122 protein-coding genes, 3 pseudogenes and 1 riboswitch (2 of these 126 only partly in view) are annotated in these 112,363 nt (G+C 45.9%); of the genes and pseudogenes, 84 read left to right on the top strand and 41 right to left on the bottom strand.

The features are described from left to right. Both ppc and argE read right to left on the bottom strand, forming a co-directional pair. Positions 1-787, bottom strand: partial view of a phosphoenolpyruvate carboxylase gene (ppc, locus tag AC6I7V_RS12710; RefSeq protein WP_498010983.1) — the start only. Its footprint begins 1,850 nt before the window's first position; only the first 787 of its 2,637 coding nucleotides appear in the window; it begins with the start codon at positions 785-787; its stop codon lies off the left edge, out of view. Between the two features lie 262 nt (positions 788-1,049). Further along, the gene (gene argE / locus AC6I7V_RS12705) at positions 1,050-2,186 is read right to left on the bottom strand and encodes an acetylornithine deacetylase (protein ID WP_498010982.1); all 1,137 of its coding nucleotides are present in this window, start codon (positions 2,184-2,186) and stop codon (positions 1,050-1,052) included. 153 nt (positions 2,187-2,339) lie between these two features. Here argE and argC point away from each other — a divergent pair, with 153 nt between their 5' ends. From argC to argH, 4 genes are all read left to right on the top strand, one after another. Further along, positions 2,340-3,344 (top strand): N-acetyl-gamma-glutamyl-phosphate reductase, encoded by a 1,005-nt coding sequence (gene argC / locus AC6I7V_RS12700; RefSeq protein ID WP_390520806.1) that lies wholly within the window; start codon positions 2,340-2,342, stop codon positions 3,342-3,344. An 11-nt stretch (positions 3,345-3,355) separates the two neighbouring features. Continuing rightward, complete coding sequence (gene argB, locus AC6I7V_RS12695) at positions 3,356-4,144, top strand: acetylglutamate kinase (protein WP_498010981.1); 789 nt, start codon at positions 3,356-3,358, stop codon at positions 4,142-4,144. Between the two features lie 124 nt (positions 4,145-4,268). Beyond that, positions 4,269-5,480, top strand: coding sequence for an argininosuccinate synthase (locus tag AC6I7V_RS12690; protein ID WP_255229744.1), 1,212 nt, complete (start codon positions 4,269-4,271; stop codon positions 5,478-5,480). Positions 5,481-5,803: 323 nt separating this feature from the next. Next, on the top strand, positions 5,804-7,678 hold the full coding sequence (gene argH / locus AC6I7V_RS12685; protein WP_255229745.1) for an argininosuccinate lyase: 1,875 nt from the start codon (positions 5,804-5,806) through the stop codon (positions 7,676-7,678). Between the two features lie 215 nt (positions 7,679-7,893). Here argH and AC6I7V_RS12680 read toward each other — a convergent pair whose 3' ends face one another. After that, a complete protein-coding gene (locus tag AC6I7V_RS12680) occupies positions 7,894-8,157 on the bottom strand; it encodes a DUF3624 domain-containing protein (protein ID WP_498010980.1) in 264 nt (87 codons plus the stop codon). Positions 8,158-8,244: 87 nt separating this feature from the next. On the opposite strand from AC6I7V_RS12680, the gene AC6I7V_RS12675 reads away from it, so the two are divergent. Then, complete coding sequence (locus AC6I7V_RS12675; protein ID WP_255231788.1) at positions 8,245-8,604, top strand: RidA family protein; 360 nt, start codon at positions 8,245-8,247, stop codon at positions 8,602-8,604. Positions 8,605-8,709: 105 nt separating this feature from the next. Here the strand turns inward: AC6I7V_RS12675 and AC6I7V_RS12670 are convergent, their stop codons facing one another. Beyond that, positions 8,710-9,438 (bottom strand): glutathione peroxidase, encoded by a 729-nt coding sequence (locus AC6I7V_RS12670; protein WP_498010979.1) that lies wholly within the window; start codon positions 9,436-9,438, stop codon positions 8,710-8,712. Positions 9,439-9,642: 204 nt separating this feature from the next. Here AC6I7V_RS12670 and oxyR point away from each other — a divergent pair, with 204 nt between their 5' ends. Next, entirely contained in the window at positions 9,643-10,530 is an 888-nt protein-coding gene (gene oxyR, locus AC6I7V_RS12665; RefSeq protein WP_255229749.1) for a DNA-binding transcriptional regulator OxyR, read from the top strand. Positions 10,531-10,617: 87 nt separating this feature from the next. Here the strand turns inward: oxyR and AC6I7V_RS12660 are convergent, their stop codons facing one another. After that, positions 10,618-13,176, bottom strand: coding sequence for a penicillin-binding protein 1A (locus AC6I7V_RS12660; RefSeq protein ID WP_498010978.1), 2,559 nt, complete (start codon positions 13,174-13,176; stop codon positions 10,618-10,620). 147 nt (positions 13,177-13,323) lie between these two features. On the opposite strand from AC6I7V_RS12660, the gene pilM reads away from it, so the two are divergent. The 18 genes and pseudogenes from pilM (at position 13,324) to AC6I7V_RS12570 (ending at position 33,947) form a co-directional block, all read left to right on the top strand. Next, positions 13,324-14,349 (top strand): type IV pilus assembly protein PilM, encoded by a 1,026-nt coding sequence (gene pilM, locus AC6I7V_RS12655; RefSeq protein WP_498010977.1) that lies wholly within the window; start codon positions 13,324-13,326, stop codon positions 14,347-14,349. Next, positions 14,333-14,932, top strand: coding sequence for a PilN domain-containing protein (locus AC6I7V_RS12650; protein ID WP_498010976.1), 600 nt, complete (start codon positions 14,333-14,335; stop codon positions 14,930-14,932). Before pilM ends, AC6I7V_RS12650 begins: the two co-directional genes overlap by 17 nt. Continuing rightward, complete coding sequence (locus tag AC6I7V_RS12645) at positions 14,925-15,518, top strand: type IV pilus inner membrane component PilO (protein WP_498010975.1); 594 nt, start codon at positions 14,925-14,927, stop codon at positions 15,516-15,518. Before AC6I7V_RS12650 ends, AC6I7V_RS12645 begins: the two co-directional genes overlap by 8 nt. Next, a complete protein-coding gene (locus tag AC6I7V_RS12640; protein WP_498010974.1) occupies positions 15,505-16,023 on the top strand; it encodes a pilus assembly protein PilP in 519 nt (172 codons plus the stop codon). Before AC6I7V_RS12645 ends, AC6I7V_RS12640 begins: the two co-directional genes overlap by 14 nt. A 125-nt stretch (positions 16,024-16,148) precedes the next feature. After that, positions 16,149-17,780, top strand: a pseudogene (locus AC6I7V_RS12635) (type IV pilus secretin PilQ); the annotation flags it as partial. A gap of 174 nt (positions 17,781-17,954) precedes the next feature. Further along, positions 17,955-18,473 carry a shikimate kinase AroK gene (gene aroK / locus AC6I7V_RS12630; protein WP_032550005.1) on the top strand — a complete coding sequence of 173 codons (519 nt, stop codon included), beginning with the start codon at positions 17,955-17,957 and terminating at the stop codon, positions 18,471-18,473. 24 nt (positions 18,474-18,497) lie between these two features. Beyond that, positions 18,498-19,586: a 3-dehydroquinate synthase gene (gene aroB / locus AC6I7V_RS12625; RefSeq protein ID WP_498010973.1), complete on the top strand. Its 1,089-nt coding sequence runs from the start codon at positions 18,498-18,500 to the stop codon at positions 19,584-19,586. An 84-nt stretch (positions 19,587-19,670) separates the two neighbouring features. Next, the gene (locus tag AC6I7V_RS12620) at positions 19,671-21,215 is read left to right on the top strand and encodes an SPOR domain-containing protein (protein ID WP_498010972.1); all 1,545 of its coding nucleotides are present in this window, start codon (positions 19,671-19,673) and stop codon (positions 21,213-21,215) included. Positions 21,216-21,284: 69 nt separating this feature from the next. Then, complete coding sequence (locus AC6I7V_RS12615; protein ID WP_498010971.1) at positions 21,285-22,124, top strand: Dam family site-specific DNA-(adenine-N6)-methyltransferase; 840 nt, start codon at positions 21,285-21,287, stop codon at positions 22,122-22,124. Between the two features lie 210 nt (positions 22,125-22,334). Continuing rightward, the gene (gene rpe, locus AC6I7V_RS12610; protein ID WP_032550011.1) at positions 22,335-23,009 is read left to right on the top strand and encodes a ribulose-phosphate 3-epimerase; all 675 of its coding nucleotides are present in this window, start codon (positions 22,335-22,337) and stop codon (positions 23,007-23,009) included. A 118-nt stretch (positions 23,010-23,127) separates the two neighbouring features. Beyond that, the gene (locus tag AC6I7V_RS12605; RefSeq protein WP_261882180.1) at positions 23,128-23,814 is read left to right on the top strand and encodes a phosphoglycolate phosphatase; all 687 of its coding nucleotides are present in this window, start codon (positions 23,128-23,130) and stop codon (positions 23,812-23,814) included. 151 nt (positions 23,815-23,965) lie between these two features. Continuing rightward, positions 23,966-24,982 carry a tryptophan--tRNA ligase gene (trpS, locus tag AC6I7V_RS12600; RefSeq protein ID WP_032550015.1) on the top strand — a complete coding sequence of 339 codons (1,017 nt, stop codon included), beginning with the start codon at positions 23,966-23,968 and terminating at the stop codon, positions 24,980-24,982. A gap of 371 nt (positions 24,983-25,353) precedes the next feature. Beyond that, positions 25,354-27,951, top strand: a complete 2,598-nt coding sequence (locus tag AC6I7V_RS12595) for an ExeM/NucH family extracellular endonuclease (RefSeq protein WP_498010970.1) — start codon at positions 25,354-25,356, stop codon at positions 27,949-27,951. A gap of 207 nt (positions 27,952-28,158) precedes the next feature. Further along, positions 28,159-28,737, top strand: a complete 579-nt coding sequence (locus AC6I7V_RS12590; protein ID WP_255229768.1) for an aminodeoxychorismate/anthranilate synthase component II — start codon at positions 28,159-28,161, stop codon at positions 28,735-28,737. Between the two features lie 380 nt (positions 28,738-29,117). Continuing rightward, positions 29,118-30,329, top strand: a complete 1,212-nt coding sequence (locus AC6I7V_RS12585; RefSeq protein ID WP_498010969.1) for an aspartate aminotransferase family protein — start codon at positions 29,118-29,120, stop codon at positions 30,327-30,329. 109 nt (positions 30,330-30,438) lie between these two features. After that, the gene (gene astA, locus AC6I7V_RS12580; protein WP_498011682.1) at positions 30,439-31,458 is read left to right on the top strand and encodes an arginine N-succinyltransferase; all 1,020 of its coding nucleotides are present in this window, start codon (positions 30,439-30,441) and stop codon (positions 31,456-31,458) included. Positions 31,459-31,490: 32 nt separating this feature from the next. Continuing rightward, positions 31,491-32,948 carry a succinylglutamate-semialdehyde dehydrogenase gene (astD, locus tag AC6I7V_RS12575; RefSeq protein WP_261882177.1) on the top strand — a complete coding sequence of 486 codons (1,458 nt, stop codon included), beginning with the start codon at positions 31,491-31,493 and terminating at the stop codon, positions 32,946-32,948. Between the two features lie 207 nt (positions 32,949-33,155). Continuing rightward, positions 33,156-33,947, top strand: a complete 792-nt coding sequence (locus AC6I7V_RS12570; RefSeq protein WP_498010968.1) for a DUF1338 domain-containing protein — start codon at positions 33,156-33,158, stop codon at positions 33,945-33,947. 177 nt (positions 33,948-34,124) lie between these two features. On the opposite strand, the gene crp is transcribed toward AC6I7V_RS12570, so the two are convergent. The 6 genes from crp to AC6I7V_RS12540 all read right to left on the bottom strand — a co-directional run bounded on the left by crp (position 34,125) and on the right by AC6I7V_RS12540 (position 39,770). After that, positions 34,125-34,757: a cAMP-activated global transcriptional regulator CRP gene (gene crp / locus AC6I7V_RS12565; RefSeq protein WP_004410522.1), complete on the bottom strand. Its 633-nt coding sequence runs from the start codon at positions 34,755-34,757 to the stop codon at positions 34,125-34,127. 241 nt (positions 34,758-34,998) lie between these two features. After that, the gene (locus tag AC6I7V_RS12560) at positions 34,999-35,868 is read right to left on the bottom strand and encodes a phosphoribulokinase (RefSeq protein ID WP_255229773.1); all 870 of its coding nucleotides are present in this window, start codon (positions 35,866-35,868) and stop codon (positions 34,999-35,001) included. A 77-nt stretch (positions 35,869-35,945) separates the two neighbouring features. Beyond that, positions 35,946-36,158: a YheU family protein gene (locus AC6I7V_RS12555; RefSeq protein ID WP_255229774.1), complete on the bottom strand. Its 213-nt coding sequence runs from the start codon at positions 36,156-36,158 to the stop codon at positions 35,946-35,948. A gap of 84 nt (positions 36,159-36,242) precedes the next feature. Continuing rightward, the gene (locus AC6I7V_RS12550; RefSeq protein ID WP_255229775.1) at positions 36,243-37,220 is read right to left on the bottom strand and encodes a hydrolase; all 978 of its coding nucleotides are present in this window, start codon (positions 37,218-37,220) and stop codon (positions 36,243-36,245) included. 142 nt (positions 37,221-37,362) lie between these two features. Then, positions 37,363-37,851, bottom strand: a complete 489-nt coding sequence (locus AC6I7V_RS12545) for a TIGR02444 family protein (RefSeq protein WP_498010967.1) — start codon at positions 37,849-37,851, stop codon at positions 37,363-37,365. Beyond that, positions 37,848-39,770: an ABC transporter ATP-binding protein gene (locus tag AC6I7V_RS12540; RefSeq protein ID WP_032550032.1), complete on the bottom strand. Its 1,923-nt coding sequence runs from the start codon at positions 39,768-39,770 to the stop codon at positions 37,848-37,850. Before AC6I7V_RS12540 ends, AC6I7V_RS12545 begins: the two co-directional genes overlap by 4 nt. 170 nt (positions 39,771-39,940) lie before the next feature. On the opposite strand from AC6I7V_RS12540, the gene kefG reads away from it, so the two are divergent. The 5 genes from kefG to AC6I7V_RS12515 all read left to right on the top strand — a co-directional run bounded on the left by kefG (position 39,941) and on the right by AC6I7V_RS12515 (position 44,476). After that, the gene (gene kefG, locus AC6I7V_RS12535) at positions 39,941-40,528 is read left to right on the top strand and encodes a glutathione-regulated potassium-efflux system ancillary protein KefG (protein WP_498010966.1); all 588 of its coding nucleotides are present in this window, start codon (positions 39,941-39,943) and stop codon (positions 40,526-40,528) included. Then, positions 40,528-42,324, top strand: coding sequence for a glutathione-regulated potassium-efflux system protein KefB (gene kefB / locus AC6I7V_RS12530; RefSeq protein WP_261882172.1), 1,797 nt, complete (start codon positions 40,528-40,530; stop codon positions 42,322-42,324). The genes kefG and kefB overlap by 1 nt, the downstream gene beginning before the upstream one ends. A 71-nt stretch (positions 42,325-42,395) precedes the next feature. After that, positions 42,396-42,596, top strand: coding sequence for a YheV family putative zinc ribbon protein (locus tag AC6I7V_RS12525; RefSeq protein ID WP_255229779.1), 201 nt, complete (start codon positions 42,396-42,398; stop codon positions 42,594-42,596). A 94-nt stretch (positions 42,597-42,690) separates the two neighbouring features. Then, positions 42,691-43,281 (top strand): peptidylprolyl isomerase, encoded by a 591-nt coding sequence (gene slyD / locus AC6I7V_RS12520; protein WP_498010965.1) that lies wholly within the window; start codon positions 42,691-42,693, stop codon positions 43,279-43,281. Between the two features lie 229 nt (positions 43,282-43,510). Next, positions 43,511-44,476, top strand: coding sequence for an isoaspartyl peptidase/L-asparaginase family protein (locus tag AC6I7V_RS12515; RefSeq protein WP_255229781.1), 966 nt, complete (start codon positions 43,511-43,513; stop codon positions 44,474-44,476). 110 nt (positions 44,477-44,586) lie between these two features. Here the strand turns inward: AC6I7V_RS12515 and AC6I7V_RS12510 are convergent, their stop codons facing one another. Further along, positions 44,587-44,814 carry a SlyX family protein gene (locus AC6I7V_RS12510; protein WP_032550040.1) on the bottom strand — a complete coding sequence of 76 codons (228 nt, stop codon included), beginning with the start codon at positions 44,812-44,814 and terminating at the stop codon, positions 44,587-44,589. 5 nt (positions 44,815-44,819) lie between these two features. After that, the gene (locus AC6I7V_RS12505; protein WP_498010964.1) at positions 44,820-45,797 is read right to left on the bottom strand and encodes a WD40 repeat domain-containing protein; all 978 of its coding nucleotides are present in this window, start codon (positions 45,795-45,797) and stop codon (positions 44,820-44,822) included. Positions 45,798-45,928: 131 nt separating this feature from the next. Between AC6I7V_RS12505 and fkpA the strand changes: the two genes are divergently transcribed. The 39 genes from fkpA (at position 45,929) to rplQ (ending at position 68,490) form a co-directional block, all read left to right on the top strand. Further along, positions 45,929-46,705, top strand: a complete 777-nt coding sequence (gene fkpA, locus AC6I7V_RS12500; protein WP_498010963.1) for an FKBP-type peptidyl-prolyl cis-trans isomerase — start codon at positions 45,929-45,931, stop codon at positions 46,703-46,705. Positions 46,706-46,887: 182 nt separating this feature from the next. After that, a complete protein-coding gene (locus tag AC6I7V_RS12495) occupies positions 46,888-47,610 on the top strand; it encodes a helix-turn-helix transcriptional regulator (RefSeq protein ID WP_032550043.1) in 723 nt (240 codons plus the stop codon). After that, positions 47,607-48,005: a sulfurtransferase complex subunit TusD gene (gene tusD, locus AC6I7V_RS12490; RefSeq protein ID WP_261882169.1), complete on the top strand. Its 399-nt coding sequence runs from the start codon at positions 47,607-47,609 to the stop codon at positions 48,003-48,005. The genes AC6I7V_RS12495 and tusD overlap by 4 nt, the downstream gene beginning before the upstream one ends. Continuing rightward, positions 48,002-48,358, top strand: a complete 357-nt coding sequence (tusC, locus tag AC6I7V_RS12485) for a sulfurtransferase complex subunit TusC (protein WP_255229785.1) — start codon at positions 48,002-48,004, stop codon at positions 48,356-48,358. The genes tusD and tusC overlap by 4 nt, the downstream gene beginning before the upstream one ends. 9 nt (positions 48,359-48,367) lie before the next feature. After that, a complete protein-coding gene (tusB, locus tag AC6I7V_RS12480) occupies positions 48,368-48,643 on the top strand; it encodes a sulfurtransferase complex subunit TusB (protein ID WP_255229787.1) in 276 nt (91 codons plus the stop codon). A 181-nt stretch (positions 48,644-48,824) separates the two neighbouring features. Then, complete coding sequence (rpsL, locus tag AC6I7V_RS12475) at positions 48,825-49,199, top strand: 30S ribosomal protein S12 (protein WP_004399892.1); 375 nt, start codon at positions 48,825-48,827, stop codon at positions 49,197-49,199. A gap of 97 nt (positions 49,200-49,296) precedes the next feature. After that, positions 49,297-49,767 carry a 30S ribosomal protein S7 gene (rpsG, locus tag AC6I7V_RS12470; RefSeq protein ID WP_004737195.1) on the top strand — a complete coding sequence of 157 codons (471 nt, stop codon included), beginning with the start codon at positions 49,297-49,299 and terminating at the stop codon, positions 49,765-49,767. A 151-nt stretch (positions 49,768-49,918) separates the two neighbouring features. Beyond that, on the top strand, positions 49,919-52,015 hold the full coding sequence (fusA, locus tag AC6I7V_RS12465; protein WP_261882167.1) for an elongation factor G: 2,097 nt from the start codon (positions 49,919-49,921) through the stop codon (positions 52,013-52,015). A gap of 147 nt (positions 52,016-52,162) precedes the next feature. Beyond that, positions 52,163-53,347 carry an elongation factor Tu gene (gene tuf, locus AC6I7V_RS12460; RefSeq protein ID WP_255229664.1) on the top strand — a complete coding sequence of 395 codons (1,185 nt, stop codon included), beginning with the start codon at positions 52,163-52,165 and terminating at the stop codon, positions 53,345-53,347. A 316-nt stretch (positions 53,348-53,663) separates the two neighbouring features. Next, positions 53,664-53,852: a (2Fe-2S)-binding protein gene (locus AC6I7V_RS12455; RefSeq protein WP_255229792.1), complete on the top strand. Its 189-nt coding sequence runs from the start codon at positions 53,664-53,666 to the stop codon at positions 53,850-53,852. Positions 53,853-53,932: 80 nt separating this feature from the next. Beyond that, positions 53,933-54,415, top strand: coding sequence for a bacterioferritin (gene bfr / locus AC6I7V_RS12450; protein WP_255229793.1), 483 nt, complete (start codon positions 53,933-53,935; stop codon positions 54,413-54,415). A gap of 422 nt (positions 54,416-54,837) precedes the next feature. Further along, a complete protein-coding gene (gene rpsJ / locus AC6I7V_RS12445) occupies positions 54,838-55,149 on the top strand; it encodes a 30S ribosomal protein S10 (protein ID WP_001181007.1) in 312 nt (103 codons plus the stop codon). A 14-nt stretch (positions 55,150-55,163) separates the two neighbouring features. Next, entirely contained in the window at positions 55,164-55,793 is a 630-nt protein-coding gene (gene rplC / locus AC6I7V_RS12440) for a 50S ribosomal protein L3 (protein ID WP_004738804.1), read from the top strand. Between the two features lie 16 nt (positions 55,794-55,809). Next, complete coding sequence (rplD, locus tag AC6I7V_RS12435) at positions 55,810-56,412, top strand: 50S ribosomal protein L4 (protein ID WP_032553334.1); 603 nt, start codon at positions 55,810-55,812, stop codon at positions 56,410-56,412. Beyond that, positions 56,409-56,711: a 50S ribosomal protein L23 gene (gene rplW / locus AC6I7V_RS12430; protein ID WP_004736765.1), complete on the top strand. Its 303-nt coding sequence runs from the start codon at positions 56,409-56,411 to the stop codon at positions 56,709-56,711. Before rplD ends, rplW begins: the two co-directional genes overlap by 4 nt. Positions 56,712-56,726: 15 nt before the next feature. Then, positions 56,727-57,551: a 50S ribosomal protein L2 gene (rplB, locus tag AC6I7V_RS12425; RefSeq protein ID WP_032553333.1), complete on the top strand. Its 825-nt coding sequence runs from the start codon at positions 56,727-56,729 to the stop codon at positions 57,549-57,551. Between the two features lie 21 nt (positions 57,552-57,572). Continuing rightward, positions 57,573-57,851, top strand: a complete 279-nt coding sequence (gene rpsS / locus AC6I7V_RS12420) for a 30S ribosomal protein S19 (RefSeq protein ID WP_004736729.1) — start codon at positions 57,573-57,575, stop codon at positions 57,849-57,851. A gap of 10 nt (positions 57,852-57,861) precedes the next feature. After that, positions 57,862-58,194: a 50S ribosomal protein L22 gene (gene rplV / locus AC6I7V_RS12415; protein ID WP_032553332.1), complete on the top strand. Its 333-nt coding sequence runs from the start codon at positions 57,862-57,864 to the stop codon at positions 58,192-58,194. 18 nt (positions 58,195-58,212) lie between these two features. Further along, entirely contained in the window at positions 58,213-58,911 is a 699-nt protein-coding gene (rpsC, locus tag AC6I7V_RS12410; protein WP_004738797.1) for a 30S ribosomal protein S3, read from the top strand. 11 nt (positions 58,912-58,922) lie between these two features. Beyond that, on the top strand, positions 58,923-59,333 hold the full coding sequence (gene rplP, locus AC6I7V_RS12405; protein ID WP_004398466.1) for a 50S ribosomal protein L16: 411 nt from the start codon (positions 58,923-58,925) through the stop codon (positions 59,331-59,333). Continuing rightward, positions 59,333-59,524 (top strand): 50S ribosomal protein L29, encoded by a 192-nt coding sequence (gene rpmC / locus AC6I7V_RS12400; RefSeq protein WP_004736737.1) that lies wholly within the window; start codon positions 59,333-59,335, stop codon positions 59,522-59,524. The genes rplP and rpmC overlap by 1 nt, the downstream gene beginning before the upstream one ends. Further along, positions 59,524-59,778, top strand: coding sequence for a 30S ribosomal protein S17 (gene rpsQ, locus AC6I7V_RS12395; protein ID WP_032553331.1), 255 nt, complete (start codon positions 59,524-59,526; stop codon positions 59,776-59,778). The genes rpmC and rpsQ overlap by 1 nt, the downstream gene beginning before the upstream one ends. A 162-nt stretch (positions 59,779-59,940) precedes the next feature. Further along, positions 59,941-60,312: a 50S ribosomal protein L14 gene (gene rplN / locus AC6I7V_RS12390; RefSeq protein ID WP_004738793.1), complete on the top strand. Its 372-nt coding sequence runs from the start codon at positions 59,941-59,943 to the stop codon at positions 60,310-60,312. Between the two features lie 11 nt (positions 60,313-60,323). After that, entirely contained in the window at positions 60,324-60,641 is a 318-nt protein-coding gene (rplX, locus tag AC6I7V_RS12385; protein WP_032553330.1) for a 50S ribosomal protein L24, read from the top strand. Between the two features lie 24 nt (positions 60,642-60,665). Further along, entirely contained in the window at positions 60,666-61,205 is a 540-nt protein-coding gene (gene rplE / locus AC6I7V_RS12380; protein ID WP_032553329.1) for a 50S ribosomal protein L5, read from the top strand. A 17-nt stretch (positions 61,206-61,222) separates the two neighbouring features. Next, positions 61,223-61,528, top strand: coding sequence for a 30S ribosomal protein S14 (gene rpsN / locus AC6I7V_RS12375; RefSeq protein ID WP_255229794.1), 306 nt, complete (start codon positions 61,223-61,225; stop codon positions 61,526-61,528). A gap of 29 nt (positions 61,529-61,557) precedes the next feature. Further along, on the top strand, positions 61,558-61,950 hold the full coding sequence (gene rpsH / locus AC6I7V_RS12370) for a 30S ribosomal protein S8 (RefSeq protein ID WP_032553327.1): 393 nt from the start codon (positions 61,558-61,560) through the stop codon (positions 61,948-61,950). 13 nt (positions 61,951-61,963) lie between these two features. Further along, positions 61,964-62,497 carry a 50S ribosomal protein L6 gene (gene rplF / locus AC6I7V_RS12365; protein WP_032553326.1) on the top strand — a complete coding sequence of 178 codons (534 nt, stop codon included), beginning with the start codon at positions 61,964-61,966 and terminating at the stop codon, positions 62,495-62,497. A 9-nt stretch (positions 62,498-62,506) separates the two neighbouring features. After that, entirely contained in the window at positions 62,507-62,860 is a 354-nt protein-coding gene (gene rplR, locus AC6I7V_RS12360) for a 50S ribosomal protein L18 (protein ID WP_032553325.1), read from the top strand. A 14-nt stretch (positions 62,861-62,874) separates the two neighbouring features. After that, the gene (gene rpsE / locus AC6I7V_RS12355; protein ID WP_004738783.1) at positions 62,875-63,375 is read left to right on the top strand and encodes a 30S ribosomal protein S5; all 501 of its coding nucleotides are present in this window, start codon (positions 62,875-62,877) and stop codon (positions 63,373-63,375) included. Between the two features lie 7 nt (positions 63,376-63,382). Further along, a complete protein-coding gene (gene rpmD / locus AC6I7V_RS12350; RefSeq protein ID WP_004736756.1) occupies positions 63,383-63,559 on the top strand; it encodes a 50S ribosomal protein L30 in 177 nt (58 codons plus the stop codon). 5 nt (positions 63,560-63,564) lie between these two features. Then, on the top strand, positions 63,565-63,999 hold the full coding sequence (gene rplO / locus AC6I7V_RS12345; protein ID WP_032553324.1) for a 50S ribosomal protein L15: 435 nt from the start codon (positions 63,565-63,567) through the stop codon (positions 63,997-63,999). A 20-nt stretch (positions 64,000-64,019) separates the two neighbouring features. Then, the gene (gene secY / locus AC6I7V_RS12340; protein ID WP_032553323.1) at positions 64,020-65,354 is read left to right on the top strand and encodes a preprotein translocase subunit SecY; all 1,335 of its coding nucleotides are present in this window, start codon (positions 64,020-64,022) and stop codon (positions 65,352-65,354) included. Between the two features lie 39 nt (positions 65,355-65,393). Beyond that, positions 65,394-65,507, top strand: a complete 114-nt coding sequence (rpmJ, locus tag AC6I7V_RS12335; protein ID WP_000868186.1) for a 50S ribosomal protein L36 — start codon at positions 65,394-65,396, stop codon at positions 65,505-65,507. Positions 65,508-65,653: 146 nt separating this feature from the next. Further along, complete coding sequence (gene rpsM, locus AC6I7V_RS12330; RefSeq protein WP_004738779.1) at positions 65,654-66,010, top strand: 30S ribosomal protein S13; 357 nt, start codon at positions 65,654-65,656, stop codon at positions 66,008-66,010. Positions 66,011-66,029: 19 nt separating this feature from the next. Continuing rightward, on the top strand, positions 66,030-66,419 hold the full coding sequence (gene rpsK / locus AC6I7V_RS12325) for a 30S ribosomal protein S11 (RefSeq protein WP_004738778.1): 390 nt from the start codon (positions 66,030-66,032) through the stop codon (positions 66,417-66,419). A gap of 29 nt (positions 66,420-66,448) precedes the next feature. Next, on the top strand, positions 66,449-67,069 hold the full coding sequence (gene rpsD, locus AC6I7V_RS12320; RefSeq protein WP_032553321.1) for a 30S ribosomal protein S4: 621 nt from the start codon (positions 66,449-66,451) through the stop codon (positions 67,067-67,069). 22 nt (positions 67,070-67,091) lie between these two features. Beyond that, positions 67,092-68,084, top strand: a complete 993-nt coding sequence (locus AC6I7V_RS12315) for a DNA-directed RNA polymerase subunit alpha (protein ID WP_004729813.1) — start codon at positions 67,092-67,094, stop codon at positions 68,082-68,084. A gap of 25 nt (positions 68,085-68,109) precedes the next feature. Further along, the gene (rplQ, locus tag AC6I7V_RS12310) at positions 68,110-68,490 is read left to right on the top strand and encodes a 50S ribosomal protein L17 (protein ID WP_004729812.1); all 381 of its coding nucleotides are present in this window, start codon (positions 68,110-68,112) and stop codon (positions 68,488-68,490) included. Positions 68,491-68,711: 221 nt separating this feature from the next. Here rplQ and AC6I7V_RS12305 read toward each other — a convergent pair whose 3' ends face one another. Beyond that, complete coding sequence (locus tag AC6I7V_RS12305; RefSeq protein WP_498010962.1) at positions 68,712-69,206, bottom strand: DUF2780 domain-containing protein; 495 nt, start codon at positions 69,204-69,206, stop codon at positions 68,712-68,714. A gap of 130 nt (positions 69,207-69,336) precedes the next feature. After that, positions 69,337-69,957, bottom strand: coding sequence for a BamJ family beta-barrel-assembly machinery protein (gene bamJ, locus AC6I7V_RS12300; RefSeq protein WP_032553319.1), 621 nt, complete (start codon positions 69,955-69,957; stop codon positions 69,337-69,339). A gap of 214 nt (positions 69,958-70,171) precedes the next feature. Here bamJ and AC6I7V_RS12295 point away from each other — a divergent pair, with 214 nt between their 5' ends. After that, complete coding sequence (locus AC6I7V_RS12295) at positions 70,172-70,732, top strand: LysM-like peptidoglycan-binding domain-containing protein (RefSeq protein ID WP_255229797.1); 561 nt, start codon at positions 70,172-70,174, stop codon at positions 70,730-70,732. Between the two features lie 26 nt (positions 70,733-70,758). Here the strand turns inward: AC6I7V_RS12295 and AC6I7V_RS12290 are convergent, their stop codons facing one another. The 5 genes and pseudogenes from AC6I7V_RS12290 to AC6I7V_RS12270 all read right to left on the bottom strand — a co-directional run bounded on the left by AC6I7V_RS12290 (position 70,759) and on the right by AC6I7V_RS12270 (position 75,686). Then, the gene (locus AC6I7V_RS12290; RefSeq protein ID WP_498010961.1) at positions 70,759-71,604 is read right to left on the bottom strand and encodes a DMT family transporter; all 846 of its coding nucleotides are present in this window, start codon (positions 71,602-71,604) and stop codon (positions 70,759-70,761) included. Next, positions 71,604-72,056 (bottom strand): GNAT family N-acetyltransferase, encoded by a 453-nt coding sequence (locus tag AC6I7V_RS12285; protein WP_498010960.1) that lies wholly within the window; start codon positions 72,054-72,056, stop codon positions 71,604-71,606. Before AC6I7V_RS12285 ends, AC6I7V_RS12290 begins: the two co-directional genes overlap by 1 nt. A gap of 57 nt (positions 72,057-72,113) precedes the next feature. Further along, positions 72,114-72,680 carry a Crp/Fnr family transcriptional regulator gene (locus AC6I7V_RS12280; protein ID WP_498010959.1) on the bottom strand — a complete coding sequence of 189 codons (567 nt, stop codon included), beginning with the start codon at positions 72,678-72,680 and terminating at the stop codon, positions 72,114-72,116. Positions 72,681-72,757: 77 nt separating this feature from the next. Next, a pseudogene (locus AC6I7V_RS12275) lies at positions 72,758-73,159 on the bottom strand (hemolysin); the annotation flags it as partial. Positions 73,160-73,709: 550 nt separating this feature from the next. Then, complete coding sequence (locus AC6I7V_RS12270; protein ID WP_498010958.1) at positions 73,710-75,686, bottom strand: bifunctional 2',3'-cyclic-nucleotide 2'-phosphodiesterase/3'-nucleotidase; 1,977 nt, start codon at positions 75,684-75,686, stop codon at positions 73,710-73,712. A 439-nt stretch (positions 75,687-76,125) separates the two neighbouring features. On the opposite strand from AC6I7V_RS12270, the gene cysD reads away from it, so the two are divergent. The 4 genes from cysD to cysC are packed head-to-tail and all read left to right on the top strand — an operon-like array spanning position 76,126 to position 80,907. Continuing rightward, a complete protein-coding gene (gene cysD, locus AC6I7V_RS12265) occupies positions 76,126-77,034 on the top strand; it encodes a sulfate adenylyltransferase subunit CysD (RefSeq protein ID WP_261882157.1) in 909 nt (302 codons plus the stop codon). 18 nt (positions 77,035-77,052) lie between these two features. Continuing rightward, a complete protein-coding gene (gene cysN, locus AC6I7V_RS12260; RefSeq protein WP_261882156.1) occupies positions 77,053-78,480 on the top strand; it encodes a sulfate adenylyltransferase subunit CysN in 1,428 nt (475 codons plus the stop codon). A gap of 57 nt (positions 78,481-78,537) precedes the next feature. Beyond that, complete coding sequence (locus AC6I7V_RS12255; RefSeq protein ID WP_498010957.1) at positions 78,538-80,262, top strand: SLC13 family permease; 1,725 nt, start codon at positions 78,538-78,540, stop codon at positions 80,260-80,262. Between the two features lie 24 nt (positions 80,263-80,286). Beyond that, entirely contained in the window at positions 80,287-80,907 is a 621-nt protein-coding gene (gene cysC / locus AC6I7V_RS12250) for an adenylyl-sulfate kinase (RefSeq protein ID WP_255229805.1), read from the top strand. 96 nt (positions 80,908-81,003) lie between these two features. On the opposite strand, the gene AC6I7V_RS12245 is transcribed toward cysC, so the two are convergent. The 7 genes from AC6I7V_RS12245 to AC6I7V_RS12215 all read right to left on the bottom strand — a co-directional run bounded on the left by AC6I7V_RS12245 (position 81,004) and on the right by AC6I7V_RS12215 (position 86,534). After that, a complete protein-coding gene (locus tag AC6I7V_RS12245; protein WP_261882154.1) occupies positions 81,004-81,915 on the bottom strand; it encodes a TIGR03899 family protein in 912 nt (303 codons plus the stop codon). A 386-nt stretch (positions 81,916-82,301) separates the two neighbouring features. After that, on the bottom strand, positions 82,302-82,814 hold the full coding sequence (locus tag AC6I7V_RS12240; protein ID WP_261882153.1) for a DUF3299 domain-containing protein: 513 nt from the start codon (positions 82,812-82,814) through the stop codon (positions 82,302-82,304). A 14-nt stretch (positions 82,815-82,828) separates the two neighbouring features. Next, on the bottom strand, positions 82,829-84,088 hold the full coding sequence (locus AC6I7V_RS12235) for an ABC transporter permease (protein ID WP_261882152.1): 1,260 nt from the start codon (positions 84,086-84,088) through the stop codon (positions 82,829-82,831). Next, entirely contained in the window at positions 84,085-84,801 is a 717-nt protein-coding gene (locus AC6I7V_RS12230; protein ID WP_261882151.1) for an ABC transporter ATP-binding protein, read from the bottom strand. The genes AC6I7V_RS12235 and AC6I7V_RS12230 overlap by 4 nt, the downstream gene beginning before the upstream one ends. 156 nt (positions 84,802-84,957) lie before the next feature. Next, a complete protein-coding gene (gene zrgA / locus AC6I7V_RS12225) occupies positions 84,958-85,557 on the bottom strand; it encodes a zinc uptake protein ZrgA (RefSeq protein WP_498010956.1) in 600 nt (199 codons plus the stop codon). Between the two features lie 46 nt (positions 85,558-85,603). Beyond that, on the bottom strand, positions 85,604-85,831 hold the full coding sequence (locus AC6I7V_RS12220) for a DUF2607 family protein (protein WP_372068770.1): 228 nt from the start codon (positions 85,829-85,831) through the stop codon (positions 85,604-85,606). A gap of 151 nt (positions 85,832-85,982) precedes the next feature. Then, a complete protein-coding gene (locus AC6I7V_RS12215; RefSeq protein ID WP_255229812.1) occupies positions 85,983-86,534 on the bottom strand; it encodes a YtfJ family protein in 552 nt (183 codons plus the stop codon). Between the two features lie 252 nt (positions 86,535-86,786). Here AC6I7V_RS12215 and AC6I7V_RS12210 point away from each other — a divergent pair, with 252 nt between their 5' ends. Next, positions 86,787-86,987 (top strand): DUF1107 family protein, encoded by a 201-nt coding sequence (locus AC6I7V_RS12210; protein WP_255229813.1) that lies wholly within the window; start codon positions 86,787-86,789, stop codon positions 86,985-86,987. 720 nt (positions 86,988-87,707) lie between these two features. Here AC6I7V_RS12210 and msrA read toward each other — a convergent pair. Further along, positions 87,708-88,337: a peptide-methionine (S)-S-oxide reductase MsrA gene (msrA, locus tag AC6I7V_RS12205; RefSeq protein WP_498010955.1), complete on the bottom strand. Its 630-nt coding sequence runs from the start codon at positions 88,335-88,337 to the stop codon at positions 87,708-87,710. A 168-nt stretch (positions 88,338-88,505) separates the two neighbouring features. Here msrA and tamA point away from each other — a divergent pair, with 168 nt between their 5' ends. The 4 genes from tamA to AC6I7V_RS12185 all read left to right on the top strand — a co-directional run bounded on the left by tamA (position 88,506) and on the right by AC6I7V_RS12185 (position 94,772). Further along, complete coding sequence (gene tamA / locus AC6I7V_RS12200; protein WP_498010954.1) at positions 88,506-90,218, top strand: autotransporter assembly complex protein TamA; 1,713 nt, start codon at positions 88,506-88,508, stop codon at positions 90,216-90,218. Beyond that, a complete protein-coding gene (tamB, locus tag AC6I7V_RS12195; protein WP_498010953.1) occupies positions 90,215-93,970 on the top strand; it encodes an autotransporter assembly complex protein TamB in 3,756 nt (1,251 codons plus the stop codon). Before tamA ends, tamB begins: the two co-directional genes overlap by 4 nt. 24 nt (positions 93,971-93,994) lie before the next feature. Then, positions 93,995-94,342 (top strand): gamma-glutamylcyclotransferase family protein, encoded by a 348-nt coding sequence (locus AC6I7V_RS12190; RefSeq protein ID WP_498011681.1) that lies wholly within the window; start codon positions 93,995-93,997, stop codon positions 94,340-94,342. Positions 94,343-94,421: 79 nt separating this feature from the next. Continuing rightward, positions 94,422-94,772 carry a DUF2799 domain-containing protein gene (locus AC6I7V_RS12185; protein WP_498010952.1) on the top strand — a complete coding sequence of 117 codons (351 nt, stop codon included), beginning with the start codon at positions 94,422-94,424 and terminating at the stop codon, positions 94,770-94,772. 75 nt (positions 94,773-94,847) lie between these two features. Here the strand turns inward: AC6I7V_RS12185 and fbp are convergent, their stop codons facing one another. Then, a complete protein-coding gene (gene fbp / locus AC6I7V_RS12180) occupies positions 94,848-95,864 on the bottom strand; it encodes a class 1 fructose-bisphosphatase (RefSeq protein ID WP_032553284.1) in 1,017 nt (338 codons plus the stop codon). Positions 95,865-96,132: 268 nt separating this feature from the next. Here fbp and mpl point away from each other — a divergent pair, with 268 nt between their 5' ends. The 5 genes from mpl to thiQ all read left to right on the top strand — a co-directional run bounded on the left by mpl (position 96,133) and on the right by thiQ (position 101,735). Then, positions 96,133-97,491 (top strand): UDP-N-acetylmuramate:L-alanyl-gamma-D-glutamyl-meso-diaminopimelate ligase, encoded by a 1,359-nt coding sequence (mpl, locus tag AC6I7V_RS12175; RefSeq protein ID WP_261882145.1) that lies wholly within the window; start codon positions 96,133-96,135, stop codon positions 97,489-97,491. Between the two features lie 39 nt (positions 97,492-97,530). After that, positions 97,531-98,154 (top strand): flavin prenyltransferase UbiX, encoded by a 624-nt coding sequence (locus tag AC6I7V_RS12170; RefSeq protein WP_498010951.1) that lies wholly within the window; start codon positions 97,531-97,533, stop codon positions 98,152-98,154. Between the two features lie 43 nt (positions 98,155-98,197). After that, a riboswitch (TPP riboswitch) is annotated at positions 98,198-98,317 on the top strand. A 52-nt stretch (positions 98,318-98,369) separates the two neighbouring features. After that, positions 98,370-99,362: a thiamine ABC transporter substrate binding subunit gene (thiB, locus tag AC6I7V_RS12165; RefSeq protein ID WP_255229821.1), complete on the top strand. Its 993-nt coding sequence runs from the start codon at positions 98,370-98,372 to the stop codon at positions 99,360-99,362. Positions 99,363-99,432: 70 nt separating this feature from the next. Continuing rightward, a complete protein-coding gene (gene thiP, locus AC6I7V_RS12160; protein ID WP_498010950.1) occupies positions 99,433-101,031 on the top strand; it encodes a thiamine/thiamine pyrophosphate ABC transporter permease ThiP in 1,599 nt (532 codons plus the stop codon). Further along, positions 101,031-101,735: a thiamine ABC transporter ATP-binding protein gene (gene thiQ, locus AC6I7V_RS12155; RefSeq protein ID WP_255229823.1), complete on the top strand. Its 705-nt coding sequence runs from the start codon at positions 101,031-101,033 to the stop codon at positions 101,733-101,735. Before thiP ends, thiQ begins: the two co-directional genes overlap by 1 nt. A gap of 102 nt (positions 101,736-101,837) precedes the next feature. Here the strand turns inward: thiQ and yjgA are convergent, their stop codons facing one another. Then, positions 101,838-102,365, bottom strand: coding sequence for a ribosome biogenesis factor YjgA (gene yjgA / locus AC6I7V_RS12150; protein WP_255229824.1), 528 nt, complete (start codon positions 102,363-102,365; stop codon positions 101,838-101,840). 118 nt (positions 102,366-102,483) lie between these two features. Here yjgA and pmbA point away from each other — a divergent pair, with 118 nt between their 5' ends. After that, positions 102,484-103,827 (top strand): metalloprotease PmbA, encoded by a 1,344-nt coding sequence (pmbA, locus tag AC6I7V_RS12145; protein ID WP_498010949.1) that lies wholly within the window; start codon positions 102,484-102,486, stop codon positions 103,825-103,827. Between the two features lie 135 nt (positions 103,828-103,962). On the opposite strand, the pseudogene AC6I7V_RS12140 reads toward pmbA, so the two are convergent. The 11 genes and pseudogenes from AC6I7V_RS12140 to kdsC form a co-directional block, all read right to left on the bottom strand. Next, positions 103,963-105,399, bottom strand: a pseudogene (locus tag AC6I7V_RS12140) (IS1182 family transposase). A 151-nt stretch (positions 105,400-105,550) separates the two neighbouring features. Next, the gene (mgtE, locus tag AC6I7V_RS12135; RefSeq protein WP_255229827.1) at positions 105,551-106,906 is read right to left on the bottom strand and encodes a magnesium transporter; all 1,356 of its coding nucleotides are present in this window, start codon (positions 106,904-106,906) and stop codon (positions 105,551-105,553) included. Between the two features lie 149 nt (positions 106,907-107,055). Further along, positions 107,056-107,331, bottom strand: a complete 276-nt coding sequence (locus AC6I7V_RS12130; protein ID WP_150893324.1) for an HPr family phosphocarrier protein — start codon at positions 107,329-107,331, stop codon at positions 107,056-107,058. A 3-nt stretch (positions 107,332-107,334) separates the two neighbouring features. Continuing rightward, positions 107,335-108,204 carry an RNase adapter RapZ gene (gene rapZ / locus AC6I7V_RS12125; protein WP_498010948.1) on the bottom strand — a complete coding sequence of 290 codons (870 nt, stop codon included), beginning with the start codon at positions 108,202-108,204 and terminating at the stop codon, positions 107,335-107,337. 1 nt (position 108,205) lies between these two features. Beyond that, positions 108,206-108,667 (bottom strand): PTS IIA-like nitrogen regulatory protein PtsN, encoded by a 462-nt coding sequence (gene ptsN / locus AC6I7V_RS12120; protein WP_032553273.1) that lies wholly within the window; start codon positions 108,665-108,667, stop codon positions 108,206-108,208. A gap of 1 nt (position 108,668) precedes the next feature. Beyond that, on the bottom strand, positions 108,669-108,956 hold the full coding sequence (hpf, locus tag AC6I7V_RS12115; RefSeq protein WP_032553272.1) for a ribosome hibernation promoting factor: 288 nt from the start codon (positions 108,954-108,956) through the stop codon (positions 108,669-108,671). 24 nt (positions 108,957-108,980) lie between these two features. Beyond that, entirely contained in the window at positions 108,981-110,447 is a 1,467-nt protein-coding gene (locus AC6I7V_RS12110) for an RNA polymerase factor sigma-54 (protein WP_255229829.1), read from the bottom strand. A gap of 54 nt (positions 110,448-110,501) precedes the next feature. Then, positions 110,502-111,227, bottom strand: coding sequence for an LPS export ABC transporter ATP-binding protein (gene lptB, locus AC6I7V_RS12105; protein ID WP_032553270.1), 726 nt, complete (start codon positions 111,225-111,227; stop codon positions 110,502-110,504). 2 nt (positions 111,228-111,229) lie between these two features. Further along, complete coding sequence (gene lptA, locus AC6I7V_RS12100) at positions 111,230-111,724, bottom strand: lipopolysaccharide transport periplasmic protein LptA (RefSeq protein WP_498010947.1); 495 nt, start codon at positions 111,722-111,724, stop codon at positions 111,230-111,232. After that, positions 111,705-112,268, bottom strand: coding sequence for an LPS export ABC transporter periplasmic protein LptC (gene lptC / locus AC6I7V_RS12095; RefSeq protein ID WP_255229832.1), 564 nt, complete (start codon positions 112,266-112,268; stop codon positions 111,705-111,707). The genes lptA and lptC overlap by 20 nt, the downstream gene beginning before the upstream one ends. Then, positions 112,265-112,363, bottom strand: partial view of a 3-deoxy-manno-octulosonate-8-phosphatase KdsC gene (gene kdsC / locus AC6I7V_RS12090; protein ID WP_255229833.1) — the final stretch only. It continues 459 nt past the right edge of the window; the window shows 99 of its 558 coding nt (coding positions 460-558); its start codon lies off the right edge, out of view — the gene reads right to left on this strand; its stop codon occupies positions 112,265-112,267. Before kdsC ends, lptC begins: the two co-directional genes overlap by 4 nt.

Below are 112,363 nucleotides of genomic sequence, written 5' to 3'. Positions count from 1 at the left end.
GTGTGACAAACGGGTTACCGTCGCGGTCACCGCCCATCCAAGATGAGAAGTGAACCGGGCGAGCATCGATAGGTAGGCCTTCACCAAGGAAACTTTTTAGGCGACCATCCATTTCACGTAGGAAATCTGGTACGGCTTCCCATAGTGAATTTTCAACGACGGCAAAGCCCCATTTCGCTTCATCAAGCGGAGTTGGGCGTTGTTGGCGAATCACGTCTGAGTGCCAGCCTTGAGCGATCAGTTGCTCTAGACGACGTTCAGTTTTCACGCGCTCTTTGTTTGATAGATCGCTCAGCTCAAGCTTTGATAGACACTCGTTGATCTTAACCAGCTTGTTGATCATGGTGCGACGAGTGATTTCAGTTGGGTGAGCGGTCAGTACTAACTCGATATTTAGGTCGCGAACGGCTTGAGCAGCATCGAGTTTGCTGATGTCATTTTGGTTTAGCTTAGAGAACAGAGATTGAAGTACGTCTGGTTCACACACGTGTTCTTCACAGTGGCGAGAAATGGTGTGGTATTGCTCCGCCATGTTGGTGAGGTTTAGAAATTGGTTGAAAGCACGAGCGACAGGGGTGAGTTGCTCGTTCGGTAAATTTTTGATCTCTTCAACTAGGCTGTCGCGGTCAGCTTGGTTGCCTGCTCGAGCTGACTTGGAAAGTTTACGGATAGTTTCCACTTTCTCTAGGATTACGTCGCCATGCGCGTCTTGAATAGTGTTACCTAGCAAGCGTCCTAGCATGCTCACGTTACTCTTGAGAGCGGCGTATTTCTCGTTCATTGTCATCCTGCCTCGTAAAAAAATTACATCCATTGTTCCTTGTTAGATACACAATCTAGCGAAAACTGCTGTATCTAGTCAAATAAAGCATCCTAAGTTTGCAATTATTGGTTATATAAATTGGGAAGTTAGAAATTTTCTTTTCTGAGAGAACGAAGGTGAAAGTTAATTACAAATTTACGATGTACCTATCAAAACAGTACAAAAGCGACCTCGAGAGGTCGCTTTTGTTCGATAGCACGAGCGATATTGAGTTATCGCGCAAGAACTAGAAACAATATTTATGGATCGATTTACTTAAGATGTTGATGGTTGGATCGATGAAATCGAAGCTTAAAAATTCATCCGGCTGGTGCGCTTGATCAATCGAACCCGGCCCTAGCACCAGTGTTGGACATAGTTGTTGTAAGAAAGGCGCTTCAGTACAGTAGTTCACGGTTTGTGACTCGGTTTCACATACCGACTCCATGCCACCAATAAATGGATGATCATGCTGACACTCATATCCAGGAATCGGTTCGTGTAGCGGAGTGATCTCAATTCTGCCCGGCCATTTAGCTTCGACCTCTTTAAGCGCAGCGCGCAGCATATTGTCTAGACCATCCAAACTAATGCCCGGAAGAGGGCGCACATCGTAGTGCAGTTCACAACAACCACAAATGCGGTTGGCGCTGTCTCCGCCGTGGATGTGACCAAGGTTGAGTGTTGGGCTAGGAATCGCGAAGCCTGGGTGGTGGTACTCTTTGATGAGCTTATCGCGTAGCTGCATCAGAGCAAACAGCACTTCATGCATAATCTCAATGGCATTCACGCCTAATGCCGGGTCTGAAGAGTGACCTGATTTACCGGTGACTCGTACCGCATTCGCCACATGACCTTTATGACCACGAATCGGTACTAGGCTGGTTGGTTCACCAATGATGCAGTAATCAGGCTTAAATGAGGCATTGTCGGTAAAGTGACGAGCACCGAGCATGGTGGTCTCTTCATCACAAGTTGCCAGCACGTAGAGAGGCTTAGTCTGCTTACTCCAGTCAATTTTCTTTACTGCTTCATAAATAAAAGCGAAGAAGCCTTTCATATCGGCTGTGCCTAAACCGTAGAAACGGTTGTTGTGTTCTGTCAGTGCATGAGGGTTAAAGTTCCAGCGCCCTTCATCAAACGGAACCGTGTCGCTGTGGCCTGCGAGCAGTAAGCCACCTTCACCAGAGCCCATCTTTGCCACCATATTATGCTTGCCGGGCTCGACCTCGACGACCTCAACACTAAAGCCTAAGTCTTTAAACCATTGAGCCATCTTCTCAATGACCTTCTCATTACCGTGATCCCAACTCGGATCGGTTGAGCTGATAGAATCGGTGGAAATTAGGCCCTGGTAGACCTCAAGAAAACTGGGTAATTGCATAATATCTTCACTTCTACTATTGACAGAAAAACCATAAGACGGTAAAACACATATTAAATCATATTTAGTGAATAAAAAATCAAATAAAACCAAAAATTAAGTATGATTAGTCAAATTTGAACTGTAACTTACCTCAAGAATGGATGTGTGAGAATGTTGAAAACCACGATCATTGGCGCAAGCGGCTACACAGGAGCAGAACTGGCTCTGATGGTAAACAGACACCCTGAGTTAACGCTATCAGGTTTGTTTGTCTCCGCCAACAGTGTAGATGCGGGTAAACCGATTTCTAGCCTGCACGGAAAATTGGCAGGTCTAATCGATATGCCAGTCGAGCCATTAGTCGACCCAGTTAGTGTAGCGAAAGAGGCGGATGTGGTTTTCCTAGCGACAGCACACGAGGTTAGTCATGACCTTGCGCCGATTTTTCTAGAGAACGGTTGCCAAGTTTTCGACTTATCAGGCGCGTTCAGAGTTAAGGGTGAAAACTTCTATCAAGATTTTTACGGCTTTGAGCATCAGCATGAGCAGTGGCTAGATAGCGCTGCCTATGGACTGGCTGAGTGGAATGAAGCTGAAATTAAAGAAGCACAATTAGTTGCTGTCGCAGGTTGTTACCCAACAGCTTCTCAACTGGCAATTAAGCCTTTGGTAGAAAGCAAGCTGCTAGATGAGAACCAATGGCCTGTGATTAACGCAACCAGTGGTGTCAGTGGCGCAGGTCGCAAGGCAAGCATGGTCAATAGCTTCTGTGAAGTGAGCTTGCAGCCTTACGGTGTATTCAATCACCGTCACCAACCTGAAATTGCAGCGCACTTGGGTTGCGATGTTATTTTTACGCCGCACCTAGGAAACTTTAAGCGTGGCATTTTAGCGACCATCACCATGAAGTTGGCAGATGGCGTGACTGAAGAGCAAGTACAGCAGGCGTTTGCTACTGCTTACCAAGATAAGCCGGCAGTGAGATTGCTCGAAGAGACACTGCCAAGAATTCAAGACGTTGAACATACTCCTTTCTGTGATTTGGGATGGAAGGTTCAGGGTCAACACATCATCGTTGTTTCAGCGATTGATAACTTATTGAAGGGTGCATCTAGCCAAGCGATGCAGTGTTTAAATTTACGGTATGGCTTTGCGCCATTAACTGCGCTAGTGTAAGGAATTCTCTAATGAGCCAAAATAATCAACCATTAATCATAAAGTTAGGTGGCGCTGCACTGTCTTGTAGCGAAACGTTGAGCAAGCTTTTCGGGGCAATTTCACAATACAAACAGCAAGCGCAACGACCTATCGTCATCGTTCATGGCGGTGGCTACCTGGTTGATGAGCTGATGGGCAAGCTCAATCTAGAGACCGTAAAAAAGCAGGGCCTACGTGTGACGCCTTATGAGCAGATTCCTGTGATTGCTGGCGCACTAGCAGGAACAGCAAATAAGCTTCTTCAAGGCCAAGCGATCAAAGATGGTCTCAATGCTGTAGGTCTAAGCCTTGCTGATGGCGGCCTATGTCAGGTAAGCGAGTTAGATCCTGAATTGGGTGCAGTAGGTAAAGCAGCTCCGGGTAATTCTCAGGTTCTGCAAGCCATCCTTGATACGGGCGCACTACCAATCATCAGCTCGATCGGTCTGACAGACCAAGGGCAACTAATGAACGTCAATGCAGACCAAGCCGCTGTTGCTGTCGCAGGGGCATTGGATGCAGAGCTAGTACTGCTATCAGATGTGAGCGGCGTTCTTGATGGAAAAGGTCACCTTATTCCAACCCTAAGCCAACAACAAGCGGATGAGCTAATTGAAGGCAAAGTCATCACCGATGGCATGATCGTTAAAGTACAAGCGGCACTTGAAGCAGCCAATGACCTTGGCCGTCCGATTGAAGTCGCGACCTGGCGCTACCCAGATAAGCTAGCACAACTATTTTCAGGTAAGAGCATCGGTACTCAGTTTTTACCTCAGTAACATGTTTTTATCTCAGTAGCTTCTGAACTCAGAAAGTGAAGTGAAAGAATTAATTAAGTCGAATGGATAAACCCCGAGGAGCTGACCGCCAAAGTGCAGGCCCGGGAATTTAGGAGAAACTCAAATGAGCAAGGTTAAAGTTAATAAAGTTGTTGTAGCCTATTCTGGCGGTCTAGATACTTCGGTAATCATTCCGTGGTTAAAAGAGAACTACGATTGTGAGGTTGTGGCGTTCGTGGCCGATGTTGGTCAAGGTGCAGAAGAGCTGGAAGGCATTGAAGAGAAAGCGAAAGCGTCTGGTGCTTCTGAGTGTTACATTGCAGACCTTAAAGAAGAGATGGTTGCAGACTACATCTTCCCAACGCTAAAAACAGGTGCGTACTACGAAGGCAAATACCTACTAGGCACATCAATGGCTCGTCCAATCATTGCTAAAGCGCAGGTAGAAGTCGCACGCAAAGTAGGTGCTGACGCGCTATGTCACGGCTGTACAGGTAAAGGTAACGACCAAGTTCGTTTCGAAGGTGCATTCGCTGCACTAGCACCAGACCTACACGTAATTGCACCATGGCGTGAGTGGGATCTTGTGAGCCGTGAAGAGTGTTTAGATTACCTAGCAGAGCGCAACATCCCTTGTACTGCTTCTCTAACTAAGATCTACTCGCGTGACGCGAACGCTTGGCACATCTCTACAGAGGGTGGTGTACTTGAAAATACATGGAATGCGCCAAACGAAGATTGCTGGGCGTGGACGGTAGATCCAGAGCAAGCACCAAACGAATCTGAAACAGTAACGCTGAAAGTTGAAAAGGGTGAAGTGGTCGCAGTAGACGGCGAAGCAATGACGCCATACAACGCACTGGTTTACCTAAATGAAAAAGGCGCGAAGCACGGTGTTGGTCGTATCGATATCGTAGAGAACCGTCTTGTAGGTATGAAGTCTCGTGGTTGTTACGAAACTCCAGGGGGCACGATCATCATGGAAGCACTGCGTGCGGTTGAACAACTAGTGCTAGACAAGGCAGCATTTGAATTCCGTGAAGAGCTAGGTGTTAAAGCTTCTCATCTTGTATACGATGGTCGTTGGTTCACTCCGCTATGTAAGTCAATCCTAGCGGCAACAGAAGAGCTTGCACAAGACGTAAATGGTGAAGTGGTTGTTAAGCTGTACAAAGGTCAGGCAACGGTGACTCAGAAGCGTTCTGACAACAGCCTTTACTCAGAAGAGTTTGCAACCTTTGGTGAAGATGAAGTATACGATCAAAGCCATGCTGAAGGCTTTATCCGCCTTTACTCTCTATCAAGCCGTATCCGTGCTCTAAACAGCCAAAAGTAACGAATACAGTTACTTAAGATACCAGAAGTTGTTCAAAGCCCACTCGCTATTGGTTTAGCGAGTGGGCTTTTTGTTGAATGATTGAGCATCGGTTTTTACGTTTGGATGGAATATAATCGCATCTTATGGCTATTAGTCGCATTGTTACGGTAACGAAAAATCGTTTCATCCGTTATGTTTGAATAAATATGTAAAAATAATGAATTTATACTTTATTTTTAATCTAATTTGCCGTAAGTTTAAACCATTAGAAAAAGACTGAATTTTTATCAGACTTATTATTTGCAAAATACAGTGAGCACTGGGCAATTAGGAGATACGCAATGGCACTATGGGGCGGGAGATTTACCCAAGCAGCAGATACACGGTTTAAAGATTTTAACGATTCACTTCGTTTTGACTACCGCTTGGCTGAGCAAGACATTGTGGGCTCTATTGCCTGGTCAAAAGCTCTACTGTCAGTCAACGTTCTAACTGCAGAAGAGCAGCAAAAGCTTGAGCTAGCGCTGAATGAGCTGAAGTTAGAGGTGATGGAAGATCCTGAGCAAATCCTACGCTCGGATGCAGAAGATATTCATAGCTGGGTTGAGCAGCAACTGATCGGTAAAGTTGGTGACCTTGGTAAGAAGCTGCACACTGGCCGTTCTCGTAACGACCAAGTGGCGACTGACCTCAAACTTTGGTGTCGTCAGCAAGGCCAACAACTGTTGATTGCGCTTGATCGCCTTCAAAGCCAAATGGTGAATGTGGCAGCTCAGCATCAAGGGACCGTGCTACCGGGATACACCCACCTGCAACGTGCACAGCCTGTCACCTTCGCTCACTGGTGTCTGGCATACGTTGAGATGTTCGAACGTGATTATTCGCGTTTGAATGATGCAATCAAGCGTCTTGATACTTGTCCTCTAGGTTCTGGTGCGCTTGCGGGTACTGCATACCCAATGGACCGTGAAGCGCTGGCGCATAACTTAGGTTTCCGTCGTGCAACACGTAACTCTCTAGATTCAGTCTCTGACCGTGACCATGTGATGGAGCTGATGTCGATTGCTTCTATCTCTATGCTTCATTTGTCACGTCTTGCTGAAGATATGATTTTCTACAACTCTGGTGAATCAAACTTCATTGAGTTAGCCGATACCGTGACATCAGGCTCATCTCTGATGCCGCAGAAGAAAAACCCAGATGCACTAGAGCTTATCCGTGGCAAAACCGGCCGTGTATACGGCTCACTTGCTGGCATGATGATGACGGTGAAAGCTCTACCTTTGGCTTACAACAAAGACATGCAGGAAGATAAAGAGGGTCTGTTTGATGCTCTAGATACCTGGAACGACTGCATGGAAATGGCGGCGCTTTGTTTTGACGGCATTAAGGTTAACGGTGAGCGTACACTAGAAGCGGCGAAGCAAGGTTACGCAAACTCAACAGAGTTGGCTGATTACTTAGTAGCGAAGGGCATTCCTTTCCGTGAAGCGCACCATATCGTCGGTGTAACCGTGGTTGCAGCGATAGCTAAAGGTTGTGCTCTGGAAGAGTTGTCTATCGCAGAGTTGAAAGAGTTCTCAGAGGTGATTGAAGAAGATGTGTACGATATTCTGACCATTGAATCGTGTCTTGAGAAACGTAGTGCTCTGGGGGGCGTATCACCGAAACAGGTGGCTTACGCGGTCGATCAAGCTGAGAAGCGTCTCGCGCAGCGTGATACCTCGATTGTTAAGGTGCGTCCTGCACGTTTGACCGATGTTGAAGCGCTAGAAGGCATGGTGGCTTACTGGGCGAACCTGGGTGAAAACCTACCACGCTCACGCAATGAACTCGTGCGCGATATTGGCTCATTTGCGGTGGCGGAACATCATGGTGAAGTGACAGGTTGCGCATCGCTTTATGTTTATGACTCTGGTCTAGCGGAGATTCGCTCTCTGGGCGTCGAAGCGGGTTGGCAAGGTCAGGGACAAGGTTCCGCGATTGTTCAACACCTTGTAGAGAAAGCGCGCCAAATGGCAATCAAGAAAGTCTTTGTTCTGACACGTACTCCAGAGTTCTTTATGAAGCATGACTTCTTGCCAACATCGAAGTCGCTATTGCCAGAAAAAGTACTTAAAGATTGTGACCAGTGTCCTCGTCAACATGCTTGTGATGAAGTTGCATTGGAAGTAAATCTAGTCGAACAAGTGATTGCTAAGACAAACGTTGCATAACGTGTTGATTTTAAAGTTCTTAGAAAAAGATAAAAAAAGATCGTTTTTCTGGGAACAAATTAAGGGAAGCACGGTCTATTAAAGTACCACTGCTTTTTCTTAGAATTTTCTAAGAAAGCCCTGAAACCGATTGGCTTCAGGGCTTTTTTTATGCCTGTGATTTGCCCTGCGCTATTTTCTAATTATTGGTTTATTTGGATTAGTATCGACTCTGTTTATCTTGTTGACGATCTTTCTCGCTTGCTTCTTCTCGGTAAGATCAACCACTTCATGATCCAATGGATCATCAGTAAACCACTAAAAGCGCTAGCGGCCATTAAAAGTGCAATTGCATTTATGCTCTTAGGTTGGTCTGAGAAAAACAGCCACCAAGCTCCCCAACTCAGAAGCGATAACACCATAAGTTGGTTCATGCAGTGCTGACATCGTCCGAGCTTATCGCGGATTTTTTCGCTTTTATTGCAATGCTTACATGTCATCTTGGGTTGAATTCGCGTTATGCTAATGGTCTTTGATAATAACACGTCACCCTATGGTTAATCACGGTGACACCGAGAGAGAAAGTGATGATTGAACGTCAAGAAACCAAACAACGTATGAGCCGTATCGTAAAGCACAACGGTACGATTTACCTATGTGGTCAAGTGTGTGCAGACGCAACTCAAGGTATTAAAGAGCAAACTCAAACTATGTTAGACAAGGTTGAGACTCTGCTTGAGCAAGCGGGCAGTGACAAAGAGCACATGCTGTCAGCAACGATCTACCTAAAAACAATGGACGACTTCCAAGAGATGAACGCAGTATGGGACGCATGGGTTCCAGAAGGTCACGCACCAGCTCGTGCTTGTGTAACGGCTGATATGGCTCGTGAAGCGCTATTGGTTGAGATCTCTGTGATTGCCGCAGAGAAGAACAGCAGCTGCTAATCTTGCAAGTCACACAAGAGACTCCAGAGATCTATCCTCTATTCTGAATGACGAGTGATAGGTTAAGCTAACCCACAAGTGAGTGGGTTAGCTGGCGGGTCATGATTAACCTAGGAAAGCTTCTAGCTCTTCGCTACCACCGATGTGCTTACCACCGATGAATACTTGAGGAACCGTAGAGCGACCAGAGATAGCACGTAGGCTGACTGTTGTTGCATCTTTACCGAGTACTACTTCTTCGTAGTTTAAACCCTTGTCGATAAGGTTCTGTTTTGCTTTCATGCAGAATGGGCAGCCTGGCTTTGTGAATACAGTGATTGACTGTTGTTCTTTGTGCTCTGGCGCAATGTAGTTCAACATAGTGTCCGCATCAGAAACCTTGAACGGGTCGCCTGGTACGTCTTCTTCGATGAACATCTTCTCTACCACGCCGTTTTTAACCAGCATGCTGTAGCGCCATGAACGTTTACCAAAACCAATGTCGTTCTTCTCAACCAGCATGCCCATACCGTCTGTGAAGTCACCGTTGCCGTCCGGGATGAAGGTGATGTTTTCCGCTTCTTGGTCTGCTTTCCAAGCGTTCATTACGAAAGTGTCATTGACTGATACACATAGAATGTCATCAACGCCATGTTCTTTAAACACCGAGTAAAGCTCGTTGTATCGAGGCAAGTGGCTTGAAGAGCAGGTTGGTGTAAACGCACCCGGTAAGCTGAATACGATAACCGTTTTGTCTTTGAATAGCTCTTCTGTTGTAACGTTTACCCAGGCATCACCTTGACGAGTAGGGAATGTTACTTGAGGAATTGATTGACCTTCTTTAGATGCAAACATAATGGTTTCCTTAGAGATTATTTTTAATTTGGTTCGTATAAAGCTTAACGCTTTTCTGCGTTCAGTTTCGTTTTGTTAAGCTCATTATTGGATAAATTCTTTGATAGTTCTAATCGTTTGATGTTATGGTTTTGATAGGTGTTTTCTATTGAAGTTCTACTTTAGAGAAAATGTGTTCTTAACACTCTAGGTAAGAGACCAATCATGAACATTCGTGACTTTGAATACTTGGTGGCTTTAGCCGAGCATAAACATTTTCGAAAAGCCGCAGAGGCGTGCTTTGTCAGTCAGCCTACTTTGAGCGGCCAGATCCGTAAGCTTGAAGAGGAGATCGGATTACAACTGACTGAACGTAGCCCAAGGAAGGTGATTTTTACTGAGTCTGGCTTACAGTTAGTGGAGCAGGCGAAGCGTATCTTGAATGAGGTGAAGACCTTTAAAGATATGGCGAGTGGTCATGGTGATGCGATGACAGGGCCTATGCACATCGGCTTCATTCCGACGGTAGGTCCATACATTTTGCCTAAAATAGTTCCTCACTTGAAAGAGCAGTTTCCAGAGCTCGAGTTGTTTCTTCATGAAGCACAAACTCACCAACTTGTGAGCCAATTAGAAGATGGTAAGCTCGATTGTCTGGTGTTAGCTGCAGTCGATGAAACCGCTGCTTTTAAAGAGATCGATGTTTACGATGAACCATTGAGTGTTGCGGTTCCATGTGATCATGAATGGGCGGAACAAGATAGCGTAGATATGCTTCAGCTTAATGGAAAAACCGTGCTCGCACTAGGTGATGGCCACTGTCTGCGTGACCAAGCATTGGGTTTCTGTTTCGCAGCAGGCGCAAGAGACGATGAGCGCTTTAAAGCGACGAGCTTAGAGACTCTACGTAACATGGTAGCGGCAGGTGCTGGAATCACACTGCTGCCTGAACTTTCGTTGCCAGCAGAGAAGAAAAAGGATGGGGTGTGTTACGTACCAGCAGTCAACCCAACGCCTTCTCGTCGCATTGTTGTGGCATACCGACCGGGATCACCACTACGAGGTCGATTCGAACAGCTCGCAGAAGCCATTCGCTCACAACTGGCAAAATAGAATGTGAGAGCTTTAAAACCAAAGATAAATAAAAAGAGGGCTGATATTTAAGTATCAGCCCTCTTTCATTACTTGCTTACAGCTGGTTTAAAACAGCTCTTCTTCCGCTTCACCCGATAATGAGTAGATATTCTCATTAAAACGTTCTCTGATGTACTCGGTAGGTTCGGTGCCTTTTACGAAGTACTCAAACATCGAAGAGCTATCTGACTTGTTCGTTAGGAGACCAGTATCTCTATCGATACGCACACGCACAATATCTTCTGGGATATCTTTACGATGTTCTGGCACATCTTTCAGGGCTAAGTCCATAAAATCGACCCAAGCTGGCTGAGCCGTTTTAGCGCCGGCTTCTGCCCCCGTGATTTGGTTCTTATCTAGGTTGCTGTTGTTTTTTGTGCGACCTAAGTTGCGGTTGTGGTTATCAAAACCGACCCAAACCGTTGCTACAACGCCCGGACCATAACCGCTATACCAGGTATCTTTGGAGTCATTGGTGGTACCGGTTTTGCCACCGATATCGCGACGTTTTAACGGTTGAGCACGCCAACCCGTACCGTTCCAACCCGTACCTTCACGCCAGTTACCGCCACCCCAGATATTGCTGTACATCATTTCACGAACGAGGAATGCAGTTTGTTCCGAGATGACTTGCGGCGCATATTGCGTTTCTGTATCAACATCTTGCTCAGCGAACTCATCAGCGATTGGGTCTGCTTCCACGTTCGCTTCACAGTCTTGGTGACATACCACTTTTGGTGATGCTTCAAACTCTACATCACCAAACGGGCTTTCAACACGACTGATATAGAAAGGTTCAACGTAGTAACCGCCATTGGCAAATACCGAGTAACCCTGTGCTACCTTCATTGGAGTTAAGCTACCAGCACCCAATGCGATGGTTTCAGAACGAGGTACCTCATCAATATCAAAACCAAAGCGAGTTAAGTAGTTACGTGTGTCATCTAAGCCCACTTCACGCAGTACACGTACCGCCATTACGTTTTTCGATTGTGCCAAACCAATGCGAAGACGCGTTGGTCCCACATAGGTTGGTGGAGAGTTCTTTGGACGCCACGCGGTGCCTTGGCTCTTATCCCATTGGTTGATCGGTGCGTCGTTAATCAACGATGCGAGCGTTAAGCCTTTGTCGATGGCTGCTGAGTAGATGAAAGGCTTGATACCTGAACCTACTTGACGAATTGATTGGGTTGCACGGTTAAACTTGCTATGGACAAAGTTAAAACCACCCACCATAGACAGCACAGCGCCATTGTCTGGGTTCATTGCAACAAACGCGGTGTTTGCATTTGGTACTTGGCTTAAGCGCCAGTAAGTCGGTGCAATATCTGCTGTTTCGCTGGTTTCTTCACCCTCTTCAGTGGTTGCTTCTTTGCCTGAGATGGTTTCGCTGCGCACCCAGATTTGCTCACCAACAGCCAAGATCTCTTGTGCACTTGATGGAGCAGGTCCTTGGCGGTTATCTGTTAGGAATTTGCGCGCCCAGTTCATGCCTTGCCATTCAATTACACCTTCACCTTGGTTCTTAACCCAAACGTGTGCGCTTTGAGTATCCACTTTGGTGACGACCGCTGGCGTTAGATCACCATAGGTTGGTTGAGACTTTAGGTGTTTAACGATCTGCGCTTGATCCCAAGCTGCTTGTTCGGTTTGCCACAACACTTTTTCAGCACCACGATAGCCGTGTCGCTCGTCATAGTTAAGAAGGTTCGTGATAGCGGCGCGGTTTGCCGCATCTTGCAAGGTTGAGTCAACGGTCGTGTAGACCTTCATGCCCGATGTATAAGCGTCCTCACCGTAGTGCTCAACCATCCAAGCACGAGCGACTTCTGCGACATAAGGTGCACTCAATTCAATCTCTGCACCGTGGTATTTTGATACTAGCTCTTCTGCGCGCGCTTCATCGTACTCTTCTTGAGTGATGTATTTCTCATCCAGCATTCGACTTAGAACCACATTGCGGCGATTGGTCGCACGCTCTAGTGAGTAGATAGGGTTCATCGTTGATGGAGCTTTTGGCATACCAGCCAACGTTGCGATTTCACTTAGAGTCAAATCCTGAAGATCTTTACCAAAGTAAACACGAGCAGCTGCACCGAAGCCATAAGAGCGGTGACCTAAGAAGATCTTGTTTACGTACAGCTCCATGATCTCTTCTTTGCTTAATAGTTGTTCAATGTGGATCGCAATGAAGATCTCTTTAATCTTACGCATGATCTTTTTCTCGTTAGATAAAAAGAAGTTACGCGCAAGCTGCTGGGTAATAGTACTCGCCCCTTGCTTTGCTGAACCTGACATAGCAACAACAATTGCGGCACGAGTGATGCCAATTGGGTCGATGCCTGGGTGGTCGTAGAAGCGGCTATCTTCGGTAGCGATAAGTGCTTCAACTAGGTGACGGGGAATTTCGTCGTAGCTGACAGGGTTACGTCGCTTTTCACCAAATTGAGAGATCAATTTGCCGTCTTGACTGAAGACTTGCATTGGCGTTTGAAGCTCAACATCACGTAGCGTCGCGACGTCTGGCAATTCTGGTTTTACGTAGTAATAAAAACCAAAAATTGTACTGACTCCAAGAATCATGCAAACCAATGTAAATATGAATAATCGCTTTATGAACTTCACCGGATAATCCCTGATTAGTTAAGGCTGATAAGCAGCAAACCCTTGTACTCTAGACTAAAAACTTAGCTTTCGTTTATTAACGCTTATTTAACCAATAATCACAACCCTTATATAAGCAACGAAATGCTTGGCATGTCAGGAGTTGGTATGGGTTCGTCATTAGTTACAGGTATAGATATAAACAATCACAGCATAAAAGCGGTGGTGTTAAAGCCCGTTGGAGAGTTATATGCCTTAGTGGGGTACAAAGAACTGCCTATTACGGACGACATTTTCACAGATAACCACACCTTGGAGTATCAGAAAACTGTAAAGAAACTCAAAGAACTTAGGAGAGGCTTACCATTTGGCTGTCGTCATGCCGCTATCTCTGTCCCAGATAATACCGTGATTAGCAAAGTCTTGCAGATAGAAAGTGACCTAGAAGACCGAGAAAAAGAGTTTTCTATCTACCAAACTTTTGCTCACCAATCGCCCTTTCCGATTGAAGAGCTGAGCTTGGATTTCATAAAACTGGACGATGAGCGATTTGGTAAAGGCTTAACCACTAGCTATCAAGTCTACGCGACGCGTAAAGAAGTAGTAGAAAGTCGCTCTTTAGCCTTATCTAAGGCAGGGTTTCAACCCATCGTTGTCGATACCCAAGCTCATGGTTTGCTTAACATTTGGCAGTTGGCTACTCGACTTTATCCTCAGAAGCAGAACTGGATGTTGGTCGATATAGGGGTAACGCAAACATCATTAGGGCTGATTTCTCAAAGCGGAGTGCCTTTTTTTAAAGATATCGCCTTCGGTACGCAAACTGTCAATCAAAGTGACTCTCGCAATGAGTTGACGATTAGCTTTGGCTCAGTTGAACAGAATCAAACTTTTACGATCAGTTTAATTGAGAAACTCAAACGGCAGTTGCAGCTTTATGCCTCAATCAATTCAATGCAGTCACTGAAAGGCATTTGGTTGACAGGTGAGGGTGCGGAAACTCCGTTATTGGCTGAGCATTTGGAGCGACATTTTCAGATCCCTTGTGAGTCACTCAACCCTTTGGCGCTATTTGAAAATAGGGCCTCTAATAAACGCTATAAGAGCATGGACCGTCACGCTTTTGGCATCGCGGCTGGTATTGCAGTCAGTGGGGTGAAGTGGCAAGGAGTGAAACATGTTGCATCAAATTAACCTCCTTCCCTGGCGTGATGAGTTGAGAGCACAGCACAAGAAACGCTTCATTCAACTGGTGATCTTAGGCATCTTGATAGCGGTGATGGGGCAGTGGGCTATCGGCTATTACTTCCAACAAGAGAAAGCACGTCAGCAAGCGCGTCTTAACTATCTTGATCAATATATTGGCCAGCTTGATAAACAGATTCGAGCTTTGAAAGCGGCAGAGCGTGAGCACAAAGCGATTTTAACGCGCTTAGATGTCGTTGAGTCACTTCAGTCTGGCCGCAACAAAACCACCCACTTTATGAATCTGATGCCTGAACTTATTCCTGAAGGGGTGTACGTCGATAAGATAAAAATGAACGGACAAGAGATAGAGGTGTCGGGTATCAGTGATAGCACAGCACGGCTTGCCACCATGCTCGATAACTTAGAGCGCTCTCCTTTACTTGAGAACGTCGAAATGCACTCCATTGTGCACAATCGCAAGCGTTTCAATAAAGAATTTCAAACCTTTAAAGTCTCATTTGGCTTTGTCTCTCCTGCTGTAGAACAGACGCAAGTACTGAATAGAGCCAAAGGGGGATCAGATGGTTAATTTGCAAGATCTCGATGTTGATGAAATTACGGAATGGCCGTTGCTGCCTCAGTTGTTGGTGATTGCTTTACTGATGCTGATCGTTCAAGGCTTTGGTACTTGGTTTTATGTGCTGCCACTCAATGATGAGTTGGATCAGATGAGGCAGCAAGAGCAGACTTTAAAGACCACTCTTCGTATTAAAGCCAATAAAGTGGCGACTTTGCCCGCGCTTCAGAATCAACTCGATGAATTGACCAGTCGCTACGACTACTTACTCGAACAACTGCCAGTTCAAAAAGAGTTGGCGAGCATGCTGGCCTCTGTGAATGAGCTCGGTTTAGACAATCATCTCACTTTTACTCGCATTGACTGGGGTGAAAAACAGAACAAGGCGTTTCTGTATCGATTGCCTTTGAATATTGAACTCACGGGTGACTACCACGATATCGGTGAATTTTCTGCGGCGATTGCCAAGTTGCCTCGCATCATTAGCTTTGATGACGTGACCTGGCAAAGAGTCAGTCAAGAGAGTAGTACTCTGCATTTTCGTGTTCGCGCATACACCTATCAATTTAAGGCGGAGGTGAAAGATGAGTCTCGTTAGAGTGCTGCTAGTACTGCTGATTTTTTCTACGGTCGTCGGGTGTAAAGCGAACCAAGACTCTTTAGAGGAGTTTGTTGTACAGGTAGAGGCAAGAGCACGCAAAGACGTCGAGCAGCTAAGTCCTGCTTCCGAGTTCATTGCCGCGAAATATCAGCAAAGGGCGCATCGTCCACCCTTTGAACTGCCCAAAGAGGCGCTCGTACTGACTCAGCCCAAAGCGAAAAAAGATTGTTGGCAGCCAACGCGACGCAGTCGTACGGGCAAGTTAGAGAAATATCCGCTGGAACAGTTACGGCTCAAGGGAGTAATCGGCAGCGGCAGTCAAATCTCTGGGCTTGTTCAAACTCCCAAAGGAAACGTCGTTAAGGTGCATAAAGGCCAATTTATCGGCTTGAACAGTGGGCGCATTGCGAAAGTCACCAGTCAGTACGTATTGATTAATGAAACCCTTCCAGATGGTCTAGGTTGTTGGCATCGACGCAATGTCCGCTTAGCTCTCAAATAAACCAACCACATGCCGTGGATAGAGATGTAGATATGATTAAAGGATTAAGTCGGTTATTGAGCCGAATGCAGCAAGCTGTTTTCGTCGTGTTACTATGTTGCGTCACGGTTGGGGTCAAAGCACAAACGCAACCTAATGAACTAAGGAGTATCGATTTTAGAGTTAATCAAGCGCGTGAAGCTGTGATTGTTATTCAGTTGGCCTCTAGTAGTACCGTTGTCGATGTGCAGAAAGCGCAAGAGGGACTCAGTATCGAGCTACTCAATACTCAAGTGGCGGATGACAAACTCTATCTTTTAGATGTGAAGGACTTTTCAACCTTGGTGGAGGAGATTGAGGTGTTTAGAGAAACGCCGAGCACTCGCTTGTTCGCAAGCATTAATGCTGACTATGACTATGAGTATCAGATTAACGGGCGTGAAATTGAGGTGGTGATCAGCGCCCCTGCAATGGTTGAGGATGAGCCGAAGCAGAGTATTCTCGACAGAGAGGGTAAGCTGATTTCGATTAACTTCCAAGATATCCCTGTACGCAATGTATTGCAGCTTATCGCTGACTATAACGATTTTAACTTGGTGGTGTCTGATTCTGTAACTGGCAATCTGACTTTGCGTCTGGATGGCGTGCCGTGGCAGCAAGTTCTGGATATTATTCTTCAGGTCAAAGGGCTCGATAAGCGAGTCGATGGCAATGTGATACTGGTAGCTCCGAGAGCCGAACTCGATTTGAGAGAGCAACAAGTTCTTGAAAAATCGAAACTAGAGCAAGAGCTAGGGGAGTTGAAATCAGAGATCATTAAAATCAACTTTGCCAAAGCCACAGATATTGCCGATATGATTGGTGGTGATGGAACCGTTAGCATGCTCTCTGATAGAGGCAGTATTACCATTGATGAACGCACCAACTCGTTATTGATTAGAGAGCTTGCTGACAACATTTCGGTGATCCGAGAGATCATCGAGTCTCTCGATATTCCAGTAAAACAGGTTCAGATTGAAGCGAGAATCGTCACTGTCACTGAAGGTAATCTAGATGAGCTTGGTGTACGTTGGGGTGTGTCATCAACCAATGGCAGCTTTAAAGTCGGAGGCTCGATTGAAAGTAACTATCCGACAATCCAGCCCTATAACAGTGGTGATAGCGGTGATGACTCTAGTGCGCTTGATAACTATCTCAACGTCAATCTCGGCGCTGCCTCTCCGAATGCATCGAGTATTGCTTTTCAAGTGGCCAAACTAGGCTCTGATACACTGCTTGATTTGGAGTTGTCGGCACTGCAACAAGAGTCAAAAGCGGAGATCATCTCTAGCCCTCGTCTAATCACAACCAATAAGAAGCCTGCTTATATTGAGCAGGGGACAGAAATCCCCTATTTAGAGTCGTCGTCGAGCGGCGCAACATCGGTAGCATTTAAGAAGGCGGTATTGAGTCTCAAGGTGACGCCACAGATAACCCCAGATAATCGCTTGGTGTTGGATCTTAGCGTGACCCAAGACAGACCCGGACAAGTGGTTAAAACCGGTACGGGTGAAGCGGTGGCAATAGATACTCAGAGAATTGGTACTCAGGTTCTGGTCAACAACGGAGAAACCGTCGTCTTGGGAGGGATTTTTCAACATAGTGTGAGTAATACCGTAGATAAGGTGCCAGTTCTTGGGGATTTACCGCTTTTAGGCGCATTATTTCGCCGAAGCTATGAAAATGTAGGGAAAAGTGAGCTGTTGATCTTTGTTACACCTAAAGTTGTGATTCAGTAATGGACAATTAGATTAAAAATAAAGTTGCATTAGTGGCACCTAACCTTGATAATTTCGGGTCTTATCACGAATTATCTGTGAGGAATCGGTGCCACGGGCCTTTTAATTTCAGTATTACTACTGACCTACCTTGTGGCGATGTCATTGAATTAACGTTGTAAATTACTGCTAAACATGGCTGAGAAACGCAATATTTTTCTTGTTGGCCCAATGGGTGCCGGCAAAAGTACAATTGGTAGACACCTAGCTTCCCAACTGCACATGGAGTTTCTGGACTCTGATACTGTAATCGAAGAGCGCACTGGCGCAGACATCGCTTGGGTATTTGATGTAGAAGGTGAAGAAGGTTTCCGTAAACGCGAAGAATCTGTAATCAACGATCTGACAGAAGAGCAAGGTATTGTTCTTGCGACAGGCGGTGGTTCAGTAATGAGCAAAGAAAATCGCAACCGTCTATCTGCACGAGGTATTGTTGTTTACCTTGAAACAACAATTGAAAAGCAACTTGCGCGCACAAACCGCGACAAGAAGCGCCCTCTACTTCAAACGGATAACCCGCGTGATGTGCTAGAAGATCTAGCAATGACTCGCAACGCACTCTACGAAGAAGTGGCGGACTACACAGTTCGTACTGACGATCAAAGTGCAAAAGTGGTAGCCAACCAGATCGTAAAAATGCTAGAAGAACGTTAAGTTCAATTTTTCGGAGAGCAAACCATGGAACGGATTACGGTCAATCTAGCTGAGCGTAGCTACCCAATCTCTATCGGCGCCGGGTTATTTGAAGACCCGGCGTACCTTTCTTTTTTATCAGGCAAACAAAAAGTCGTTGTGATCACTAATGTCACAGTTGCGCCTTTGTATGCGGATAAAATTTTATCGCTTTTAAGTGATGTTGGCTGTCAGGCGTCTCTGCTAGAGCTGCCTGATGGCGAGCAATACAAGACGCTTGAAACCTTTAACACCGTAATGAGCTACATGCTTGAAGGAAATTACAGCCGCGATGTGGTCGTGATTGCTTTAGGTGGCGGTGTGATTGGTGACCTTGTCGGCTTTGCGGCGGCTTGTTACCAGCGCGGTATTGATTTCGTTCAGATTCCAACAACTCTGCTTTCACAAGTTGACTCGTCGGTAGGGGGTAAAACTGCGGTTAACCACCCTATGGGTAAAAACATGATCGGTGCTTTCTATCAACCGAAATCAGTGATCATTGATACCAACTGTCTATCGACTCTACCTGAGCGCGAGTTTGCGGCGGGTATTGCTGAAGTGATCAAGTATGGCATCATCTACGACGAAGCCTTCTTTAGCTGGCTCGAAGAGAACCTAGAAAAGCTATATCAACTCGACGAACAAGCACTAACCACGGCGATTGCTCGTTGTTGTGCGATTAAAGCTGAAGTCGTGGAGCAAGATGAGAAAGAGTCAGGAATCCGTGCGTTATTGAACCTAGGTCATACATTTGGTCATGCGATTGAAGCAGAACTAGGCTATGGTAATTGGCTACACGGTGAAGCGGTTTCATCTGGCACTGTGATGGCGGCGAAAACAGCGCAGCTGCAGGGCTTGATTACTGAGCAACAACTTGAGCGTATTATCTCTATACTCAAGAGTGCTAAGTTGCCGATTCATACTCCAGAAAGCATGTCTTTTGAAGACTTCATGAAGCACATGATGCGCGATAAAAAAGTGCTCTCTGGTCAGCTCCGCCTTGTTCTACCAACCAGTATTGGTACAGCAGAGGTGGTTGCCGATGTACCTCAGGACATCATCAAACAAGCGATTGATTTCTGTCGTACGCTTTAAGCAAGAAGTCACGTTACTCTGAACCGTTCTGTGGTTCAGAGTGACAATCTCGATGTTTGGTTGATTTGTCAGTAGGGAAGCCTAATGAGTTTAGCTCATGAATTAAGAGTATTGGAGTTAGAGTCTCAGGTTGAGCTGCTAGAGCGGTTGCAACTGCTCACCAATTTTGGTTCAAACTTAGTGACTGTAGCGGGGAAGCCCGGTTCAGGAAAAACATGGTTAGCGCAACGCTACCTTGAAGCTTGGGCGACCGACAAAAACCAATGCCTACTGTTTTGCCACCCCAATCAAGACGACCAACAACATCGTGCGCTTATCCTAAGCCAAATTGTATCTGATCCTCTTTTTAATCAACATGACACCCTAAGTGATAGCTTAACGCGAATCCTCGATGGCAATTCGTGTGATGTAGTGATAGTGGTTGATAATGCCCACCGCTTATCGGAAGTATTAGTATCGGAGCTGTGGTTGTTGGTGCTTGAAGCGCAAAATAACCCTCAATGGACGATTAATGTCGTTCTATTTTCAGAAGTGGGGCATTTAGATTCTCTCTTAACTCGTTTGAGTTATGGGCAAGATCATAAACCTATTGACCTTGAGATTGAGCCTCTATCAGAGCAAGAGGCGGTGCAGTTTTTTGAGTCGCTGGTGGTGCGTTATGTGGAAGACGATATGGAAAATCGGGTACGAAGCGCATTTAGGAAGGCTGCGCCTCTGCCGGGGGAGTTAATGGCTCTAGGAGAGTTAAAAGTGGAAAAAAGGATTATTATTCGCTCAATTATTGGCTCACCAACCAACATCGCAATTTTGGTGGCTTTGTTATTGGTTGTGATTGGTGGCGGTTACTGGTGGATGCTTAGCCAGTCAACCCCTGACGATAAAGCCGAATCTCTGATCGCCCCAATTGAGCAGACGGCGATTCCGACCTTTGAAACCAAAGAAAACCAAAATGACGAGAATTTGGAAGATGTGACTGCGCCAAATTCTGATAGTGATGCTCGTTATGTTGGGGCGGAAGATGATACCTCTTCTCTACCTCCAGTAGTGGTTGAAGAGACTGTCAGCGTTGGGGCAGAGCAAGATACTCAGCAACGTGTTGTTATTACTTCGGACGTTGTTGATGCGCTTCTAGAAGGTAAGCCAGAGACAGTCGATACCCAGAACATCGATGATGCGGTTGAGGCAAATAGTTCTCAAACTCGCGATGAAGTCATTGCTCCGTCTCAGGCAGCGCTTGAAGCTGCCAGTGATGATGAAGGTGTTGCTCGTGAACAAGCGGAACTAGCTGCCCAAGAAGCGGCACAAGCTCCCGCGAAAACCATCACTTTCTCGTTTGCGAGGGATGAACTTAAAGCCTTATCACCACGTGCCTATACCCTGCAGTTAGGTGCGATGACCGAACTTGAAGATGTTCAGTCTTTCATTGAGCAGTATGACATTGCGGATGAGGTGCGTATCTACCCAACGGTTCGTAATGATGTCGAGTGGTTCATTGTCACCTACCAAGATTATCCAACCATTCAAATGGCGCGAGATGCGGTAGAGTCACTATCAAAAGACTTACAAGCACTGGAACCTTGGGCAAAATCGATGAATCAAGTGCATCGAGAGATAGAACGTGCGAAATAACGCTGAGCTTCGCCTCAAAATATGTTACATTCCGCAGCCTTATTTTTGAGTTGATAGATAGAGCAGTAAATGAAAAAGCAGCGTGCCTTTCTAAAATGGGCTGGTGGTAAATATGGCCTAGTAGAAGATATCCAACGCCACTTGCCGCCTGCTCGTAAATTGGTGGAACCATTTGTTGGTGCCGGCTCAGTGTTTCTGAACACGGATTATGACCAATATTTACTGGCTGACATCAATCCCGATCTGATCAACTTATACAATCTCCTCAAGACCGAGCCTGAGACCTACATTACAGAAGCAAAACGCTGGTTTTGTCCTGAAAATAACCGCAAAGAAGCGTACTTAGATATTCGTGCACAATTCAACAATACGGATAACGTGATGTACCGTTCGTTGGCATTTTTGTACATGAACCGCTTTGGTTTTAATGGCTTATGTCGTTACAACAAAAAAGGTGGTTTTAACGTGCCGTTCGGATCTTACAAGAAGCCTTACTTCCCAGAAGCTGAGCTAGAGTTTTTTGCTGAAAAAGCCAAGAAAGCGACATTTGTTTGCGAAGGCTACAGCGAAACTTTTAGTCGTGCTCGTAAAGGGTGTGTGGTGTATTGTGACCCCCCTTATGCACCGCTTTCCACTACGGCTAATTTTACCTCTTATGCAGGGAATGGCTTTTCACTGGATGACCAAGCTGCACTCGCTGATATTGCTGAGAAAACCGCAATCGAGCGTGGTATTCCAGTGTTGATCTCTAATCACGACACCACTTTGACACGTCGTCTGTACCACGGTGCAGATCTTAACGTTGTGAAAGTAAAACGTACCATCAGCCGTAACGGAGCAGGGCGGAATAAAGTCGACGAGCTACTGGCGCTGTTTCATGCAGAGAAAAAGCAACAAGCAGCACAATAGTCGTATTTTGATGAGTCAAGATGCTAATTTGGTTGGTAGATCTTTTGACTTGGCACTTTGATAAACAATTCCCTTGAACTGCTAGGATCTCTTTCATCGGTTAGGTAGAATTGCGCACCAGATAGTCTTGGGATTGAGTCTTGTATTTGTGTATGAGATGCCACCAAGGCGGTGTATTCGCATATTTTACTCACTCTTAAGAGGTCTGGTATGAAAGATTTTCTAATCGCTCCATCTATTTTGTCTGCAGATTTTGCTCGTCTTGGTGAAGACGTAGAACGTGTTCTTGCAGCGGGTGCTGACGTTGTGCACTTTGATGTGATGGATAACCACTACGTACCAAACCTGACTTTTGGTGCGCCTATCTGTAAAGCGCTTCGAGATTACGGTATTACAGCACCAATCGACGTACACTTAATGGTGAAGCCTGTTGATAACATCGTGCCTGATTTCGCTAAAGCGGGCGCATCGATGATCACTTTCCACGTTGAAGCTTCTGAGCACATCGACCGCACACTGCAGCTTATTAAAGAGCACGGCTGTAAAGCGGGTGTAGTTCTAAACCCAGCGACACCGCTTTCTTGCCTAGACTACATCATGGACAAGGTTGACTTGATTCTACTGATGTCGGTAAACCCAGGCTTTGGTGGTCAATCTTTCATTCCGCACACCTTAGATAAGTTACGCGCTGTTCGTAAGATGATCGATGAATCAGGCCGCGATATCCGCCTTGAGATTGATGGTGGTGTAAAAGTGGATAACATTCGCGAAATTGCAGAAGCGGGCGCAGATATGTTTGTTGCAGGTTCTGCAATTTTCAACCAGCCAGATTACAAAGAAGTGATCGATGAGATGCGTGCAGAGCTTGCAAAAGTTAACGCATAAAAGTAGAACTAGGGTCTGTTGACCTAAACTAATGAATTTAGATAAAGGGGCTAATTGGCCCCTTTTTTACGTCTTATTGTTCAACACATGAGACGAATATAATTAATAGGAAAGTAAGATGTCATTAAGCTCAATAAAACTGATCGCCTTTGATTTGGATGGAACCTTGTTAGACAGCGTGCCTGACTTGGCAGTAGCTGCTGACCAAGCTTGTCAGGAGCTAGGCTTCCCTTCAGTGAGTGAAGAACAAGTTCGTGATTATGTAGGTAATGGTGCTGACGTACTGATCGGGCGTTCACTGAGCCGCAACCTAACTGTCGATCCAAGCTTAGAGCCAGAGCTGCTGAAAAAAGCACGAATCTTGTTTGATGATTTCTACGAGCAGGGCGGCCATAAGCTGAGCCATCTTTACCCATCAGTAAAAGAGACACTGGCTGAGCTGCATAAAGCGGGCTTCACTATGGCATTGGTAACTAACAAGCCATCGAAGTTTGTGCCAGATGTGCTAGCGCAGCACGGTATCGATAAATACTTTGTTGATGTGCTGGGTGGCGACTCGTTCCCTGAAAAGAAACCAAACCCAGTAGCGCTAAACTGGCTGCTAGAAAAGCACAACGTAAAAGCGGATGAAATGCTGATGGTCGGTGACTCAAGCAATGACATCAAAGCGGCGAAGAATGCAGGTTGTCACTCGTTTGGTCTGACTTACGGTTACAACCATGGTGAGCCTATTTCAGCATCAAACCCTGACTATGTGGCCGATAGTGTTGCTCAATTACTAGATGTCGTTCTCGTTTCGGCATAATGCGGACAAAAGTTAGCTAACCTACTAGCAAAATACTTGTCAATGAGTACACTGGATGAGCCGTACAGAAAGAGCTGTGCGGCTTTTCTATATTTAAGTTAAGAAGCTAAGCCATCAATTGACTTAGCGAATAAGCAAAGGAATTAAAACCATGAGCAAGCCCATTGTATTGAGTGGTGTTCAACCATCAGGTGAACTAAGTATCGGTAACTACTTGGGTGCTCTACGTCAATGGCAACAGATGCAAGATGACTACGATTGCCAATACTGTGTTGTAGACCTTCATGCGGTTACGGTTCGTCAAGATCCTAAAGCGCTGCATGAAGCGACTCTAGACGCACTAGCTATCTGTCTTGCTGTCGGTGTTGACCCAAAGAAGAGCACGCTATTTGTTCAGTCACACGTACCAGAGCATGCTCAACTTGGTTGGCTTCTTAACTGTTACACGCAGATGGGTGAACTAAGCCGTATGACTCAGTTCAAAGACAAATCTGCGCGTCACTCAAACGATGTAAACGTAGGTCTGTTTGATTACCCAGTCCTGATGGCTGCAGATATCCTGCTTTACGGTGCTCATCAAGTACCAGTAGGTAGCGACCAGAAGCAGCACCTGGAGCTAGCGCGTGATATTGCAACTCGCTTCAATAACATCTACTCTCCAGAGCAGCCAATCTTCGAAGTGCCAGAGCCGTACATCCCAACCGTGAATGCACGTGTCATGAGCCTACAAGATGCAACCAAGAAGATGTCTAAGTCTGATGACAACCGCAAGAACGTGATTACTCTGCTGGAAGAGCCTAAGTCGATCATCAAGAAGATCAATAAAGCGCAAACCGATGCGGAGATGCCACCACGCATTGCTCATGATTGGGAAAACAAAGCAGGTATCTCTAACCTGATGGGTCTGTACTCAGCAGCCACAGGTAAAACGTTTGAAGAGATTGAAGCGCAATACCAAGGCGTAGAGATGTACGGTCCATTCAAGAAAGACGTTGGCGCAGCTATCGTTGAGATGCTAGAACCCATTCAAGCTGAATATCGTCGCATCCGTGAAGATCGCGCTTACATGGACGCCGTAATGAAAGCGGGTGCAGAAAAAGCCTCTGAGCGCGCTGCGGTAACGCTGAAGAAAGCGTACGAAGCGGTGGGTTTTGTGACTCGCCCATAGGGTGAATGAAAACCTTCTGCAATAAATCTAAGCCCAAAGTGACCGTGTTTACTTTGGGCTTTTTAGTGCTCGTTCGATATAAGCCTCCCTCAATGGTACTGTTTGAATTGATTAATGGCTGCCATATTTACGAGTTCTATACTGTGCAGAAGGTCTTATTGATTAGGCTTGAGGTCTATAAAATTTCACTCATTTCTGTTTTTGTTGGAAATATATAGCGTGCCAAACAATTAACGATTCCAAAGTGATAAGTTCCCCATTTTCTTGCCAACTGACTTATTCCTTTCATAAATAAACCTGATAGTTACCACAAAATACATGACTGACCTTAAATGGCAGTAATTATAAATCGAAGAACTCAGGTGAAACGGATGGCTTTTTTACACAAACCTTCACTGCTAGCAGTGGCAATTGGTAGCTTGCTAACCACAAGCGCGCACGCTGATTTGTTTATTTCACAATACGTGGAAGGCGGCAGCTACAACAAAGCGGTTGAGATCGCCAATAACGGCGACAGCAGCATTAATTTAGATGGTTATTCACTGGCTAAATCAGCGAATGGCAACGGATCATGGGGCGCCACTTTACCTTTAGATGGCCACGTTTTAGCGCCTGGTGAGGTACTTGTTGTCGCGCACAGTAGTGCAAGCGATGAAATCAAAGCGGTTGCTGACATTCTCAATGCTTCACTGGCTAACCACAATGGTGATGATCCGTTGGCTATCTTGAATGCAGACGCAAGTGTGTTGGACATGGTTGGCGTGATGGGCGATGTCGACTGGGGTAAAGATGTTACCTTAGTTCGCGCTGAACAAACCCCATCGACGGCGTTTGATGCTTCACAATGGGTGTCGTTACCAAAAGATAGCATTGAAGGCTTAGGTTCTTTAGATAATGTTGAGTTACCAGAAGCCTTTGCTTGTACGCAAGACGGCGCTGCTCCAGTATTTACCACCATTCAAGCAATCCAAGGTGAGGGTGCAACATCGCCGTTCATCGATGGCTACCCGTACATCACCGACGATGAGTATTTCGTAAAAGGGGTGGTAAGCGCGGTCACTACCGGCCTAACTAAAGGTTTCTACCTGCAAGCTCTTGAGGATGACTTCAACCCAAGCACTTCGGAAGGTCTATTCGTTCACACCAACCAATCTAGCTCTGAATTAGCTGCAGGCGATGTGGTGTGTGTAAAAGGTAAAGTACAAGAATACTACAACCACACTCAGCTTAAAGTTGAGAACAATCAATGGCTAAAGTTGGGTGAGCGGCAGGCGCCTCTAGCAACAGCCATTGAAGTATTAGACAGAGATGAGAACTTCTCAGCAACGTTAGAGCGCTATGAAGGCACGTTGGTGAAAACAACCGACGCGCTTGATATGCGTGTAACGCGTACTTTCGGTTATGATTATGCCGGTCGTCGTAACAACATGGTTTTGGCGCATGAGCGTATCAACATGCAACCAAACCAACTTTTCGCAGCAGGTTCTGATGAAGCGAAACAGCAAACAGAAGACAATGCAGATCGTCGTCTCTTTGTAGAGACCGACCAAAAAGCGGGTGATGGACAAGTTCCTTTCTATCCAGACTTTGGTCGTACCGACATCGACCAAGATGGATCAACGGAAGATTATATCCGTATTGATGATACTATTATTGGTCTAGAAGGTGTGTTGACCTACAGCTACGGCGAGTACCGTTTAATTACCACTAACCAAATCACGGCGGAAAACTTCGTTCGCAACGACCCGCGTACCGACAAACCAGATATGGAGGAAGGCGACCTACGTATCGCGACCTTCAATGTACTGAACTACTTCAACTCTCCATTTGGCGGCGATGCTAACCAGCATGGCGATAACCGTGGTGCAAACACCATCACTGAGTTTGAAGTGCAACAAGAGAAGATTGTAAACGCGATTCTTCGCTTGGATGCTGACATCATCGGCTTGATGGAAATCGAGAATAACGGTTTTGGTGAAGGTTCGGCAATTCAACAGCTTGTGAATCAACTGAACGATCGTATTGAGCATAAGAGAGACCGTTACACCTTTGTTGCCGTCGACTCGAATGGAGATGGTATTACCGACGAAATGGACTCGATCGGCACTGATGTGATTACTACGGGTGTTATCTACCGTAAGAAGGTGGTTAAGCTTAAAGACAGCCGCGTAATCGCGATGCCAAGCCAGCAGGCACCAGAGGTGCTAGACGACTCAGGTAAGGTGATTGAAGATGGTAAGAACTACCAACGTGACTCATTGGCGCCAACCTTTAAGGTGAAGGGCACCAAAGAGAAACTGACAGTCGCGATTAACCACTTTAAATCGAAAGGTTCTAAGTGTTGGGAAGATGCAGCTCCTGTTGAGCAAGGCGGTCAAGGTGGTGTCGATGCCGATAAGCAAGGCTCATGTGAGAACTTCCGTGTTGCAGCGGCGGTTGCACTGGGCGAAGCACTCGATGGCATCAAAGGCCACAAAGTGATTCTGGGTGATATGAACTCGTATGGCATGGAAGATCCAATGCTGGTGCTAACAGATTACTCTGAAGAGAAGTACGGTAAGCAGATCAAAGCAGCGCGTAACACTTACATTAATGGCGTTGAGCAGTTTGGTGATAACGGTGCGGTGATTACTAAGAACTACGGCTATGTTAATGCGGTCGCGCAGAAGCACCCAGACAGCTGGAGCTACTCATACAATGATGAAGTGGGTGCGTTAGACCACCTGTTGGTGAGCGAGAGCTTAAAAGACATGGTGGTCGACGCGACCGATTGGCATATCAATGGTGGTGAATCGACGCTGTTTGATTACAACGAAGAGTACAAAGGCGACCTGCCTAAGTACCAAGACCACTTCCGCTCATCGGATCATGATCCAGCGGTTCTTGAGCTAAAAGTCGGTGGTTCATTTGGCCTTGGCGCATTGATGTCACTGTTTGGCTTAGCGATATGGCGTCGCCGTAAGTCGTGAGCACCTCGTTTAATTGCAAACGATAAAAAGTGAACGCCCGTGCCCAAGTTCGGGGGAACTCACCGTTATCTGTAAACAATTAAGGTCAATTTAGGTTGGCCTTAATTGTTGCTCAAATGCAGTTTCCACTTGCCTTTCGCTATGGGTATTGCACAATACCGCCCCTATACCTCCCAATCATTTAGTATTTAGCAAACGATTTCACTCATGTTACTGATCATCGACAACTACGACTCTTTTACCTACAACCTGTACCAATACTTTTGTGAGTTGGGCGCAGAGGTTAAGGTTGTGCGCAATGATGAGATTGATATTGCCGGTATAGAAGCGCTCAAGCCAAGCCACCTTGTGATCTCCCCTGGGCCATGTACGCCTGATGACGCGGGTGTTTCGCTTGCTGCGATTGAATACTTTGCGGGTAAGCTGCCTATCTTAGGTGTGTGTCTTGGTCATCAAGCCATCGCACAGGTGTTTGGTGGCGAAGTGGTTCGTGCTAGACAAGTGATGCATGGTAAAACCTCGCCTATTCGTCATACGGGTAAGAGTGTTTTTCAAGGGCTGAACAATCCGTTAACGGTGACTCGCTACCACTCTTTAGTCGTGAAAAACGGTACTTTGCCGGACTGTTTTGAGCTGACATCTTGGACTGAGTTTGAAGATGGTCGTATGGACGAAATCATGGGCTATCAGCATAAGACTTTGCCGATCGACGCAGTACAATTTCACCCTGAATCGATTAAAACAGAGCAAGGGCACCAACTGCTTGCTAATTTTCTAGCGCGCTGAGCGTTTGAATCCTTCTGACATCGATCACCTTTTATAACATTTGTAGACGTGAAGTATGCTTTTTCTGTCTATGCAAAGTTATTCGCGTTATTTCCTCTCGATCCTCTCTCAGAGCTTGTTCTACCTGCACTTCTCCATTCTTAAAGCACGTATAAGCAAAAAAAGCTTCATAAAATAGATACCTTGATGCATAAATAGTCATAGGTAGTAACGTTCGCCTAGCTGTTTAGCATGGCGAAAGAATAATCTACTATTGAAAAGGTTAATTAAATGTAAATATAATGCTGCAGCAGGATAATGGCGAGACAAAATACCTTTGCCTCGGATATGAACCATTACGCTTATTTTGCGAAGCTTGCAGTATCGAGAAGGAATGTGTGATGACAGTGGAAAATAATGTGGAACGTAGTCTATTTGATGAGGTCATGGTGCCTTGTTACAACCCTATGGAAATGATCCCAGTAAAAGGGGAAGGGGCACGCGTTTGGGATCAGCAGGGTCGTGAATACATCGACTTCGCTGGTGGTATTGCGGTGAGCTGTTTGGGTCACTGTCACCCAGCTATGGTTGACGCTGTGACTGAACAAGCAAATAAGCTGTGGCACTTAAGTAACGTGATGACCAATGAGCCAGCACTGCGCCTAGCTAAAAAGCTAACAGACTTATGTTTTGCAGAAAAAGCATTCTTTGCAAACTCAGGTGCAGAAGCGAACGAAGCAGCATTGAAACTTGCTCGTCGTTGGGCTGCCGACGTTCATGGTCCAGAAAAATCTGAGATCATCGCATTCAAACAGGGTTTTCACGGTCGTACCTTCTTTACGGTTACTGTGGGCGGTCAAGCTGCATACTCAGACGGTTTTGGTCCTAAGCCGGGTGATGTCACACATCTTCCGTACAATGATATCGAAGCACTAAAAGCGCATATCTCTGATCGCACTTGTGCCATCATGATGGAGCCTCTGCAAGGCGAAGGCGGCATCATTTCTCCTACATCAGAATTTGTGAACACGGTGCGTGAACTGTGTGATAAGCACAATGCGCTGTTGATTTTCGATGAAGTACAAACAGGTAACGGTCGTACGGGTAATTTCTACGCTTACCAAGGTTTAGGTGTAACTCCGGATATCTTGAGCACTGCAAAATCACTTGGTGGTGGTTTCCCAATCGGTGCGATGCTAACAACTAACGAGCTAGCACCACACCTAAAAGTGGGCACTCATGGTTCAACTTACGGCGGTAACCCACTGGCATGTGCGGTTGCAGAAGCGGTTGTTGATGTTGTTAGTCAACCTGAAACTCTAGAAGGCGTGAAGGTACGTGAAGCTCTATTCCGTGAAGGCTTAGAGAAGATTAATGAAAAATATCAAATCTTTAGTGAAGTTCGTGGTAAAGGCTTGCTACTTGGTGCGGCTCTGAATGACGATTGGCAAGGCCGTGCGCGTGACGTACTAGTTGCTGCGGGCAAAGAAGGTCTTATGGTGTTGGTTGCCGGTGCAAACGTTGTTCGTTTCACACCTTCACTTGTGATCACTAAAGAAGAAATTGAAGAGGGCTTAGCAAAACTAGATAAAGCAATTGCTTCGCTAGTATAAGCCTCAAGCGGCGTCATAGGAATGATCGCCACAAGAGCGATCTCATGACGCACAGCTCAAGGCCCAAGCTTAATGTTTTGGGCCTGTTTTGCATCTGGAGGGAATAATGATGCTTGTTGTACGCCCAATTAAATTATCTGATTACGATGCGCTACACACCTGTGCGGTCGAGTCAGGACATGGATTTACATCTCTTCCGGTTAACGAAGAACTGTTAACCAATCGAATTACACACTCTGAATACAGCTTTGCCAAAGAAAACGTAACTGAGCCGGGTGACGAAGGTTACCTAATGGTTGGTTTTGACGTTGAGACGGGTGAAGTTGCTGGCACGACGGGCATTGAAGCCTCGATTGGCTGGGATGTGCCTTTCTACTCATACCACATCAGTAAAGTGGTGCACTCTTCTCAGCGACTTAAAGTAAATAACGTCGTTAAGCTACTGACTTTTGGTAATAACTACACAGGTTGCAGTGAGATTTGTACGCTGTTCTTGCGCCCTGATTACCGTAAAGGATTAAACGGTCGCCTAATGTCTAAGTGTCGCTTCCTACTTATGGCAGAACACCCAGAAAGATTCTCAAAAACCATTTTTGCTGAAATGCGTGGTGTATCTGATGATGAGGGTAATTCACCATTCTGGAAGTGGCTTCAAGAGCACTTTTTCTCAATCGACTTTACGTTGGCGGACTATCTAACGGGTATTGGTAAGAAAGGCTTTATCGCTGACCTGATGCCTAAGCTGCCAATCTACATCAACCTATTGAGCCAAGAAGCGCAAGACGTGATTGGTCAAGTGCATGAGAAAACACGCCCAGCATTGAAACTGCTTGAGCGTGAAGGCTTTACTAACCGCGGTTACGTCGACATCTTCGATGCAGGCCCAACGGTTGAGTGTGATTTGCGTAATATCGAATCGGTGCGCCATTCAATTCGTGCTCAGGTGGAAATCAGTGAGCATGCAAGCTCTCAAGATTACCTGATTGGTAACACCTCATTTGAAAACTTCCGAGCGGTTGCGGCTAAAGGTGCTTATGACCAAGCTAGCGGCAAAGTGATCCTTGCGCCGAAGGTGGCCGAGGTGTTGGAAGTTAAAGAAGGCGATTTTGTTCGTATGTTGGCTCAATAGAGCTCGATGGTTAGTCAAAGAAGGATAGAAGTATGACTCAGTGGATTGCAGGGCAATGGGTAGCCGGTCAAGGCGAAGCGATGACATCAGTTAGCCCATACGACAACCAAGTAGTATGGAAGGGCGACAGTGCGACACCTGCTCAAGTTGAATCAGCGGTAGCTGCGGCACGTGAAGCGTTTCTGACTTGGAAGAAACTTAGCTTTGCTGAGCGTGAAGCGATAGTGCTTAAGTTTGCGGAAAAAGTGAAAGAGAACAGCGAAGAGATCGCACAAATCATTGCCAAAGAAACGGGTAAACCAATTTGGGAAACTCGCACTGAAGCGGGTGCGATGGCGGGTAAGATTGCTATCTCAATTCGTGCATATCACGACCGTACAGGTGAATCATCACGTGAAGCGGCAGGTAACCAGATCGTTTTGCGTCATCGCCCTCTAGGTGTCATGGCGGTATTTGGGCCTTACAACTTCCCGGGTCACCTGCCTAATGGTCATATTGTTCCTGCATTGCTATCGGGTAATACGATTGTATTCAAACCATCGGAGCAGACACCGTGGACAGGTGAGTTCGCGATGAAGCTTTGGCAAGAAGCTGGCCTACCTGCTGGTGTTATTAACCTTGTTCAAGGTGCTAAAGAGACAGGTATTGCGCTAGCGGATGCGAAAGGCATAGATGGCGTGCTATTTACGGGCAGCGCTAACACAGGTCACATACTGCACCGTCAGTTTGCGGGTCAACCGGGTAAGATGCTGGCACTAGAGATGGGGGGTAACAACCCTATGGTGATCAGCGAACACTTTGGTGACGTTGATGCTACGGTATACACCATTATCCAATCTGCCTTTATCAGTGCGGGTCAACGTTGTACTTGTGCACGTCGTCTGTATGTTCCTGTGGGTGAGAAAGGTGATCAACTGCTCGATAGTCTAGTGGCAGCAACCAAAAAGATTCGTGTAGACCAACCGTTCGCTGAGCCTGCTCCTTTCATGGGGCCACAAATCTCAGAAGCGGCGGCTAAGTTCATTCTAGATGCGCAAGCAAACCTGCAATCTTTAGGTGGCGTAAGCCTAGTAGAAGCGAAAGCTGGTGAAGCTGCATTCGTCACTCCGGGCATCATCGATGCAACTAACATTGCAGAGCTGCCAGACGAAGAGTACTTCGGCCCACTACTACAAGTGATTCGTTACAACTCATTAGAGCAAGCGGTTGAATTGGCGAACGACACCCGTTTTGGTTTGTCTGCAGGCCTTGTATCAACAGACGACTCTGAGTGGGAATACTTCGTTGATCACATCCGTGCAGGTATTGTTAACCGTAACCGTCAGCTAACAGGCGCAAGTGGTGACGCACCATTTGGTGGCCCAGGTGCTTCAGGCAACCTACGCCCGAGTGCTTACTACGCAGCGGATTACTGTGCATACCCAATGGCATCGATGGAAGGCCGTGAAACGCAGCTTCCAGCGACTTTCAGCCCTGGTATCGAGCTGTAGCAACAACGACCACCTACAACAAAAATCACAATGGGAGGTAGGGAAGTTTGACCTCCTTTGGATTATTCGCTGGGCGTCTGACCTAGCGAGATATAACAATAAAATAAGTATGTCACAAGCTGATGGCTGCTGACTTTGTCTCGCAGCCACACTCTTTCTAATCCAACTCTCTAGCTTGAGCTTGCTAGAACCCGACAAGGAGTCACCATGACACCCGATCTACTGTTCAAATCCCTCTGGGATGACTACATCGAACGCCTCTGCCCATCTGCTGAGAAGGTACATCAGCTGTTGAAAGAAGAGGAAGACCTTATCAATGATCACATTGCGTTGCGTACGTTTAATGTTGCGCCTTTGGGGATCGAGACGCTGGCTAAACCTTTCTTAGCACTTGGTTACAAAGCGTGTGGTGACTACCTGTTTGAAAGCAAGAAACTCGTGGCTAAGCACTTTGAACACCCAGATCCAACCCAACCCAAAGTGTTCATTAGTGAGCTGAAAGTGGAAGAGTGTTCGGTAGAGCTACAAGCGATCGTGGCTAAGTTGGTTGCGCAAGTGGATGCAAGCAAGCTAGAGGGGCAAGATTTCCTATATGGCGGTCGTCTGTGGGACTTGGATTTCCAAGATTACAAACAACTGGCGACAGAGAGCGAATACGCGTCTTGGTTGTCCGCGCATGGTTATGGTGCTAACCACTTTACCGTGAGTGTGAACCAGTTAAATGCGTTCTCTGAAGTGCAAGCCGTGAATGGTCATTTGAGTGAGTCCGGTTTTACAATCAACAGTGTTGGCGGCCAAGTGAAAGGCTCTCCAGAGGTGCTGTTAGAGCAGTCATCAACAATGGCAGATAAAGTGAAGGTAGAGTTCTCTGAGGGAACTGAATTGGTGCCTGGTGGCTTCTATGAGTTTGCTAAGCGCTACCCAATGGCGAATGGCGATCTCTACACCGGTTTTGTTGCAGCATCGGCTGACAAAATCTTTGAGAGTACCAACGGTTAAAGAAAGATATGAGCACGCGTTTGACTCTAGAGATACGGGTACGCTTCGCTTAACAAGGCGAAAGCCTTATGTGTTCCATTCGTACCTCGTATCTCGTATCTCGTATCTTCAATCGATAAAGAAAAAGCCACCAAATTCGCATTTGGTGGCTTTTGAATTTTTATCGGTTAATCGAGATTAACGCGTACCGTAAACAACGATAGTTTTACCGTGAGCAGAAATTAGGTTTTGCTCTTCTAGCATCTTCAAGATACGACCTACAGTCTCACGCGAACAGCCAACAATCTGACCGATCTCTTGACGAGTGATCTTGATTTGCATGCCATCTGGGTGAGTCATCGCATCAGGTTGTTTCGCTAGGTTTAGTAGCGTTTGTGCAATACGGCCAGTAACGTCAAGGAACGCTAAGTCACCAACTTTTTGGCTGGTAACTTGTAGACGGCTTGCCATTTGAGCAGAAAGACGCATCAGGATGTCTGGGTTCACTTGGATAAGTTGACGGAATTTCTTGAAAGAAATCTCTGCAACTTCACAAGGAGATTTTGCACGAACCCATGCAGTACGCTCTTGGTCTTCTTCGAATAGGCCAAGCTCGCCGATAAAGTCGCCTTGGTTTAGGTAAGAAAGAATCATCTCCTTACCTTCTTCGTCTTTGATAAGAACTGCCACAGAACCTTTCACGATGTAGTACAGGGTCTCTGCCTTTTCACCAGCGTGAATCAGAGTACTCTTTGAAGGGTACTTATGAATATGACAGTGTGAAAGGAACCACTCTAATGTTGGATCGGTTTGAGGTTTACCTAGAACCATAATATCTCACTTCCTCTGCAGGGTATGCTTGCCGCTTTCCATATTTTAGCTAAGCCTGAATTTGACTTCTTAGGATAAGAACACTTGTTCTGTGCTGCAAGCTATCTTGTGTTTCGGTTAAGAATAGTATCCTTTTTCAGTCACTATTTCTTGATTTTAATCGTGACCTAGCTACGATTTTTTACGCAAAATTGTGCACATGATCACGGTATGAAAAGTAATCAACCAGAACGCCATTCCGTTAGCCGATTTTTCCCGTTTCAATGAGCTGTTGTAAGATTGGTCTTACAATGAGCTCCATAGCAAAGCTCATTTTCCCGCCAGGCACAACGAGTGTATTGTGACGAGACATAAATGAGCCATCAATCATAGCGAGCAGGTACGGGAAGTCGACGTTTTTGATACCACGCAGACGAATAACTACGAAACTTTCGTCAAGACTAGGGATGCCTTTTGCGTTAAGTGGGTTGGAAGTATCAACAGTCGGTACTCGCTGAAAATTGATATGGGTACGCGAAAACTGTGGAGTGATGTAGTTGAGATAGTCGTCCATTGAACGAACAATGGAATCCATCACCGCTTCACGTGAGTGCCCGCGATCACGTGTATCTCGGACGAATTTTTGAATCCACTCTAGGTTAACGATGGGCACCATGCCAATCAGCAGGTCAACATGTTGCGATACATTGACATCACCATCGACAACCCCACCATGTAGGCCTTCGTAAAACATCACATCAGAGTTTTCTGGGATCTCTTGCCAAGGAGTAAAAGTGCCTGGCATTTGATTGTAAGGTACTGCTTCGTCAAAGGTGTGTAGGTAGCGTCTAACCTGTCCTGTACCTTCATTACCGTATTTGCGGAAAAACTCTTCTAATGCTCCGAAATCGTTGGCTTGCGGACCGAAGTAGCTGATGTGTTTCCCTTGCTCACGCGCTTTGCGGATCTCGACGTCCATCTCTGGTCGAGTGAAGCGGTGAAAACTATCCCCTTCAACCCAAGCAGCCTTCACGTCCATCATATTGAACATTTTTCGGAAGGCTTCTGAGGTAGTGGTGGTACCGGCTCCTGAAGAACCCGTAACCGCAATAATTGGATGTTTAGCGGACATGACAACCCTTGTCGTTAGAATAACTTACTTGTTAGCAATCGTTTTCCACTATAACACGGCTATTTTTTTATGGCAGCCTAGAAGCGTTTTGTGAGTTGGATATCGACGGTTTCGTGCAGTTCAGAAAAAACAATACTCGCTTCCCCAGATTGCAATTGCTGTTTTACTTGGTCGATTTTGGATTGCAGTGAGATCTCAACATCACCGTAGTCGGTGCCTTCTCTGAGCACGAACTCCTTGATGAGGTTTTCTAAAGTTTCAGGGGCGATCTCTTGCCATGGAATGATCATAAATACATCTCTCTTTTATGTTCATGGATATGTTTAAAGGTTACTGAGGTTCAGTGTTTGAATGTTGACCTCAATGTGGCGCTATTATGCCGAATCCTGAATACTTTCATAGTAGGCCGGCAGTGCTTCTTCCAACCAAAATTTAGGGTTGAAGGTGCTACCGGTAATGAAGCCAACGTGTCCACCTTTCTGGAATAGTCGGTAATCAATGTTATCCGGCAGAATGAATTTCGGAATCACATCATCGGTCATGAAAGGATCGTCCTTAGCGTGAATGATCTGCGTAGGTAACTTAATACGATTAAGCTTTGGTAGTGCAGAACATTGCGCGTAGTAATCTTGCGCATTCTTAAAGCCATGCAGAGGCGCAGTGATCAAATCGTCGAACTCATACAACTTCTCGATTTTCTTGATCGTGTTTGCGGTGATGCCTAACTTTTCTGCAAGCAGATTCTCTTTCTTGAGCGCGTTAGATTTAAGTGAGTTCAGCAAATACTGTTTGTAGACCTTAGAGAATCCTTGTTCAATTCGACTTGAGCAACTGGCAAGATCAAATGGCGCTGATACGATCGTTGCTGCAGAGAGTAGCGGATCATCCGCGTACTCAACGAGGTAGTTGGCCAACATGTTACCGCCTAGGGAGATTCCGACCGCCACCTTAGGATTATTAGGGAACTGAGCATGTAAGTTTCTTAGGAAAAAGCGGGCATCTTCCACTTCTCCGGAGTGATACGCACGAGCTAGGCGGTTGGGCTTACCGCTGCAGCCACGAAAATGCATCATTACCGATAACCATCCATCTTCGGCGAAGGCGTTCATAAGACCGTTAGCGTAGGGACTCTCAAAACTGCCTTCAAGACCATGAAAGAGCACGAAAATTGGTTTGCTATCGAGCCCTTCTTTATTCGGATCTTCACTCCAGGCTAAATCGAGAAAGTCATGGTCTGGAGTTTCAAGTGTTTGCCAGTGAGGGTGGAACAGTGCCTGTTTACGAATAAACCTAGGGACCAAAGTCTGAAGGTGGGGGTTAGATAGGCCAGTCGCAGCGGTAAAAATTGTCATAGTAGAGGTTCCATCATTCTCTGGGGTTGAGATATCACTCGTGTTTCTCTTTGAGCTTGGTCTATCTTGACTCGGTGTGCAAGTGGTGAGTGATGAGTGTTGACCAAGAATTGACGCAGCTAATGTATTGAAAAATAAGTATCTAATTATTTACGCTATGCTTTTCGGGTGACAGTGGTTCTGAAAAGAACTCATATAGAGACTCGGCAGAAAGCAAGCGACAGTACTGCAGCACTAGTGGTCTATCTGGGTTTAATGTCAGCGGAAGGCGATTGATACAGTCGACCAGATCCGATTGTTGTTGTTTTTCGAGTTGAAGTTCGAACTGCAGTGCTTCTCGATACAGTGAGTCGACCACGTGAGGTTTGAGGTTTTTACGCAGTTCTCGATAACTGAGCAGTAGGGATTCTGAGCGACTCAAACACCGTTGAATGTTGTGCCACTCAGTATCTTTGAAGGTCAATTTCTGCTCGTCTAACCATTTAAGGAGCAGCAGTAGATTGACGTTACCATGATATTGGTTTTGTAGGGTCAGACATGCATCTTTAACGCCGCGAGCACTGTAATAACTGAGACTAAATTGCCACAGTCTCTCTAGCGTCAGCGTTGTCGGTGCATGCTCTGAACTCATAAGTTTTCCATATCTTGTTCCATCTGCTCAAGCTCTTCTTGAACAGACATCCACTCCATTTCAACCTCTTCCAGTTGAGATTTACTGGTGGCTTGTAGTGCGAGTACTTGATTAAGTTTAGCTTTATTTTCGGCTTCATACAGAGAAGTGTCAGACAATTGCTGTTCAGCTTCCTCTAGATCCGCAGTGAACTTATCCATTTGCTTCTCGAACTGAGTCAGTTTTTTGCGCAGCGGGGCGGTCAGTTTTCTGAATTCTGCCTCACGGCGTTTTTGCTCTTTTTTGGCGGCAGCACTGTTGGTGCCATCTTTGGCTGGTGCTTGCGCCTGTGCCTCTTTACGCTCGATTTTTTGCTGATCAGTGAGCCATTTGTAATAGTCGTTTAGATCACCGTCGAAAGGCGCGACCTGACGGTCATGCACTAGGTATAAATCATCGGTTGTCGCACGCAGTAGGTATCTATCGTGCGATACAATCACCATTGCGCCCTCGAAGGTTTGCAATGCCATGGTGAGTGCTTGGCGCATGTCTAAGTCTAGGTGGTTGGTTGGTTCATCGAGTAGTAATAGATTCGGTTTTTGCCAAACCAGCAGAGCCAGCACCAAGCGCGCTTTTTCTCCACCAGAGAAAGGTGCGACCTTATCCAGCGCTTTATCTCCTTGGAAACCAAAGCTGCCTAAGTAATCACGCAGTTGTTGCTCAGTATGCTTTGGGGCAATCTGCATCATATGTTGCAGTGGCGTCTCTTCTGGATGCAGGGTTTCTAGTTGATGCTGTGCAAAGTAACCAATTTTGACACCTTGCGAGTAGCTAAGCTCACCGGCTTGTTGTTTCAGCTCACCAGAAAGTAGCTTGATCAAGGTCGATTTACCCGCACCGTTGCGACCGAGTAGACCAATGCGGCTACCAGGAACAAGGTTTAAGCGGATCTTCTCGAGGATCAGATTATCGCCGTAGCCTGCGGACACTTCATCCATCATCAAAATAGGATTTGGTAGGGCATCAGGCTCTCTAAATTCGAAACTGAATGGGTTATCAAATTGAGCTGGCAGTACTTGCTCCATCTTTTCGAGTGCCTTGATACGGCTCTGTGCTTGGCGTGCTTTCGATGCTTTGTAGCGGAAGCGGTCGATGTAGCTCTGCATGTGCGCCATCTGCTTCTGTTGCTTCTGATACATCGCTTGTTGCAGGACTAATTTCTGGGCACGTTGGTTTTCGAAAGAAGAGTAGTTACCCGTGTACTCATTGAGTTTCTGGTTCTCAACGTGAACGATTCGGTTGACGATTGGATCTAGGAAGTCCCTATCGTGCGAGATCAGGATAAGTGTGCCAGGGTAGGTTTGCAGCCAGCGTTCTAGCCACATCACAGCATCTAAATCCAAGTGGTTGGTCGGTTCATCGAGTAGCAGTAGGTCACTGCGACACAATAGAGCCTGCGCTAAGTTCAATCGCATACGCCAACCACCGGAAAACTGCGTCAGGTTCCAACTCATTTGGTCTTGGCTGAAGCCTAAACCGTCCAGTAGTTCTGCCGCTCTTGCTTTGATGCTGTAGCCGCCAATGGTTTCTATCTTGCCGTGAATCTCGGCCACCAATGTACCGTTATCGGCTTGCTCTGCTTTAAGCAGTTGCTCTTCTAAACCGCGATATTCACGATCACCATCAATCACATACTCAATTGCGGTTCTCTCGAGTGCTGGTGTCTCTTGTGCTACCCATGCCAGCTCCCAGTGTGCGGGTTTGCTGAAAGATCCGGCATCAATCGATAGCTCATCTTTAATGAGAGCGAACAGTGTGGACTTACCACAACCGTTTTTACCGACTAAACCCACCTTGTCGCCAGGGTGTAGAGTTGCAGATGCTTGGTCAAGCAGAGGTTTACCGCCGCGCAGTAGTTGAATATCCGAGAAAGTAATCATAGAAATCGCAATGAATTAAGAGGTGAACAGACGCCTGCATAGTAGGCGGAAACCAGATAAAAGTCGATCACAATGCAAATTGGGTTATGATGCCAATAACATATTAATAACTTTTGTTAGAATTTTCTTGGCATTGCCACCGTTTGCCCTGTAAGGAATGTTTCAAAGGAATGAGTGATTTGTTATCTACAAATAACACAGTACCCAAGGTCTTGGTGATTTTTGCGCACCCAGAGCCTCAAACCTCTATTGCTAACCAAGTCATGTTGAAAAAAATTGAGTCGCTCGGTCATGTTAAAATTCATGATCTCTATGCGGCCTATCCGGACTTCTTTATTGATGTTCCATCGGAACATGAATTGCTTCTTGAACATGACATCATCGTCTTCCAACACCCTCTGTTTATGTACTCTTGTCCTGCTTTACTCAAAGAGTGGTTTGATCGCGTACTGAGTAAAGGTTTTGCGTTTGGTGAGCAGAGTGCATTGAAAGGCAAGTACTGGCGCAGTGTGATCACGACAGGTGGTAAAGAGGAGGCATTTGGTGCTTCGGGCTATAATAGATATCCACTACAAGAGATCTTGCAACCTTTTGAGTTAACGGCGGCCCTATGTCAAATGCATTGGCTAGAGCCTCTGGTTTTGCATTGGGCGCGAAACGTATCAGACCTGACGCGTTACCAACATGCCGAGTCATACCGCAATTGGTTAAGGGACCCGTTGCAACTTCTTGAAGAGAACCAAGAGGAGGCTCAGTAATGGCATTAACCAATGAATTCCTCCAAAGCAGCGTGATCTTCTTGTCGGCTGCTGTCGTCGCGGTGCCGATTGCTCAGCGTGCTGGTTTAGGCTCGGTTTTAGGTTATCTTTTGGCGGGTGTGGCGATTGGTCCTTGGGGGCTTGGACTTATTAGTGACGTTGAATCGATTCTTCATTTCTCCGAGTTGGGTGTGGTGCTGCTGCTGTTTCTCATTGGCCTCGAACTCAATCCTAAAAAACTTTGGACTATGCGGGGGCCAATATTAGGGCTAGGTGGCGCCCAAGTTGTCATAACAACACTACTTATCACAGCGGTAGCGTGTCTCTTTGGTCTGAACTGGCAAACCAGCTTGGTTATCGGTATGGGTCTAGCACTCTCGTCTACCGCCATTGCGCTGCGCGTTATTGAAGAGCGTGAATTGAGCGGCAAAGAGGCGGGGCAATCGGGTTTTGCTGTATTGCTGTTTCAAGATATTGCGGTAATACCAATGTTGGCGCTGCTGCCATTGCTTGCGGGCAATACCGGTGGTAGTTGGGGCGATATGTTGTGGATGCTTGCTGGAGTGGTGGGGTTGTTGATCGGTGGTCACTTCCTACTGCGCCCTCTGTTTCGTTATGTAGTCTTGAGTGGTGTACGTGAACTGTTTACCGTTGCAGCACTGCTGCTAGTGATTGGTATTGCGGTTATGATGCAGCAGATTGGATTGTCGATGGCACTTGGCACCTTCTTAGCGGGTGTGTTATTGGCTGAGAGTGAATACCGACACGAGTTGGAGATCGCAATTGAGCCGTTTAAAGGACTGCTTCTCGGTCTGTTCTTTATCTCTGTGGGCATGGCAGTAAATCTAGGCCTGCTTGCTGAAAGTCCGTTTGCAATTTTGATAGCGGTATCTGCGCTGGTTGTGATGAAAGGCCTTGTGCTTTATGTACTTGCCCGTATTTTTGGCACACAAGCGAAGGCACGTAGCCGTATGGCGATGATCTTGAGTCAAGGTGGTGAGTTTGCTTTTGTTATTTTTACGGCAGCGAGCGCTCAAGGCATCTTGAGTCTAGAACAGGTCTCATTCCTGCTGGTCGTTGTGAGTCTATCGATGGTCACCACGCCACTGATGCTCAAGCTGCAAGATAAGTTTTTTGCGCGTCAATTGAATCAAATCAGTGAGAATGCGATCTCTTCTGACGTGGTGGATCGCAGCCCTCGCGTGATCATCGCGGGTTTTGGTCGTTTTGGTCAGATCATTGGTCGCTTGATGTATGCCAATAAGATTCGTGTGACTATTCTTGAGAGCGATGCGAGCCAAATCCATATCTTGCGTAAGTTCGGTTATAAAGTCTTTTATGGTGACTCAACGCATTTAGAACTCTTACGTGCAGCGGGCGCTGACAGAGCTGAAGCCATTATCTTGTGTACCGACTCTCCAGACGAAATCATGAAAACCGTCGATTTATGTCGTCAGCATTTTCCGCGCTTAAAAATCTTGGCACGTGCTCGAAGTCGTGTCGAAGCGTACCAACTATTGAACCACGGTGTGACGAACTACTCTCGTGAAACCTTCTTAGGGGCGTTAGACTTAGGTAGACAAGCTCTGACTGAGCTGGGGATGCATCCGTATAAAGCGAAACGTGCTGAGGCGCATTTCCGCAAGCTCGACAACGCTATGTTAAAAGAGCTTCTTCCTCAGCACAGTGAAGATGCTGAATTAGCACAAAGGGCTAAAGAGGCCCGCAAAGAGTTGGAAGAGATTTTTGGGCATGAAATGGAAAATGATCACCAATCTCGAAACTACTGGCAGTAAGCTGCCGATAAAATTATAAGATAACAGCCATAATGAAATGGCACGCATCCAAGTTGTAAAGGATAGATAACGTGAAACAGAAAAAACGCTTTATTGCTGGCGCTAGCTGCCCAAGCTGTAACGCTCAAGATACCCTACGCTGGTGGGTAGAGAACAATATTGAGCTGGTGGAGTGTGTTGATTGCGACTTTACAGAGCAACGTAAACCGAAAACTGTAGAGAAATCTGAACACGCGAATCAAGAAATGATCGGTATTTTTAAGCCGGAATGATTGTGTTTCGTTAATTGATCCCCATAATGTCCCGGTACAGAATTTTTCCTAAGCTCAATTGTTGGAGCTTAGTCCAAACCTCCTTGGAGCTCTCATGAAAATTGAAAAGAACGTAGTAGTTAGTGTTGCATATCAAGTGAAACTTGAAGATGGCGTAGTAGTTGACCAATCAACTGCAGAAGCTCCACTAGATTACCTTCACGGTCATAACAACCTAATCACAGGTCTTGAAAAAGAGCTTGAAGGTAAAGTTGCAGGCGATAAGTTCTCTGCGACAGTTGCACCAGAAGAAGCTTACGGCGAACATAACGATGCACTTGTTCAACGTGTACCAGCAGACGTATTCCAAGGTGTTGAGCAGATCGAAGTGGGTATGCGTTTCCTAGCAGATACAGACCAAGGTCCAATCCCAGTAGAAGTGACTGAAGTTGACGGCGACGAAGTTGTTGTAGACGGCAACCACATGCTAGCTGGCCAAACTCTGACGTTCGATGTTGAAGTGGTAGCGGTTCGTGAAGCGACTGAAGAAGAGATTCAACACGGTCACGTTCACCAAGAAGGCGGCTGTGGCGGTCACGGCCACGACCATGATCACGAAGGCGGTTGCTGTGGTGGCGAAGGTCACGACCATGGTGAAGAGAAAAAAGAAGGCTGCTGCGGTGGCGGTAGCTGCGGTTCTCACTAATCAGTGAACCCAAGCTGAATATAGAAAGCCTCCCTCGTGGAGGCTTTTTCGTATCTACTGTATGGGCGTTTTCGATACGGACTTACTTTGTTGAAGCCGTCTTACGTAGTGACTGTTGGGTCAGACACTTCGGGCTTGGTTGGCCTAAATTATTCGCCTTTATCAGACACAGCTGGGTGAATATGGTATTGGTAAGCAAAATACCCAGACTGATAAATGGAGAGCATCTATGTCACACCCTTTTTCTATCGCGATACATGGTGGTGCGGGGACGATTTTACGAGAGCAGATGAGTGATGAGCTAAAAGCTGGCATTGTCGAAGCGTTAGAAAAGTCCGTATTGGCAGGCCATCAAATTCTACAGTCGGGTGGTGATGCACTGGGTGCGGTAGTGGCTGCGGTTAAAGTGATGGAAGACAGTCCACACTTCAATGCGGGTAAAGGCTCCGTGCTTACGCATGATGAGTTTGTTGAGATGGATGCGTCCGTTATGCATGGTAAAGAGATGGATGCGGGTGCCATTGCTGGCGTGCGCCATATTAAAAACCCGATCGAACTGGCTCGCGATGTGATGCTGAAAAGCGATCACGTATTACTGATTGGTGAAGGGGCAGAGAAGTTTGCCTTTGAACATGACTATACCTTTACTGAGCAAGATTACTTCTTCACCGAGCGCCGCTACGACCAGCTGCAGTCGATGAAAGAGAAAGGTATCTTCGCGTTGTCTGAGGCGAAATACGATGAACAGCAAGACGGCAAATATCCAGACGATAAAAAGTACGGCACGGTAGGTGCTGTGGCATTAGACCAAGCGGGTAACCTCGCTGCAGCGACCAGTACCGGTGGCGTAACGAATAAGAAGTACGGTCGTGTCGGCGACTCACCAATCATAGGTGCAGGAACCATTGCTGAGAATGGCAATGTTGCCGTTTCAACCACAGGAATGGGTGAGTTCTTTCTGCGTAAAATGGTCGCCAGTGACGTGGCGGCGCGCATGCGTTACTTGAAAGAAGATGTACATACGGCTTGTGAACATATCATTCAGGGTGAATTGAAAGAGATGGGCGGAGAAGGTGGCTTAATCGCCATTGATAGCCAAGGTGAGATTCACTTCGGCATGAACAGCTCAGGTATGTATCGTGCGAGTGTTGATGTAGATGGTACCGTAGAAGTGAAAATCTACGCCGATGATTAAACGGACTTATCGGCAGGGTTGAGCATTAACTGACTTATTTAAAACAAAAAGGGTGACCATGAGTCACCCTTTTTGCATTCACAGCAATTCTCACTGCCGATATTTGAGTATCAGTAGTGTGGCGGTGGTGTCTCTTCGGATGCGTCAGCCAGATTTGAGCCGTCGATATTCTTAACCTTACCGACGACATATTTCATTTGGTCTTGCATCTTAGTGATCAGCAATTGTTGTTGGCTCAGTGCTTCATTGAGTTCTTCAATGGTCTGTTCTTGGAAAGCCAGCTGACACTCAAGGTCATTCACTCGGCTCTCTAGTTGTTCAACTAGCTTTTCTGTCATCGTTCTTAATCCACGTTCCAAGCTTGGGCGATGCCCGCTGATGTTCCCGATATTACACGGCTCTGATTATCAAAGGTTGCATCATACACTACCGCACGAGGAGGGCGAGTATCTTTTAACGGCTCCGCTTCGTAGCGAGCGATACGCTTGCCGGTCTGCGTATCCCAAATACTGACTTGGCTTGATGGTGTACCCGTGACGAGCTGCTGACCATCATCAGAGAAGCGAGCGGTTGAGAAGATCAGTTGCCGTGACCAGCTTTGTAGCTCCGCTTGTGGTTCACCTGTTTCAAGATCCCACACTATGGCCTGGTTTCCACCATCGGAGGTAAAAGCCAGTTCACCATCCCGCTGGAGTACGACTCGCACCACGCGCTGCTCGTGCTCGAAGGTACGCAAAACCAGCCCTGTTTCTGTATCCCAAAGGTAGGCTTTGTAGTCGTTGCCACCAGAAAGCGCATAACGGCCATTGGACGAAAGCGAGACGGAATTGACTTTTTCTCGATGAGCAAGGAACTCTAAGCGGCGACCAGTGACTAAGTCCACGTAGATGGCTTTACCGTTTGATAACCCGAGTAGGACTTTCTCGCCGTTACTGGAGATGTCGACATCGCGGATCAATCCGTCAGAGATAGACCAAAGCCCTTCGGCTTGCGTCCAAGTTAGGTCCCAAACGGCAAAGTTCATCTGACTGGCTGTCACCGCATAGCGACCATTGTCCGAGATTTTGATGCGTGTAACGGGCGAGCTCTCTTGGTCTTGTTCTCCAAGTTGGGCGAGTTCTTGATTCTCTGCGAGATCCCACAGTAGCAAGTGTTTCTTCTGAGAATAGAGCAGAGCAAAGCGACCGTCTCTACTTAACGCAAAGCTGGTGGCACCATTGGGTTCAATATCCCAACGTTGATCATTCTGTTGGAAGAAAAAACACCCATTTAACAGAGTGATGACAATTGCATATAGTAACGAGTGAAAAAATATTCGCATCACGTCCAATAATCCGGTTTGTGTCAGAAGACATAGAACTAGTATATTGTTATAACTAACGTATTCACACCAATCTAATCATTAGATTTGTGCACAATAACCAATGGCTTGGCCATTAATTGGAGTATTCAATGAAATCAGTTTTAAAAGTATCACTGCTTGCCGCGACGGTTATGCTAGCAGTTGGTTGTCAGAAAGAAGAACCAAAGGCAGAAGCTCCTCAAGTCGAAGAAGTGAAAGTTGAAGCAGTAAACTTTAAAACAGAAGACGACAAAGCGGCTTACGCGATCGGTGTTTCATTTGCAAACTACCTAAGCACAAGCATTGATAAGCCAAGCGAACTAGGCATCAACCTAAACAAAGAGATGGTACTGAAAGGTATCGAAGATGTATTTGCTGGCAACACTGCACTAAACGAAGACGAGACTCGCTCGGCACTAGAAGCGCTTGATCAGCGCGTCGCAGAAACAATGCAAGCTCAAGCAGCAGAGAAATCAGCAGCAACTAAGAAAGCCGGTGATGACTTCCGTGCTGAGTTTGAGAAAACAGAAGGCGTTCAAAAAACTGACTCTGGTCTACTATACCAAGTCATGACACCGGCAGAAGGTGAGTCTCCGAAAGATACTGACACGGTACAAGTCCACTACAAAGGCACGCTAACCGACGGTACTCAGTTTGATAGTTCGTACGATCGTGGCGAACCAGCAACATTCCCGCTAAACCGTGTAATCCCAGGCTGGACTGAAGGCGTACAGCTAATGCAAGTGGGTTCTAAGTACAAATTCGTTATTCCGCCAGAGCTAGCGTACGGTGAGCAAGACACACCGACAATCCCTGCGAACTCAACGCTGGTATTTGAAGTTGAGCTACTGAAGATTGATAACGCAGAAGAAACAGCTGCACAATAATCGTTTCACAAAGCGTTCTAAGGCCTAACTCAGTTAGGCCTTTTTTTATGCTGTCATTTTGAGTAATTGGTTTTTTAACTTGTTCTAAATCACTAGTTGTAATGTTAGCTAGGTGTGCAATTAAAAATTTCTGATAAACTTACATAAATTTGTTGATTTTTCACACGAAGGTAAGGAATTAAGTGACTACTACAGAAACAGTCAATGCGGATGTGTTACTTGAAATGGAATCAGTCAATGTCATGCCATTCAGTGAACACGATAAAATCATTCTAAGATCTTATGAAGCCGTTGTGGATGGCATCGCAAGTCTTATTGGTCCGTTTTGTGAAATCGTTTTGCACTCGCTAGAAGATCTCAATACTTCTGCGATAAAAATTGCCAACGGTGAGAATACCGGGCGTCAGGTTGGTTCTCCAATCACCGATTTAGCGTTGAAGATGCTCAAAGATATTGAAGGCTCTAAGCGTAACTTCTCGCGTTCATACTTTACGCGCGCAAAGGGTGGCGTGCTAATGAAGTCGATTACGGTAGCTATCCGTAATGGCGACGACCGAGTTATCGGCCTGCTTTGTATCAACGTCAATCTTGATGCTCCGTTCTCACAAGTACTGCAATCTTTCATGCCAACGCAAGATGCAGATGAAGCGGCGTCTTCAGTGAATTTCGCGAGTGATGTTGAAGAGCTGGTAGACCAAACCGTAGAGCGCACAATCGAAGAGATCAATGCAGACAAGTCGGTATCGAACAACACTAAGAACCGTCAGATCGTGATGGAGCTTTACGACAAAGGCATCTTTGATATTAAAGATGCGATTAACCGCGTTGCCGAGCGCCTAAACATCTCCAAACATACGGTTTACCTGTATATCCGTCAGCGCAAAACAGAGGATGATGAGAGTTGAGTTCAAGCCTAACGTATACCTTGTTAGTTAATGGGCCAATCTACGGCTCCCAATCTGCAAAAAATGCCTACCAGTTTGCGCTTGCTTTGCTAGAGAGAGGGCACCAACTAAAGAGTGTCTTCTTTTATCAAGATGGGGTGAGCAATGGCTCAGCGTTAACTGTACCAGCGAATGATGAATTCGATCTTGTTGGAGCATGGCAAAAACTGGCATCACAACATGAAGTTCGCCTAGAAACTTGCGTAGCAGCAGCGCTACGTCGAGGCGTGGTCAGTCAAGACGAAGCGAATCAACATCAGCTTGAAAATCACAATTTGGCAGAGGGTTTTGAGCAAGCGGGGCTAGGCAGTCTTGCAGAGGCGATGTTGACTCAAGATAGGGTAGTACAGTTTTGAAGAAGTTAGGGTACGTATTTAACAGCTTTCCTCATAGCACAGCATCGGGCAGAGAAGGCCTTGACGCACTGCTGGCGGCATCCGCTTATACCGAAGAAATTTCGGTGTTCTTCGTCGGTAATGGCGTCACACAATTGCTTGAACAACAGCAGCCAGGTGAGTCTTTGTCTCGCGATTACATTGCGGCGTTTAAGTTGATGGAGCTCTACGATATAGAGCAGGTTTACGTGTGTGAACAGAGCTTACAGCGCTTTGGGTTATCGAGTGAGCAACTCGTTATCGATACACAAACACTGGCACCAAGCGCTATGGCGCAGCAATTTGCCCAATGCGACCAGATACTCACATTTTAAAGGTTTAATATGCTGCACATCATTAAGACGATCGAAAAGCTCAAGCTCGCGCTCGCCTATCGCCAACCGGGTGAACACTTACTGTTAATGGAAGATGCGGTTTACGCAATATTGCCAAGCCACGAGCTTACGCAGACGTTAATGGATATCGAAGATATGTCTGTGCTCGAGCCCGATCTTAACAGCCGTGGTTTGCAAAATCTGGTGTCGAAATCACTAACAAAAGTGGATTACTCGGGCTTCGTTGCGCTCACCGAACAGCACCAACAATCCATCACTTGGTAAGTCTTTACCGCTTTCATTGACCAAATAGAGCATCCTTAGCTCTAGATGGCTAAAAAAGATCTGTATATTTCTTGACACACATCCCACTGCTGAATAGAATTTTGCGTCCCTAATTGCCATGTGTAGTTAGGGATAGATTTTTCACAAAGCTTACTTTCAAGTAAATTTCAGGAGCTAGTTAATGGCAACTATTAACCAGTTGGTACGTAAGCCTCGTGCAAAGCAAGTTGTTAAAAGCAACGTGCCTGCACTAGAAGCGTGTCCACAAAAACGTGGTGTATGTACTCGTGTTTACACTACTACACCTAAAAAACCTAACTCGGCACTACGTAAAGTATGTCGTGTACGTCTAACTAACGGTTTCGAAGTAACTTCGTACATCGGCGGTGAAGGTCACAACCTTCAAGAGCACAGTGTTGTTCTAATCCGTGGCGGTCGTGTAAAAGACCTTCCGGGTGTTCGTTACCACACAGTTCGCGGCGCACTAGACTGTGCTGGCGTTAACGACCGTAAGCAAGGTCGTTCTAAGTACGGTGTTAAGCGTCCAAAATCTTAATGGTATCCGTTAAGTAAGGCCAAACACTAAATTAATTTTAATTTTTGAAGAAACTGAAAAGTTTTGGATAACCTGAAGAAGACAACGGAGAAAATCCATGCCACGTCGTCGCGTCATCGGTCAGCGTAAGATCCTTCCAGATCCAAAGTTCAAATCTGAACTGCTGGCAAAATTCGTTAACATCCTTATGGTTGACGGTAAGAAATCTACTGCAGAAAAAATCGTTTACACTGCACTAGATGCAATGGCTGAGAAATCTGGTAAAGATCACTTAGCTGTATTTGAAGAAGCTCTTGAAAATGTTCGCCCAGCGGTAGAGGTTAAATCTCGTCGTGTAGGTGGTTCAACTTACCAAGTACCTGTAGAAGTTCGTCCGGTTCGCCGTAACGCACTTGCTATGCGTTGGGTAGTTGAAGCTGCGCGCAAGCGTGGTGAAAAATCTATGGCTCAACGCCTAGCAGCTGAAATGCTAGACGCGTCTGAGAACAAAGGTACTGCGGTTAAGAAACGTGAAGACGTTCACCGCATGGCTGACGCAAACAAAGCGTTCGCACATTACCGTTGGTAATACCTTTTCAGTGCTGCAAGGTTCCTTGCAGCACTTCTTTAGTTCCTATGCGTATGCTAGGAACTATTGCTATTTCTAGAGGGATGCTTTTTTAGTAACTCATTTGGGCATAGCAATAGTCCCTAAGTCTCTAAGTAAAGAGGATTCAACCGTGGCTCGTAAAACTCCTATTGAGCGCTACCGCAATATCGGTATTGTTGCTCACGTAGATGCAGGTAAAACAACCACAAGTGAACGTATTCTGTTCTATACCGGTCTTTCCCATAAAATCGGCGAAGTTCACGATGGTGCAGCAACCATGGACTGGATGGAGCAAGAGCAAGAACGTGGTATCACAATCACTTCAGCAGCAACTACTACGTTTTGGCGTGGTATGGAAGCTCAATTCCCAGATCACCGTATCAACATCATCGACACCCCTGGACACGTTGACTTCACGATTGAAGTAGAACGTTCTCTACGTGTACTTGATGGTGCAGTTGTTGTGTTCTGTGGTTCATCTGGTGTTGAACCTCAATCAGAGACAGTATGGCGTCAAGCTGACAAATACCAAGTTCCACGTATGGTTTTCGTTAACAAAATGGACCGTACAGGCGCAGACTTCCTGCGTGTCATTGAACAGATCAAGGATCGCCTAGGCGCGACACCTGTTCCAATTCAATTGAACATTGGTGCTGAAGAGAACTTCCAAGGCGTTGTCGATCTTATCAAGATGAAGGCAATCAACTGGAACGAAGCTGACCAAGGCATGACGTTCACATACGAAGACATTCCTGCAGACATGCAAGAAATGGCTGAAGAGTACCGTACAGAACTTATTGAAGCTGCGGCTGAAGCCTCTGAAGAACTGATGGACAAATACCTTGAAGAAGGTGAGCTATCAGAAGAAGAGATCAAACAAGGTCTTCGTACTCGTACCCTTAACAATGAAATCGTACTAGCAACTTGTGGTAGTGCATTCAAAAACAAAGGTGTACAAGCTGTTCTTGATGCTGTGGTTGATTTCCTTCCTTCTCCAGTCGATGTACCGGCAATCAAAGGTATCGATGAAGACGAGAACGAAGTAGAGCGCCACGCAGATGATAACGAACCGTTCTCTGCACTTGCCTTCAAGATCGCAAGCGACCCATTCGTTGGCACTTTGACTTTCATTCGTGTTTATTCGGGTGTAGTTGAAAGCGGTAAAACGGCTTACAACTCAGTGAAGAAACAACGTGAACGCCTAGGGCGCATTGTACAAATGCACTCAAACAAGCGTGAAGAAGTAAAAGAAGTTCGAGCTGGTGACATCGCAGCGATCATCGGCCTAAAAGAAGTGACGACGGGTGAAACCCTGTGTGACCAGAACCATAAGATTATTCTTGAGCGCATGGAGTTCCCAGACCCAGTTATCCAGATCGTTGTAGAGCCAAGCTCACAAGCCGATCAAGATAAAATGACGATCGCTCTAGCTAAACTAGCAGCAGAAGACCCATCGTTCCGCGTTGATATGGACGACGAAACAGGCCAGACACTGATTTCTGGTATGGGTGAACTACACTTAGATATCATCGTTGATCGTATGAAGCGCGAATTTAGCGTGAACTGCAACGTTGGTAACCCGCAAGTGGCTTACCGTGAAACAATTCGTGGTACAGCGAAAGCGGAAGGTAAATTTATCCGTGAACACGGTGGTAAAGGTCAGTACGGTCACGTATGGCTGAAACTTGAACCATCAGAAGTTGGCGAAGGCTTTGTCTTCGTGGATGAAATTGCCGATGGTACAGTGCCTAAAGAGTTTATCGCTTCAGTTGCTAAAGGCGTTGAAGAGCAGATGAACAATGGTGTGCTTGCTGGCTATCCTGTTTTGGATATCAAAGCTACACTATACGATGGTTCTTACCATGAAACAGATTCAAGTGAGATGGCGTTTACAATCGCTGCCTCTATGGCTTTCAGAACGGGTGCACTTGAAGCGCAACCAGTTTTGCTTGAGCCTATGATGAAAGTTGAAGTAACTACTCCAGAAGACTGGATGGGTGACGTTGTTGGCGATATTAACCGTCGTCGCGGCATCATCGAAGGTATGGACGAGGGTACAGCTGGCCTGAAGATAATTCGTGCACAAGTTCCGTTGTCTGTCATGTTCGGTTACTCAACTGATTTACGTTCTGCGACACAAGGTCGTGCTTCTTACTCGATGGAGTTTAGTGAGTACGCTGAAGTGCCAAACAATGTTGCAAAAGCAATCATTGCAGAGCGTGGTTAAACAAAAGGGATGCATTTTTTTCATTTTTTGAAAGATCTAATGCGTCCAAATATTGCGCTAACGAGAGTTGGCGCATAAAATAGCAATTTCTGGCGCGTCTCGACCAATAATGGTCGTGGCGAATCATAACTAGGAAGGAACACGATCGTGTCTAAAGAAAAATTTGAACGTACGAAACCGCACGTAAACGTTGGTACTATCGGCCACGTTGACCACGGTAAAACAACTCTAACTGCTGCTATCTGTACTACACTTGCAAAAGTGTACGGTGGTGAAGCGAAAGACTTCGCATCTATCGATAACGCTCCAGAAGAGCGTGAGCGCGGTATCACAATCGCAACTTCTCACGTTGAGTACGACACTCCAACACGTCACTACGCACACGTAGACTGTCCAGGACACGCGGATTATGTTAAAAACATGATCACTGGTGCTGCACAAATGGACGGCGGTATCCTAGTTGTTGCTGCGACTGACGGCCCAATGCCTCAAACTCGTGAGCACATCCTACTTGGTCGTCAAGTTGGTATCCCTTACATCATCGTATTCATGAACAAATGTGACATGGTAGATGACGAAGAGCTACTAGAACTAGTAGAAATGGAAGTTCGTGAACTTCTTTCTGAGTACGAATTCCCAGGTGATGACCTACCAGTAATCCAAGGTTCAGCTCTTGGCGCACTAAACGGCGAGAAGCAATGGGAAGACAAGATCGTTGAGCTAGCAGAAGCTCTAGATTCTTACATCCCAGAGCCAGAGCGTGCAGTAGACCAACCGTTCCTACTACCAATCGAAGACGTATTCTCGATCCAAGGTCGTGGTACTGTTGTAACTGGTCGTATCGAGCGTGGTATCCTACGTGTAGGTGACGAAGTAGAAATCGTTGGTATCAAAGAAACAACAATGACTACTTGTACTGGTGTTGAGATGTTCCGTAAGCTTCTTGACGAAGGTCGTGCAGGTGAGAACGTTGGTGCACTTCTACGTGGTACTAAGCGTGACGAAGTTGAACGTGGTCAAGTACTAGCAGCTAAAGGCTCTATCAACCCACACACTAAGTTCGAGTCTGAAGTATACGTACTTTCTAAAGACGAAGGCGGCCGTCACACACCTTTCTTCAAAGGTTACCGTCCACAGTTCTACTTCCGTACAACTGACGTAACAGGCGACATCACTCTACCAGAAGGCGTAGAAATGGTAATGCCAGGTGACAACGTTCAAATGACTGTTGAGCTAATCGCTCCAATCGCAATGGACGAAGGCCTACGTTTCGCTATCCGTGAAGGTGGCCGTACTGTAGGTGCTGGTGTTGTAGCTAAAATCTTCGCTTAATAACGAATGATTTTGCTCTCTCTTCATTAGAAGAGGCGCATCATAAAAAGGGAGGCTTCGGCTTCCCTTTTTTATTTACCAAAAATGACAAGTGGTTATAAAAAAATATTGAAAGACGTTATTGATGCATACGACTAACCTCAAACAATACAACTACTTAGCATAATGTAGCTTTAACCCTGTATAGCTAAGTGTTCCCGCCTGTAAAAATTCGATTTTTCTATAACAAAACGGTCTAACAGTTAAAATAGATAATACTGGTAATAAGAATGATTGCTGTTTATATTTAGTTCAAGTTAGACGTTTAGGTTTTAATATGTACGTGTGTTTATGCCATGGGGTATCGGATAAAAAAATCCGAAAACTCGTTGTCGAAGAGGGCATTACCGATATAAAAGGAATTAAGAAATGTACGGCACTCGGCAGTCAATGCGGAAAGTGTGTACGTTCAGCAAAAGAAATCATCAACGAAAGCGCCGCTACACTGTTTAAGCAAGTTGGTTAGTTACTTAAAACTCAACCAAGCTTTTTGACACTTCTCGATTTGGTTCTACAGTTAAATGAACCGAAGAGGAGAGTGTGCTCATGAAAGGCGATCCAATCATAATTCAACATCTCAATAAAATCCTTGGTAACGAGTTGGTTGCCATTAATCAATATTTCCTTCATGCGCGAATGTATAAAGACTGGGGTCTAAAGCATTTGGCTGATAAGGAGTACCATGAATCTATCGATGAGATGAAACATGCCGACCACCTGATAGAACGGATCTTATTTCTTGAAGGGCTACCCAATCTGCAAGATCTAGGCAAACTCAAAATAGGGGAAGATACACAAGAGATGCTAGAGTGCGATCTTGCATTGGAGATGGAGGCAATTCCCGATCTGAAAAATGCCATCGCTTATGCGGAAGATATCCATGATTATGTATCACGGGATCTGTTTCTCGAGATATTGGAAGATGAAGAAGAGCATGTCGATTGGTTAGAAACTCAACTCGGCCTTATCAAAATGACAGGAATCCAAAATTACCTTCAAGCACAATATGTCGATGAAGACGAAGGCTAAAAAATATCGATAACAAGGGTAGCTGCTCAGACGCATCCTAGTGGCTACCTTGCATTTCTTTTTCAGGCGGTAGGGCACTACCAAGGACTAGAAATCCTCCAATCACCCCTCTCAATAGATTCTGCGATTATTTTTCAAACACAGCTTGCAAGTTAAAGTGTGATCTGTATAATGCACCGCACTGGCTTAAGCTGGTTGTGAACCAATGAGCACTGAGGAGTAGGCTTTGCCTAGTAATGTATACTCAGCTTATGTTCGCGGTTAATAAAAATAGTGAGTTTATCTTACTTCAAAAGTTAACTGACAATGTGTCCTGATTTTGGATACTACGGTTTCACATAAATCAATCGGCATTCTCTCGTCTTTTCGAGTTTGAGTGGCGATATTGTTTGTGTAATTTTTAATAATTGGAGCTCTGTCTCATGCAGAACCAACGTATTCGTATCCGCCTAAAAGCTTTCGATTACAAGCTAATCGACGCTTCTACTGCGGAAATCGTTGAAACAGCAAAACGTACTGGCGCACAGGTTCGTGGTCCTATCCCACTACCTACTCGTAAAGAGCGTTTCACTGTTCTTATCTCTCCACACGTCAACAAAGATGCACGTGACCAGTACGAAATCCGTACTCACAAGCGTTTGATCGACATCGTTGAGCCAACAGATAAAACTGTTGATGCTCTAATGCGTCTTGATCTTGCTGCTGGCGTTGATGTTCAAATCAGCCTAGGTTAAGGGAGATAAGAATAATGATTGGTCTAGTCGGACGTAAAGTGGGTATGACCCGCGTATTTACTGAAGAAGGCGTTTCTATCCCAGTAACTGTTGTTGAGGTTGAAGCGAACCGTATTTCTCAAGTTAAAACTCTAGAGAACGACGGCTACGCAGCAATCCAAGTAACTACTGGTGCTAAGAAAGCTAACCGTGTAACTAAGCCTGAAGCTGGTCACTTCGCGAAAGCGGGTGTTGAAGCAGGCCGCGGTCTTTGGGAATTCCGTTTAGAAAACGGCGAAGAGTTTGAAGTTGGCGCTGAGCTAAACGTAGAACTTTTCAACGAAATTAAAAAAGTAGACGTTACTGGTACATCTAAAGGTAAAGGCTTCCAAGGCGCAGTTAAGCGTTGGAACTTCTCTACTCAAGATATGACTCACGGTAACTCTTTGTCTCACCGTGCACCGGGTTCAATTGGCCAATGTCAAACTCCAGGTCGCGTGTTTAAAGGCAAGAAAATGGCAGGTCACATGGGTGCTGAGCGTGTAACGACTCAAAACCTAGAGATCGTACGTGTTGACGCTGAGCGCAATCTGCTTCTTATTAAAGGTGCAGTACCAGGCTCAACAGGCGGCAACGTGATCGTAAAACCTGCTGTTAAAGCATAACGTCTAGGAGTAAGTAATGGAATTGATGGTTAAAGGTGCTGATGCACTAACTGTTTCCGAGACTACTTTCGGACGTGACTTCAACGAAGCTCTTGTACACCAAGTAGTTGTTGCATACGCAGCAGGTGCTCGTCAAGGTACTCGTGCTCAAAAGACTCGTTCTGAAGTATCTGGCGGTGGCGCTAAGCCATGGCGTCAAAAAGGTACTGGCCGCGCACGTGCTGGTACAATTCGTAGCCCAATCTGGCGTACAGGTGGTGTTACTTTTGCTGCGAAACCTCAAGATCACAGCCAAAAAGTAAACAAGAAAATGTACCGCGGTGCTATGAAGAGCATTCTTTCTGAGCTTGTTCGTCAAGAACGTCTAATCGTTGTTGATAACTTCTCAGTAGAAGCACCAAAAACAAAAGAACTTGTAGCTAAGCTTAAAGAGCTTGAGCTAAGCGACGTTCTGATTGTTACTGGCGAAGTAGATGAAAATCTATTCTTAGCTGCTCGTAACCTTTACAAAGTTGACGCACGTGACGTTGCTGGTATCGACCCAGTATCTCTAATTGCGTTTGACAAGGTTCTAATGACTGCTGACGCAGTTAAGCAAGTTGAGGAGTCGCTAGCATGATCACTGAAGAGCGTATCTTAAAAGTTCTACGTGCTCCGCACATCTCTGAAAAAGCAACTATGGCAGCTGAGAAAGCGAACACTATCGTTTTCAAAGTAGCTAAAGATGCGACTAAAAAAGAGATCAAAGCAGCTGTAGAAAAGCTATTTGAAGTTGAAGTTAAGTCTGTAAATACTCTTGTTCTTAAGGGTAAGACCAAACGTCAAGGTATGCGTGAAGGCCGTCGTTCAGACGTTAAGAAAGCCTACGTTACTTTGAAAGAAGGTCAAGATCTTGACTTCGTTGGCGGCGCGGAATAACAGGAGTAGTTAAAAATGGCTATTGTTAAATGTAAGCCGACTTCCCCTGGTCGTCGTCACGTCGTTAAAGTTGTTAACGCTGACCTACACAAGGGTAAGCCATACGCACCACTTCTAGAGAAAAACTCTAAGAACGGTGGTCGTAACAACAACGGTCGTATCACAGTACGTCACATCGGCGGTGGTCACAAGCACCACTACCGTGTAATTGACTTCAAACGTACTAAAGACGGTATCCCAGCGAAAGTTGAGCGTCTAGAATACGATCCAAACCGTAGCGCTAACATCGCTCTAGTTCTGTACGCAGACGGTGAGCGTCGTTACATCATTGCACCAAAAGGTGTTAACGCAGGTGACCAGATCCAATCTGGTGTAGATGCGCCAATCAAAGCAGGTAACACTCTGCCGATGCGCAACATCCCAGTAGGTTCTACTGTACACTGTGTTGAACTTAAGCCTGGTAAAGGTGCTCAACTAGCTCGTTCGGCTGGTGCTTATGCTCAAATCGTTGCTCGCGACGGTGCATACGTAACTATCCGTCTACGTTCTGGTGAAATGCGCAAAGTACTTTCTGAAGGTCGTGCAACGATCGGTGAAGTTGGTAACTCTGAGCATATGCTACGTGAACTTGGTAAAGCTGGTGCTTCACGCTGGCGCGGCGTACGTCCAACCGTACGTGGTGTAGTAATGAACCCGGTTGATCACCCACACGGTGGTGGTGAAGGCCGCACATCTGGTGGTCGTCACCCAGTTTCTCCTTGGGGCGTTCCTACTAAGGGCTTCAAGACTCGTAAGAACAAGCGCACTGACAAGTACATCGTACGTCGTCGTAACAAGTAATCTATATAAAGAGGAATCGCCATGCCACGTTCTCTCAAGAAAGGTCCTTTTATTGACCTACACTTGCTGAAGAAGGTAGAGAAAGCGGTGGAAAGCGGAGACAAAAAGCCTATTAAGACTTGGTCCCGTCGCTCAATGATCATCCCAACAATGATTGGTTTGACCATCGCTGTCCATAATGGTCGTCAGCACGTTCCAGTTTTCGTTACCGAAGAAATGATCGGTCACAAACTGGGTGAATTTGCACCAACTCGTACTTATCGCGGTCACGCTGCAGATAAGAAAGCTAAGAAGAAGTAAGGAGTAGATGATGGAAGCTTTAGCTAAACATAACTTTGCTCGTATTTCTCCACAGAAAGCTCGCTTAGTTGCAGACCAAATTCGCGGTAAGTCGGTAGACCAAGCTCTAGAAATTCTAACTTTCAGCAACAAAAAAGCTGCTGTTCTAGTTAAGAAAGTTCTAGAGTCAGCTATCGCAAACGCGGAGCATAACGAAGGTGCAGATATCGACGATCTAAATGTCGCTAAAATCTTCGTAGATGAGGGCCCTATCATGAAGCGTATTATGCCTCGTGCTAAAGGCCGTGCGGATCGTATCTTGAAGCGTTCAAGCCACATCACTGTTGTTGTAGCAGATCGCTAGAGACTAGGAGAGTAAGCAATGGGTCAGAAAGTACATCCTAATGGTATTCGTCTTGGCATCGTTAAGCCTTGGAATGCTACATGGTTTGCTAACACCAAAGATTTCGCTGACAACCTAGACGGCGACTTCAAGGTACGTCAGTTCCTTACTAAGGAACTACAAAAAGCATCACTATCTCGTATCGTTATCGAGCGTCCAGCTAAGAGCATCCGTGTGACAATTCACACAGCTCGTCCTGGCGTTGTTATCGGTAAGAAAGGTGAAGACGTTGAGAAGCTACGCGCAGCTGTAGCTAAAATCGCAGGTGTACCAGCGCAGATTAACATCGCTGAAGTACGTAAGCCTGAGCTAGATGGTCAGCTAGTAGCTGATAGCATCGCGTCTCAACTAGAGCGTCGTGTTATGTTCCGTCGTGCTATGAAGCGCGCAGTACAAAACGCAATGCGTCTAGGCGCTAAAGGTATCAAAGTGGAAGTAAGCGGTCGTCTAGGCGGCGCTGAAATCGCACGTTCTGAGTGGTACCGTGAAGGCCGTGTGCCTCTACACACTCTACGTGCAGACATTGATTACGCAACTTCTTCGGCTCACACTCAATACGGTGTGATCGGCATTAAAGTTTGGATCTTCAAAGGTGAGATTCTAGGCGGTATGCCAGCTGCTAACGCAGTAGAGCCTAAAGGCGATAAGCCTAAGAAGCAGCGTAAAGGCCGTAAGTAAGGAGTCGAACGATGCTACAACCAAAACGTACTAAGTTCCGCAAGGTTCAGACTGGTCGTAACCGTGGTCTAGCTAAAGGTACTGAAGTAAGCTTCGGCGAATTCGGTCTTAAAGCTGTTGGTCGCGGACGTATTACTGCTCGTCAAATCGAAGCGGCTCGTCGTGCTATGACACGTCACATTAAGCGTCAAGGTCAAATCTGGATTCGTATCTTCCCAGACAAACCGATTACTGAAAAACCTCTTGAAGTTCGTCAAGGTAAAGGTAAAGGTAACGTTGAGTACTGGGTAGCACAAATCCAACCTGGTAAGGTTATGTACGAAATGAATGGCGTACCAGAAGAGTTGGCACGTGAAGCGTTCCGCCTAGCGGCACGTAAACTGCCTGTTAAAACTACTTTTGTAACTAAGCAGGTGATGTAATGAAAGCACAAGATCTACGCGAAAAGAACGTTGAAGAGCTTAACGCTGAGCTATTGAATTTGCTACGCGAACAGTTCAACCTGCGCATGCAGGCTGCTACTGGTCAGCTTCAGCAAACTCATACTCTAAAAGCTGTACGCCGTGATATCGCACGTGTGAAAACTGTTTTGACTGAAAAGGCAGGCGCATAATGAGCGAAACTAACCGCATCCAGCAAGGTCGTGTAATTAGTGACAAGATGGACAAGTCTATCGTTGTTGCTATCGAACGTACTGTAAAACACCCAATTTACGGTAAATACGTTAAGCGCACGACTAAAGTACACGCACACGATGAAGACAACACTTGTGGCCTAGGCGACAAAGTTGAAATCGCTGAGTGTCGTCCACTGTCTAAGACTAAGTCTTGGACATTGGTTAAAGTTCTAGAAAAAGCGAAGATTTAATCTTTGTAATTCTATAACTTATAAGCGGCTCCAAAATATTTTTTGGGGCCGCTTGTTTTTTGTCTACCCAATTCTAAAAAAGGGTGGTACAATTCGCGTCCCTTTTAAAGAGGCAGCCCGACCCGAGAGGGTCTAGTTTTAATATTTAGCGGAGCACTAACAATGATCCAGATGCAAAGTACACTTGACGCAGCAGATAACTCTGGCGCGCGCAAGGTAATGTGTATTAAGGTTCTGGGTGGCTCTCACCGTCGTTATGCACATATCGGTGATATCATCAAAGTTACAGTTAAGGAAGCAATTCCTCGCGGTAAAGTAAAAAAAGGTGATGTTCTGAAGGCGGTTGTAGTGCGCACCCGTAAAGGCGTTCGTCGCCCAGACGGTTCTGTCATTCGCTTCGACAGTAATGCTTGTGTATTGTTAAACGACACTACTGAGCAACCAGTCGGCACACGTATCTTTGGTCCTGTGACTCGTGAACTTCGTAACGCGAAATTCATGAAAATTGTGTCACTAGCACCTGAAGTTCTGTAAGGAGCGGCAACATGGCAGCTAAAATCCGTCGTAATGACGAAGTAATCATTCTTGCTGGTAAAGATAAAGGCAAGAAAGGTAAAGTAACTAAGGTTCTGACAACTGGTAAAGTTATCGTTGAAGGTATCAACCTTGTGAAGAAGCACCAAAAGCCTCAACCGGCTCTAGGTCAGCAAGGTGGCATCGTTGAACAAGAAGCAGCAATCGATGCTTCTAACGTTGCAATCTTTAACGCGGCTACTGGTAAAGCAGACCGCATCGGTTTCCGTATCGAAGATGGTAAGAAAGTTCGTTTCTTTAAGTCTAACGGCGAAACTGTTTCTAACTAATTAGAAGTAATTTGGAGTTCTACTATGGCGAAACTGCATGATTACTACAAGTCGTCTGTAGTCGCTGAGCTTACCAAAGAGTTCGGCTACACAAGCGTCATGCAAGTCCCTAGGATTGAGAAAATCACCCTAAACATGGGCGTTGGTGAAGCAATCAACGATAAGAAACTGCTAGAAAACGCAGCAGCTGATATGGCAACGATCTCTGGTCAAAAGCCACTTATCACTAAAGCGCGTAAATCTGTTGCAGGTTTCAAAATTCGTGAAGGCTACCCAATTGGTTGTAAAGTAACCTTACGTGGCGAACGTATGTGGGAGTTCCTAGAGCGTCTTATCTCTATCGCTCTTCCACGTGTACGTGATTTCCGTGGTGTTAGCGCTAAGTCTTTTGACGGTCGCGGTAACTACAGCATGGGCGTTCGCGAGCAAATCATCTTCCCGGAAATCGACTACGATAAAGTCGATCGTGTACGCGGTCTTGATATTACTATCACGACGTCTGCTGGCACTGATTCGGAAGGCCGTGCTCTGCTGGCTGCCTTTAACTTCCCATTCCGTAAGTAAGGTGAAGGGTTACTGTTATGGCTAAACAATCAATGAAAGCACGTGAAGCTAAGCGTGCGAAGCTAGTTGCTAAATTCGCTGAAAAGCGTGCAGCACTAAAAGCTCTAATCAGCGATGTAAACGCATCTGAAGAAGATCGTTGGAACGCAGTACTTAAACTGCAAGCTCTTCCACGTGATTCAAGTGCATCACGTCAGCGCAACCGTTGTAACCAAACTGGTCGTCCACACGGTTACCTACGTAAGTTCGGTCTAAGCCGTATCAAAGTTCGTGAAGCTTGCATGAAAGGCGAGATTCCTGGACTTCGTAAGGCTAGCTGGTAATTGCCACTTAATCATTTGGAGTAAATCTTATGAGCATGCAAGATCCGATTTCGGATATGCTGACCCGCGTTCGTAACGGTCAGGCAGCAAACAAAGTTGCTGTTAAAATGCCTTCTTCAAAGCTTAAAGTTGCAATTGCTGCACTACTAAAAGCTGAAGGTTACATCACTGACTTCGCTGTAGAAGGCGAAGCAAAACCTGAGCTAGAAGTTACTCTTAAGTACTTCCAAGCTAAACCTGTAATCGAGCAAATCAAGCGCGTATCACGCCCTGGTCTACGAGTTTATAAAAATAAAGACTCGCTACCAACAGTGATGGGTGGTCTTGGTATTGCAGTTGTTTCTACTTCCAAGGGTCTTATGACTGACCGTGCTGCTCGCAAAGCAGGTCTTGGCGGTGAAATCATCTGTTACGTAGCTTAATAAGGAGTAGATTATGTCTCGTGTTGCTAAAGCACCTGTCGCTATTCCAGCTGGCGTAGAGGTGAAACTAAACGGCCAAGAAATCACTGTAAAAGGTGGTAAAGGTGAGCTTACTCGCGTTCTTAACGACGCCGTAGTTATCGCACAGGAAGAAAACAACCTAACTTTCGGTCCGAAAGAAGGTGTTGCTAACGCATGGGCACAAGCTGGTACAGCTCGCGCTCTAGTTAACAACATGGTTGTGGGTGTTACTGAGGGCTTCACTAAGAAGCTAACTCTAAAGGGTGTTGGTTACCGTGCTGCTATGAAAGGCAACTCTGTAGCTCTAACTCTTGGTTTTTCTCACCCAGTAGAGCACGCTCTACCTGAAGGTATTAAAGCTGAGTGCCCTAGCCAAACTGAGATCGTTGTAACTGGTTGTGACAAGCAACTAGTTGGTCAAGTTGCGGCTGACATTCGTTCTTACCGTGAACCTGAGCCATACAAAGGCAAAGGTGTACGTTACGCAGATGAAAATGTGCGTACTAAAGAAGCTAAGAAGAAGTAAGGTATCACTATGGATAAGAAAGCATCTCGCATCCGTCGTGCTACACGTGCACGTCGTAAGATTGCAGAACTTCGCGTTGAGCGTCTAGTAGTACACCGTACTCCTCGTCACGTATACGCACAAGTTATCGCGGCAAACGGCTCTGAGGTTATCGCAGCTGCTTCTACTGTAGAAAAAGCGATCCGTGAGCAAGTTAAGAACACTGGTAACATCGATGCAGCTAAAGCAGTAGGTAAAGCTGTTGCTGAGCGCGCTCTTGAAAAAGGCGTAACTGCTGTTGCATTTGATCGTTCTGGTTTCCAATACCACGGTCGAGTAGCGGCGCTAGCAGATTCTGCTCGCGAAGCTGGTCTGAAATTCTAAGGTAGGGTTGGAAGATGGCTAAAGAACAACAACAAGCTAATGATTTGCAAGAAAAGCTGATCGCAGTTAACCGTGTTTCTAAGACGGTTAAAGGTGGTCGAATCATGAGCTTCACTGCACTAACAGTAGTTGGTGACGGTAACGGTCGTGTAGGTTTCGGTTACGGCAAAGCTCGTGAAGTACCTGCAGCGATCCAAAAAGCAATGGAAAAAGCGCGTCGTAACATGGTTACTGTTGCGCTGAACGAAGGCACACTTCACCACCCGGTGAAAGGTCGTCATTCGGGCTCTAAAGTTTACATGCAGCCAGCTGCAGAAGGTACAGGTGTAATTGCCGGTGGTGCAATGCGTGCTGTACTTGAAGTTGCAGGTGTACACAACGTACTTTCTAAAGCATACGGTTCTACGAACCCAATCAACATCGTTCGTGCAACGATTGGTGCTCTAGTAGACGTTAAGTCACCAGAAATGGTTGCTGCTAAACGTGGTCTAACTGTTGAATCTATTTCGGAGTAAGCACACGATGGCAACTATTAAAGTAACTCAAACTAAAAGCTCAATTGGTCGCCTACCTAAGCACAAAGCGTGTCTTAAAGGTCTAGGTCTTCGTCGCATCAACCATACAGTAGAACTTGAAGATACTCCGTGCGTACGCGGTATGATCAACAAGGTTTACTACATGGTTAAGATTGAGGAGTAATCAGAATGCGTTTGAATACTCTATCACCGGCTGCTGGCTCTAAACCTTCTAAGAAGCGTGTAGGTCGTGGTATCGGTTCTGGCCTTGGTAAAACAGGTGGCCGTGGTCACAAAGGTCAAAAATCACGCTCTGGCGGTTCAGTTCGTCCAGGTTTCGAAGGCGGTCAAATGCCTCTGAAACAGCGTCTACCAAAATTCGGTTTCACTTCTCGTAAGAGCCTAGTGTCTGCTGAAGTTCGTCTAGCTGAGCTAGCGAAAGTAACTGGTGACGTAGTTGATCTGAACAGCCTAAAAGCTGCTAACGTAATCACTAAGAACATCGAATTCGTTAAGATCGTTCTTTCTGGTGAACTTAGCAAAGCTGTGACTGTTAAAGGTCTACGCGTGACTAAAGGCGCTAAAGCTGCAATCGAAGCTGCAGGCGGTAAAATCGAGGAATAATCTCGAGGAACGAGGTACAGATGGCTAAGAAACCAGGACAAGATTTTCGTAGTGCTCAGAGCGGCTTAAGTGAACTAAAGTCGCGCTTATTATTCGTAATTGGTGCACTTTTAGTATTCCGAGCAGGCTCTTTTGTGCCGATCCCTGGTATTGACGCTGCTGTACTTGCCGATTTGTTCGAACAGCAAAAAGGTACCATCGTTGAAATGTTTAACATGTTCTCCGGTGGTGCTCTTGAGCGTGCATCTATATTAGCATTGGGTATCATGCCGTATATTTCGGCATCGATCGTAGTCCAATTGTTAACTGTAGTTCATCCAGCGTTAGCGGAACTCAAGAAAGAGGGTGAAGCAGGCCGTCGTAAGATCAGCCAATATACACGCTACGGCACGCTTGTACTTGCAACATTCCAAGCTATTGGTATTGCAACGGGCTTACCAAACATGGTCGATAATCTGGTTGTTATCAACCAAACCATGTTTACGCTTATTGCTACCGTGAGTTTAGTAACTGGTACCATGTTCTTAATGTGGTTAGGTGAACAAATCACTGAGCGAGGAATCGGTAATGGTATTTCCATTCTGATTTTTGCAGGTATTGTTGCTGGATTGCCTTCTGCAATCGGTCAAACAATCGAGCAAGCGCGTCAAGGTGAATTGCATGTGCTTCTTCTGCTGTTAATTGCTGTACTGTCTTTTGCTGTAATTTACTTCGTTGTTTTCATGGAACGTGGTCAACGCCGAATCGTCGTTAACTACGCTAAGCGTCAACAAGGTCGTAAAGTATTTGCAGCACAAAGCTCGCACCTACCGTTGAAAATCAACATGGCAGGTGTTATTCCAGCAATCTTTGCATCGAGCATTATCTTGTTCCCAGGAACATTGGCTCAGTGGTTTGGTCAGAATGGTGAGAGCAGCGCGTTCGGTTGGTTAACTGACGTGTCATTGGCTCTTAGCCCAGGTCAACCTCTGTATGTAATGCTATATGCTGCAGCTATAATCTTCTTCTGTTTCTTCTATACAGCGTTGGTGTTTAACCCACGTGAAACAGCTGATAACTTGAAGAAGTCTGGTGCATTCGTACCCGGTATCCGCCCAGGTGAGCAGACAGCGAAGTATATCGATAAAGTGATGACAAGATTGACCCTAGCGGGCGCTCTATACATTACCTTTATCTGTCTGATTCCTGAATTCATGATGGTCGCGTGGAACGTACGTTTCTACTTCGGCGGTACATCACTACTAATCGTAGTTGTTGTTATCATGGATTTCATGGCACAGGTACAGACTCATCTGATGTCTCAACAGTATGATTCTGTGTTAAAGAAAGCGAATCTGAAAGGTTACGGCCGTTAATCCGGCGGTAACGTTCAGTTCCATTTACGGAGTTTAGCAATGAAAGTTCGTGCTTCCGTTAAAAAAATCTGCCGTAACTGTAAAGTTATCAAGCGTAACGGTGTCGTTCGCGTGATTTGCAGTGAGCCAAAGCATAAGCAACGCCAAGGCTAATTAGCAGAAATTTTTACTTGAAATACAAGGTAGAGTCGAGTATATTTCTCGGCCTACCTTTTGCGTGCAAAAGAAGTAGTATGCCGCAGCGTATCCATAACGGGCTTTGCTGCGGATAATTCTTTTATGAAACATTGGAGTGAATAATGGCCCGTATAGCAGGCATTAACATTCCTGATCACAAGCATTCTGTGATTGCACTTACTGCAATCTACGGTATCGGTAAAACTCGTTCTCAAGCTATCCTAGCTGAAGTGGGTATTGCTGAAGATGCTAAGATCAGTGAACTAACTGAAGAGCAGATCGATCAACTGCGTGATGGTGTAGCTAAGTACACTGTAGAAGGTGATCTACGTCGTGAAGTATCGATGAACATCAAGCGTCTTATGGACCTTGGCTGTTACCGCGGTCTTCGTCATCGTCGCAGTCTACCACTACGTGGACAGCGTACTAAAACCAACGCTCGCACCCGTAAGGGTCCGCGCAAGCCGATCAAGAAATAATCGGATAAGGTAGAGTACAATGGCAAAACAACCAACTCGCGCTCGTAAGCGCGTACGCAAGCAAGTAGCTGATGGCGTAGCGCACATCCATGCTTCTTTCAACAACACAATCGTAACTATCACTGACCGTCAAGGCAACGCTCTTGCATGGGCTACAGCAGGTGGTTCAGGTTTCCGTGGTTCTCGTAAATCTACTCCGTTCGCAGCACAAGTTGCAGCTGAGCGTTGTGGTGAAATGGCTAAAGAATATGGCCTAAAGAACTTGGAAGTTATGGTTAAGGGTCCAGGTCCAGGTCGTGAATCTACTGTTCGCGCACTGAACGCTGCTGGTTTCCGTATCACAAACATTGTTGATGCGACTCCAATCCCTCATAACGGTTGTCGTCCACCTAAGAAACGTCGCGTTTAATTCGTTTCTAGGATAATTGGAGAAAGATCATGGCAAGATATTTGGGTCCTAAGCTGAAGCTTAGCCGTCGTGAAGGCACTGACTTATTTCTTAAGTCTGGTGTTCGCGCGATCGATACCAAGTGTAAAATTGATAACGCACCAGGTGTACACGGCGCTCGTCGCGGTCGTCTATCTGAGTATGGTGTTCAGCTTCGTGAGAAGCAAAAAGTTCGTCGTATCTACGGCGTTCTAGAAAAACAATTCCGTAACTACTACAAAGAAGCTGCACGTCTTAAAGGCAACACAGGTGAAAACCTACTTCAGCTTCTTGAAGGTCGTCTTGATAACGTAGTTTACCGCATGGGCTTTGGTGCAACTCGCGCTGAATCTCGTCAGCTAGTTAGCCACAAAGCTATCCTAGTTAACGGTAAAGTTGTAAACGTTCCTTCTTTCAAAGTAGCGGCTAATGACGTTGTTTCTATCCGCGAGAAAGCTAAACAGCAATCTCGTATTAAAGCGGCTCTAGAAGTTGCTGAACAACGTGAAAAACCAACTTGGATTGAAGTAGATGCTGGCAAAATGGAAGGTACATTCAAGCGTATGCCTGAGCGTTCTGACCTATCAGCTGACATCAACGAACACTTGATCGTCGAACTTTACTCTAAGTAAGGTTAAAAAAAGAGAGGACACAATGCAGGGTTCTGTAACAGAATTTCTTAAGCCGCGTCTTGTTGACATTGAACAGATCAATACGACACACGCAAAAGTAACTCTTGAGCCATTAGAGCGCGGTTTCGGCCACACTCTAGGTAATGCTCTTCGCCGCATTCTTCTATCTTCTATGCCGGGTTGTGCCGTAACAGAAGTTGAAATCGAAGGTGTGCTACACGAATACAGCACTAAAGAAGGCGTTCAGGAAGATATCCTTGAAATCCTTCTAAACCTAAAAGGTTTGGCTGTACGCGTTGCTGAAGGCAAAGATGAAGTGTTTATTACACTGAACAAATCAGGCTCAGGCCCTGTTGTTGCAGGTGACATCACCCACGATGGTGATGTAGAGATCGCTAACCCTGAGCACGTAATTTGTCACCTAACGGATGACAACGCTGAGATCGCTATGCGTATCAAAGTAGAACGTGGTCGTGGTTACGTTCCAGCTTCAGCTCGTATCCATACTGAAGAAGATGAGCGTCCAATCGGTCGTCTACTAGTTGACGCTACTTACAGCCCGGTTGATAAAATCGCTTACGCTGTAGAAGCGGCACGTGTAGAGCAACGTACTGACTTAGACAAGCTTGTTATCGATATGGAAACGAACGGTACTCTAGAACCTGAGGAAGCAATCCGTCGCGCAGCTACTATCCTAGCTGAACAACTGGATGCGTTCGTAGATCTACGTGATGTACGTGTACCTGAGGAGAAGGAAGAGAAGCCAGAATTCGATCCTATCCTACTACGTCCTGTAGACGATCTTGAACTAACAGTTCGCTCTGCTAACTGTTTGAAAGCAGAAGCGATTCACTACATCGGTGATCTTGTACAGCGCACTGAGGTTGAGCTACTTAAAACGCCAAACCTTGGTAAGAAATCTCTTACAGAGATTAAAGATGTGCTTGCTTCACGTGGTCTATCTCTAGGCATGCGTCTAGAAAACTGGCCACCAGCGTCAATCGCTGAAGATTAATCGAAAAAGTTAGAAGGATTAGGTCATGCGCCATCGTAAGAGTGGTCGTCAACTCAACCGCAACAGCAGTCATCGCAAAGCGATGTTCAGCAACATGGCTAGCTCTCTTGTTCGTCACGAAGTTATCAAAACTACCGTGCCAAAAGCAAAAGAACTACGTCGCGTAATTGAGCCGTTGATTACCCTAGCTAAGACAGACAGTGTTGCTAACCGTCGTCTTGCATTCGCACGCACTCGTGATAACGAAGTTGTTGCAAAACTATTTAATGAACTAGGCCCGCGTTTCGCGGCTCGCCAAGGTGGTTACACTCGCATTCTTAAATGTGGTTTCCGTACTGGTGATAAAGCTCCAATGGCATACATTGAGCTTGTAGACCGCCCAGCTGCTGAAGAAGCTGCTGAGTAATCTATACTAGATTGTTAATCCAAAAAGCCGAGCCTAGCTCGGCTTTTTTGTATCTGTTGTTTTTCAATCCTGCATCATAATACTTGGCACTTTCTCTTACCTCGATAACGCTCCTTTCTCAAAATATCTCGCATCTCGTATCAAAGTTTCTAACACCCACAAAAAAAGAGCACCGAAGTGCCCTTAATTCAAACTATCTTAACTTGTGGTTATTTGAAGGATTAACTCCAAATCGCTGATAATGAATCAAGTAGGCTTGAGGTTGCACCTTGAGATTGAAGCGCTTGCAGAATGATAGGTGCAAAAGTTGTGATCATCGAAGAGTCCATACCTAGACCAGAGAATGCACTTTCCACGGCACTTTGTGAATTTAGCATAGATGTAAGGCCTGTCGATTCAAGCGTTGACATGCCAGGGATTAGTGACGACAACTCTTTGTTGTCAGCACTACCGAGTGAATTTTGTGCCAGTGCTAACATAGAACCAATACCACCTAGCGCTTGGTCGTTAGTTACTGATGCTTTTTTGGCGACTGTGTCGGCCAGAGGCGTCGATTCATTTTGTTGTGACCATAAGTTAACCGCACCCATTAGTGCTGTCTGAGTTAGTTGAGAGTAGTCGGTCGTTACGGCAGAGGTTGTTGAGGCTTGGTCAGAGGTGCTTGCGCAAGAGGCTACAGCTAATGCGCTGAATACAGTGATGAGTGCTTTCTTCATTATTCTTCCTTAAGTAACAAAGTAATCGTCACTTTCACTATAAACGAAAAACGGCGATGTTGTTACATCGCCGTTGGATTAATTTAACTTTAGTTTACGCCCAGTAGATGGTTTACCGAGGCGTTTAAAATTAAAGGATAGCTAGAAGTTCTACTTCGAATACTAGAGCTGCAAATGGAGGGATAGCAGCACCTGCGCCACGCTCACCGTATGCAAGATCTTGTGGGATGTATAGTTTCCACTTAGAACCTACAGGCATCATTTGTAGAGCTTGAACCCAACCTTGGATAACGCCAGTTACTGGGAACTCAGCTGGTTGACCACGAGATACAGAGCTGTCGAATACAGTACCGTCTGTTAGCTCACCGTGGTAGTGAACACGAACTTGCTTGTCAGCCGTTGGGATTTCACCAGTACCTTCAGTGATTACTTCGTACTGTAGGCCAGACTCAAGAACAGTGACTTCTGGACGTAGAGCGTTGTCAGTTAGGAACGCTTCGCCGTCAGCTGCTGCTGCTTTAGCTGCTTCTTGACGGATTGCTTCAGCACGAGTGTGAAGCTCTTGAAGTGCTTTGTTGATTTCGTCAACTTCGATAGCTGGCATGTCGCCAGTTAGTGCAGTTGCGATACCCGCAGCGATTGCGTCAACGTTTAGGCCTTCAAGACCAGAACCAGCTAGTTGTTGGCCCATTTGTAGACCGATACCGTAGCTAGCTTTTTGCTCTACAGTTTCAAATTTTACTTCAGACATGAAAGTTACTCTTTTTGTGTCAGTACGAAAAACGTAAGAATACCAGTATTAACTGCTCGAAGAAACGGCTAGACCCTGATTCGCTCTAGCTTTCATGTACTCAAATCACAATGGCACTATTTTTATTGCATTGCTCCCGTAATGAAGGAAAAATCTATACTGTTCAAGTTTTGGTTTTTATACTGTAGTTAATTAACAGTTAGGGCGCAGTAGTATGAATCGTCGTCATAAGAAGAAACAACAAGTAGATTATTTGCAGCTGTGCAAAGATAAATTCAGTGCTATCGAATTTGGTGATGCTAAAGATAAGATCCGTGACCTATGGCAGCGCTTGCCTAAATTACATCAACGCGCATTGATGGTGCTTACGCCTGTCGTTTTGTTGTTACTGATCATTCCTTTTCCAAAAGCAGAAAAGACGAAAAACGCACCGGCAGCCAGTCGTGTTGAGCTTGAGATAAATACTGTCGGTTTAAGTGAACAACAGAGTGAACAACAGCAATCTCTAAAATCAAGTCACTGGAAAGAGTATTTGGTACAACAAGGCGATACTTTAGCGCAGGTATTTCGTAACAACCAACTGCCACTATCAGATCTTAATGCACTTGTGCGGATTGAGGGGGACGATAAACCTCTGAGTCAGATAAGAAAAGGGCAGTTGGTTCGATTTAAGCTAGCAGAGAATGGTCAGTTGGACATTCTTCAGCTTGAGAAAGGTGGAAGTTCGGTGATGTTCTTCCGCCTATCTGACGGTGGTTTTGGTCGCAGCAAATAAATAGTGAAATAGGCATATAGGAGCGATTATCTCGCTCCTTTTTTTATGCGCGGAATTGGAGCCAGCGGCAACACAATCAGTAAGATACCGATAAAGGTGAGAATATCGGGGATTTCGTTAAACCAAATCATACCGATGAGCGCGACAAAGACGAGACCTGAATATTCCGCCAGTGCAATCTGGCTAGAGTGCGCTTTTTGATATGCAGATACAGCTAGTCCATTGTAAGCCAATATCAGGGTGGCGCTTAAGGTGATATAACCAAGGTGCCCCCAAGATATCGGTGACCAAAATAGTACGCAAAGTATTAACGCAGCGGGCAGCGAGAATAGGGTTGTCCACCAAAGTGTCGTCACTACCGATTGCTCACTCGGAAGCTTGCGAACCAAGACATTGAACAGCGCCAGGGTACATGCTGTACCAAGCGCAAATACCGCCGCCCAATGAAACTGCGATGGCCTCAGTACGATGAGCGCACCGATAAATCCGGTGGTGGTGGCGACGACTTTTCCAAGTGCAGGGCGTTCGTCCAACAGCAGTATCGACAATGGCAACATCAATAATGGTGCGACGTAAAATACGGCATTGGCTGTCGCCAGTGGTAAGTGGGTAATCGCCACGACCATACACCCACTACCGATTAAGATCAGCTGGCCTCGAGCAAAGGTGATTCTTGCCTGCTTGAGTCGGCGTTGTACTCTGTTTTGCTTTAACCATAATGGCGTAATCAAAAGCAGTGACAATAGTTGGCGAAAGAAGATGTACTGCAGTGGTGGCACTTCACCATTGAGCAGTTTCACCGCCACGTCAGAGAGTGAGGCAAAAAAGTTGCCCGCAACAAGCAGCAAGATCCCAAGCGTGATGTTGGACATCAGCCCTGTAATCTCATATCGATATGCGGAATATCGTCCTCAAGGTACATCTCTGAGATCGTCACAAATCCATGACTTTGGTAAAAAGCTTCTAAATATTGTTGAGCACCGATATCAATGGTGCTATTTGGCCACAACTCATGACTGCGTTTGATGGCTTGTGCTAAGAGTTTGTGACCTAAACCAGCCCCTCGCGCCTCGGCTTTGGTTGCAATTCTACCAATACTGACGTTGTCATAAGTGGTGCCTGCAGGCAGCAAACGAGCGCAAGCGATCAGTTGACCGTCCTCATATCCCAAAAGGTGGTGCACACCGGGTTGGGTATCTTTACCATCAAGCTCTGGGTACGGGCAGGTTTGTTCGACAACAAACACGTCTACTCGCAGTTTCAGCAGTTCATACAGCTCAGTTGTGGTTAATTCGGCAAAGGTTGGGGTCGACCAAGTGATCATAATATCTTCCTATATCTGTACTTGGCGCTAATCTAGCAGCACCTTGGAGGCTATGCATTAACCATTGTTAATTCGGCTCTTGATTCTGCTTAGGCTGATCGCCGTAATACCAAGATAAGCCGCGATTTGATTGTCATTTAAGCGTTGCAGCAGATCTGGGTAGTGCTCGCAGAACAGTTGGTAGCGCTGCTCTGGCGTGTAAAGCAGCATGAAACGTTCTTTGTTCTCTTTGTGCATCAGTTGAGTTTCAAGTAACTTGAGGTACAGAGGGTTATTTGTCTCGCGCCACTCTGTCAGGGCTTGCATTGGCAGCTCAAACAGTGAGATAGGAGTGAGCGTTTCGAGTAGATAAGGAGAAGGTTGCTGCTTTATTAAACTCTCAAAGCCAATCACCCAGTCATGCTCCCAGTAGAACTCTTTGCTGTACTGTTTGCCTTCTTCCGTTAGGTAACACGCATGGCATAATCCTTCAACGATGAAGTAAAACGAATCAGGCATCTCTCCTTGATTGGTAAGAATGTGTCGTGTTGGTAACTCGAGCGGTTTTGCAATCTCAAGCAGAGATTGTATCTGGGGTGGGGTAAAGCCAAAGCTTTCTAATTGTTCTGTTAATGCGCGGTGCATGGTCACTACCTAAGCCATTTCAATGCGAAGATAATCGCACTTTCTATGGCCTAGGTATAGCGCAAGCTTAGGTCGAGTTATTGGGTTTGTGAGTTGCTATGGCGATCCAAGTAATCTTGAGCCTGTTCTTTTCCCATGTATTTACCTAGAGTCTTTACTGATACCTTCTTAAGATTTACGACGATCAAGCCATCTAAGGCGTTATTAAACGAGGGATCAACGTTGAAGCACACCAGTTTACCGTTCATTCCTAGGTATTGACGAAGTAAGACAGGTAGGCCTTTGCCTTGTTCCATGCGTGCGAGAACTTTAGAAAGTAGCGGCACACTTGCCAAAGAAGAGAGCAGGTGATTTTGCCAGAACACATGATTGCTGTTGCTCAAAGGTGATGAAGGTGAAACTAAGCTAGCCTTCTCTTTGTCGTAGTGGTGAATCGATAAAGTGGTGGCTATTAGCAGTCGTGCACTGTGACTGTAATCCACTCGACAACAGACTCACCCAAACCAAAAGGTGTATAACGTGGTAAACGAAAAGGACTATCAATCATAGTGTAGCTACCTTACTTAATTCGCTGTGGCCAAGCTGTATCGGCTTGTTGAATGTGTTGCGTGCGGCCAGAGACAAAGTCGTCTTTGACGAAGGCTGCTCACACGCAATAACCACCATACTGAGGTGCATACTTTTCAAGATTATTAACAATTAAAGTCAGATTCTTTTCACAAGAGAGGTGCTTTGTATTCGATGTGGAATGTCTTACTTCGTGCGACGGGTTGCTGGGCGTGAAATAGATAAGGGCAGTGATAAAGGTTTACAGTTGGTCGCGAAATGTGGTGCTAACTCGCACACTAGCGCTGAAATAGAGAGGTTTGGTTGTGGCGTTTATAGCCAAGGATGGGCTTGAAACTTAACTCTATTGGTGATTTACGTACGGCAAAATAAAGATTTTAAAGGAGCGGTTTACCTATATGAAAAAAGGCTGAATCGTTAAATTCAGCCTTTTGAAACATAAACTAAAGAATATTGAAAATCTTATTTAGTGAGGTCGATTTGGTAAACACCAAAGCCAACATCATCAGTCGCAACGCGTTTCATCGGGTATTGGCCTTTCTCTTTGATGAACTGTGCCGCTTTCTCGCTTGGTGATGTTTCAAAACGGATGTCTAGCTTCTTGATCGTCTCGATAGGAGCAAAAGACCAGTTATTGTCCGCTGTTGGGCTTACTTTGCCTTGCTCTTTGCTCACGCGAGAGATGTAGTTTGCTAGAACAGTACGGTTTTCGTCTGGTGCATCAAAAGCGATGTACTCAACGCCTGTGCCCGGGAACTTCGCGCTGTATGCACGGTAGTTGTTGGTTGCAATTAAGAAGTCTTGTTCCATATCGATTGGTTGACCTTGGTAAGTCAGACCTACGATACGCTCAGATTCTCGGTTAACCACTTTACAGTTCGCGTCGTATTTAGCTGGCTGTGTCACATCGATCTGGTAGTTCACACCATCGATAACATCGAAGTTGTAAGTACGGAAGTTATCCCATTCGATCAATGATTGTGGAGCCGTCGAGTTCGCGTCGATTTGGTTGAACTGACCTGCCGAACACTCCAACCACTCTTTCACTTCTTTACCTTTTACCTTCATCGCAACAAGCGTGTTCGGGTATAGGTATAGATCCGCTGCGTTACGGAAAGTCAGTTGGCCCGCCTCGACTTCAGTAAAGTTTGCTGGGTCATTCTTACGACCGCCTGCTTTAAATGGTGCTGCTGCAGAAAGTACTGGTGTGCCGTCTAGGTCTGGATCACCTTGAATAAAGCGTTCAACGTAATCTTTTTGTGCAAGGTTAACGATTTGAACCGTAGGATCGTCTTGTACCAGTGATAGGAAGCTGTACATCACGTCATCAGCTTGGCCAATTGGCTGGTTTACAAAGTCACGAGTACCTGCGTGATCTTTTTCTAGTGCCGTTACGATGCCTTCATCAGCGGCAGCCAGTGATTTCTGCTCTACTTTGTCGTAGATAGGGCGCGCTTCAGATTGGCCTTTTACGACTTCCCATTTGCCGTCTTTTTGTGCCAGCGTTAGGTCCATAATACCGACGTGGCTACCCCAACGACCTGGCATCACCGCAGCAACACCGTTCATTGTGCCGGCTTGGTTATCAACGCCTTGGATATTGTCAAAACCTTTGCCTGGGAATACGGCATGAGAGTGACCAAATGCAATCGCATCGATGCCTTCTACTTCAGATAGGTAAAGCGTTGAGTTCTCTTCGCCTGCTTTGTATGGGTCTTGAGAAACACCAGAGTGAGGGATCGCAACGATAACTTCTGCGCCTTCAGCCTTCATTTGAGGAACCAGTTCATTCGCCGTCTCTAGGATGTCGCGAGCGATAACTTTGCCTTCAAGATTTTTCTTATCCCAAGTCATGATTTGTGGTGGAACAAAACCGATGTAACCCACTTTTACTTCATGTTCTACGCCTGCAGTATCTGCAAATTTGTGCGTTTTGATAATGTATGGCGTGAAGTAGTGCTCTTTCGTTTTTGCGTCGTAAACGTTAGCACTGATGTATGGGAAATCGGCGTCGTTAATGGACTCTTCTAGGAACTCAAGGCCGTAGTTGAATTCGTGGTTACCGATGTTTGCTGCATCGTAATCTAGCTGGTTCATTGCTTTGTATGCAGGGTGAACTTCGCCTGCAACGATGCCTTTATCTGCCATGTAGTCACCCATAGGGCTACCTTGCAGCAAGTCACCGTTATCAACAAGAATGCTATTCGTTACTTCGCTTTGAGCTTCTTTAACAAGAGTTGCAGTACGCGCCAAACCGATCTTTTGCGATGGTTTGTCTTTGTAGTAGTCGTAATCCATTAGGTTAGTATGAATGTCAGTCGTTTCTACGACGCGCAGCTTGATTACTTCATCTGTGTCTGGGGTGGTTGTACAGCCAGCTAGAGTTAAACCTAGTCCGGCCAGTACCGCTAGCGATAAAGGTTTCATTGCAACTTTCATTATGGAGCTCCAAGATTGGATGGGGAGAGAATTTGTTGCGTAATGTAACAAAGTGGAGTGCAACAATGAGTACAACATGTGTTAATTCGTGATGTTGATCTTATTACTTTATGCTGTTCTGCCACTTTTGTCTCAAACCGATTAATCCATACGCAACAAGCGTTTATTAAAGGTAGTCCATTCATTTTGATAAGGAATAAAGGTGACAACGATTCCTTATCAGCTTTTCGAATAAAAAATGAAATTTTAGAATTTCCAGTAATATGAGAGGCTCGTCATAATGCTTTCATTGAGGGCGCATTGGGCTTGAGTACATCGCAAAGTATTTGTGTTGCCAGCCAATACGTCAATTCACATCACGGTGAATGAGTTAACTCTCATGCTTGGTTGAACCAAGTACGGCATCGCTTGTGATACGAGCCTTAAAGGAAGCACTGAAATGGACCAAGAACGTTTAACCCACCTAAAACAGCTTGAAGCGGAGAGTATACATATCATCCGTGAAGTAGCGGCTGAGTTTGATAACCCAGTGATGATGTACTCCATCGGTAAAGACTCTTCTGTGATGCTTCACCTAGCTCGCAAAGCGTTTTATCCGGGCAAAATCCCTTTCCCTCTTCTACACGTGGACACCGATTGGAAATTCCGCGAAATGATTGAGTTTCGTGATCGTACTGCTAAGAAGTACGGCTTTGATCTTTTGGTTCACAAGAACCCAGAAGGCTTAGCGATGGGGTGTAGCCCGTTTGTACACGGCTCATCAAAGCACACCGATATCATGAAGACTCAAGGCTTGAAGCAGGCGTTAAACAAGTATGGGTTTGATGCAGCCTTTGGTGGTGCTCGTCGTGACGAAGAGAAGTCGCGTGCGAAAGAGCGTGTTTACTCTTTCCGTGACAAAAATCATACATGGGATCCTAAAAACCAACGTCCAGAGTTATGGAAAACCTACAACGGTCAGGTAAACAAAGGCGAGAGCATCCGTGTATTCCCGCTTTCAAACTGGACTGAGTTAGATATCTGGCAATACATCTACCTAGAAAACATCGAGATTGTACCGCTTTACCTTTCAGAGAAGCGCCCAGTTGTTGAGCGTGACGGTATGCTGATTATGGTCGATGACGACCGTATGGAGCTGCAAGAGGGTGAGGTGATTGAAGAGAAGAGCGTGCGTTTCCGTACTCTTGGTTGCTACCCACTGACAGGGGCAATTGAATCTGAAGCCAATACATTAACAGGCATCATTGAAGAGATGCTGGTGGCGACATCCAGTGAGCGTCAAGGGCGAGCGATCGACCACGATCAATCGGGCTCAATGGAGCTGAAAAAGCGTCAAGGTTATTTCTAAGGATCTAAGGAAAGAAAAATGAATAGTGCAGTAGAAGCTGAATTGGCTGAACTTGGGATCGAAGGTTACCTAAGTCAGCACCAACATAAATCGATGCTTAGATTTCTGACCTGTGGTTCGGTTGATGATGGTAAGAGTACTTTGATCGGTCGCTTACTTCATGACACCCAGCAGATCTATGAAGATCAACTGGCAGCGGTTCATAACGATAGCCAACGTGTCGGTACAACGGGTGAGAAGCCTGACCTCGCGCTACTTGTTGATGGTCTGCAGGCAGAGCGTGAGCAAGGCATTACCATTGATGTGGCATACCGTTATTTTTCGACTCAAAAACGTAAGTTTATTATTGCGGATACCCCAGGGCATGAGCAGTACACACGTAACATGGCAACCGGTGCATCGACGTGTGATCTAGCGGTGATCTTGATTGATGCGCGTAAAGGCGTATTGGATCAAACTCGTCGTCACTCGTTCATCTCAAACCTACTGGGCTTGAAGCACTTTGTGGTTGCAGTTAACAAGATGGATCTTGTGGACTACTCACAAGATCGCTTTGAAGAGATTCGTGATGAATATCTTGAGTTTGCGGAAAACCTAGAAGGTGAGACTAATATTCAGATCCTACCGGTTTCAGCGTTAGAAGGTGCCAACGTTGCAGCGGCAAGTAAAGAGCTGGCTTGGTTTGAAGGCCCATCGCTACTTGAAGTGCTTGAGAACGTTGATATCGACCAGAAACGCTCAGCTGGTGAGTTCCGTTTCCCTGTTCAATACGTGAATCGTCCAAACTTAGATTTTCGCGGTTTTGCCGGCACGATTGCTTCTGGCAGCGTAAAAGTAGGCGATGAAATCAAGGCGCTTCCTTCAGGTAAAACTTCGAAAGTGGCACGCATTGTTACCTTTGATGGCGATTTAGAGTCGGCGCAGGCTGGTCTTGCTGTGACTTTGACGCTTGAGGATGAAATCGATATTAGCCGTGGTGACTTAATTGTACTTGAGAGTGCTGAAGTGGCATCGACTAACCACATTCTGGCGGACGTGGTATGGATGACGGAGCAAGCTCTGCAACCAGGTCGTGAGTACGATATCAAAATCGCTGGCAAGAAGACGGTAGGTCAAGTGACGGCCATTCGTCATCAATATGACATCAACAATCTTGCGACTCATGAAGCATCAGAGCTGCCTCTCAATGGTATCGGTCTGTGTGAGTGGTCATTGAATGAGACTGTTGCACTGGATAAGTACCGTGATAGTGCAGACACCGGTGGCTTCATTGTGATTGATCGTCTAACCAATGTCACCGTTGGTGCGGGCCTTATCCGTGAACGTTTGGATTCTGTTGAGCAAAAAGTCGGTGACTTCTCAGCGTTTGAAATCGAATTTAACGCTCTGGTTCGTAAGCACTTCCCACACTGGAATGCCAAAGATATCAGTCAATTACTTAAGTAATTAACGATGTAAAGCAATAGGCGGGAGCTTCGGCTCTCGCTATACAAGGACAGGTATATGTGGCAACAAGGATTTGTATTAGCGCTATTGCTTGGCATCGTAACTTGCCTTCTAACGACGCGTATTAAGCCGAGCTTTATTTTTGCTGGCGCGGCTTTCATTGCGTTTATGGCTGGAATGATTGATGTATCCAGTCTGGCTAGTAACTTTACTAACTCTTCACTACTCACTTTAGTGTTGCTCATTCTCGCTTCAAGTGCGTTGGAGAAAACTCGCTTAATCAGCTGGGTAAGTCGAAACATTTCAGAAGGTCGACTTGGTACAGTGGTGGCAAAGTTGGGTGTTTCCACAGCGTTACTTTCTTCATTCACTAACAATACGGCTGTTGTGGTTTCGTTGATCGGTGCGATCAAACGCAATCAGCAACATGCTCCTTCTAAGCTACTGATTCCACTTTCGTACGCGGCGATTTTGGGCGGCACTTTAACGTTGATCGGCACCTCAACTAACTTGATCATTAATAGCTTTGTTGAAGATGCAGGGCTGCCGAGTTTGAACTTCTTTACACCGACATTGATCGGTTTGGCGGTGTTAGTCGGTGGTGTGTTGATCTTGATCCCGCTGAGTTATTTCCTACCAAGTTACGATGACGGTTCGCAAGATGAATTGCCTTATTTCTTGGAGGCTCGCGTTGAACCCGGATCTCCGCTGGTGGGGCGCAGCGTAAGCGAAAATAACCTGAGAGCACTGCGTAAACTTTTTCTTGCAGAAGTGATTCGTGATGGTAAGACAACCGCATCAATCGACCCCGATTTCGTGCTACAAGCACGCGACCGATTGTTGTTTTGTGGCGATGTCGAGAGTGTTGCAACTCTGCAAGAAATTCGAGGCTTGACGCTGTTTGGACAGCACCACCTCAATGGTCAAGGTTTTGTCGAAGTTGTTGTGAGCTCTTCAGCGAGTATATGTAATAAGACATTGAAAACTAGCCAGTTCCGAGACCGTTTTGATGCGGTGGTTGTCGCGATTCGTCGTGGTCATGAACGCCTTGAGGGTGGGTTAGGAAATATCACGTTAACGGCGGGTGATACGTTGGTGTTGGTTCCGGGGAAACGCTTTGAAGAGCAGCGTCAGCAACACAGTAAAGAATTTGTGTTGATGAATGATTTAGACTCAAGTGCCAAACTGGATGCGGATAAATCAGCCTTGGTTCTATTAGGGTTTGCTGCAGTGATCGGCCTAGCACTTACTAACATGCTACCGATCATCAAAGGATTAGCGGGCTTTCTACTCTTATTGGTGGCGTTTGGAGTGGTACAACTGAGCGAGCTAAGACGTCGCTTCCCTGTTGATATTGTGGTGATCGTTGGTTCAGCATTGTCGATTGCACAATTGATGATCTCATCCGGGTTGTCAGAGCAGATGGGGCTGATGTTTATTGAAGCTTTTAATGGCTGGGGCGTGTTTGGCGCGCTGGTGGCGACCTATTTGATGACCTTAGTTTTAACTGAGTTAGTGACCAATAATGCTGCGGCCGCACTCTCTTTTCCTATCGGTTACAGCATGGCTGTGGGCTATGGTGTTGACCCTATGCCGTTTATCATGGCGGTACTGTTTGGAGCGAGTGCGAGTTTCATCTCTCCTTATGGTTATCAAACTAACCTATTGGTGTACAGCGTGGGCAACTACCACCTGAAAGATTATCTGCGTATCGGTATCCCGATCTCTATTGTTTACTCAGGGCTTGTACTCACGCTAATCCCTTACTTTTTCCCATTTTAATGCTGTTTATTTGAAGGACTAATTATGACCACTGCAGTGAAACCGAAAGACGAGAATATCGTATGGCATGAGCACTCTGTTGATAAAGCCTTTCGCTCTCAACTCAAGTCACAAAAACCAGCGGTATTGTGGTTTACGGGGTTATCGGGTTCAGGTAAATCGACAGTTGCTGGCGCGTTAGAAACTCGCTTAGCGCAATTGGGTTACCATACTTACCTTCTGGATGGTGACAACGTTCGTCATGGATTGTGTAGCGATCTCGGCTTTTCCGAGCAAGATCGCCGAGAGAACATCCGTCGTATTGGTGAGCTTGCTAAGCTGATGGCCGATGCTGGCCTTATCGTACTTTCTGCTTTTATCTCTCCTCATAAAGCGGAGCGTGAGTTGGTACGAAATCTACTACCAGATGGTGAGTTTTTAGAGGTTTACGTGAACACGCCAATCGAGGTGTGTGAGCAGCGCGATCCTAAAGGGCTTTACAAAAAAGCGCGAGCAGGTGAGATCCCGAATTTTACTGGTATTAGCTCAGTGTATGAGGCGCCTGAAACGCCAGAAATCGATCTGCCAGCTGGCGATAAGACATTGGATGAACTGGTTGAGCAGTGTATTGAAGCGTTAGAAGCTCGCAATATTATTGCTAACTAACACGAAATTATTGCCAACTCACACTATATAGCCTTGGTTTATCATCAAGGCTATGTTGTTTTATAAGACTATATAGCTTTATAAGCCTATGTCATTTTATACGGTGTGGTTTACGCTGCCAGGTTTAGCTTCGGCCTGTACCGTAAACTTCTGACTTAATAGTGTAATGAGTTGTTCGTAATAGGCGTTATTCGGCTTATTCCCGAGCAGCAGACACAGCTCATTACCGGTTGGAGTGAAGCGGTAGTAGACCAGTTTCACCCCTTTTGAGAGTGGTGTTACTGCCATCTGTTTTCCTTGGTAGCTTAGGTTGAGTGCTGGGTCGAAATCGATCTCTCCCGACTCCAACTCTGTACCATGTAGGATTCCCAGTTCAATCAAGTGCAGCAAACTTGAGTAGGGTAGGTTATGACTGCCTAAGTTGATGGTGCTCGTCCCCGCTCTTTTCCCAAAACTGAATAAGCCTGCCTGAATTTTGAAGCCAAGCAGTAGTTTGCGGCTATTGTCACTACCAAAGCTAGACGCCAATGAAGCGGCACGTTGTAAAGTTAATGCCTCTTTAGGCGTCATATCTTGTAGGATCTGCAGTGCCTTCATGGAGGTTGACCCTGGATTGGTCACTTCTCTCTTTAATACTTGAGCCCACAGCCTCTGCATCGAACTATTGTGTATCTCTTGAGCCATATCGAAGAATCGGTACAACCAGTCTTGGTCAGGATCGCCAGCCGCTTCATCTTTGCAGGACATGTGTGCCAATTTTAGGATCTGTTCAAGGTTCTTCTGACGCAGTTCTTTGCGTTTTTTCTCTCGCAACAGGGCTCGCTCTATCAGTGATTTTTCATCTTTGTCCGATGTTTTACCTTCTGGACTAAGTAGCGCATCTAAACCGAAGTTCTGGGCGATATTGAGCATTCGACTGGCACTATCGGCAATATGGGGCTTTTTCTCTTGCTTTGGAGCGGTGTCATTCACATGTTCAATGATCATGGGTTGTTGAGAGTCAGACATAGAGATACCTACAAACCTTAAGACAGAAATGTAACTGGTTAAAATGTAACTCTTAATTGAACTTGTGACTAGAGATTGCGAGTAAAGTTGAAGGATTAAACAAAATTTTACTTTTTATAATGATAATAAAATGTTAAATTTGTTGTGTAATCCAAGGAGGAGTTATGAATCAAGTGAATAATAATAAGCTGAAAAAACAGCTGGTAATTGGGCTATTGCTCGTTAGTTATGTTGCTATCCTAGCGTATTTGTCTAAATATATTGCTTAAATTAGCGATCTTTCATCGTTATTAAATTGTTATAATACTAGTTGCTTATAAGCCGTTGCCGTTAAAAAATGGCAGCCCAAGTGAGCTACCATCTTCATCATCATTAAAACGATATCCCTACATATCGTCGTACTCTTCGATTGCTACCCCTTCAATAAGATACCCAGTTTGCGCCAAGTCGTGCGTAATGGTTTCTGTTTTCAGTGTCCCCACTAAATAGATAACATCCCACAACTGTTGGATTGGAGCACCTTTTGGAAACTTCACATAGATGATCTGGTTTGGTGGCGGCGGCGGTACGTGAATACACGCCCCGAAATATGGCACCAGTAGAAACTCAGTGATCATATTCTCATCCCCTTCAAGAGGGATAACAAAACCAGGAATCTTTACCTTGCTTCCATTCAGCTCTGGGCGAACAGCCCCCAATTTTGATTGCTGAGGGTTCTCTTGACTGTGATCGACGGTTGGCATGCCAAAAGGATCGAGCTGAGCGCGTTCTGATTCTGGAATTAGGTCAATCCATTCCAAAGTAAGAACCGATTCTTCTGTTGATGGTGCTTCTGCGTGTGCGGCTGTCGCAAACGGAAACAGAAGCAACCCAAGGATCAGCAAGAGTTTGTGTTGCATAGTGTGTCCCTATATTAAATTCGAATGGTCATGCCATCAGCAAGTGATTGACGATACGCGCGGAAAGCGGGAATAAAGCCAATGATAACTCCAGCAATTTGAACCATCATAATGAGTTTCCACTCATGTGGGGTGATTGCGGATATTGATATGTTGATACCATAACTTTGTTGCACGATAGGAGCAACTACTGCAATGAGACCAAAGAGCAATCCAACACCTAGGGTAATACCAAGGAAGGTAAGCGCGCTGGCTTCACTGATCAGTAACCCGAATACGTGTCTTGGCCTCGCGCCCATCGCTCGTAAGATGGCCATCTCTCTGCGACGTTCTTGTAAGCTAGTCAATAGGCTACTGAGCATGCCAAGTAGACCTGCGACTACGACAAAACCGGATACAACAAGCAGTGCCTGCTCAGCGACGGCCATCATGCCCCATAATTCATGCAGTGCAATACCGGGCATGATTGCGCTTAATGGCTCTTGTCGGTAAGTGTTGATTTCGCGTTGTAGTGCGAATGTTTGAATCTTAGAGTTCAGGCCAAGCATCATTGCGGTGATCTGTTTTGGCTGAAAGTCGTAGGTTTTTAGTGTCTCAGCGTCTGGCGTATGACCAAGATTGGCTCCAGATTCCCAACCCACGTGAATAGCTTCAATAGCCTCGAGCGATACGTGTACGGTTTTATCTACCGGTGTTCCTGTTGGCGCAATGATACCTACGATAGTAAATGGCAGGTTATCGTGGCGGCTGAATGCCACATCACTGATACCGTGCGCTAGGATAATTTTATCGCCAATCTTATAGTCGAGTTGTTTCGCCACATCCGCACCGATCACAACATCAAACAGTTCATTAAACTCACGACCTTGTTGGAAAGTAAGTGGTTGCTTACTTCCGTAGCGATAGTGCTCAAAGTAGCTGTGGTTGGTGCCCATTACGCGAAAGCCTTTGTGCGAATCGCCTAATGAAATTGGAATCGCCCATTTTACCGCTTTATGCTGCTTGAACTCTTGGTAGCTTTTCCAGTCGATGTTATTGGTTGCGTTACCGATTCTGAACACAGAATAGAGCAGTAGGTTTACCTGTCCAGAACGACCACCGACAATTAGGTCGGTTCCAGAAATGGTATTGGCGAAACTGCTTTTTGCCTCTGTGCGCACACGTTCTACACCAAGCAGCAGAATGACGGAAACCGCGACGGTTAGAATCGTAAGAATGGCAGTGGCCTTACGGTTGAGTACACTTTTGAGTGCTAAGTGAGTGATTACTTTCATACGACAGCCCTCGCTTGATTAACGGTCGTGAGATCGATGCTGCGAGTGAATAGCTTTTCGAGTGTTGGATCATGGCTGACAAAAATGAGTGTGGAGTTGGCTTGGTTAGCTTGCTCAAGCAGCAACTCAATGAAGGCTTCTCTGTTGTCATGGTCGAGTGCTGATGTGGGTTCATCTGCAATAATGATTTGTGGCTGACCCATTAACGCTCGTGCCGCTGCTACACGCTGTTGTTGTCCGATACTGAGCTCGGTTACCGGCTTATTCATCAATGCTTCCGGTAGTTTGAGTCTCTGTAAAAGTGTTTCAGCCGTGGCTTTTAATTCGTTGTTCCCCTGAGTGACATTCTGTTTTCTGATGCTCGAAAACTGACAAGGTAGTGTCACGTTGTCTGTCACTGATAAGTATGGCAATAGATTGAATTGCTGGAAAATATAGCCTATGTGGTCCGCTCTAAACTTGTCGCGCTGGCGAGGCGATAGTTGGTTAAGATCTTGACCCAAGATGGAAACTTCACCTTGTTGTGCTTGGTTTATTCCCGTTAACAACCCCAGTAGTGTCGACTTACCACAGCCACTTGGCCCTTTAATAAAAAGGTGCTCTTTGGCGTGGATATGAAGAGAGGGTATTTCGAGTGTCGGTGGGAGATCAGGCTTCCAACGGAAACTGACGTTTTCCAATTTAACGACAAGCGATGATTGGTCAAAGGACATATAAGCTCCTACTCACTTAGCGGTTTTGCTTAAATCGATATTCTAGGGGATTGCTCAATGAATCACCATTTGAGCGACTCTGTTCGTATCAGAGCAAGACAGCCAAGTGAGAGATCACTTGGCTGCTGTTCGTTGTGTTTCTAAATTAATGCACGATTAGAAACGGAAGCTAGTGTTGCTTGGCGTTAGCTTCTGTTGAGTCTGTGCGCGATCCGTTAATAGATTCACAGTCATTGACTCTGTATTGGCAAAGTTCGAGAACCATTGTGTTTCAACGGTGTCTAGCTTAGCCACGTTTGAACACTGGTAGTGGTATTCGATTGTGAACTCACCGTGGCCACCTGCAGCATGGTCGTGATGTTCGTGCTGATCGTGGTCATGACCTTCGTGGTTTTCATGATCGTGGTTTTCATGATCGTGCTTATCATGGTCATCTTCACCCAAGGTATGAGTCACAGACTTGTACTCAAGCGTACAATCTGCGCCTTCAAACGCGAATAACTTATTCGGTTGGTTCAGTAGTGCTGTCGCTTTTTCTAGTGTCGCGACTTGCTCAGGTGTCTGAGGAGCATGTTCAAAACCAACCACGTCTGCACCCGGAGCGGTGACTTCAACCAAAAGTTCTTTGCCGTCTTGAGCGATATTGACCTCAACCGCACCATGAACGTGAGCATCATGGGAGCGAAAATGATCATCAGCGATAGCGGTAGTAGATACTGTCATGCCGATAACAACGGCTAAAATAGAAGGTTTCATTGGGTATTCCTAAATAAAAAGATAAATTAAAAGCAGATTAAATTAATTAAGTCATCTTCACGGGTGGTGAACGAGCGAGATAAGCAAAGTGGAGTCTTTGTGGCTTACGAGCTGGTTCATTGGATAGGACAATGAAATCGATATTTAATTCAGGAAGTTGTGGTAAATCGTGCGCAAACCCCAACTGATTGGCGGAAAACAGTTCACATTGGTGATGAGTGTGGTGCTCTGGATCGGCATCAACGATGTGGTGTGCCACGCACCACGACAACATGATCATTAACCCGAGCATGCACAGGACAGAGCGTCTAGTTGTGAGTGAGTGGGCGCACCAGATCATGATAAGTTGAACCAAAAAGAAAAAGGACGTTGTTATAATATAACAACGTCCTATCAATAAATCTTGTAAAAGAAAGTAATAATTATTAAAGATTAGCTTTAATAAGTTGAATAACTTCAGAGACTTCAGTTTCGCTTAACGCCCCTTCTTTCACAAATAGGATTTTACCTTGTTTGTCTTGGACGATAATTGCAGAGCTCTCTTCTTTCAGTTCCCAGGCGGATGCTGCGGCACCTTCTTCATCCAGTACCATTGAAGACCAAGGAAACTCCTCTTTGCTGCTCTCTGCTGATGATTTCACAAAAGAGCCTGTGCCCCAAATCGCATCATCTTGATTGATGATGGTTGTGGTTTGGTAAGCATCTTCGGGGAATTTAGACGCGGTAATGGCTGCCATTAGAGGCGCGTTAAGCTCTTTAGAGCTGCTGCGTCCAGCAATCGCTTGAACAACACGTACTTTGCCTAGCATGTCTGTGGTTGCCCAAGCTTGGTAGCCAGTTGAGCCGTTGTTTAAGGTGATTTCACCATGAGCTGTGACGCTGACTGGTGGTAGGGGATCGCCAACCGATAGGTTGTGAGCATTGGCGAATATTGGAGAGGCTGCGGCTAATAAAGCCAGTAGAGTTTTGTTTTTCATTATATTTTTGTTCCGCTTGTTGGTTTGCTCTCGAAGTATAATATGAAATAAATAAAATGCCTCGCTTACTTTTTTATCGTACGTCGTTGAAAGGTGTTGCGGAGTTGTTACTAAAGGGTATAATGCAACTATATCAAGGGAATCGACAGATTTTTTTGCTATCAGCCAACGGATATGGCTGTTATTTGTGCTTTGCTCAAAAGTGAAGAGCTGATCACAAACTGTTGTACTCAGACGGAATTGAGGTTGTTTATGCTACGTGAATTTTCTACTTACCGCCCTCGTCAAGTGGCGCGTTTCGTTAAAGTCCTATTCAAAGGTCAATTTAGCATCGAAGGTATCGGTGAGTTTAGATTCGACCAAGGAAAAGTCCTTCTTCCTGAAGTGACAGACCAAAAAAAGCTCCATGTATTTAAAGAAGTGAATGGCACCATTGCGTGCATGTCGATGTAGTACGCATTGTTTTTTAATCGTTGAAATGAAAGGGCTTGATATATCAAAGCCCTTTTTTGTTGTGCGCCGAGCATGGTGTCAACCTAGGAGGTGAAAGTCCTCTACGCGCCTTGTCGAGCAGGAAGCGTTAGCCTATGCAAGGGTGTCCATCGTGAGGTGGAATCTGAAGGAAGCAAATGGCAAAACATAGCTTTGACGAACAGAAATCTGATAGTAGGCATAATCAACTTGGGTAACCTAGCAACAGATAGAATAGCCCAAAGTCTCGAACAGAAGTGTGATTATGTAAATCAGGCAGAGCTATGGGAAAGGGTGACATCTTACCTCGGGAGGTCTTATCAATTGTCCGCGAGACTAGGCTAGCAGTGATGCTAGACGAAGATTGATAAGAAGTCAGCAGAGGGCATAGTACCTACAATGTGGGGAAGGCCTGAACCAAGGTTTTAAGGCTACAGTTAACAGATTCTCAGTGTGTATGGAGTCTCAGTCAAAAGTAGAACCCCTACAACTCCGCTAATAATGATGGTGAAGTCGGAAACGGATCTGTTGCTAGCGAAGAGAGACAAGCCACATTGGCGTTAAAGTTAAATAGTGGACTTAAGCTAACGTAAGTTAGTCTACCTTGGAACCGCCGTATGCGATACACGCTTGTACGGTGGTGTGAGAGGACGGAGGCCGTGAGGCCTCCTCCTACTCGATTCTAACGGTCAATGACTTGACTTACTGAGGCGGGAAGCAAACCCCTGTTCCGCCTAATCCGCAATAACCGTTTGGATTTTTAGCAAGGTATTGCTGGTGGTAATCCTCAGCATAAAAGTACTCACCGGCTGGCTGCACTTCAGTTGTGATCTCTGAACCTCGCGCGGCTTGCATCGCTTGTTGATAGCTCATTTTTGAAGATTCAGCAATAGCTTGCTGTTGGTCGCTAAAGGTGTAGATCGCAGAGCGATACTGAGTGCCTAGGTCATTCCCTTGGCGCATGCCTTGGGTTGGGTCATGACTTTCCCAGAAAGTTTTAAGCAGTTTTTCAAGCGGCAAAATAGCGGGCTCAAAGATCACGCGCACAACTTCCGTGTGGCCTGTTTGCCCCGTACAAACTTGTTGATAGGTCGGATTGTGAGTGAAGCCGCCTGCATACCCCACTGAGGTTGAAACAACGCCTTCAAGTTGCCAAAACAGGCGCTCAGCACCCCAAAAACACCCAAGACCAAGGAGTATCTCTTGCTGCCCTGAGGTGGGTGGAGCAAGCAGATCACTGTGATTAACGAAATGTGGTTCTGAGATTGTGATGGGATGTGGGTTCCCGGGCAAAGCTGTTGCTTCAGAAACCATTTGTTGTTTGTTGAGCATGATTGAGTTCCTTGTAGAGGTATCTATACGCTTTAACCGTCTTTAAATATACGACTAACCCTTTAAATTAGACCGTTTTATTGCTTGAATTATTACAGACGCGCTATTGAATTAGCGGTATGATTTCCCTTTGATTCTTAACGTATTGATAACTTCCCCCAATTAAACATGATAAGAAAAACTTTACCAGTTCTGATTGGCGCTGTGCTCTCTTCAAGCCTTGCCTTTGCTGATGTCTCTCTCGAAATAGAGGGGCTGGATGGGGCGCTTGAAGACAATGTTGATGCCTATCTGAGCGCTATTCCGGAAGAAGAGTATTCGGTATCTCTGCGTTTTCAATCTCGTTTAGAATCGATGATCAAAGAAGCGGTGAGTGCTTTGGGCTATTACCATCCAGAGATCACTTTTACGCCTTCTGAAGATGAAAGCGAACTCTTAGTAAACGTCAAGCCTGGTGAACCTGTAGTTATCGACACCTCGGATATCGTTATCTCAGGAGAAGCGGAGAACGACCCTGATTTCCTAGCATTAGTTGCTAAAAGTAACCTTCAAGAAGGCGAGATACTGAATCATAGTCGTTACGATTCACTTAAATCATCAATGCGTAACTTAGGTTTAGCAAAGGGGTACTTTGATGGTAGCTACGGATTGAGCCGTCTGGAAGTTGCACCTGAGCTTAATCGCGCTTATGTGCGTTTACACTACGACAGTGGCATTCGTTATCACTTTGGTGAAACAACCATCACAGGCAGCCAGATCGAAGAGGACAAAGTCCACTCATTGAAGCCGTTCGAACAAGGTCAGCCTTATGACATCGCGAAGGTGGGAGAGTACAACCAAAATTTGTCTAACACCGACTGGTTCTCCTCCGTATTTGTTGAACCGGACCTCGATGATTTGGGGAGTGGTCGTGAAATACCAATGAAGGTGAGCCTAGCGCCTCAAGCTCGAAATCAGCTCGAAACCGGTATCGGTGTTTCTACCGACTTAGGGCTTAAAGGCAGCCTGAAGTGGAAAAAACCGTGGGTGAATACCAGTGGGCACAGCTTCAATAGCAGCCTATCTATCTCTAAACCAGAACAGACGGTTACCGCGAGCTACAGAATACCGCTTGATGATGTGCTTAATGACTATTACCAAGTCACATATGGTATGAAGAACGTTGACAATCGCGACACTAAGAGCTTGGAGTCTAACCTGAAACTTGAGCGTTTTTGGCGTCTCGACAACGGTTGGCAGCGCACGGTGTTTGTCCGCTACCTACTAGAGAACTATGAGCAAGGTCTTCAAGATGATATCGCGCAATTTGTGCTGCCGGGAATCTCCTTTTCTCGTACACGCACTCGCGGTGGTGCGATGCCGATGTGGGGTGACAAGCAGACCATTATGTTGGAAGCGGGGGATGATTCGCTGCTTTCTGAAACTAAGGTGATTCGTTTCCAGGGCAGTACAGCTTGGATTCGCAGCCTTGGCGAAAACCATCGTGGTTTAACCCGTTTAGAGTATGGCGCCAACTTTGCGGATGAGTTTGAAAAGCTATCGCCATCTCTGCGATTCTTCGTCGGTGGTGATAATAGCCTGCGTGGTTATGGCTTCGAATCTATCTCTCCCAGAGATGAGAGCGGTGCTTTGACGGGCGCAAAATTTATGACCACAGCAAGCTTTGAATATCAATATCGTCTATTTGGCAACTGGTGGGGGGCCATGTTCTATGATATTGGTGACGCCTTTAATGACACACCCGATCTAAAAGCGGGTACTGGTGTCGGTATCCGTTGGGCTTCACCAGTCGGACCCGTGAGTCTCGATTTTGCGTGGGGGCTTGATGCTAAACCTGGTGATGAATTCCAAATACACTTCACTTTAGGGCCTGAGTTATGATTAAAGTGATCGGCAGAATTTTCAAATGGACTTCGATTTCAATCGTCTCTATTTTGCTGCTTATATTGACCTTAGTGGGTCTCGCTCTTTTTACCAATCCGGGCTTAAATGTGGCGCTTTGGGGGGCGGAGAAGGCTTTACCACAACTGAAAGTCGAGAGTACTAAAGGGGCGCTTTTTCCCCGTTTTAGCCTTTACAACGTTCAATTTGTCGATGAAAGCCTGCACATCAATACCCAGCTTGAAAAGATTGAGCTGGCGATCAACCCAAGATGTCTATTGGATCCTCAAGTCTGCGTTGAGGATCTGACTTTACAAGGCCTAGATTTTACCTTTACTGAATTGCCGCCGCCAGCGGAAGAAGAGCCACAGCCTACAGCGCCATTAACCTCTATCTCAACGCCATTACCGATCACATTGAATCGAGTCAATTTTGAGGATATCTCTCTAGATATCCTAGGAAACAAGATCGATTGGCAACGTTTTTCCACGGCGATGAATATGAAGGGAGATGTGCTGACCATCTCTCCTACTGTGTTCGATGATCTCACCGTCAAGCTCGCTGAAACTGAGCCTTCTATTGAAGAAGAAGTAAAACCGGAAACAGTCAAAGAAGCCGAAGCGATAGTGTTACCAGAAGTATGGATTCCGTTGAATGTCGTACTTAAACGCTTTGATTTAAATCGCTTTAAGCTTGAGCAAGAGACGCCAGTCATCGTCAATCACCTAGGGCTCAAAGTGAAAGCGGGTAAGCATACTGTCGATGTACAAACTCTTGAGTTGGATATGCCACAGGCAGAGGCTGACCTAAAGGCAAAAGTACAATTGAAAGGTGGCTACCCTCTTGATCTTGATCTCTCAGCCTTGGTTAAAGAGACCGATGCGGCGGGGCAACAGCTCCAACTATCAGCAAGAGGTAGTGTGGAAGAGCTCACTCTGGATGCCACCTTAACTGAGCTGATTGAAGCGAAGCTATCTGGCGAACTTAAACCTTTAGAGCCGACACTGCCTTTTGACCTAGAATTGAATGATGCTCAGGCGCAATGGCCCTTGAAGGGCAATAGCGATTATCAGGTTGCGATCAAACAATTAAAAACCAACGGCTCACTGGAAGGTTTCCAGCTCAATCTAGATGCGAATGCCAAGGGTAAAGATATTCCAGATATCAGCCTTGATGTTGAAGGTGCAGGTAGCACTGAGCATATTGACTTGCAGCGCCTTGATATTGCGACACTGGGTGGGCATGTTACGGGGGCAGTGAAAGCCAACTGGAAAGACCTTGTGAATTGGCAAGCGGATATCGGTTTGCAGCATATTCAGCCCGGTTTGCAATGGCCAGAAGCTGAAGGGGATATCAGTGGCGTCCTCAAGACATCGGGTAGCCTAACGGAAGCGGGTGGATGGCAAGTAGAGCTGCCAATTTTAGATATTGATGGCATCTTAAGAGAGTACCCACTCAACATTAAAGGCGAGCTGTCGGCATCAGATAAAACAGCCTCTGGTGAGCCGAGCGTTCAAACATCAGGACTGCGTCTATCGCACGGCGTTAACGCCATCAATGTAATAGGTAAGCTTGATAAGCAATGGGATATGAATGTTGCTCTTAACTTCCCTAAATTGTCGAAAAGTGTTCCTGACTTAAGGGGTAAATTGGTTGGTGATATCGCGTTATCTGGGCCAATGAAAGAGCCTAATGTTGATTTAAGTCTGAACATCAATAGCGTTAAATGGAAGGCCGAAGCGACCCTTAATAGCTTAGCTATGAATGGTTCTGTTACACCACTGCCTGCGCCTCAAGCTGATATCGTGCTTAAAGCGAATGGGATCAGTTATCAAGATCAGAAAATTGAGAGCGTTGAACTGCGAGTAGACGGTGGTGAGAAAGAACATGAGCTCACTCTCGATGTTGTATCGGACATTGTCTCAACCAGTCTCGCTATCTCAGGTGAACTGATTCAAGAACCATCAATGGTTTGGAAAGGTGCACTTGAGCGCATGACGCTTTCAACGGAGCAGGGACCATGGCGACTTGAGAAGCCAGTGGCTATCACTGCGGATATTGATAAGCAGTTTGCGGATGTCGCGGCGCACTGCTGGTTGCAAGCAGGCTCAAGTGTTTGTTTAGTTGAAGATATTCGAGCAGGTAAGTCTGGTGCTGCAAAGCTTACGATAACTGACTTCGATTTTGAGCAGGTTAAGCAGTTTATTCCCAATACAACCCAGCTCACAGGTTCAGTTAATGTACAAGCTGAGGCTAAGTGGGATGCGAAACTGGCGCCTCAAGTAAGCGCTCAAGTATCACTGCCGAAAGGACAAGTCGTTCAAGATGTAGGAGAGTCGATTAAATTAGGTTGGGAGAACATTCAAGTGAATGCCAAGCTGAAAGACAATCGACTTGAGGCAGATTGGCTTCTTGATGTCACTGACAATGGTGACCTAACCGGTTCGTTGGTCTTGCCAGACGTTGTAGTAGAAGATAAACAGGTAGACGCCGCGCTGCAGCTCAGTACTTTCCATCTTGATTTTCTAGCACCATTGTTAGGTGAATACAGCTTGTTACAAGCAAACCTATCGAGTGACCTTAAAGTGAAAGGCTCTCTAATGCATCCTCAAGTGTTTGGCTCATTTACCGTAGATGGTATGCAAATGAAGGGCGATATGACACCTGTGGATATTACAGATGGCCGCATCGGGCTCGACTTCGATGGTTACAGTGCCAACCTTGATGCAGCGATTGTTACTTCTGATGGTCAATTGGACGTTGAAGGCAACGGGCAATGGCAAGATCTTGAAGCGTGGAGTACTCAGGTACGAGTGTTTGCCGATTCTTTGATGGTGGATGTACCACCGATGGTCAAAGTCAAAGTTGTGCCGGACATGACAATTGATGTTTCGCCAAAACTTGCGCGTATTACTGGTGATATTGCACTGCCGTGGGGACGTATTGTTGTTGAAGAGCTTCCTCCAAGTGCCGTTGGCGTATCTTCAGATCAGGTGATTCTTAACAAAGATCTGCAACCTGAGGGTGAAACTCAAGTACCGTTTAATGTCGAAACCAATATTAATATCTCCATCGGTGATGATTTTAAACTGTCTGCATTTGGTCTTGAAGGTGGCCTGGTAGGTAAACTGAATGTTGCTCAAAGAGACCAAGGGCCTTTCATTACAGGTGAAGTCAACATCGTTGATGGTACGTATCGATCATTTGGGCAGGATTTGATCATTGAAGAGGGCAAGATCTTAATGAATGGCCCACCAGACCAACCCTATGTTGCGATCAATGCCATTCGAAATCCTGACAATACACAAGATGACGTGACCGCAGGTGTGAGAGTGACAGGGCCAGCAACCGAGCCAAAAATTGATATCTACTCAGAACCGTCGATGCCACAAGCCAATGCTTTGTCATACTTACTTCGTGGGCAAGATATTGATGGTGAAGCGGGCAGCGGTTCGATGACCACAACCTTAATCGGTTTAAGCTTGGCCAAGAGTGGTAAAGTGGTGGGCGAGATAGGTGAGGCTTTTGGTGTTCAAGACCTTCAACTTGACACCGCGGGCTCAGGGGATGACTCACAAGTAACCGTAAGTGGTTATATTCTTCCGGGTCTGCAAGTGAAGTATGGTGTTGGCATTTTCGACTCTTTGGGAGAGTTCACTGTGCGTTACCGTTTGATGCAAGACCTGTATTTAGAGGCAGTTTCTGGTGTTGACAGCGCGGTAGACCTGCTTTATCAATTCGAGTTTGAGTAATGAGTGGATAGGCTGGAACTGACCATGTCACACCTTGTGTTTGTTTATGGGACGCTGAGAAAAGGGCAGCATAACCATCATTTTTTAAAACAGAGTGAGAAGCTAGGCGATTGGGTAACTCCACCTCAATTTGCGCTGTACGATTTGGGCTCATATCCGGGCATGATATTCGGAAAGAAAAAAGTGCTTGGGGAGGTCTATATAGTGAGCGACTATGTTTTGGCTTCGCTCGATCGACTCGAAGATGTACCTACTGAGTATCGTCGTGAACAAATTGAGACTATATTTGGATTAGCGTGGGTTTATTTGTATCAGTATGATTTATCTGAGCAGCGAGAGATTCTTTCGGGTGACTGGTGTAAACGAGAATAAGCGTTTGAAGTATGAACCAGGGGTAAAGTTCTGACGTAGTGGTAAGAATCTCAATGAGTCTCTCTAGTAGGAGGAAACTATGAAATATTTAGCGTTGGTGTTTTCTGTTGTACTTTTCGGTTGTGCGCAATCTCCACCATCTACGTCGAATGTTGACGATTGGCAGTTGTTTGGTGAGCAAAGTGCGATGAAGGGGTACACGAAAAAAGATCAAGCGACATTGTCAAAGTCGGCAGAGTCAGCAGTTGGTCCTGATCTTTATGCTGCTTATGATAAAGGGTACGAGGCTGGTCGAATTGAATATTGCTCTCAGAACCCAAGATCCTTAGGCCGCAAAGGGGAGCAGTACTTTGGTATCTGTGATGATATCGACAAGTGGTTCCGTATTAAGTTTGAAGGTGGCGCGCAGTCTAAAATTGACCTTCGCTAAATCTTACCAAAGTTTAAATACAACAAAGCCAGTACACACGGGTACTGGCTTTTTAGTATCTGAGAAAATTAAGCTTTAAGCTTCGTCTCGGTTTAGCTCAAGGAACTCTTCAACTTTGTTTACCATATTCTTTGAGCCAACAAAGAATGGCACACGTTGGTGTAGTTCGGTTGGCTTGATGTCCATAATGCGCTGAACACCATCAGAAGCTACGCCGCCTGCTTGTTCCATGATGAAAGCAATTGGGTTGCACTCATATAGAAGACGCAGTTTACCGTTCGGGTGGCTTTGCGTACTTGGGTACAGGTAAATGCCGCCTTTCAGAAGGTTACGGTGGAAATCTGATACCAAAGAACCAATATAACGGGATGTGTATGGGCGGTTGTCACTTGGCTCATTCTCTTGGCAGTACTTGATGTACTTCTTCACACCCGTTGGGAAACGAATGTAGTTGCCTTCATTGATTGAGTAGATTTTACCTTCATCAGGGATCATCATGTTTTCGTGAGAAAGACAGAAAGTGCCCAGCGATGGGTCGTAAGTGAAGCCGTTCACGCCATTACCGGTTGTGTAAACCAGCATGGTTGAAGAGCCATAGATTACGTAGCCCGCTGCAACCTGTTTGTTGCCAGGCTGAAGGAAGTCTTCTTGAGTTGGTGGTGTACCGATAGGTGATACGCGACGGTAGATCGAGAAGATCGTACCTACAGACACGTTTACATCGATATTTGATGAACCATCTAGAGGGTCCATTAGCACTACGTATTTAGCGTTTTTGTTCAACTCTTTGTTGAAAGCTACCGCTTCGTCTTCCTCTTCGCTCGCTACACCACATACTTGGTCACGCGCTTCCAGAGCTGCTTTGAATTTGTCATTTGCGTACAGATCAAGCTTCTGTTGTGCTTCACCTTGTACGTTGTCGGTGCCGACAGCACCTGTAATGTCGACAAGACCCGCTTTATTGATTTCTCGGTTAACGATTTTCGCAGCAAGACGGATCGACGATAAAAGGGATGATAGATCACCACTTGCATGGGGAAAGTCACTTTGTTTCTCAACAATGAACTCACCAAGGGTGCGCATCTCAGACATGTTATTTCCTTAAACTTCTCTGAATAATTGGGGGATTCAAGCGCTATTGGGTTGCCTCTTGAGCGGGCATTATTCATCTAGTCGCTTACCCAGATTTTAAACTTAAGATCTTTTTAATGGTAATGAAGTAAGCGACACAGATCTCACTTAGAATGTCGACTGGATTTGTTTTGCATTGAGGCTCGCTTTTATTGGGCGATTCATGATAAGAAATGCACATAATCTTGATTAATAAAGCAGTCTTTTTGCCCGTTTTTGGAAGCGATATATGCATATTCATATCTTAGGAATTTGCGGCACCTTTATGGGTGGTGCAGCGGTATTAGCCCGTCAATTAGGTCACAAAGTGACAGGTTGTGATGCCAATGTTTACCCACCAATGAGCACACTATTAGAGTCACAAGGCATCGATATTATTGAAGGTTTTGACCCGAGCCAACTGGAGCCAAGACCCGATCTAGTGGTGATTGGCAACGCGATGAGTCGCGGTAATCCTTGTGTTGAATATGTACTAGATAACAACCTGAAATACACCTCGGGTCCACAGTGGTTACAAGAGTTCCTGCTGCATGACCGCTGGGTTCTGGCGGTTTCGGGCACTCATGGAAAAACCACAACAGCCAGTATGCTAGCGTGGATTTTAGAAGATTGTGGTTATGCGCCTGGATTCTTAGTTGGAGGGGTGTTGGGTAACTTTGGTATCTCTGCTCGACTGGGTGAAAGCATGTTCTTTGTGGTTGAGGCCGATGAGTACGACAGTGCTTTTTTTGATAAGCGTTCTAAGTTTGTTCATTACCACCCGAGAACCTTGGTAATGAACAATCTTGAGTTTGACCATGCGGATATTTTCGACGATCTGGAGGCGATTAAACGTCAATTCCATCACTTGATTCGTACTGTTCCTGGTAATGGGCGAATTTTTGCTCCTCAACAGGATCGTGCTCTTGAGGATGTATTGTCTCGCGGGTGTTGGAGTGAAACGGAATTTGCGGGTGAAGAGGCGGATTGGCGTGCTGAAAAGCGAGTCAAAGATGGCTCGCAGTTCAACGTGTTGTTCCAAGGTGAATGTGTCGGTCAGGTTGAATGGCCGTTGGTGGGGGATCACAACGTCAATAATGCTTTGATGGCGATCGCTGCCGCTAGACATGTCGGCGTGACTCCCGACCTGGCGTGTGAGTCTTTGGCCAAGTTTATCAATACCAAGCGTCGTTTAGAGCTAAAAGGGGAAGTGGCTGGAGTTACGGTATACGACGATTTTGCGCATCACCCAACGGCAATTGAACTTACTCTAGGTGGCCTACGTAATAAGGTAGGCAATAGTAAAATTATCGCCGTATTGGAGCCTCGCTCTGCTACGATGAAGCGAGGCGTGCATAAAGAAACCCTTGCCGATTCGTTGAAGCAAGCGGACCGCACTTTCTTGTTCCAACCAGATAACATCGATTGGTCGGTTCAAGAGGTCGCAGACGCTTGTCATCAGCCCGCTATTGTCAGTGACGATCTAGATTCTTTAGTCACGAGCATTATTGAGCAAGCGCAACCGGGTGACCAAATCTTAGTGATGAGCAATGGTGGTTTTGGTGGTATACATCAGAAATTGCTTGATGGATTGGCGGCCAAAGGTTAAATACACGCGTTCTAATCGATTTAAGAAGTACAAGAGATCATGACCAAACAGAGTAAAGCGATTACCCTCGCATTCACCGGCGCTTCTGGTGCCCCATACGGCTTGCGCTTATTAGAGTGCCTACTTGCCGCTGATTATCAGGTATACCTGTTAATATCGTCGGCTGCGAGAGTAGTGCTAGCGACCGAACATGATCTCAAGCTGCCTTCAGGCCCTGATGCGGCCAAAGCAGTGTTGGTCAAACACCTGAACTGCGATCCTGACCGTTTGGTGGTGTGCGGTAAAGACGATTGGTTCTCTCCTGTTGCTTCAGGCTCTGCCGCGCCTAAGCAGATGGTGGTTTGCCCATGTTCAGCAGGAAGCGTTGCATCTATAGCTCACGGTATGTCTGATAACTTGATTGAACGCGCTGCCGATGTCGTTATGAAAGAGCGCGGTCAGTTGTTGTTAGTGGTTCGAGAGACGCCATTCTCGACGCTACACTTGGAAAATATGCACAAACTCTCGACGATGGGAGTGACCATCATGCCAGCGGCTCCGGGTTTCTATCATCAGCCAAAATCGATCGATGACCTTGTCGATTTCATGGTAGCTCGCATTCTTGACCACCTAGGGATAGAGCAGGGTTTAGTACCAAGATGGGGCTACGATCAGCGTCATTAAGGCGAACTTTGTAGCTTATTGGTTAAAATACAATTACAATTCTGCTTACTCATCGGGGAGCTAACCATTCAAATAATGAATGGTGGCTGAGATCAAGTGTCAACTTGGGACCCGTAAACCTGAACCAGATAATGCTGGCGTAGGAATTGAGTTAGGCAGTACGTTTCCGTTGTCCTCCCTCAAGCCTGTGCCGCTCAGACCACGGAGAGCGTCCAGTGAAATTTGCATTAACCACTCTTGCTGTTACTACAGCGGCTTCTTTTTCCGCACTAGCGTCCGATAATACTCTTACGGTATATACTTATGATTCTTTCGCTGCAGACTGGGGCCCGCGTCCTGCTGTAGAGAAAGCATTTGAAGAGAAATGTGGCTGTGATGTGAACTTTGTTGCGCTGGAAGACGGAGTGTCAATTCTAAACCGCTTGCGTCTAGAGGGTGGCAATAGTAAAGCCGATGTGGTGCTTGGCCTTGATCAAAACCTAATGGCGGAAGCGAAGAAAACGGGTCTACTTTCCGAGCATAGTGTCGATACCTCTTCGGTAGTGCTACCTAATGGTTGGGATGACAGCACCTTTGTTCCTTATGACTTCGGTTACTTCTCATTTATCTACAACACAGAAAAGCTATCAAACCCACCTAAGAGCTTGAAAGAGTTGGTTGAACAGCGTGACGATCTCAAGGTGATTTACCAAGATCCGCGTACTTCAACGCCAGGCCAAGGTCTGATGCTGTGGATGAAGTCGGTTTATGGCGACGATGCAACTCAAGCGTGGAAGCAGCTTTCCAAGAAAACCGTTACTGTGACTAAAGGCTGGTCTGAAGCTTACTCTATGTTCCTTGAGGGTGAGTCAGATATGGTGCTCTCATACACGACTTCTCCGGCTTACCACATCATCGCTGAGAGTGACACGAAATATGCGTCTGCTGATTTTGCGGAAGGTCATTACACGCAAGTTGAAGTGGCCGCAAAAGTGAAAGGCAGCGATAATGAGAAGCTAGCTGATGAGTTCATGGCGTTCATTCTGAGTGACGAATTCCAATCAGCGATGCCGACCGGTAACTGGATGTATCCAGTGACGGATGTCGAGCTACCAAAAGGGTTTGAACAGCTGACGATGCCAAATAAATCCCTAAGCTTCACTTCTGAAGAAGTGGCTGAGAAGCGCAAGCCGTGGATTCGTGAGTGGCAAAACGCCCTGACTTTTTAATTAAGAGCCCGATGTTGGGCATTGAGCCTCTATTCCCATTAGAGGCTCAACATCGAGATAATCACTCTTTATGTTAAAGAATACACCTAAGGTGGGTATTTGGGTCGCGTTCACCATTACCGCCTTTGTGGTTTCATCAGTAGGGGCATTGCTAAGCAATGCCCCTTCTCTTGATATCAGCCAAGTATGGTCTGATCCATATTACTGGCACGTTACCAAATTCAGTTTTTATCAAGCAACGCTATCCATGTTATTGAGCGTTGTATTTGCGGTTCCTGTGGCACATGCCTTATCTCGCCGCCAATTCCCAGGTCGTTCCCTACTGCTAAGGCTGTTTGCTTCCACCTTGGTTCTGCCAGTATTGGTCGGCGTATTTGGTATTTTGGCCATCTATGGTAATAGTGGTTGGCTGGCGAAACTGCTTCAAGCTATTGATATGGACTTGCCATTTTCCATCTATGGATTGAATGGCATTTTGCTAGCGCATGTCTTTTTCAATCTGCCTTATGCAAGTCGATTGTTGTTACAAGCTTTAGATACGGTTCCGGTTGAGCAACACAAGTTATGTGCACACCTTGGAATGAGTCACTGGGATAAATTTAAGTGGGTTGAATGGCCGCGCCTTAAGCAGCAGCTGCCGCATGTGTGTGGTTTAGTCTTTATGCTCTGCTTTACCAGTTTTGCAACTGTGATGGCATTGGGCGGTGGTCCTAAGTCGACAACCATCGAGCTTGCGATCTATCAAGCGATTAAATTTGATTTTGATCTGCAAGCCGGTGCTCTGTTAGCGATATGGCAGATGCTACTCTGTGGCGTGTTGGCCGTGAGTATTCAACGCCTTTCTAAGCCTGTTTCTGTCAGCGTTGGTCAACTGTCTGAAGCGAAGTTTTTGGTTAAGGACACCTATAGCGCAAAAGCTTGGGACAGCTTTTGGATCATCGTAGCCTCATTACTGGTTTTACCGCCACTGTTGATGGTCATTGTGGGTGGCTTAAACAGTGAAGCGATGGCGGTGTTAACCAGTGAACCGTTTTGGCTAGCGCTATTTAACTCACTGAAAGTAGCGATTAGCGCGAGTGTGATTGCGCTTTTGGTTGGAGTGGCCATTTTGATGACCAGTCGAGCATGGCGCTTGCAAAACAAGTCATTTCGCGCCGATAAGATCGAATTGATAGGTACTATTATATTGGTGACCCCCGGCTTAGTGGTGAGTACCGGTATCTTCCTGCTGTTACGTTCGATAACCGATGTGTTTAGCTTAGCCTTTTTTGTTGTGATTGCCGTTAACAGCTTAATGGCGCTCCCGTATGTGATCAAAAACTTAGCTCAGCCGATGCTGCACGTTGCTCAGCAATATCAGTATTTGTGCGCGAGTTTAGGTATGAAAGGTTGGCACCGGTTTAAGCTGGTGGAGTGGCGAGCGCTGCGTAAACCTATGGCGCAAGCCTTCTCGATTAGTTTCATGTTGTCGATGGGGGACTTGAGTGCCATTGCACTGTTTGGCAGTGCCGATTTTAGAACTCTCCCTCTGTATCTATTCCAGTTACTAGGCAGTTATCAGATGGAGGCCGCTGCTGTGGTTTCAGTGAGCTTGCTGATGCTGAGCGTTGGCAGCTTCAGTTTAATTGAATTCTTATTTACTCGAACATCTAACCAGAGAGGTGCCTAATGTTAGTGATGCAAGATGTTGATTACCACTATCATCAGGAGCTGTTTCATTTTGATTTTATGGCTGAACAAGGTGATGTTGTTGCCTTGATGGGGCCGAGTGGTGCGGGTAAGTCGACCTTGCTGGCATTGATCGCGGGATTTATAGAACCGTCATCGGGCGCTATTTCGGTTTCAGGTCAATCGCTTGTTGGTTTGGATGCTTACCAGCGTCCACTTGCTATGTTATTTCAAGAGCACAATTTGTTTGCTCACCTTACGGTTAGAGAAAATATCGGCTTAGGGCTGCACCCAGGCCTTAAACTAACCAAAGCGCAACAACAGCAAGTACAACAAGCGGCAGAGCAAGTCGGTGTCGAACAGTATCTTGATCGATTACCGGAGCATCTTTCTGGTGGACAGCGTCAGCGTGTCGCATTAGCTCGGTGTTTTGTGCAGCCACACCCTATTTGGTTGTTAGACGAACCCTTCTCTGCGCTGGACCCTTTGTTGCGAGAAGAGATGTTAGCCTTGGTGAAACAACTAGCCGCGGAACGAAATGTTACGGTAATCATGGTGACTCACCATCTAGGAGATGCTCGCAGTATTGCCAATAAGTTTGCCTTTGTAGCTAAAGGACAAGTGCTGGTAGCGGAGGCGATAGATGCGCTCACAGCGCAACACCCACAGCCTGAATTGGCCTCTTTTGTCCGCGCCGGCGAGTAACCCTTCGTTTAAAATACTGGTGCTAAAATGCGGTTTGGTAGTAAATACGCAGATATGAAAAAGCCTAGCAGAAGCTAGGCTTTGTTGATCGCGTGATGAGTCTTATAGCTCGTCTTGTTTAAGTTCTTTTAGAACTTGGAAGATCTCGCGGTACGCTTTTGCCGGCTTACCCGCTTTTTTCTCTTTGTTTGCCTGACGCGCTAATTGACGTAGACGCTGACGGTCTGCTTCAGGGTGCGCTTCAACCACTTCAGAGATAGCTGTATCACCGTCTTCAACAATACGGTCGCGTAATTGCTCAAGCTTGTGCAGCTCAGCGGTTGCTTGAGAGTGTTTGTTACGAACTTTATCTAGAGCCGCTTGAATTGGCTCTGGATCTTCGTTGCGCATCACTTTACCGATGTACTGCAGTTGACGACGTTTCGCTTCATTTTTAAAGCGTTGTGCATCTTTAATCGCTTCCGCCAAATCTTCAGACAGAGGGAACTTCTCTAGTACAGAAGGCTTAAGCTCCACGAGTTCCTCGCCCAACTTTTGCAGCGCTTCCATGTCCTCTTTCATTTCCGTCTTACTTACCCAGATGATTTCTTCTTCTGGTTCCCACGGGGCTTTTTGGTTTTTGCGAGCCATCTTATTTGCCTATATCACTATCTCAATCGAATATATCCGCTATTTTAGCAAGAATCTTGGGGAGAAAGCGAAATTCTTGTTATCCTACGTAATATAGACCTTCAAAAATAGAATAGATATGGATGTAAAACAGCAAGTCGCTCAGCAACGTGTTGAGCTAGAAGCAGCAGTAGCAAAAGCGTTAGATATGGCTTCAGTCAGTGCCGATGCTGCAGAGGTGGCTATTACTAAATCAACAGGTTTGAGTGTCTCTACACGCATGTGTGAGGTTGAAAACGTTGAATTTAATAGTGATGGTGCCCTTGGTATTACTGTTTATCGCGGCCAACAAAAAGGCAGTGCATCTACATCTGATTTGAGCGAAAAGGCGATCGCCCAAACCGTGGCGGCGGCTTTAGATATCGCTCAATATACCTCTGAAGATCCTTATGCAGGGCCGGCTCCTAAAGAGTTCATGGTTAAAGAGATTCCAGACTTAGATCTGTTCCACCCTGATGAGCCAAACCCTGACTATGCGGCTGAAATCGCGATTGCGGCTGAGAAGCAAGCACTCGCGTACAGCGATAAGATCAAGCAAAGCGATGGTGCTAGCTACGATAGTCACTACGGCGTAAAGGTATATGGCAATAGCCACGGTCTGCTTGCAAGTTATGCTTCAAGCCGCCACAGCACGAGCTGTTGTGTGATTGGACAGGGCATTAATGGCGAAATGGAACGAGACTACAGCTACACCGTTGCACGTCACCGTGACGAGCTGTGGGCGCCTGAGCGTGTGGGTCAAGAAGCAGCAGAAAAGACCATTAGTCGTTTGGATGCTAAGAAGCTACCAACCGGTCAATACCCGATCATGTTTGCAGCCGATGTAGCAACGGGCCTCATCGGACACCTCGTTATGGCGATCAGTGGCGGCAACCTTTACCGTAAAGCGTCATTTTTATTGGATCACCTAGGCGAGAAAATCTTACCAGAATGGTTCAATATCTCTGAACGTCCCCATATCTTACGCGGCTTAGCGTCGAGCCCATTTGATAGTGAAGGTGTCTATACACAAGACCGTGAGATTATTACTGATGGTGTATTAGCGACTTACCTGCTGACTAGCTACGCGGCACGTAAGATGGATATGACGCCAACGGGCCATGCTGGTGGTATTCACAACTGGTTTGTTCAATCGACGGGGCAGAACTTCGAGCAAATGCTAAAAGAGCTAGGCACGGGTTTGCTTGTGACCGAAGTTATGGGGCAAGGCGTAAACACAGTAACGGGGGATTACTCTCGTGGAGCCGCAGGCTTCTGGGTTGAAAATGGTGAGATTCAATACCCAGTGTCTGAGGTGACGATTGCAGGTAATCTGAAAGATATGTTCAATCAGATTGTTGCGGTTGGTAGCGATGTAGAGACACGCTCACAGATTCAAACCGGCTCGATCTTGCTTGAGTCGATGAAAGTAGCAGGCGAGTAATACCAATCACATTTCGCAAATCTGAACAATTAAAAAGGGAGCCGCTGGCTCCCTCAGATTGCTGACGAACCCCACTTTTTGAAGTGGGGTTCTCTTTTTCGAGCGGCCGTAGGCCGCGATCGCGATATTTTTTTATTATGCGAAGTTTGGAAGAGCCCAACACTTAAATTGGCATCTAGACGCCATAATTTGACGTATTTGGGACATATTTAGCCCTATTTTTTGTAAATAGCTCACCACCAAGGCTATCTTCTTGATGTTTTGAGCGGCAGCTGCCAACCAACATTGCATTTGCACTTTCGAGAGCCCGCGGAAGCGGGCATAACGGTGACCATGGTGCTGCTTAGCGTCGGCGAAGCTCCGCTCTACCGTCTCACTTCTTCGCCTATACGTCTTTTTCCATAAGGTGAGAGCCGCATTTGGTTGGCTCTATCCATCGCGTCCGTATAGATGTGTCTTGTAATGACTTTCTTCATATTTTTACTTTGCGTACAGTCATCTCTCATTGGACAGAACGCACACTCTTTCGGGTCGGAGTGATACTCACGATACGCATCTCTAGACGTTGTTTTATAGATGAGCTCTTGACCGTTAGGGCAGCGGTAACTGTCTCGCTCTTCATTGTAGATGAAGTGCTTTTTCTTGAACGCATTCTTTGTTCTCGATGGTCTGCGATAACCGAACACGCCCAAGATATTTCGACGCTCTAATGACTCAGCGACTGGCGCAGTGAAGTAGCCCGCGTCGAGTCCAACGGCGATTGGATTAAGGTTAAATTGCTCTAGGGTATAGTCCAGACGCTTCACATAAGGTTGAGAGTCATTGATATTACCTGCTGTGACATGGGTATCTAAGATAATGCCATGCTGTCCATCCACTGTACGGTGGTCGAGATAGAAGAAGCCTTGGGGCTTATTATCTCGAGTCATGAAGCCACTTTCCGGGTCGGTAGTACTCGTTTTGGTGTTCTTAGTTTTAGGCTCAGCGGTACGTGACTTTAGAGGTTTCTTACCCTCTTTCTCTCGGTCTAGCGCGACATCTTCATCGAGCATATCAAGATAAGCACTGGCGCGAACCTTAGTCACTTTGTTCGTGTGCTTATTTTTGTTGGCATTGGCTTTTAGGTGCGTGCTGTCAGTAAATAGTTCTTGGCCTGCGACCAAACCTTTCGCCATTGCCTGCTCTACGATATTGATAAAGATACGCTCAAACACATCGGTACCATTAAAGCGGCGAATACGGTTTTGGCTGAGTGTCGATGCATGGATAACTTTCTCTGTCAGTGACATACGCAGGAACCATCGATAAGCGACATTGACTTCAATCTCTTTCACGAGTTGTCGCTCGCTTTTTTATTCCGAAGAGGTAACCAAGCAGGATGATTTTAAACAGGCGTACAGGGTCAACAGGTGGGCGACCGTTGTCTTTACAGTAGAGGTGAGCGACTTCATTACGGATAAACTCGAAGTCGATGGCTTTATCTATCTTACGAACTAAATGGTTCTGAGGAACGAGCTGTTCCATGGTGACCATTTCGAGTTCATATTGTTGAGGTGAAGGCTCTTGAAGCATAGTGAGATATCCATATTTCGATACCCCTATTAGATCAAAGGTCTAGCTTGAAAGCTAGACCTTTGTCAGCAGTCTGAGGGAGCCGCTGGCTCCCTTTGGTTATTTAGTGTCTAGACTTAAGCTTCTCGCTCAAAGCTGCCACTCATTCAGACTAGATGAGTATTGTTGCTAAGCCCAAGAATACCGATAGTCCAATCACGTCGGTCACGGTAGTCAGCGCCATACCTCCAGCCAGTGCTGGGTCGATATTCATCTTCTTCAGCATCACAGGGATGGTTACCCCAGCAATACCTGCCACGATTAAATTGGTCAGCATTGCCGCAGAAATGATCCCGCCAAGTATCCAGTTGCCTTTCCAAGCCACAACGATACCGCCGATGATGCATGCCCATAAGACACCATTGAGGAAACCGATCGCGGCTTCTTTTAGCAATAGCTCTCGCTTGTTACTGTCACCAATGTGACCAAGTGCTAGACCACGAATAACCAGAGCGACGGTTTGGTTACCTGCTACACCACCCATTGAAGGTACGATGGTCATCAGTACCGCAATGGCTGCCATTTGGTCGAGGGTTGCTTCAAACATATTCGAAACCGAAGCGGCTGCAAGGGCGGCTAACACGTTTGCACCAAGCCAGACACTACGACGACGTGCAGACTTTACGACAGGCGCGAAGGTATCTTCGTCATCGTCCATACCCGCCATACTCATCATTGAGTGCTCGGCATCTTCACGAATCACGTCAACCACGTCATCGATGGTGATACGACCGACAAGATGTTGGTTTTCATCAACAACTGGAGCCGATACCCAGTTACGACGCTCAAATAGGCTCGCGATATCGGAAGCGCTGGTTTCAACAGCGATCGCTTCATCAGCGTCATCCATCACTTCAGAAACAAGGGTTTCTGGTTGAGTGGTAATCAGTGTAGTTAGAGAAAGATTACCGATTAAACGCTCATCTTCATCAATCACGTATAGCGTGTCCGTCGCATCCGGCAGCTCACCGCGTATGCGTAGATAGCGCAGAACGACATCGACGTCGACATCACCACGAATGGTGATTACGTCGGTGTTCATCAATGCACCAGCAGAGTCCTCTGGATAAGACAGCGCAGTCTCGACCAAGGCTCGGTCTGCTGAGTCCATCTGTGATAGAACTTCACGAGAAACATCATCGGGCAGGCTTCGAAGTACGTAGGCGACGTCATCGGTCTCCATCCCTTCGGTTGCCTCTGCGAGCATCTCTGGTGCCATTTTCGACACCAACGCATCCTTAACGTCTTCGTTCAGCTCATCAAGAATTTCACCGTAGTCTTCAGGATCGGTAAGTTGCCAAAGTACATCACGACTCTTGCGAGGGGAGGCTTCTAAAAGGTGCGCAATATCTTCAGGCTCCATGTCCTGAAGTTGTCGACGTACGTGAACAAATCGGCCGTTTTCAAGGGCTTCGCTGACTTCTTGGAGGGTTTGGTGAGCTTGGTCAAATTCAAATTGCTCTGCCATGTTTTCCTCCTCTTCTCATTATTCTATGGATGTTAGGAATAGTAACTTAATTCTACGACGTAGTTAAATCATTAACTTATGGAGAACTAAGATTTAGGCTTGGTAGGCGTTGGAAGGCGAGGCTGTGGTGGGGCATTGCCCGGTTTCAGTTACTCGCCTTCGTCAAATTTATCTTCGATTAGGTGGCAGACAGCATCAAGTGCCTGTTGAGCATCGTCGCCTTCAGCTTGAATGCGAATGTGCTGACCTTGCGCAGATTCAAGCATGAGTAATCCCATAACACTGTCTGCTGTCGCGCTTTTCTCATCTTCACTATGAATGGTCAAAGTGGCATTGAAGCTCTGGGCAAGCTCGACCAGTTTTACTGCTGCGCGAGCATGAAGCCCCAAACGGTTTTGAATGAGTACAGTGCGGGTCAATTCCATGATTTAGGCCTGTTGGTTTTTTTCTAATGAAGCGTGTCGAATCTGTACTTGGTGGCCCAGTTGGTCAAAGTATTCACCGATCTTTTGAGTCAGGTAGACAGAGCGGTGCTTACCACCAGTACAACCAATTGCTACCGTTAGGTAACTGCGATTGTTCTTTTCTAACATTGGCAACCATTGCTCGACAAAACCTTGAATCTGCTGCTTCAGTTCGATCACTTCCTGGTGTTTTTCTAGGAAAGAGTGAATCGGAGCATCAAGTCCAGTCAGCGGTCTGAGATCTGGCTCCCAGTGAGGGTTTGGCAGGAAACGAACATCAAACACATAGTCTGCATCGCTAGGTAAACCGTATTTAAAACCAAAGGATTGAAAAACAATAATCAGCTCTTGCTTCTCTTTGCCTTCAACTTTAAGGCGTACCTGCTCACTCAATTCGTAGAGGTTGCAATTACTACTATCAATCAAAATATCGGCTTGGTCAGCCAGTGGAGAAAGCAGCTGCTTCTCGAGGTTGATGGCTTGTTCTAGAGAGAGTTTATCGTCACCCAGAGAAAGTGGGTGGATGCGGCGCGTTTCGCTATAGCGCTTGAGCAGTGTTTGTTTGCTTGCATCTAAAAACAGCACGCTAACATCAATATTGGCGGCATCTTCTAATTGAGCCAGTGTCTCTGTGACAAGATGAGGTTCTTTAGGCAGGTTGCGTATATCGATGCTTACTGCAACGTTTTGATTGATCTCTTTGACTGACTCAACGAAGTTACCGAGCAGGTTAACAGGTAAGTTATCAACACAGTAATACCCGAGATCTTCAAGAACTCGCAATGCAACGCTTTTGCCAGCGCCTGATTGACCACTAACTACGATAAGGCGCATGTTATTGCTCGCAAGTCGGCACTTGGATCATAATGTCGTAAAGCTCTTGATCGCTTTGTGCATTGCGCAGTTGTTTCAGCGTTTGCTTATCGTTGAGTCGTTCTGCCATGCAAGAAAGCGTTTTAAGATGCTCTTTGCATTGCTCGCTAGGAACCAAAAGTGCAAATAGCAGATCAACAGGGCGGTTATCGATCGCATCAAACTCGATAGGGTCTTGGCACTGTAATAGAACAGCGATCGCTTTGTCGCTGACATTCATACGAGCATGGGGAATAGCGATACCATTTCCGATGCCAGTACTGCCCATTTTCTCTCGACTCAGCATGCACTCGAACAACTCTGTTGAGTCTTGACCACAGCTCTCGGCTGCGATTTGGCTGATGATTTCTAGAGCTCTTTTCTTGCTTGTGCATTGAACTGCACTTTTGGTGCAGTCCAATGAAAGTACTTCGCTTAATTGCATGTTAGTGACTACTTAGCTTTTCTTTGTGCTTGTTGAGTTGGCGAACGAGTTTATCAACTAATGAATCAATTGCAGCATACATATTTTCATCGGTAGCTGTCGCATGAATATCGCCTTGATTGACATGAAGCGTTGCTTCCGCAATCTGATTGATTTTCTCAACTTTCAATACGACTTGAACGTTATTAATGTGCTCAAAAAAGCGTTCAAGCTTTTCAAATTTGGTGTGAACATAGTCTTGCATTGAATCGGTAAGATCAACGTGATGGCCTTGAATATTGATTTGCATAGACTTTCCTTTTCAGTTAGTGCCCTATAGCAGGCGTTTACGCTGACTCGAAGGGGCAATGCCTAAAGATTCACGGTATTTTGCTATGGTTCTTCTAGCTACCTGAATTCCTTGGTCAGCCAGTAAAGCAGCAATCTTGCTGTCGCTGAGTGGTTTCGCTGTGTTTTCAGCAGCCACCAGTTTCTTAATCAGCGCACGAATTGCTGTTGATGAACACTCTCCGCCGTTGTCTGTGCTGACATGACTAGAGAAGAAGTATTTCAGCTCAAAAATGCCTCGTGGTGTGTGCATGAACTTCTGTGTCGTAACACGAGAAATTGTGGATTCATGCATGTCGACTGCAAGAGCGACGTCATTCAACACCATAGGCTTCATGGCTTCTTCACCATGTTCGAAGAAATCGTGCTGATGTTCAACAATGCATCGCGCAACTTTGAGTAGGGTCTCATTTCGACTCTCTAGGCTCTTAATTAGCCATTTTGCCTCTTGCAAGTTGGAGCGAATGTATTGGTTGTCAGCACTATTGCCTTTACTGCCTAAGTCGGCGTACTGCTGGTTCACTTTCAGCTTTGGTACGCTATCTGGGTTGATGGTGACTAACCACTTACCTAGATCTTTAAACACCGATACATCAGGGACAACATACTCGGTTTCATCCGGGGTAATTTTGCTGCCTGGTCTCGGGTCTAGTTGCTGTATAAGCTGCAGAACTTCACGTAGCTCTGCTTCTTTAAGCTTGGTTTCTTTGATGATCAGTTTGTAATCACGATTGCCTAACTGGTCGATGTGGCTAGTAAGTACTAACTTTGCCTCTGTCAGCCACGGAGTATCTTCAGGGAATGTCGCCAGTTGAAGTAGCAAACAGTCTTGCAAGTTCAGCGAGCCCACGCCGAGCGGATCGAACTGTTGAATACGTTTTCGAACGGCTTCAATCTCGTCGAGTTCAATCTCTTCGTTGTCGAAGCTTTCAAGGATCTCTTCACTCGAAACAGTCAGGTAGCCGTAGTCGTCAATTGCATCAATTAACGCTAATGCAATAGTACGGTCAGTTTCTGAAAATGGCGTAAGGTCTAATTGCCACAATAGGTAATCTTGCAGGCTTTGTGTTGTCTCACCTTGGTAAACCGGCATATCATCGTCGATCGCAATACCAGTATTACCAGTGTTAGCACTGTACACATCTTCCCAAGTAGTATCGATTTCTAAGTCGTTGCCAATTTCTGACTTTTCAATCAGATCGGAACTGTCAGGTAAGTCTGGTTCAGCAGTGGCCTCTGCTGTTTCTTTCTCGTCACGGCTAGGTTTTTCTTCAGAGTTTGTAGGGGCGTCATCATTCCCCTCTTCTACGTCGAGAAGTGGGTTTGATTCCAAAGCCTCTTGAATCTCTTGTTGCAAATCCAACGTAGACAACTGCAACAAACGGATCGCTTGTTGTAGCTGTGGGGTCATTGCTAATTGCTGGCCTAGCTTAAGTTGTAATGAGGGTTTCATTCAGTATTACTTACCTAGTTATTATTCTTAGAATTTTCGATACGCTCTATATAATCATAGACGGAATTGTTCGCCTAGATAAACTTGTTTCACTTGTTCGTTATTGAGAACATCCTCCGGTGAACCTTCGGCGATCAAGTGCCCTTGGCTCACAATATAAGCCTTTTCGCACACGTCTAATGTTTCACGAACGTTGTGGTCAGTGATCAAAACGCCAAGACCGCGATCACGCAAGTGCTCGATGATTTTCTTGATATCAATAACTGAGATCGGGTCAACACCCGCGAAAGGTTCATCGAGCAGAATAAACTGAGGATTCGCAGCCAGAGCGCGAGCAATTTCAACACGACGTCGCTCACCACCAGACAGTGCCATACCGTTACTGGTGCGAATGTGTTGAATATGGAACTCTTCAAGCAGGTCTTCGAGTTTATCTTGGCGCTCTTCTGGCGTTAATTCCTTACGTGTTTGCAGTACCGACATGATGTTGTCTTCAACGGAAAGCTTGCGGAAGATAGACGCTTCTTGCGGTAGATAACCGATACCCAAACGTGAACGGCTATGCATCGGTAGGATACTGATGTCGTTATCATCGATGCTGATGGTGCCTTCATCACGCGCAACCAGACCAACGATCATGTAGAAAGAGGTGGTTTTGCCAGCACCGTTAGGGCCCAGTAAGCCAACGATTTGTCCAGACTCGACTTGCAGGCTCACGTCTGTTACGACCTTACGTTTGCTGTAGGTCTTCGCCAGGTTTTGTGCTTTTAAGACTGCCATAGTTAATTGTTCACTTGTGCTGGTTGAAGAACGGTTGAAACACGCTCATTTTCATCGCTGTCAGCAACCAGTTTTTGTGAGGAGATCTGATAGGTGATCTTGGAACCACGAATTAGGTTTCCGTCTTGAGATAGCTGCGCTTCTTTGGTCATGATGAGCTTGTCTGTACTCAACTTATAGTTCAGCTCGAACGCCTGTCCGTTTAACGTTTTACCATCGTCGGTAAGCTGTGAGAAAAGCGCTGGTTTACCAAAACCTTGAATCGCTTCGATTTCACCGCTGCTTGCATTACGCGTAACGATGATTTTGTCAGCGTTAATATTAATGCTGCCTTGCTTTAGTTTTACATCGCCTTCAAACGTAACCTTGTTGCTCTTCATGTCGAGTTGTTGGCTGTCTGAATCGATATAAACAGGTTGCTCTGTATCTGATGACAGAGCAAGGGCGTTTGGCGCTGCAAACGCAAAAGCAAGTAAACTAAGGTGTAAGAGTTTCATATCTACCTTGAACATTTTCAAAGAGGGTTGCAGTGTTGCTATCGAAGTTGCCCTTCATAGCTTGTCCCTCAGTTTCAAATAATGGGCCGATCAGACGAACTGTGCTTTCAGAGTGAAAGTCTCGGCTAGTGAGCTCAACAACTAACTTATCCATAGTCATGTTGTCGAAGCTGGCTTCTGGTAATAGGTTTTTCACTATTACATTATCATAAAGTGTTAACGTTTGGTCGTCGTCGAGTACTGCACGCCTTGCGGTCATCTGCCATTCGATTGTGTGACCATCACGAAATACGGAGAGCACCGGGTTTTCAAACAGGGTATTGCCACTTTTTGAGTAGTGCTCTAGGTGGTTTGATTCAATTTGATAGCTACGAATACCTTCTTGGTCATAGCTGATATTATCTAGATTCCTGCCGCTGAACACGGGCAACTCCAGATTTGGAGCTACCTGAATGGCGGTGTCTTGCTCTTTGTCATACAGGTAATAAGCTGACCAAGATGCAATAAACAACAGTATTAAATAGATAATACGGGTTAAACTCATATGCTTAGACCTTTGTGCACGTCTAGCTCATCCCTTGCTTGTAAAATAAGGTCGCAAACTTCACGCACGGCTCCGTGACCACCTTTGATATTGGT

Source organism: Vibrio sp. KUL70 (genome assembly GCF_059725515.1).
The sequence above is the reverse complement of the archived record's forward strand: the minus strand, read 5'-3'. Positions and strand labels throughout refer to the sequence as shown.

Bases quoted from the DNA above. Each gene is read 5' to 3' on its own strand.
- AC6I7V_RS12515 (WP_255229781.1), top strand. From the start codon at position 43,511: ATGTCACACCCTTTTTCTATCGCGATACATGGTGGTGCGGGGACGATT.
- oxyR (WP_255229749.1), top strand. From the start codon at position 9,643: ATGAACATTCGTGACTTTGAATACTTGGTGGCTTTAGCCGAGCATAAA.
- AC6I7V_RS12585 (WP_498010969.1), top strand. From the start codon at position 29,118: ATGACAGTGGAAAATAATGTGGAACGTAGTCTATTTGATGAGGTCATG.
- AC6I7V_RS12620 (WP_498010972.1), top strand. From the start codon at position 19,671: ATGAGTTTAGCTCATGAATTAAGAGTATTGGAGTTAGAGTCTCAGGTT.
- kefG (WP_498010966.1), top strand. From the start codon at position 39,941: ATGAGTGATTTGTTATCTACAAATAACACAGTACCCAAGGTCTTGGTG.
- pilM (WP_498010977.1), top strand. From the start codon at position 13,324: ATGGGTTCGTCATTAGTTACAGGTATAGATATAAACAATCACAGCATA.
- AC6I7V_RS12240 (WP_261882153.1), bottom strand. From the start codon at position 82,814: ATGCAACACAAACTCTTGCTGATCCTTGGGTTGCTTCTGTTTCCGTTT.
- AC6I7V_RS12295 (WP_255229797.1), top strand. From the start codon at position 70,172: ATGAATCGTCGTCATAAGAAGAAACAACAAGTAGATTATTTGCAGCTG.
- rpsH (WP_032553327.1), top strand. From the start codon at position 61,558: ATGAGCATGCAAGATCCGATTTCGGATATGCTGACCCGCGTTCGTAAC.
- rplB (WP_032553333.1), top strand. From the start codon at position 56,727: ATGGCTATTGTTAAATGTAAGCCGACTTCCCCTGGTCGTCGTCACGTC.
- ptsN (WP_032553273.1), bottom strand. From the start codon at position 108,667: ATGCAATTAAGCGAAGTACTTTCATTGGACTGCACCAAAAGTGCAGTT.
- tamA (WP_498010954.1), top strand. From the start codon at position 88,506: ATGATAAGAAAAACTTTACCAGTTCTGATTGGCGCTGTGCTCTCTTCA.
- AC6I7V_RS12305 (WP_498010962.1), bottom strand. From the start codon at position 69,206: ATGAAGAAAGCACTCATCACTGTATTCAGCGCATTAGCTGTAGCCTCT.
- AC6I7V_RS12270 (WP_498010958.1), bottom strand. From the start codon at position 75,686: ATGAAAGTTGCAATGAAACCTTTATCGCTAGCGGTACTGGCCGGACTA.
- AC6I7V_RS12235 (WP_261882152.1), bottom strand. From the start codon at position 84,088: ATGAAAGTAATCACTCACTTAGCACTCAAAAGTGTACTCAACCGTAAG.
- aroB (WP_498010973.1), top strand. From the start codon at position 18,498: ATGGAACGGATTACGGTCAATCTAGCTGAGCGTAGCTACCCAATCTCT.
- rplF (WP_032553326.1), top strand. From the start codon at position 61,964: ATGTCTCGTGTTGCTAAAGCACCTGTCGCTATTCCAGCTGGCGTAGAG.
- AC6I7V_RS12590 (WP_255229768.1), top strand. From the start codon at position 28,159: ATGTTACTGATCATCGACAACTACGACTCTTTTACCTACAACCTGTAC.
- AC6I7V_RS12455 (WP_255229792.1), top strand. From the start codon at position 53,664: ATGTACGTGTGTTTATGCCATGGGGTATCGGATAAAAAAATCCGAAAA.
- AC6I7V_RS12255 (WP_498010957.1), top strand. From the start codon at position 78,538: ATGTGGCAACAAGGATTTGTATTAGCGCTATTGCTTGGCATCGTAACT.
- rplR (WP_032553325.1), top strand. From the start codon at position 62,507: ATGGATAAGAAAGCATCTCGCATCCGTCGTGCTACACGTGCACGTCGT.
- rpe (WP_032550011.1), top strand. From the start codon at position 22,335: ATGAAAGATTTTCTAATCGCTCCATCTATTTTGTCTGCAGATTTTGCT.
- pmbA (WP_498010949.1), top strand. From the start codon at position 102,484: ATGGATGTAAAACAGCAAGTCGCTCAGCAACGTGTTGAGCTAGAAGCA.
- rplW (WP_004736765.1), top strand. From the start codon at position 56,409: ATGATCACTGAAGAGCGTATCTTAAAAGTTCTACGTGCTCCGCACATC.
- AC6I7V_RS12540 (WP_032550032.1), bottom strand. From the start codon at position 39,770: ATGATTACTTTCTCGGATATTCAACTACTGCGCGGCGGTAAACCTCTG.
- rpmC (WP_004736737.1), top strand. From the start codon at position 59,333: ATGAAAGCACAAGATCTACGCGAAAAGAACGTTGAAGAGCTTAACGCT.
- AC6I7V_RS12190 (WP_498011681.1), top strand. From the start codon at position 93,995: ATGTCACACCTTGTGTTTGTTTATGGGACGCTGAGAAAAGGGCAGCAT.
- AC6I7V_RS12110 (WP_255229829.1), bottom strand. From the start codon at position 110,447: ATGAAACCCTCATTACAACTTAAGCTAGGCCAGCAATTAGCAATGACC.
- AC6I7V_RS12130 (WP_150893324.1), bottom strand. From the start codon at position 107,331: ATGGAATTGACCCGCACTGTACTCATTCAAAACCGTTTGGGGCTTCAT.
- rpsL (WP_004399892.1), top strand. From the start codon at position 48,825: ATGGCAACTATTAACCAGTTGGTACGTAAGCCTCGTGCAAAGCAAGTT.
- rpsD (WP_032553321.1), top strand. From the start codon at position 66,449: ATGGCAAGATATTTGGGTCCTAAGCTGAAGCTTAGCCGTCGTGAAGGC.
- mgtE (WP_255229827.1), bottom strand. From the start codon at position 106,906: ATGGCAGAGCAATTTGAATTTGACCAAGCTCACCAAACCCTCCAAGAA.
- tusB (WP_255229787.1), top strand. From the start codon at position 48,368: ATGCTGCACATCATTAAGACGATCGAAAAGCTCAAGCTCGCGCTCGCC.
- rpsK (WP_004738778.1), top strand. From the start codon at position 66,030: ATGGCAAAACAACCAACTCGCGCTCGTAAGCGCGTACGCAAGCAAGTA.
- thiP (WP_498010950.1), top strand. From the start codon at position 99,433: ATGTTAAAGAATACACCTAAGGTGGGTATTTGGGTCGCGTTCACCATT.
- AC6I7V_RS12170 (WP_498010951.1), top strand. From the start codon at position 97,531: ATGACCAAACAGAGTAAAGCGATTACCCTCGCATTCACCGGCGCTTCT.
- cysD (WP_261882157.1), top strand. From the start codon at position 76,126: ATGGACCAAGAACGTTTAACCCACCTAAAACAGCTTGAAGCGGAGAGT.
- rapZ (WP_498010948.1), bottom strand. From the start codon at position 108,204: ATGCGCCTTATCGTAGTTAGTGGTCAATCAGGCGCTGGCAAAAGCGTT.
- AC6I7V_RS12605 (WP_261882180.1), top strand. From the start codon at position 23,128: ATGTCATTAAGCTCAATAAAACTGATCGCCTTTGATTTGGATGGAACC.
- AC6I7V_RS12640 (WP_498010974.1), top strand. From the start codon at position 15,505: ATGAGTCTCGTTAGAGTGCTGCTAGTACTGCTGATTTTTTCTACGGTC.
- tamB (WP_498010953.1), top strand. From the start codon at position 90,215: ATGATTAAAGTGATCGGCAGAATTTTCAAATGGACTTCGATTTCAATC.
- AC6I7V_RS12285 (WP_498010960.1), bottom strand. From the start codon at position 72,056: ATGATCACTTGGTCGACCCCAACCTTTGCCGAATTAACCACAACTGAG.
- rplQ (WP_004729812.1), top strand. From the start codon at position 68,110: ATGCGCCATCGTAAGAGTGGTCGTCAACTCAACCGCAACAGCAGTCAT.
- lptB (WP_032553270.1), bottom strand. From the start codon at position 111,227: ATGGCAGTCTTAAAAGCACAAAACCTGGCGAAGACCTACAGCAAACGT.
- AC6I7V_RS12595 (WP_498010970.1), top strand. From the start codon at position 25,354: ATGGCTTTTTTACACAAACCTTCACTGCTAGCAGTGGCAATTGGTAGC.
- AC6I7V_RS12245 (WP_261882154.1), bottom strand. From the start codon at position 81,915: ATGTCTGACTCTCAACAACCCATGATCATTGAACATGTGAATGACACC.
- mpl (WP_261882145.1), top strand. From the start codon at position 96,133: ATGCATATTCATATCTTAGGAATTTGCGGCACCTTTATGGGTGGTGCA.
- cysC (WP_255229805.1), top strand. From the start codon at position 80,287: ATGACCACTGCAGTGAAACCGAAAGACGAGAATATCGTATGGCATGAG.
- AC6I7V_RS12215 (WP_255229812.1), bottom strand. From the start codon at position 86,534: ATGAAAAACAAAACTCTACTGGCTTTATTAGCCGCAGCCTCTCCAATA.
- AC6I7V_RS12290 (WP_498010961.1), bottom strand. From the start codon at position 71,604: ATGTCCAACATCACGCTTGGGATCTTGCTGCTTGTTGCGGGCAACTTT.
- AC6I7V_RS12560 (WP_255229773.1), bottom strand. From the start codon at position 35,868: ATGTCCGCTAAACATCCAATTATTGCGGTTACGGGTTCTTCAGGAGCC.
- rplD (WP_032553334.1), top strand. From the start codon at position 55,810: ATGGAATTGATGGTTAAAGGTGCTGATGCACTAACTGTTTCCGAGACT.
- AC6I7V_RS12645 (WP_498010975.1), top strand. From the start codon at position 14,925: ATGGTTAATTTGCAAGATCTCGATGTTGATGAAATTACGGAATGGCCG.
- astD (WP_261882177.1), top strand. From the start codon at position 31,491: ATGACTCAGTGGATTGCAGGGCAATGGGTAGCCGGTCAAGGCGAAGCG.
- kefB (WP_261882172.1), top strand. From the start codon at position 40,528: ATGGCATTAACCAATGAATTCCTCCAAAGCAGCGTGATCTTCTTGTCG.
- AC6I7V_RS12670 (WP_498010979.1), bottom strand. From the start codon at position 9,438: ATGTTTGCATCTAAAGAAGGTCAATCAATTCCTCAAGTAACATTCCCT.
- thiQ (WP_255229823.1), top strand. From the start codon at position 101,031: ATGTTAGTGATGCAAGATGTTGATTACCACTATCATCAGGAGCTGTTT.
- astA (WP_498011682.1), top strand. From the start codon at position 30,439: ATGCTTGTTGTACGCCCAATTAAATTATCTGATTACGATGCGCTACAC.
- zrgA (WP_498010956.1), bottom strand. From the start codon at position 85,557: ATGAAACCTTCTATTTTAGCCGTTGTTATCGGCATGACAGTATCTACT.
- rpsS (WP_004736729.1), top strand. From the start codon at position 57,573: ATGCCACGTTCTCTCAAGAAAGGTCCTTTTATTGACCTACACTTGCTG.
- rpsQ (WP_032553331.1), top strand. From the start codon at position 59,524: ATGAGCGAAACTAACCGCATCCAGCAAGGTCGTGTAATTAGTGACAAG.
- cysN (WP_261882156.1), top strand. From the start codon at position 77,053: ATGAATAGTGCAGTAGAAGCTGAATTGGCTGAACTTGGGATCGAAGGT.
- AC6I7V_RS12650 (WP_498010976.1), top strand. From the start codon at position 14,333: ATGTTGCATCAAATTAACCTCCTTCCCTGGCGTGATGAGTTGAGAGCA.
- rpsN (WP_255229794.1), top strand. From the start codon at position 61,223: ATGGCTAAACAATCAATGAAAGCACGTGAAGCTAAGCGTGCGAAGCTA.
- rplE (WP_032553329.1), top strand. From the start codon at position 60,666: ATGGCGAAACTGCATGATTACTACAAGTCGTCTGTAGTCGCTGAGCTT.
- rpsG (WP_004737195.1), top strand. From the start codon at position 49,297: ATGCCACGTCGTCGCGTCATCGGTCAGCGTAAGATCCTTCCAGATCCA.
- hpf (WP_032553272.1), bottom strand. From the start codon at position 108,956: ATGCAAATCAATATTCAAGGCCATCACGTTGATCTTACCGATTCAATG.
- slyD (WP_498010965.1), top strand. From the start codon at position 42,691: ATGAAAATTGAAAAGAACGTAGTAGTTAGTGTTGCATATCAAGTGAAA.
- rpmD (WP_004736756.1), top strand. From the start codon at position 63,383: ATGGCAACTATTAAAGTAACTCAAACTAAAAGCTCAATTGGTCGCCTA.
- AC6I7V_RS12555 (WP_255229774.1), bottom strand. From the start codon at position 36,158: ATGATCATTCCATGGCAAGAGATCGCCCCTGAAACTTTAGAAAACCTC.
- rplC (WP_004738804.1), top strand. From the start codon at position 55,164: ATGATTGGTCTAGTCGGACGTAAAGTGGGTATGACCCGCGTATTTACT.
- rpsM (WP_004738779.1), top strand. From the start codon at position 65,654: ATGGCCCGTATAGCAGGCATTAACATTCCTGATCACAAGCATTCTGTG.
- secY (WP_032553323.1), top strand. From the start codon at position 64,020: ATGGCTAAGAAACCAGGACAAGATTTTCGTAGTGCTCAGAGCGGCTTA.
- rpsC (WP_004738797.1), top strand. From the start codon at position 58,213: ATGGGTCAGAAAGTACATCCTAATGGTATTCGTCTTGGCATCGTTAAG.
- rpsE (WP_004738783.1), top strand. From the start codon at position 62,875: ATGGCTAAAGAACAACAACAAGCTAATGATTTGCAAGAAAAGCTGATC.
- fbp (WP_032553284.1), bottom strand. From the start codon at position 95,864: ATGTCTGAGATGCGCACCCTTGGTGAGTTCATTGTTGAGAAACAAAGT.
- AC6I7V_RS12505 (WP_498010964.1), bottom strand. From the start codon at position 45,797: ATGCGAATATTTTTTCACTCGTTACTATATGCAATTGTCATCACTCTG.
- rplX (WP_032553330.1), top strand. From the start codon at position 60,324: ATGGCAGCTAAAATCCGTCGTAATGACGAAGTAATCATTCTTGCTGGT.
- lptA (WP_498010947.1), bottom strand. From the start codon at position 111,724: ATGAAACTCTTACACCTTAGTTTACTTGCTTTTGCGTTTGCAGCGCCA.
- AC6I7V_RS12185 (WP_498010952.1), top strand. From the start codon at position 94,422: ATGAAATATTTAGCGTTGGTGTTTTCTGTTGTACTTTTCGGTTGTGCG.
- trpS (WP_032550015.1), top strand. From the start codon at position 23,966: ATGAGCAAGCCCATTGTATTGAGTGGTGTTCAACCATCAGGTGAACTA.
- rplP (WP_004398466.1), top strand. From the start codon at position 58,923: ATGCTACAACCAAAACGTACTAAGTTCCGCAAGGTTCAGACTGGTCGT.
- AC6I7V_RS12680 (WP_498010980.1), bottom strand. From the start codon at position 8,157: ATGACATGTAAGCATTGCAATAAAAGCGAAAAAATCCGCGATAAGCTC.
- AC6I7V_RS12690 (WP_255229744.1), top strand. From the start codon at position 4,269: ATGAGCAAGGTTAAAGTTAATAAAGTTGTTGTAGCCTATTCTGGCGGT.
- AC6I7V_RS12615 (WP_498010971.1), top strand. From the start codon at position 21,285: ATGAAAAAGCAGCGTGCCTTTCTAAAATGGGCTGGTGGTAAATATGGC.
- AC6I7V_RS12570 (WP_498010968.1), top strand. From the start codon at position 33,156: ATGACACCCGATCTACTGTTCAAATCCCTCTGGGATGACTACATCGAA.
- AC6I7V_RS12675 (WP_255231788.1), top strand. From the start codon at position 8,245: ATGATTGAACGTCAAGAAACCAAACAACGTATGAGCCGTATCGTAAAG.
- fkpA (WP_498010963.1), top strand. From the start codon at position 45,929: ATGAAATCAGTTTTAAAAGTATCACTGCTTGCCGCGACGGTTATGCTA.
- AC6I7V_RS12315 (WP_004729813.1), top strand. From the start codon at position 67,092: ATGCAGGGTTCTGTAACAGAATTTCTTAAGCCGCGTCTTGTTGACATT.
- bfr (WP_255229793.1), top strand. From the start codon at position 53,933: ATGAAAGGCGATCCAATCATAATTCAACATCTCAATAAAATCCTTGGT.
- argE (WP_498010982.1), bottom strand. From the start codon at position 2,186: ATGCAATTACCCAGTTTTCTTGAGGTCTACCAGGGCCTAATTTCCACC.
- aroK (WP_032550005.1), top strand. From the start codon at position 17,955: ATGGCTGAGAAACGCAATATTTTTCTTGTTGGCCCAATGGGTGCCGGC.
- argH (WP_255229745.1), top strand. From the start codon at position 5,804: ATGGCACTATGGGGCGGGAGATTTACCCAAGCAGCAGATACACGGTTT.
- yjgA (WP_255229824.1), bottom strand. From the start codon at position 102,365: ATGGCTCGCAAAAACCAAAAAGCCCCGTGGGAACCAGAAGAAGAAATC.
- AC6I7V_RS12545 (WP_498010967.1), bottom strand. From the start codon at position 37,851: ATGAGTTCAGAGCATGCACCGACAACGCTGACGCTAGAGAGACTGTGG.
- AC6I7V_RS12230 (WP_261882151.1), bottom strand. From the start codon at position 84,801: ATGTCCTTTGACCAATCATCGCTTGTCGTTAAATTGGAAAACGTCAGT.
- rpmJ (WP_000868186.1), top strand. From the start codon at position 65,394: ATGAAAGTTCGTGCTTCCGTTAAAAAAATCTGCCGTAACTGTAAAGTT.
- rplO (WP_032553324.1), top strand. From the start codon at position 63,565: ATGCGTTTGAATACTCTATCACCGGCTGCTGGCTCTAAACCTTCTAAG.
- rplV (WP_032553332.1), top strand. From the start codon at position 57,862: ATGGAAGCTTTAGCTAAACATAACTTTGCTCGTATTTCTCCACAGAAA.
- AC6I7V_RS12220 (WP_372068770.1), bottom strand. From the start codon at position 85,831: ATGTTGTCGTGGTGCGTGGCACACCACATCGTTGATGCCGATCCAGAG.
- rpsJ (WP_001181007.1), top strand. From the start codon at position 54,838: ATGCAGAACCAACGTATTCGTATCCGCCTAAAAGCTTTCGATTACAAG.
- argB (WP_498010981.1), top strand. From the start codon at position 3,356: ATGAGCCAAAATAATCAACCATTAATCATAAAGTTAGGTGGCGCTGCA.
- lptC (WP_255229832.1), bottom strand. From the start codon at position 112,268: ATGAGTTTAACCCGTATTATCTATTTAATACTGTTGTTTATTGCATCT.
- rplN (WP_004738793.1), top strand. From the start codon at position 59,941: ATGATCCAGATGCAAAGTACACTTGACGCAGCAGATAACTCTGGCGCG.
- AC6I7V_RS12510 (WP_032550040.1), bottom strand. From the start codon at position 44,814: ATGACAGAAAAGCTAGTTGAACAACTAGAGAGCCGAGTGAATGACCTT.
- crp (WP_004410522.1), bottom strand. From the start codon at position 34,757: ATGGTTCTAGGTAAACCTCAAACCGATCCAACATTAGAGTGGTTCCTT.
- AC6I7V_RS12280 (WP_498010959.1), bottom strand. From the start codon at position 72,680: ATGCACCGCGCATTAACAGAACAATTAGAAAGCTTTGGCTTTACCCCA.
- argC (WP_390520806.1), top strand. From the start codon at position 2,340: ATGTTGAAAACCACGATCATTGGCGCAAGCGGCTACACAGGAGCAGAA.
- AC6I7V_RS12550 (WP_255229775.1), bottom strand. From the start codon at position 37,220: ATGACAATTTTTACCGCTGCGACTGGCCTATCTAACCCCCACCTTCAG.
- AC6I7V_RS12210 (WP_255229813.1), top strand. From the start codon at position 86,787: ATGCTACGTGAATTTTCTACTTACCGCCCTCGTCAAGTGGCGCGTTTC.
- bamJ (WP_032553319.1), bottom strand. From the start codon at position 69,957: ATGTCTGAAGTAAAATTTGAAACTGTAGAGCAAAAAGCTAGCTACGGT.
- msrA (WP_498010955.1), bottom strand. From the start codon at position 88,337: ATGCTCAACAAACAACAAATGGTTTCTGAAGCAACAGCTTTGCCCGGG.